We start from the raw sequence: 114,618 nt of genomic DNA, 5'->3' as shown, positions 1-114,618 counted from the left end.
TACCCCTGCATCAGGTTCGGCCCGCGCACGATCAGTTCCCCTTCTTCGCCGAAGGGAACGTCTTCCCGGGACGAAGGATCGACAATGCGCACGGCGAGACCCGGCACCGGCAATCCGCATGAACCGATCGGCCGCTCGCCGCGGAGCCAGTTCATGGTGACCATTGTTGCAGTCTCGGTGATCCCGTAGCCGTCGACCAGCGGCGTCCTGAAGCGCTCCTCGAACGCCCGGTTCAACGTTGCGGGCATAATCGCGCCGGCCGAGATGCACAGCCGGATATTCCCGAGCCGCTCGACGCCGCCCTCCTGAGCCTTGTGCAGCAGATAGTGGAACATGGTCGGTACGCCGGGAAAGACAGTGTACTTGCCGGACTGCAAAAGCTCCAGCGCCTGCTGCGGCGAGAACTTCTCCATGATGTGCTCGCTCGCGCCGATGGCAAGAACGCTGAGTACCGAAAGGTTGAGGCCGTAGGAATGGAACAGCGGCAGCGGCGAAAGAACGACATCCTTCGCGCTCAATTCGCCAATCGGCGACCAGCAGGCTGCTGCGATCCACAACATGCTGCGCAGCGACAGCAGGACGCCCTTGGCGCGACCGGTGGTGCCTGACGTGTAGATGATGAAAGAAGAGCGATCGATGTCGTCTGGATCCAGCGGCGCGGCGCCGGCACCGGTCGCCAGGTCAGTCATGGACAAGCCGCCTTGCGGCGCTTCACCTCCGGCATAGATCATTTTGAGCGAGATTCCGGCGTCTCGCGTGATCTTTGCGATCAGGTCCTTCTTCGCGCTCGTCGTGATAACGGTCCCGCAGCTTGCGTCAGTCAGTCGGTAGCTGATCTCGCCTTCCACGGCCTCGAAGCTGATGGGAACGATCACGGCGCCGGCGCGCAGGCCGGCAAGGCACGCTTCGATCCAGTCGACCCCGTTCGGCAGATAGATGGCGATGCAGTCTCCCTCGCGGACGCCGGCTTTCGTGAGATTCGCGGCGATCGCCGCGGTGTTGCTGGCGAGTTGCGCGTAAGTTATCGCGCGCGACGAATCCCAATACGCAACCTGCTCCGGCCGTTCCTTCGCATGCCGATCGAGCAGCTTTGCGATCGGCGCGATCAAGTCCACATGCAGCATCGCTCGTCTCCCATCAGATCATGCTGAATCCGCCGCTGATGCTGATCGTCTGTCCGGTGATCCAGCCGCCGGCGTCGGAGGCGAGCAGCGCCACCATCGGCGCGACATCGGAGGGCTGGCCGAGACGCCGGATCGCGTAGGCCTTGACCAGCTTCTCGCGGTTGGCCTCGACCCATGCCTTGTCGTGCGCGGTCTCGATCAGCCCGAGCGAGATCGAGTTGGCGGTCACGCCGGAGCGGCCCCATTCGCGCGCCAGCGACTTCATCAGCGCGATGGTGCCGGCCCGTGCCGCCGCCGCCAGCGCCAGTCCGGATTCACCAACGCGCGAGGAGTCGCCCATGATCGAGATGATGCGGCCGCGGCCCGAGGCTTCCAGCAGCGGACCGGCGCTGTGGCAGCAATTGAGCGCGCCGTACAGACAGGTATCAATTTGCTTGCGCCAATCCTCCGGACCGCTTTCGCTAAAGCGCTTGCGGAACACCAGGCCGGCGTTGTTGACGAGAATGTCGAGCCCGCCGAAGTCGCTTTGGACATTTGTGACCAGTTGCTTGACGGTTCCGGCATCCGAGATGTCGGCCTGATAGGCTTTCGCCTTGCCGCCGGCCTTCTGGATCTCGGCAACGACGGCCTCGGCCTCTGCCTTCGAGCCGTGATAGTTCACCGCCACCGCCGCGCCGGCAGCGGCCAGCGCCTTTGAGATGGCGGCGCCGACGTCCCGTCCACCGCCCGTCACGAGGGCAACGCGTCCCTGAAGATCGATCATTTAAGATTTTTCCTTTGCTTTGAGTTTGGCTTGCTCCACGCGCCTGAAGATGCGCTCGGGAGTCATGGGTAGAAGATTGACGTCGATATCGAAGGGCGACAGCGCGTCCGCGATCGCGTTGGCGATCGCCGCTGGCGCCCCGATCGTCCCACCCTCGCCCATGCCGCGGAAACCGCCGGCGACGGCGGATTCGCTCTCGACATGCACGACGTCCATATCAGGGATTTCGGCCGCGGACGGGATGACATAGTCGACGAGACTGGCGCTCAGGAGCTGGCCGTCCTCATCGTAGACAAGCTCCTCGAACAGGGCCGCGCCGATCCCCTGTGCCACGCCGCCATGGACCTGGCCATCGACGATCATGGGATTGATGATCCGGCCGCAGTCTTCGGCCACCACATATTTGTGGATTTTTACGAACCATGTCGCGGGATCGACTTCCACCGCAGCGATGTGGGTGGCGGCGGCGGTCGTGCCGTTGATCGGGTCGTAGGTGTAGCTCGCGCTCAATTCCTCCCGCGCCTCGACCGGCAGCGTCTTCATGTCGGAATAGACCGCCTTCGCGACCTGCCTGAACGTCACGGTACGGTCCGTGCCGATAACGATCGCCTTACCGCCGGAAAGCTCGATGTCGTCATGGTTGGCCTCGAGCAGATGCGAGGCGACGCGCTTGATCTTGTCCCGCAATAGCGCCGAGGCGTGCTTGGCCGCGCCCCCGCCGAGAACCGCGCTGCGGCTTGCATAGGTGCCGGTCGACATCGGCACCGCATCGCTGTCGCCCTGGACGACACGGATCTCCTCAAAGCGCGCGCCGAGATCGTCGGCAATGATCTGCGCCAGCGTCGTCTCCAGCCCCTGGCCGTGCGAGGCGACCCCGAAGGCAGCGGTGATGGCGCCGGTCGAGTCGATGGAGATTTTTGCCGTCTCCGAACCGGTATTGATCGGCATTCCCGGTGCGACCGCGATGCGCGATCCGATGCCGGTTAGTTCGGCGTAGCTGGCGATGCCGATACCGAACAGGCGGCCATCCTTTCGCGCTTCGGCCTGTTGGACGCGGAGTTGTTGGTAGTCGGCAGCCTTGCCCGCCGCATCGAGACACTCGACGAAACCGGTCTTATCCCAGATGATTCCGGATGCGATCCGATACGGAAACTCCTCGGCGCGAACGAGATTGCGGCGGCGGATCTCCATAGGATCGAGACCGAGCGCCTTCGCGCCAAGATCCATCAATCGTTCCATGACGAACGTCGAGATCGGTCGCCCAACCCCACGGTACGGTCCCGTCGGCGGCTTGCATGTGGCGACGCCGCGCACGGCGCCGCGATAGGACCGGATCTTGTACGGGCCCGGCAGGAAGCTGACGACCTGCACCGGCTCGAGGCCACAGGTCCACGGGTAGATCGAATAGGCCCCGACGTCCCCGAGCACGTCGGCCTGCAGCGCGATGGCAACGCCGTTCTCGTCGAATCCCATCTCGGCATCGACGATCTCGGCGAACGCCTGGCTGCTGCTGCTGACGTCCTCGAGGCGATCCGCAGTCCATTTTAGCGAGCGGCCGAGCTTGCGGGCCGCGATGCAGATCAGCAACTCTTCCGGATAAAGCGAGCCCTTCGATCCGAAACTGCCGCCGACATCGGGCGCGACCACCCGCAGGCGGCTGCCGGGCAGATCGAGCGATTCGGAAATCGCATCGCGCACGATGCCGGGGATGTTCGATGACGTATAGAGCACGATGGCGCTGCGCCTGGTGTTGTACTCTGCCGTATAACTGCGCGGCTCCATCGCCAGCGGCGCCTTGCGGGTCATCTCGAAGCGGCCGCCGACCCGAACGGCGGCGCCCTTCAGGTCCGCCTCGACGTCGCCTTTCCTGAATTCGCGGGCGATCAGCACGTTGGTGCCGGCCTCTTCGTGCAAAAGTGGAGCGTCGTCTGCGACCGCCTGCTCGCTGCGCGACACAGCCCCGAGCGGCTCGAACTCGATCTCGATGAGCTCGAGCGCGTCTTCCGCGAGGTACCGCGAAGTCGCGACAACAGCGACGATAGCTTCGCCGACATGGCGCACCTTGCCGGACGCCAGCGGCATGATCGGGGTCGCGTAGTAATTGGCCATCCGGGAGAACGGGATCACCGGCTTGAAATCCTCTGCGATGTCCTCCGCGGTGAATACGGCGACGACGCCCGGCGCCGCCTGCGCCGCCGTCGTGTCGATCCGCACGATCCGCGCATGCGGCTGTTCGCTGCGCCGGAAGGCGACGTAGAGCGGCCGATCCGGCTTGCGGTCAGCGGTGTATTCACCGCTCCCGGTCAGAAGTCGCGGATCCTCCGTGCGCTTGATCGGGGCGCCGACATGCCGGGGACGGATGACGTCGGCCGGCTGCGCGAGGCTGTCCTTACTCATAGCCCTCGTTTCCCTTGCGCAGGCTTTGCCATTGCAGGTCGTCGTGACCGCAGATGACGGTCGCTCCGGACCTCTCTATCCGCCTCACCTCCTCGAACGACTTCAGCAGCGCTTCCACATTCCAGGTATTGCGAGGGGCGACATCGGTATCGAGGCTTTGGCGCACGCTGATCGCATCCGACGCCAGCAGGAACTGACCGTCGCGGTCGAGGCTGACCAGCGCGCCGAGCAGGCCGGGCGTGTGGCCCGGCAACGGAACCAGGACGACGCCGGCATCGCCGAACAGATCCTTTTCGCCATTCACGGCTTCGATCGGTTGTCCGGTGTCCCAGTCGGCCTGGAGATAGCCGGCATTTTCCGCGCCCGAAGCTTTCGCGGCTTCGATCTCCCTGGCGTGAGCCAGGATCGTCGCCTTGGTGAAGAACTGGTTGCAGCCACAATGATCGGTATGGAAATGCGAATTCACGACCACGTCGATGTCTTCGGGGCCGAGGCCTGTGCAGGCGAGGCTGGGCAGCAACATGTCTCCCGCGCCCATGATCGGCTTCATCACCTTCGCCAGCGGTCCCCAGCGCTCTTCGGCGTGGTCCACGACGGAGGGGTGACACCCGGTGTCGAACAGCACGTTGCCCTGCCTGTGCCTGATCAGTGCACTGCTCACCGGCAGGTCGATCATCTCGCTGCGGTCCGCGCCGGGGATGTAGATGCTCTTCTTCATGCGAAGGCGGCCGGCGGACAGAAAATTGAGTTTCATCGGGCTTTCTCCCGGCGGATTGCAGCGGCGCTCCGGATCGCGGCGACGATGTTCTGGTAGCCGGTGCAGCGGCAGAGATTTCCGGAGAGACCTTCTCTGATCTCCTCATCGGTCGCGAGCGGATGGTTGCGGAGCAAATCCTCGCCCGTCATCAGCATGCCGGGTGTGCAAAACCCGCACTGGAGGCCGTGATGCTCACGGAACTGGGTCTGAAGCGCATTGAGCGCTTCCGGTGTTCCCAGTCCCTCGACCGTGGTGATCTCGCTACCGTTGACCTGGACGGCGAGCGTAAGGCAGGACCGCACGCTGTGGCCATCCATCAGTACCGTACACGCTCCGCAGACGCCGTGCTCGCAGCCGACATGCGTCCCGGTCAATCCGAGGGTGTCGCGGAGAAAATCGGACAACAGCAGCCGCGGCTCGACGCCGGAAACGTCATGCCTGATCCCGTTGATCGTCACCGATACGTTCATGGTCATCACGGGATCACCCTTTCGTCGCCAACGCCGTCTGCATGGCCCGTTTGGCCAATTCGCCCAGCAGATGTTTCCTGTATTCGGCGGAGGCGTGCAGATCGCTGTTGGGTGTGACGCTCGACCTCACCCATTCGGAGAACCGGTCCGGCGTACGGCCGTCGACCTCGATTTCACAGAGCTGCTTCTCGACGTTTTCGAGCCGCAGCGGCGTATCCGCCACACCCATCACCGCAACGCGCGCTTCGTCCAATCCAGACCGGCCGGGCTTAATCGATACTGCGATGCTCGCGAGCGCAAAATCGCCGAACCGCCGAGCGACTTCTTCGAACGCCCAGCCGTCGTGCCACAGGACCGGAAATTCGATCTCCGCGACGATATCCTCTGGTTCGAGACAGTTCGTCAAAGCGTCGACGAAAAAATCCTTCGCCGCGATCGTGCGGCGGCCCGCCGGCCCTTGCACCGTGAGGCGGGCGCCGTAGAACATCGCCATCATCGGCAACTCGGCCGCGGGGTCCGCGTGCGAAAGGCTGCCGCCGATGGTGCCGCGGTTGCGGATCGCCAGATGCGCGACGTGACGCATGGCCGCCGACATCACCGGCAGCTCGGACGCGATGAGCGGGGAATGCTCGATCTGGAAATGGCGCGTCAGCGCGCCGATCACCACGTTGTTGCCGCGCTGTTCGATAAACGACAATTCCTTGATGCCGTTCAGATCGACCAGCACGCTGGGCCGCGCCATCCGGAAGTTGAGCAGCGGCAGCAGGCTCTGGCCGCCGGCGAGCAGCTTTCCCTCGCCGTTGCTCGCCACAAGCGCGTCCACTGCAGCAGCCAGTGTCTTCGGCGCGATATAGTCAAACCTGGCGGGCTTCATCGCCTTCACCCTTCTCGGCCGGTTTCCATCCCTGCTTATTCGCCGCGAAAGCGCGGTGGTCGTTTTTCCGCAAAGGCACGGCGGCCTTCCCTGAAATCCTCGCTGTCCGACGCCGCATCAATCAACTGCTGCGCGGCCGTCAGATCGAGCGCTCCCAGCCCCATGGAGAGGCCATTCAGCATGAACTTCGCACCCGAGATCGACAACGGCGCATTGGCCGCCAGGCGCTCGACGAACTGCGCAGCCGCGAGCCGGGCATCGTCGTGGATCTCGTCGATCAATCCAATCGATCGTGCCTGTTCGGCCGGGTAGCGGTCGCCCGAATAGAGAATGCGTTTGGCGTTGGCGATGCCGGCCAACGCTGCCAGCCGCTGCACGCTTCGAACGCCGTAGACAATGGAGAGTTTGGCTGCGGGAATGCCGACCATCGCGGTCCGATCGGCGAAGCGAAAGTCGCATGCCAAAGCGAGATGGCAGCCTCCGCCCAGGCAATAGCCGGAGATCGCGGCGACCACTGGTTTCCCCAATCCTGCGATCGCCCCCGAGCACGCGTCGACGGCCACCTCGTAGTCGGCGCTTTGTTGCCGGTCATTGCGGATCGCGTCGAACTCGGAGATATCGGCGCCGACGCTGAAATCCGTGCCCTCGCCCGTCAGCACGACGGCACGCACCTCCCTGTCGGCGGCAAAGCGCGAGAAGGTTTCCGCCAGTTCACGCCACATCGCCAGCGTGACCGCGTTCCTGAGAGCGGGGCGGTTTAAGGCGACGTGCGCGATGCCGTCCCGGCGCTTGATATCGATCTCTTCCAACATGGCTCCTCTCGCGCCGAAACGCGCGAATGCTCGACCACGGATCGAGCCCAGTTTCGGGGCTCGATCGTCACTTGCATAAGTAGACTAATTCGTCAAGTCTCGAAGCAACGCACGGAGGTATCGCGCAACGCATTGCACCACGGTAAGCGGCCGAGAGTTTCAAACGCGACGCAGCAGCGGCCGCAGTGTTGGCGCGCGGTCCCTCGGCCAAATTGGGCTGGTTCCGCCCTTGGCTTCAATCAGATGGGAAGTTCCTGCACTGGGTAATTTCGATGACGCCAGGGCGCGAGCGCAACGTTTCCCGGGATCTGAACGGCTTCTGAAATTCGGCGACCTAGCCGTTCGCTCGCGATGGCGGCGGAGTCGCGACGCCAACACGCTTCCGACCCTCACGCATTCGCGTAAGGCCTGATGATTTCCTCGCCGAAGCGCGCCAGTGTCGTTTCGAGATCGGGCAGGAACGCCGTCACCGGCAGCGCAAGGCGGCCCGCGCCCCGTGCGATGCGCTCCTCGACGGCGGCGCGCGGGTCGGAGCCGGAATTCGGCAGCGCACCGGGACAGCCGAGGATCAATTCCACCCTCGCCGGATTGCGGCCGGCCTGCTCGGCCGAACGGCGCACGACGTCGAGCAACGGCATGGTGTCGACCTGGGCACCGATCGAGGGGAAGAAGCCGTCGCCCAAGCGGCCGGCGCGCCGGGCGGCCGCTTCCGAGTGGCCACCGACGACGATCGGCACCGATTTCGCGACCGGCTTCGGGTTGCAGCTGACGGTGTCGAACTTCACAAACTCGCCCGCGAAGCTGGCACCGTCGCTGGCCCACAAGGCGCGCATGGCTGCGACATACTCATCGGCGCGCTTGCCGCGACGCTCAAAGGGAATGCCGAGCGCCTCGAACTCCTCCTTTAGCCAACCCACCCCGATGCCGAGTTCGATCCGGCCGCCGCTGAGATAGTCGAGCGTGGCGACTTCCTTGGCCAGCACCAGCGGGTTGCGTTGCGGCAGGATCATCACGGCCGTCATGAAGCGCAGCCGCGTGGTGGCGGCGGCGACCCATGTCAGCCAGATCAGCGGATCGGGAAATTTTAGCGATTGATCGCCAGGTAGGCGGCCGCCTGGCGCATAGGGATAGACGCTCGTGTAGTTGTCGGGAACCACCACGTGCTCGACGGCGAACACCGAATCGAAGCCCGCCGCCTCCGCCAGACGCACCAGACGGCGCGCGCCTTCGGGGTCGGCGAACGCGAGGTTGCCGAAGTGCAGGGCGAATTTCATGATGGACAGTTCCTTCCCGGATCGAGCGGCGCGTTCGATCGGCGCCTTCCAAACGCCATCATGGCACGCGGCGAGCGCATCGGGGAGCCGCGGTTCATGCAGCCTCCCATTCCCCGCCGGCACCTGTTCAAGCGACCCGCCCCTTCGTATCCTCGGGCCAGGGAGGACGTGGTGATGAAGCTTGGTCTGTCGATCGGCTACTCTGGCGCACATCTCGACGTGCCGGTCGCACTCGTACAGCGCGCAGAGGAGCTGGGTTACGACTCGGTCTGGTCGGCCGAGGCCTACGGCTCCGACGCCATCACGCCGCTCGCATTCCTCGCCGCCGTGACTAAGCGCATCAAGCTCGGCACCGGCATTATGCAGTTGGCCGCGCGCACGCCAGCCAATGCCGCCATGTCGGCCGCCAGCATTGACGCGATGGCCGGCGGCGGCCGCTTCATCGCGGGCCTCGGTGTCTCGGGACCGCAAATCGTCGAGGGCTGGTACGGCCAGCCCTGGGGCAAGCCCTATTATCGGGTCAAGGATTACGTCGCGATCATGCGCAAGATCTTCAGGCGCGAAGATCCCGTGACGCACGAAGGCCGCGAGATCAGCCTGCCCTACAAGGGCGAGGGCTCCGCTGGCCTCGCCAAGCCGCTGAAGTCGATCCTGCACATGAACCCGGACATCCCGATCTATCTCGCCACGGGCGGCGAGGCGATGGTCAAGCTGACGGCTGAGATCGCCGACGGCTGGCTGCCAATGGGGTTCGTGCCGGGCGCCATGGAGGAATACAGCCCGTGGCTGGAGGAAGGCTTCCGCCGCGCTGGCAACGGCAAGAGCTTGAAGGATTTCACAATCCAGGCCTCCGTCCATGTCGAGGTCGACAACGACGTGAAGGGGGCGCTGACGCGCCTCAAGCCGGAGGTGGCGCTGTATGTGGGCGGCATGGGTCACCAGCGCAAGAATTTTCATAACGACATCATGGTCCGGCGCGGCTTCGGCGATGCCGCCAAGCGCATCCAGGAACCATACCTCGCGGGCCACAAGGAAGAAGCCATCGCCACCGTGCCCGACGAGTGGGTCGATCTGAAATCGCTGGTCGGCCCACCGGCGCGTATCCGCGAACGCTACCGCGCATGGGAGGACAGCGGCGCGGATTCGCTCAGCGTGCGATCACGCCAGCCCGAGGCCATCGAGGTGATGGCCAAGGCCGCGCGGCTGAACTGAGGTCCTGACCAGCGGAGAACAAGCGTCATGCGTCCACCCCTTCGCGTCGGCACGGTCTACGATTTCCGCAACACGCCGGAATCGGGCATGGACATGCCGAGCCTGTACGCCACGATCATGGACCAGGTGGTCATGCTCGACGGGCTCGGACTCGATCTCGTGTGGTTCACCGAGCATCATTTCCTCGATGACGGCTACCTGCCTTCGTGGGTGCCAATGGCAGGCGCGATCGCCGCGCGTACCAAACGCGTGCGGCTATCGAGCGACGTCTGTCTGCTGCCGTTCAACCATCCGGTGCGACTGGCCGAGGACCTCGCGGTACTCGACAATATCAGCAATGGCCGCGTCGAGGTAGGCGTCGGCATGGGCTACGCGCCGCACGAGTTCCGCGGTTTCGGTCTGCCCGTCTCGCGCCGCGTGTCAATGACGGACGAAGGCATCGAGGTGTTGCGCCATTGTTTCACTGGCGAAAAGTTCAGTTTCCACGGCAAGCGCTACGATTTCGACGACGTCGTGATCAGGCCGCGCTACGTGCAGCCGGGCGGCCCGCCGCTGTGGATTGCTGCGATGTCGGAGGCCGGCGCGCAACGCGCGGCACGCAATGACGGCAACTTCCTGCCGCAGGGCGCGCGGTCAATGGTGCTCGATCCGTGGCGCGCGACGCTGAAAGCGTCCGGCCGCAACCCCGACAACTATCGTGTCGGCATCATCCGCTCCTGCCTCGTGACCGACGACGCCGAGCGCGACTGGCCGGCCGTGCGCGCCGCCGAGCGCTATCGCGGCCAGGTCTATCGCAGCTTCAACAAGGACGAGAGCGCCGCCGGTGGCGTTTCGGGCAACACGCGGGAAGCCAGCATCCCGCAGACATGGGTGGTAGGCAACGTCGAGCACTGTGTGAAGGAGCTGACATCCTTCGTGCGCGAATACGGCATCACCGACCTCGTCACCTGGGCGGTGCCGCCGGGCATGCGGCCGGAACAGATGAACGGCAGTCTCGAACGCTTCGTGCGCGACGTAGCGCCCCGCGTCAAAGCCGCGGCGGCCTAGCGCATGATCCGAAAAAGTGTTCAGCGGTTTTCCGAAAAGATCATGCGCGAATAGGAATCTAGAGCGGAAGGAAAGACGGCGCATGGGTGTCGGAATCGGACTGGGCTGTGCGGAGTTTCCGTTTTCCGGCGCAGCGGCGTACTGGCGCTGGATCGACATGTGTGAAGCCGGAGGCGTGGATTCGATCTGGCAAACCGACCGGATCGTCGGCCGTCAGCCGTTCCTTGAATCGATGACCACGATGGCGGCCTTGGCCGGGCGCACGCGGCGCATGCGGTTCGGCATGAACGTCGTGTCGCTGGCGTTCCGCGACCCCGTGCTGCTGGCCAAGCAGTGCGCCACCATCGACATGCTGTCCGACGGCCGCCTGCTGCCCGCTTTCGGCATTGGCAGCCCGCTGGCGCCCGAATGGCAGGCGCTCGGCATCGACACCAAGACGCGCGGTCGCAAGACCGACGAGTGCCTCGATATCATCCGTCGCCTGTGGCGAGAGGAGTCGGTCGACTTCAGCGGCGCTTTCTACCAGCTGAAAGGAGTCACCATCGCGCCGAAGCCCGTACAGCCCGACCTGCCGATGTGGATCGGTGGCTCGACTGACGCCGCGATCCGGCGTACGGCGCGCATCGGCACCGGCTGGCAGACCGGCGGCGACCCGCCGGCGGAGGCCGGCCGCGTCGTGGCCGCGATCAAGGCCGCCGCCAGAGAAGCCGGCCGATCCATCGACGAAGATCACTATGGCGCCGGCTTCGCGTTTCACTTCGGCAGCCGGGACGCGCCCGGTGTCGGCAGGTCGATGGACGCCTACGCCAAACGCACCGGGCGTGACGCCACGCACGCGTTCGCGATCGGCGACGCCGACACGATCCTCGCGCGCATCGCCGAATACGTCGACGCCGGCGTGTCGAAGTTCATTTTGCGGCCACTCGGCGGTGATGACGACACAATTCTGGCCCAGACCCGCCTGCTGATCGAGCAGGTGCTTCCCCGCGCGGAAGCGCGCTGGCCGAGACGTCCAAAGACGAGCGATAGATAGCGACACGAAATCCATCGCCGGCCACCTGGTCCGCGAGCAACAACACAAGGGAGTGAACGATGCGCATCGGCGGGGCCATGTTTTTCACCGACTACTCGATGTCGCCGACCGAACTTGCGCGGGCGCTGGAGGACCGCGGCTTCGATTCACTGTGGGTCCCCGAACACTCTCACATTCCGTTGACGCGCAAGTCGGCCTTCCCCAGCGGCGGCGATCTACCAAAGAAATATTACGACGTGATGGACCCCTTCGTGGTGCTGGGTGCGGCTGCAGCGGTGACCAAGACGCTGCTGCTCGGCACCGGCATTTGCCTGATCGCTCAGCGCGATCCGATCCAGACCGCCAAACAGGTCGCTTCGATCGACCAGGTCTCGGGCGGCCGTTTCCTGTTCGGCATCGGCAACGGCTGGAATGAGGACGAGATGGCCAACCACGGCACCGTTTTCGCAAGCCGCCACAAGCTGGCGCGCGAGCGCGTCGAGGCCATGAAGGTGATCTGGACCAAGTCAAAGGCCGAGTACCATGGCGAGTTCGTGAGCTTCGACCCGATGATGACCTGGCCGAAGCCGGTCCAGAAGCCGCATCCACCGATTATCGTCGGCGGCGCCTTCCCGTTCGGCGCGCGGCGCGCCTTGCGCTACGGCGACGGCTGGATGCCCCACCGCACGCGCAGCCAATATGCGGACGTACAGGCCCTGCTGCCAAAATTCCGCGAGATGGCAGCCGAGGCGGGACGCGATCCTGCGTCGGTACCGATCACGATCTGGGGCGCCAGGGAGAACCTCGACCTGCTCAAGCGCGACCGCGACGACGGCGTCTCACGCCTGGTCGTCAGCCTGGATTCCGGCAAGGCCGATATAATCCTGCCGGAACTCGACCGCTGGGCGACGTTGATCCGCCAGCTCGGCAGCTAGATCTAGACGAGCGGCAAGACCTCGGCCCTGAATTTCTGCATGCCTGCGAGGACTTCGTCGGCTGTCGAGCCGCCGAATCCGAAATCGACGCTGCCGACACCCATATCCCGCAGCGCCCTGATATCGGCGGCGACCAGCGCCGGCGGACCGGCGAACAGGCGATGTTCGCCATCACTGGCCTGCGGTGGCGCGGTCTCGCCGAACACCGTGACGCGCAAGCTCAGGCCGACCGCCTTGGGATCGCGCCCCGCTTCGGCGGTCATCTTGCGCAGGCGTGCTTCCTGGGTCTTGAAACGCGCCAGGCTATCGAGCGGATTCTGCGGGTTGGTTCCGATCGGATACCAGGCATCGCCGATGCGCGCAGCCCGCCGCAGCGCCGGACCGCTCTCGCCTCCGACCCAGATCGGCGGATGCGGCTTCTGCACGGGCTTCGGGTCGAAGCCGATATTGGCGAACCGCACATGCTTGCCGTCGAATTTTGGCGCGTCCTTTGTCCAGAGTTCGACGAAGGCGCGCACATATTCGTCGGTTACAGCTCCACGCGTATCGAAATCCGGCGCGTCGATGGCCTCGAACTCCTCCCGCATCCAGCCCGCGCCGATACCGAGCGTCAGCCGGCCACCCGAGAGGACGTCGATGGTCGAGAGAATCCTGGCGGTCAGCACGGCCGGCCGGTGCGGCACCACCATGACTGATGTCACGAGACGCAGCCGCGTCGTTTTAGCGGCAATCCAGGCGATCTCCGTCAGCTGTTCGTGCCGCTCGCCGCGGGTACCGCTGGGGAATTCCCCGGAGGCGCTGTAGGGATATTCGGCCGCGATCGCGGTCGGAATCACGATATGGTCACTGAACGTTGCATAGTCGAAGCCGATCGCCTCGGCGCCAACCACGATTTTCGCAAGGTTATCCGCGGCCGCCAGGGGGCCGGCGGTCGGGGCGTTGAAGCCGATCAGCATTTGTTGCGTCCTTCCCTGCATTGCATTGCTGGCGTCGATGCGACACCATGCGGCCGCCAGCGGGTGGCGGCAAGCGCCTCCCGCAGGAAATGCGACCCTCTACGGGCGGAGATGATGGATTGTGACGGCGGCCGGTAGACAGGCGACACGGCAGCGGTTCGAAGCGCCGCTGGCAGAATTGATGGCAGAAGCTGCGGCCTTGCGCGATTCCGGCCATGGCCGGCTGATCTCCTATTCGCGCAAAGTCTTCATTCCGCTTACCAAACTCTGCCGCGACGTCTGCCACTACTGCACGTTCGCGCAAGTGCCGCGCGTGGGCAAGCCCGTCTACCTCACACCCGACGAGGTGCTCGCCATTGCGCGCGCCGGAGCGGCCGCAGGTTGCACCGAGGCGCTGTTCACGCTGGGCGACAAGCCCGAGTTGCGCTACCAGGCCGCGCGCGACGCATTGAAGGCGCTCGGCCACGAAACGACGATCTCCTATCTCACCGCGATGTGCGCGCTCGTGCTGCGCGAGACCGGATTGCTGCCGCATGCCAATCCCGGCGTGATGACGCGCGAGGAGATCGCCGGCCTGCGCGAGGTCACGGCGAGCCAGGGCATCATGCTGGAGTCCACCAGCGAGCGGCTCTGCAGCCAGGGCGGCGTTCACTACGGCTCTCCGGACAAACATCCGGCAGTCAGGCTGGAAACCCTGCGTCTGGCCGGCGAGCTGAAGGTTCCGTTCACGACCGGCATCCTGATCGGCATCGGCGAGACACGCGACGAGCGGGTCGACGCGCTGGAGGCTATACGGGATCTGCACGCCGCCCATGGTCATATCCAGGAAGTCATCGTCCAGAACTTCCGGGCCAAGCCCGACACCAAGCTCGCCGATTCCGAGGAACCCGATCTCGACGACCTGCTGTGGACCATCGCGACGGCGCGCCTCGTTCTCGGGCCCGACATGAACATCCAGGCGCCGCCAAATCTGTCGCCCGGAGTCTATCAAGAACTAATGGACGCGGGGCTCAACGATTGGGGCGGCATCTCGCCGGTCACGCCCGATCACGTGAACCCCGAAGCGCCGTGGCCTGCCATTGCCGAACTTGCCCGCAAGAGTGCGGAGGCCGGTAAGCTGCTGGTGAACCGCTTGCCCGTTTATCCCGCCTATGTACGCGTCGCCGACACGTGGCTGGCTCCCGACATCGCCACCCGCGTGCGGCGCATGAGCGACGCTGAAGGCTTCGCGCGCGACGATGACTGGGCACCGGGCAACACCAAGCCGCCACCGGCGCCGCTGGTGCTCGCTCGCGGCGTCGACGATGGAATCGCTGGAATCGTTGAGCGTGCCACATCGGGCGAACGGCTCACCTCGAACGACATCGTACGCCTGTTCGCGGCGCGCGACGCCGACTACCGGCACGTCACGCAGGCTGCCGACGCGCTGCGGCGCGCGGTCAGTGGCGATGTCGTGCGTTACGTCGTGAACCGCAACATCAATTACACAAACATTTGCTACTTCCGGTGCAAGTTTTGCGCCTTCTCGAAAGGCCGCACGCACGACGATCTGCGCGGCTCACCATATGATCTCGCCATCGAGGAAATCACGCGTCGCTCGATCGAGGCGTGGGATCGCGGGGCGACGGAAGTGTGCCTGCAAGGCGGCATCCATCCCGACTACACCGGCGCCACCTACGAAGCGATCTGCCGGGCGATCAAGGCGATCGTCCCCGAGATGCACATCCACGCCTTCTCGGCTCTGGAAGTCACGCAAGGTGCGGCCACGCTCGGACTATCGGTCCACGCGTTCCTCGCCAGGCTGAAGGCGGCTGGTCTCGGCACCCTGCCCGGAACGGCGGCGGAAATTCTCGACGATGGCATACGCGCCATCATCTGCCCCGACAAGATCAACACCGGGCAGTGGCTCGACGTGCAGCGCGCCGCCCACCAGGCCGGATTGCGTACCACCTCGACCATCATGTACGGGCACGTCGAAACCTCAAATTCGTGGGCGAAACATCTGCTTGCGCTGCGCGACTTGCAGGCTGAAACCGGCGGCTTCACCGAGTTCGTGCCGCTTCCCTTTGTCCACATGGAAGCGCCGATGTACCGCCACGGCATGGCGCGCCCCGGCCCGACATTCCGCGAAGCCGTGCTCATGCATGCCGTCGCGCGGCTGGCCCTGCATCCGCTGATATCAAACATCCAGACGTCGTGGGTGAAGATGGGGCCGGCGGGCGCCGCGATCTGCCTGAAGTCCGGCGCCAACGATCTCGGTGGCACGCTGATGAATGAGAGCATCTCGCGCGCCGCCGGCACCCAGCACGGCCAGGAGTTTCCGCCTCACGACATGGAAGCGCTCATCCACTCGATTGGCCGCGAGCCGATGCAACGCAACACTCTCTATCGGCCGGTGCCGGAAGACCGTCGAGCGGCATCCATGATCGCGGCCGACCTGGAACCGATCGTGCAAACGCCGGCGCGCAAGAAGGCGGCGGTCGGTTAGGTGATGCCCCGCTCCGCGAGCAGCGCGGGCACGCCAAGTTCTTCGAGCAGCGTGCGGGTACGCGTGCCGGCTGATTGCGGCAGGCGGAGGAAAAGCGCCAAATCGACCGGATGGTCGATATCCATCGCGATTCCGGGCTGACGGATCACAGTCGGCTCGATGCCCTGCAGACGCGCGGCGTCGAGGTGCGGGAAGTAGCTGTTATCGCCGAAGCGAAGCGGCACCGATTCCGGTGGTGAGCAGCCGACGGCATTGGATCCGAGATCGTCATGCGCGGGCGAGATCGTGAAAGAGGGCGCGGCGCGATGCGCCGATAACACCGCGTCTATCTCGCTCGCGCGAGTGGCTGGAATGTCGCCGGGCATCGTGATCATGCCACTACGCCCTTCGCCCGCGAGAAGGCGGCGGCCGACGTTCACGCTGCCGGTATGTCCGTCCCGCGCCCCCTCGGTCACGATCCGCGCACCGATCTTCTTGCCAAGCGCCGTCGCATGCGGATCGAGCGTGACGATCATCACGCCGGCCAGGAGCCGGGAGCCGGCAACGGCGTCGAGCATGTCCGTCAGCATGATCTCGGCGAGAAGCCGGCGTTCTGGCGGCGACAGCAGGCCCGACAGCCGATGCTTGGCGCCATTGAACTCCTTGACCGGAATGACCGCCCAGATGTCGCTCATCGCAGCAGGGCCAGCGCGTCCGCCGCATCAAGCGTCACGCGCGCCAGCGTCTCCCGGTCATGCAGGCTCGTCATCAGGGTCTTGGCGATCGTGACGCGCGCGCCAATCTTGCCGATCCCATCGGCGTCGGCATGGTCGACGATATAGCCATCCAGCAGATCGCCGTAGCGAGCGGCAACGCCGGCGGCACCGGCCTCGAGGCCAAGTTCGCGCATCATCTTCGCGGTCGGGCCCTTGACGGCCTGCCCGCCGATGATTGGCGACACCGCGACGACTGGTGCGCCACTCGCCTTGATCGCATCGCGCATGCCCGGGATCGCCAGGATCGGTTCGACGCTGATAAAGGGATTCGACGGACAGACGATCACGGCCCGTACGTCGCCCGAGCGTAACGCCGCCGTGATGTCGGCGTGCGGCCGGGCGAGCATCACGCCGTCGAATGCCAGCTCATGGACAACCGGCCGGCACTGCTGGCGCACGAAATAGTCCTGGAAGTCGATCCAGCCCGCGTCGCCGCGCACGCGGGTACGCACGCGGTCGTCGCTCATCGGCACCACGCGGGCACCGATGCCGAGGCGCCGGCAAATGTCTGATGTCACCTCGGACAGTGTCTGCCCCAAGCGCAGGCGACGGGTGCGCTCGACATGCAAGGCGAGATCGCGATCGCCGAGCCGAAACCAGTCCTCGCCACCGAGTGCGCCGATGCTGTCCATGAACGACCAGGTCTCGTCGCGCCGGCCCCAGCCGGTGGCAGGATTATCGATGCCCGCCAGAGCGTAGGTCAGCGTGTCGATATCGGGCGAGATGCTCAATCCAAGATGCTCGAAATCGTCGCCGGTGTTGGCGACCACGAGCAGCTCGTCGGCCGGCAGGACGCGGCTCAGACCGAGCGCCAGTTTGGCCCCGCCGACCCCGCCGGACAGCGCCATGACAAGTCGTTTGCTCATCGGAACATGTCCTCGGCAGCCGGGCGCACCAACTCGGACGCAGCATTGTCGGGACCGCGCCATGTCAGACCGCGCACGATCACGACAGGATGGCCTTCGGCACCCTGCCCCATTACCAGCGACGCTGCAGCAGCGATCTCATCCGCATGCCCGGTGATGCTGACCTGAAGCTCGCGGCCGAACAGATCGGGCGAGCCACGCAAATCCATCAGCGACGGAAGGCCGGCGGCGCCAATCGCAACGCCGCAGGTACCGCGCCGCCAGGCACGGCCGAAGCTGTCGCTAATGATCACGGCGACCGGCACGCCGAACGTCAGCGACAGGCGCTCCTTCAATATCGCCGCGCTGCCGTCGGGATCGACCGGCAGCAGCAGGGCTTGTTGGGGGTCATCGGGCGACGCCACGTTGGACTGGTCGATGCCCGCATTGGCTACCACGAAGCCCAGCCGGTGCTCGACGATCAGGAGACCCGGCCTTGTCCGCACAACGCGAACCGATTCCGACAGGATCAGTTCGACCAGGCGTGGATCCTTCTGGACGTTACCGGCGAGTTCGATCGCCTCAGTCGAGGGTTTGACGGTCGCGAGATCAACCATGCGTCCTTCGGCCTTGGACACGATCTTCTGTGCCAGCACGAAGACGTCGCCGCCACGTGGCACGATGCCACCGCGCGCCAGCCCCGCGCCGATCAAGGCGACGAGATCGTCGTCCTTGCGCACCAGCGGAATGCCGGGGACGGCCAGGAGCTCGACGGCGTTGCTGCGTTGCATCGGTCGGTCCCGCGTGCTCAACCGAAACGCTTGCGGAGGCGCGGCAGCACGTGCTCACCGTAGAGTTTCAGAAAGCGCGCCTGGTCTGGTCCCGGCGCATGAAACACCAGATTCCGGAAGCCGAGACCGACATAGTAGCCGACCCGCTCGACGTGCTCGTCGGCGTCGCTGGACACGATCCATCGACTGGCGGCGCGCTCCAGCGGCAGCGCGTCGGCGAGGCGCTGCATCTCGATGGGATCCTCGACCGTCATCTTTTCCTCCGGCGTCAGCGCCAGCGCCGCCCAGTGGCGCGTGTCCTCGAGCGCACGCACCTTGTCGGTATCGAACGACACCTTGACCTCGATCATGCGATCGTAGGGCTTCGACGGATCCTCCGACGCTGCGATGCCCTCGGCGACCTTCGGCAACAGGGTCTCGGTGTAGAGCTCCGGCTTCTTGCCGCTCGTGCAAATGAACCCCTCGGCGGAGCGGCCGGCGTAACGCGCGACGAGAGCACCTGCGGCAGCGACATAGATCGGCACCGGCGTATCCGGGCGGTCGTAGATCGTCGCCTTCTCGGTCTTGTAGTACTGGCCCTCGAAGCTGACCCGCTCCTGGGTCCAGAGCGCCCTGATCAGCGTGACGGACTCACGCAGGCGAGCGAAGCGCTCCTTGAATTCCGGCCAGGGCTGGCCGGTTGAAGGCACTTCGTTGAGCCCTTCGCCGGTGCCGATGCCGAGCACGACGCGTCCCGGGAACATCGCGCCCATCGTCCCAAACGCCTGGGCGACGATGGAAGGATGGTAGCGGAAAGTCGGCGTCAGCACGCTGGTGCCGATAACGACGCGCGACGTTCGAGCGCCCAGCGCGCCCAGCCACGTCAGCGAAAAGGGCGCGTGGCCGTCGACGTGCTTCCATGGCTGAAAGTGATCGCTGATGAAGACCGAATCGAACCCGACTTCCTCGGCAAGACACGAGAAGCCCAGCAACTTGCCCGGCGCGAACTGCTCCGCCGATGCCTTGTATCCGAGCTTGATCACCGCAAATCTCCTGGCTGGCGCCGGCCGATGCCGAGGCCATGGTACCCGTCGTGGAAATCTATAGATTAGCGGGAAAGCAGCGACCAGCCAAAAAGGGGAAGCGACCATGCATCTCGGAATAGCCCTGCCCTTCGGCGACATCGGTGGCGATGGCCCGATCGTGCGCGAATTCGCTGAGCTCGCCGAGGCCGAAGGTTACGACGGTCTGACGCTGGCGGACCACGTGCTCGGCGGCAACCCGGCGAACCCCGCCAGCGGCCGTGCGGGTGGGCTTGGCCTGTTCCACGATCCCTTCGTGGCGTTCGGCTTCATCGCTGCCTGCACGAAAAAGGTCGAACTCTCGACCCAGGTGCTGATCCTCGCGCAGCGCCAGACGGTGCTGGTTGCCAAACAGGCCGCCAGTCTCGACGTGCTCAGCGGCGGCCGCTTCCGGTTCGGCATCGGCGTAGGCTGGAATGAGATGGAATTCGTCGGTCTCAACGAGAATTTCCACAACAGGGGCAAGCGGTCCGAGGAACAGGTCCAGGTGATGAAAGCGCTGTGGGCCGATCCCTACGTTACGTTCGAGGGCAAGTGGCACCGCCTCCCGGACGCTGGCATCAATCCCCGGCCGCCACAGCGCAAAATACCGCTGTGGTTCGGCGGTCACATGGACGTGACGCTGCAGCGGATCGCAAAGTGGGGCGACGGCTGGATGATGCTGTCTGAACCGCCGGGATCCAAGGCCGTCGCCGAATTCGACAAGCTGCGCCGCCTGGTGGAATCCGAGGGGCGTGATCCGGCGTCGGTTGGCCTCGAAGTCTGGACCTCAACCGGCACCGGCACCGAAAAGGACTGGCGCGAGGAAATCAGCTTCTGGAAGCAAGCCGGCGTCACGCATGTCACGTTGCACAACACCTTCGGTGGCTACCACCACAAGCGCATGGCCGGCCGAAGCATGACCGACCATGTCAACGCGATGCGCCGCTACCGCACCGCCGTCGCCGATTTGCTCTGAGGGCGGACACACGCGCCTCAGGTATCTGCGAGCGCGGCCAGCATGCGGTCGCGGGCGACGAAATCGCCATCGGCGTGGACGGGCTGCAGGCAGACATGTGTGGCACCGGCCGTGAAGTGCGCCCGCAAGCCGCGCCTGACCGCGTCGGCATCGCCCCAGAGAACCATCGCATCGATGAACCGGTCGCTGCCGCCGTCGGCAAGCTCATCCTCGGTGAAGCCCTGGCGCAGCCAGCTGTTGCGATAGTTCGGCAACACCATGTAGCGCGATAGCTCCTTGCGCCCAAGCGCCCGCGCCTTCGCGGGATCGGTCTCGATCGTTATTTTCTGCTCCACCGCGAGCCACTTCGATGGTCCAAGGATCGCGGCGGCTTCAGCCGTATGCCTTGGTGTCACGTTATATGGGACAGCGCCGCGCGACTTGGCAGCGCTGAGCGCCAGCATCTTCGGTCCGAGTGCGGCAACCACGACTGGCAATTCGCCGGCGGGCGCTGACTTGTTGAGGCCGTCGAGATAGGCACTCATCGCCGCCAACGGCTTGTCGTAGCGATGGCCACGCAACCCCTCCACCATCGGAATGTGGCTGACGCCGAGACCGAGAACGAACCGGTCGCCGTAGAGCGCGTTCAGCGAGATCAAGGCGCGCTGCGCGGTAAAGGAATCGCGTGCATAGATGTTGGCGATCGAACTGCCGATCGTCAACTTCTCGCTGCACGACAGCAGCCAGGCCGCCAGCGACATCGACTCATAGCCTCGCGATTCCGGGTACCACAGGTTCGAGTAGCCATTATTCTCAACCGTGCGCACGAAATCGCGCAGCTGCGATCCGTCGAGCTTATCGGTGCTGTACCACACGCCAAGGCGTCCGAGTTTCATGTCGATTGCCTCCGGTTAAAGGTGCGTGCGAGCCGCTATCGCGCTGTCAAAAGGGGCGAAGCCGCGCGAATTGCGATTACGTCGCTGTGGCGGTCGGCCACCACATACCCTACTGGACTGGATCCAGCACGACCACAGGTATCTCGCGCTCAGTCTTGAGCTGATAGTCGGCGTAGGGCGGCCAAAATTCGAGCGCCTTTTTCCAAAGTCGGAGGCGTTCCTCGCCCTCCGTCGTCCTGGCCCGCGCCTTCATCTTCTTGGTCCCGACTTGTACTTCAACATCGGGGTTCGCAAGAATGTTGCGATACCAGCCTGGGTGTTCGGGCGCGCCTCCCTTTGAGGCGACTACGAAGCAACTGCCGCCGTCCATTCCGTAAAACAGTGGAAATATGAACTTGTCGCCAGACTTGCGGCCGGCAGTGGTCAGCAGCAGCGACGGCACCGTCAGCTCACCTCGCTGCGGCACCGTTACCTTGTACATGTGCCCGTCGGTTCCGCCGCTCGAAAGATAGCGGTTCGCGTGCTCGAGCATCCAGTCCGGCAGGTTCGGAGCGAGTTTCGCTTCAGCCATCGTGCTCTCCCGTAAAGCAGAAGGAAACATACCATCGGGCGCCGGATTGGCCAAATCCGAATTCAAGAACAAGCCCGATTTGGCGCTTATAGGGGACGACGCTGGTCGGCTTTGCGCCAAAATCAGTCGTCCCAGGGAAGTCTTTTGAACCAGAACCGACGGGTTGACGCAGTATTATTCCAGCATCGCTTATGACACGCCAATCGATGCACTGGATGCTGCGGAACGCTGCGTTGTCTGGCTGGCCTTTGTCCTCGTGCAGAAACCAGAACTGAGAATACGTATCGGTTTGGGGTAGTCGTAAGCGAGCGTTTCACGTCCATCAAATGCGAACGAATGAATGACCGCCGTGAAGCCAACAATCGCTCATTCCGTGAATTGAACCCTCGGCAATACTCCAGCCAATGCGGTCGAAAGGATTGATCTCAAATCACACCTGACGTGCGCAAATCTTCGATTTCCGCGCTGCTGAGTTCGAGCAGGCCCTTGTAGATATCCTCGTTTTGGGAACCCAGCCCCGCGCCCAGCCAACGGATCTCGCCAGGCGTCCCTGACAGTCGTGGCACAACATTGGGAACCGCGATCTCACCCGCGCGTGAGTCAGTCATCTGGATGTTTCCCCGCGCCCGATACTGCGGATCCCTAAAGATATCCGCGATGCTGTAGATCAGGCTGGCCGGCACGCCTCCTCGCGAACAAAGCGCAAGAACTGTATCGAGATCGAGCGATGCGACCCATATCGCAACAATCCGGTTAACCTCGTCACGGGCGGCAAGGCGCAGCTGCTGCGGACCGTATCGTTCCGCCGAAGCCAGCTCCGGCTGTTCCATCACCTCCGCCAGGCGCGCGAACATCTGGTCGCTGGTGCAGGCGATCGCGATCCACTTGCCGTCCTTGGTCTGATAGTGGCTGTGCGGACAGACATTCACCGTGTCCGCGCCCATCCGTTCCCGCACGTAGCCGAACTTCTGATAGGCTGGCGCAATCTCGTCGAGCACGCGAAACACCGATTCGTAAAGCGCGAGATCGACGCATTGGCCTACGCCGGTCGCCTCGCGGGCCCGCAGCGCGACCAGTGCACCGATCGCGCCATACATGCCCGACATGTAATCAGCCAGCGACGTCGAACCGGGAACGACGGGAATGCCGCCGGGCTCGCCGGCCAGATAGGTCAGGCCGGAAAACGCGTGCGCGATGCGGGCAAAGCCCGGCTGCGTCCGCATCGGTCCATCCTGCCCATAGGCCGAGATGCGTACCAGAATCGCGCCGGGATTGATCTTCTTGAGGTCCTCATAGCCGAGCCCCCATTTTTCCAGCGTGCCGGGGCGAAAATTCTCGACAATGATGTCGCACTTCGCGGCGAGTTGCTTCAGCAGCTCCCGCCCGCGTTCGCTCGCAAGGTTCAGCGTCACGCATTTCTTGTTACGGGCTTCGGAGAGCCACACCAGCGTATCGCCGCAATCGGTATTGGTGCCGAGACGCCGAAGCGAGTCGCCGGTCTTCGGCGGCTCGATCTTGATGACCTCGGCGCCGAACTCACCGAGAATGGTGGCGCAATGCGGCCCGGCGATGAACGTGCCGAGGTCGAGTACTCGAATTCCCCCAAGTGCGCTCACAGCTTTCCTCCAATGCTCGCTGCCCGGTCCAGCAATTTCCGGGCGAGCTTGACGTGCATGAGATCGACCATCTCGCCGTTCTTGTCCTTCACCGCGCCGCGCCCTTCGCGCTCGGCCGCCGCCATCGCTTCGATCACCTCGTTGGCCCAGGCGACCTGGCCGGCGGTTGGCGTCAGCACCTCGTGAATCGTCTCGATCTGCGATGGGTGGATCGCCATCTTGCCTTCGAAGCCGAGTGCGCCGGCCCGCTTTGCGGCGGCACGCAATCCGTCGACGTCACGGATTCCCGAGAAAGGACCGTCGATCGGAAGCAGCCCAAAGGCGCGGCAAGCATTGGCGATCCGCGCGGTGGCGAAATGCCAGAGATCGTTCCAGTGCCGCTCCCGCGCGTTGCGGCCGTCATCGTCGGTCAGCACCACATAATCGGCGGAAGGCGCGCCGACTGCACGCTGAAAGCTTCCGAGATCGAGCTGATAATCGCCGCCGCCGAACACCAGCGCATGGAGCACGCCGCCGGCCTGCGCGATGGCCTCGACATTGGCGACGCCGCGCGGCGTTTCGATCAAGCCCATGATCCCGGCTTTGCGGTCGCGAGAAGCCGCCACCTCCGCGGACCGGATCATGACTTCGACGGCGTGTACCTCGCCGGGCGTTTCGCATTTCGGCAGCAGGATATAGTCGAGCCGCGGACAGGCCTCGACCACGTCGAGGATGTCGCGGCATCCCCATGACGTACCGAGCCCGTTGACGCGCACCGCGACGATGCGCCCACCCCAGTCCAGACCGTTGATCGCCGCAATCGCATCCGCCCGCGCCTTTGGCTTGAGCACGTTGATGACCGCGTCTTCAAGGTCGATGAAGATCGCATCCGCAGGGCCCTGCGCGGCCTTTTCAAGGAAACGGGGTGATGTAGCGGGAACGGCGAGCAGCGATCGAAATGTCCGGGATTTCATGAATATCTCATATTCGGGTTGCTGGACGCGAGGCGCATCACGGATTTCCGCGTTGCGCCATTGCCGCGGTGGCTCTGGGGGTCGATGCCGAGCATCCGGGCGATCTCGTGCGATGCGGCAACCGCGCTCTCCGGATCAATCCCGGTCTCGATGCCCATCTCGGCCAGCATCGCGACCAGGTCTTCGGTCGGAAAATTCCCGACGGAGCCGAGCTTGGTCGGCATCGCGATCCCGCCGCCGATTCCGCAGATCGCGCCTTCCAGCCATTGGACGCCGGCGTCGAGCGCCGCGAGAATATTGGCCGTCGCCATGCCCGAGAGATTGTGGATGTGGAATCCGAAACCGGCGTCCGGAAACAGATCGCCAAGTCGCATGAACAGCCGGTTGACATGCGCGGGATCTTCCATCCCAAGGGAGCCCGCGAGGTAGAAGCGGCGGATACCACCACCATGCAGGCGCCGCACCACGGCGATGACGTCATCTTCCGCAATCAGGCCCTCATACGCGCACCAGAACGCCATGCCGAGCGCCATTACGAACGGGGTTTGGCCCCCTTCGGCGATCCGGAACGATTCGAGATTTTGCTCGATCGCCTGGTCGATCGTCATGTTCTGGTTCTTGCGGGTGTAGGTCGCGCTGATCGTGATCAGGCCGAGCATTTCATCGACACGTACTTTCACGGCCCGCTCGGCCCCGCGGGCGTTGGGAACCAGAGCGCGATACACTGTTCCAGGCCGCCGCTTGATGCGCTGGAAAACCTCTTCGGCATCACGCAGATGCGGAATGATCTTCGGATGGGCAAAGTTGGAAGCTTCGATGACAGGCAGCCCCAGTTCGGAGAGGCGATCGATCATGGCGACCTTGACGTCCGTATCGATCCAACGCGGAAAGCTCTGCAGACCGTCGCGCGGTCCGACCTCGGCAATGACGATTTTTTTGGGGAGTTTGAGCGCCATGGATCAGAGCCCGTCGAAGGTGGCGAACGCGTCCAAATCCGCCCGCTCGGTTTCCAGCGCATTGACCGACGCATCCCGGTCGATATGGCCGAGTGCCATGCCGCAAATGATCACCTCGTTCTCGGGAATATTGAGAAGCGGCCGGATGACGCCGTGGAAATCCGCGAATGCGGCTTGCGGGCAAGTGTGAAGACCATGGCCTCGCGCCGCGATCATGATTGATCCCAGAAAGATGCCGAGATCGAGCCAGCTGCCAATTTCGAGGTCCTCATCCAGCGTGAAGATCATGCCAACGGGCGCGCCGAAGAATTCGTAATTGCGCATCCTGGCTTGCTGGGTGCCTTCGAAATCGCCCTTGGCGACGCCAAGCAGGCTGTACATGTCCCAGCCGATTTTCCGCCGCCGCCCCAGGAACGGCTCGCGCCAGCGGACGGGGTAATAATTCCACTCGCGCTGATACGGCTCGAACCCGTCGTGCGCAACCGCATCGAAAATGGCCTGTGTTAGACGGATCTTGGCATCGCCCGCAATCACCCTGACGCGCCAGGGCTGGATGTTGCTGCCGCTGGCGCTTCGGCTCGCGAGCCGGAGCAGTTCCTCGACCGTGGTCCGCCCGACGGGCGTAGGAAGAAAAGCCCTGACGGATTGGCGCGAGCGGATGGCTTCGTCGACAGCGGCGATCGCAGCTTCGCGCGGGATCGGGTTCGCAGCATCATGCATCGGTAAAATTCAGCGCTTTCAGGCTTTCCGGGATTTCGCCGAGGAACAGCCGCTTGACGTCATCATTCGCAAGCAGGTCCCGCGCCTCTCCTTCGTAAGCCACTTGTCCAAGGTGCATCACATATCCGCGGTCCGATATGCCGAGCGCATGCGAAGCCTTCTGCTCGACCATCACGACCGTCATGCCTTCGTCGCGCAACGACAGCAGCCGCTCGAAGACGATCTCGACATATTTGGGTGAAAGGCCGAGCGAAGGTTCGTCCAGCATGATGATCTTCGGGCTCGTCATCAGGGCGCGGCCGATCGCCAGCATCTGCTGTTCACCGCCGCTCATGGTATCGGCGTGTTGCTTCATCCGCGACTTCAAGGCCGGAAACAGTTGCAATACGCGTTCGGTCGCCGCCTCGATGGCGCGCCGGTCGCTGCCGAGGATATGGGCGCCGATCATGAGATTGTCCCGCACCGTCATTTCGGGAACGACGATGCGGCCCTGCGGCACATAGGCAATGCCGCGATACACCCGCCGGTCGGTGGGCTCCCGCGTGATATCAATGCCATACGTCGATACGCTACCTTGCCAGGCACGCAGCAATCCGGCCGCGACCTTGACCGCGGTGGATTTGCCGGCGCCGTTCGAACCGACGATGGTCGTGATCAGCCGTTCGTGAAAAGTCATGCTGGCGCGCCGGATCACCGGGACGTCGCCGTAGCCCGACGTCACATCGCGAAGCTCGAGCGGTGCAGCATCGCCTTTCATGCCGCCCTCACCTTTTGTCCCATGCCGGGATCGGCAATTTCGGTTCGGTCGTCTTGTATTCTTCCGGCCAAATCACCTCGCGCTTGCCGTTCTGGACCTGAACCAGAAGTCCGCGCACGCCAATCTGCATGTACGTATTGGGGTCCACCTCGTGCTTGCCCATCACGGTTCCCAGTTTCAGGGTGGTGAGGACCTCGCGAACCTTTTCGGCGTCGGTCGAGCCTGCCTTTTTCACCGCGGCCTCGAGGACCGTGCCGGCGACAAATCCGAACGCCGAATAGTAGCCGGGGTCCGAACCGAACTTCTCGTGGTACGTCTTGACGAACTCTTTGTTGCCCTCGCTCGGCAGCGAGGGTTCGTACAGCGACATGCCGACGGCATATTCGGCATCTTTGCCCGCCGCCGTGATGAAATCGTCCTGCGACACCCCGTTGGCGACGAACAGTTTCGGCATGTAATTCATCGAGTGAAACTGCCGCACGGTTTCGATGGCCTCGCTGGGATAAAGAAGCCCCACCCACAGATCCGGCTTCAGCTGCTGGCCCTTGGCGATTTGCGACGAAAAGTCAGCCGTCCCGGCCGGAAAATATTCGTCGATCAATACCTTCACATCCTTGCCGTCGATCGTCTGCTTGATCGCCTTGCTGATGTCGCGCGCCGCCGCATAGTCGCGCGAGACGAGCGCGATGCTCTTGACCCCGTATTTCTGGATCAGGGGCAGCACCCCGTCGGCATAGGACGAGATCCGGGCTGCGGTCTGAAACACGTACTTGAAGCCGCGCTGCTGAATGGCTTCCGCGGCCCCGCCACCATTGATCATCAGCATCTTGTGCTTTTCCGCGACCGCGGACCCGGTTGCGGCCGTTGCCGATCCCAGCGACGAGATGACGAAATCGACCTTGTCATTGGTGATCAGGCGCTCGTAGAGCCGCGTGGCGGTCGCGGGGTCGGAGCGATCGTCATACATGACAAACTCGATCGGCCGGCCGGCCAGCCCGCCGCGGGCATTGGCCTGCTCACGCCAGAGATCCAGACCCTTGAAATAGGGAGCCGCCGAGTCGGCGAGGTTGCCGGTTTGCGACAACGCCACGCCGATCTTCACGGGTTCGGCGGCATTCACTGAGGTCGGCAGCAACAGCGCGATGGCCGCTGCAGCGAAAACTGCTCTTCTGATCATGTTCCCTCCCTTTGCGGATTCTTTGCCGCTCATTGTTCAAAAATAGGCTTCAAGCACCCTGGCGTCGTTGCGAACCGTTTGGGTGTCGCCTTTGGAGATGATTCGCCCTTCGGCGAGCACATAGACAAGGTCACACTCGGTCAGCACGATCCGCATCTCGTGATCGATGAAAAAGACGGTGATGCCTCTGGCGCACAGCGTGTGCAGATGTTCGACGATACGATTCTGAAGCCGCGGATTGATGCCGGCGAACGGCTCGTCGAGCAGCAATATCTTGGGCTGCAGCATCAGCGCCCGCGCGATCTCGACCAGTTTGCGTTGCCCGTAGGAAAGCTCGGATGTCCATTTGTTGACGATCGCGGTGATTTCCAGAAAATCGAGCAACTCCATGGCGAGCTCGATCGCGGCGCGGTCATCCCTGCCCCGCGCAACCGCAACGAGGTTTTCAAGGACGGTCATTTCCGCGAACAGTCGGCTGATCTGGAATGTGCGTGCAACGCCATAACCGCAGATCTCCGCTGGACTTGCCCGCGTGATGTCACGTCCGTCGACGGTGACGCGCCCGATATCGGGCCGTAACGTACCTGCGATGATATTGAACAACGTCGATTTCCCGGAACCGTTCGGCCCGATCACCCCGGTCATCGACCCGCGCGCGACATCGATGCTGACAGACTCCAGCGCAATGCGGCCAGCGAACCGCTTCGACACGTTCTCGACGACGAGTAGCGGGTCGGTCATGACGATTGACCCGCGGGTTGGGCGGGCCGCCGGAATAGCGGCCGGCCGAGCGCAAGCCAACCACCCTTCATGCCGATATTGACGAGCCCGCGCGGCGTGAACAGCACGGCCAGAAGGACGATGACGCCAACGGAGGCGAGATAAATCTGCGGGTAGTTCGCCCACAGGACCTCATTGACGACCGAAAGCACGATCGCGCCCAGCAGCGGGCCCAGCACAGTGCCCATCCCGCCCAGCAGCACCATTGCGATGGTGGTGAGTTCGATATTCGACGCAAATGCAGTCGGCGGATCGATGAAGCCGAGATAGACCGCATAGAGGCACCCCATCGCGGCCGGCGCCACGGCGGACGCGACGAACGCGCCGATCTTGAGACGCGTGGTCGGGATACCCAGCGACTCCGCGGCATTCTCATCCTCACGGATCGCCAGCAGCTTCAGCCCGAGCCGTGAATTATCCAGCCGCCAGGTCAACAGCATCATGACCGCGGCTACCGCGGCAACGACATAATAGAGCGGCTTCAGATCACCGAGCGGTTTCAGATAAATGCCGGTCCCGCCTTGCGTGATACCGTCGAATCCGAGCGCAAACGCCTCGAGGACGCGCGCAAGCCCGAACATGCCGATGGCGAAAAACGGACCCTTGAGCCGCAGCATCGCGCCGCCGAGCGGCAGCGCGGTGATCGCCCCGGCCAGCGCGGCGGCGAGCGTGGCCAGATACCAGGGAACGTTCCAGTGAAAGATCAGGAGCGAGCCGACATAGGCGCCTATGCCGAAGAAGGCGACCTGGCCGAAATGGCTGTAACCGGTGTACCCGCCGATCAGATTCCAGGAATAGGCAAGGACCAGGAAGATCAGCAGTTGGATCGAGAACGACACCGCATAGTCGGACCCGACCACCGGCACCAGCCCGGCGGCCATAGCGGCAGTGGCGAAAACGCCGAGCGGACCCAGTTGCTTCATATCCGCACTCCCGCACCAAGCAATCCGCGCGGCCGGACCAGGAGAACGCCGAGCATCAGCAGAAACAGAAACGCGGAACCGATCACCGCGCCCGCAAAATAACTACCCACGACTTCGACCACACCGAGCAGCAGCGCGGCGAGAATGGCGCCGGGATAACTGCCCATTCCGCCGACGATGATGACCGCAAACGCCTTGATGATGAAGCGCGAGCCCAGTTGGGGATCGATGGCGAATGCCGGCGCGACCAGCACTCCGGCCAATCCGGCCATGCCGGAACCGAGCGCGAAGGTCGCGAGCCTGACACGATCGACCGCAATGCCGGAAATGCTCGCTAGCTCCGGGGCCTGCGATGCCGACCGCACTGCGCGTCCGAAGCGGGTGAACTGCAACAGCCACCAGACGGCCAGGCTGACGCCGATAGCGCAAAGGAACGACACCAGCCGGGAGACCGAGACGTTGGCGCCAAGAATCTTGACCGAACCGCTGAACACGCCAGGCAGGCCGCTGTAACCGCCGCCCCAAATCAGGATCGCGACGTTCACCAGGATGGTCGAGAGCGCGTAGGTCGCCAGCAGCGACATGATCATCGGCGCGCTTTCGATCCGCCGCAGGATGAACATGTGGATCAACATTCCAAACAGCGCACAGCCGGTCGGAACCAGCACGACTGCAAGCCAGAACGGCAGCTTGAAGCCGACGACGATGGAAACCGTCGAGAGCGCGGCCACCGCAAGAATATCCCCGTGCGCGAAGTTGATCACGCGCATAACGCCGAAGATCAGATTGAGCCCGCACGCCATCAGCGCATAGACGCCGCCGAGCAAAATGCCGCCGATGAGCAATTCCGTCAGCGGCATGAAGCAAATTCCGGCGCGCCGCAGATCGAGTGTCGGCGCGAAACCCGCATCGCCTGCGGACATCCCCGGCGCTTGCCTGACATCGACGTTCTCCCTCGCGATCAACGCTTGCTATTGTCCAGACAACTACTGAGGACTTTACTTGACGTCAAGGCTCGGGATATAGACGGATTTCAGGATATTCCAATATTTGTCCGGACAACCTTACGAGGTCTCTTGATGGCTGATGCGATCCGCAACACGCAAGGTGACACCGAGGAAGAGATCCAGATGCTCGATGCAATCGAGCGTTGGGTTACGCGCGAGCTCAAGCCGATCGTCCGCGAATACGACCATGCCGACCGCTATCCCACGGAAGTGGTTGAGCAGATGAAAGAGCTGGGCCTGTTCGGCGCGATCATCAGCCCGGAATATGGCGGGCTCGGGCTTTCGGCGAGCACTTACGCCAAGATCATCATGAGTATTTCCTCGGTCTGGATGTCGGTCACCGGGATCATCAACTCGCACCTGATGCTGGCGCTCGCCATCCAGAAATTCGGCACGCCGCAGCAGAAGACGCGATGGCTGCCCAGGCTTGCCAGCGGCGAAATTCGCGGCGGCCTCGCGCTGACCGAACCCGACGCCGGCACCGACCTGCAGGGCATCCGCATGGTCGCGCGGCGCGACGGCGATCACTACGTCATCAACGGCACCAAGACCTGGATCACCAACGGTGCCGAGGGCTCGGTGTTTGCGATGCTGGTCAAGACCGACCCGGACGCCAAGCCTCGCTATAACGGCATGAGCCTGTTCATCACGCCGAAAATGAAAGGCTTCACGGTCGGCCGCAAATTACCCAAGCTCGGTTACAAGGCGATCGATACGGCCGAACTGATCTTTGAGGATTATCGCGTGCCTGCCGACCATCTGATCGGCGGCGTCGAGGGCCAGGGCTTCTTCCAGACCACCGGCGGGCTCGAACTCGGACGCATCAACGTCGCCTCGCGCGGCGTCGGCATCGCCGAAGGCGCCCTCAAGCTCGCGACCGAATACGCCCAGATCCGCAAGACTTTCGGCAAGCCGATCTGCGAACATCAGGCGATCCAGCTCAAGATCGGCGAGATGGCGACGCGCGCGCGGGCCGCGCGTCTGCTGACGCTGGATGCGGCCCGCGCTTTCGACAACGGCGAGCGCTGCGACATGGAAGCCGGCATGGCGAAATATTTCGCCAGCGAGGCGGCGCTGGAAAATTCCATCGAGGGCATGCGGATCCACGGCGCCAACGGCTACTCCCGTGAATACGACATCGAGCGCCTTTATCGCGATGCGCCGCTGACCTGCATCGGCGAAGGGACCAACGAAATGCAGCGCATCATCATTTCCAGGCAGCACATCAAGAGGAATCCCGCACTATGAAGCCACTGCAAGGCGTGCGCATCGTTTCGGTGGAGCAGTTCGGCGCGGGACCCTACGCCACCATGCTGCTTGCCGACCTCGGCGCCGAGGTCATCAAGGTCGAGAATGCCGCGATCGGCGGCGATCCGTCGCGCAAGACCGGCCCCTTTCATGCTGGGGGCCAACGACAGCGAATATTATCAGGCCTTCAACCTCAACAAGAAGAGCGTATCGGTCGACCTGCGCACCGATGAGGGCAAGGCCGCGCTAAAGGAGTTGGCTGCGACCGCGGACGCCCTGCTCAACAACCTCAGGGGAGACCTGCCCGCCAAGCTCGGTCTCGACTACAACTCGATGTCGGCGGTCAATGCAAAGATCGTATGCGTGCATCTTTCGGCCTACGGCCGGAACAACGAACGCGCCTCATGGCCCGGCTACGACTATCTGATGCAGGCGGAATCCGGCCTGATGCACCTCACCGGCGAGCCCGATGGGCCGCCTTCCCGCCTCGGCGCCCCTTCGATCATCGATCAGACCACCGGATTGACTGCGGCCGTCGGGCTGCTGTCCGCGATCATTCAGGCGCGATCATCCGGCAAGGGCTGCGACGTCGACACCTGCCTGCTTGACGTCGCGCTGCATCAGCTCGGATACGTCGCCACCTGGTATCTCAATGAAGGCCACGTTTCGATGCGCCAGCGCCGCAGCGCGCATTATTCGGTGGCACCGGTCCAGACCTTCCCGACCGCCGATGGCTGGCTGTTCATCATGTGCATGACCGACAAGTTCTGGAACGAATTCGTCGGCGCGATCGGAAGACCGGACCTGCTGAACGATCCGCGCTTTGCGACCATGACGACACGTCAAACCAACCGCGATGCCCTGACCGAGATCATCGATGGCGAGTTGGGCAAACAACCAACGACCTACTGGCTCGGCAAGTTCAACGGCGTGCTTCCGGTCGCGCCGGTGCTCGACCTGGCCCATGCACTCAACAATCCCTTCCTCAAGACCACCGAAATGATCAACGTCATCGCGCACCCCGCCAAACCCGAGATGCGGGTACTGGCGAACCCGATCAAGATCAACGGGCAACGTCTCAGCCAGGCGCCCTGCTCGCCATTCGGCGCCGATAATGCGGCCTATGTCGGCAAGGCCCGTTCCGCCGAACCGGCAGGTTCGTCATGAAGCTCGAGGGCATCCGCGTCATCGATCTCTCGGTGTTTCTGCCGGGTCCGTATCTGACCCTCGCGATGGCTGATCACGGCGCCGAGGTGATCAAGATCGAGGCGCCCGGCGAAGGCGATCCCGGCCGGCACATCGGGCTTTCCGATGGACCGAGCACGGTTTTCTTCCGCAATCTCAATCGGGGCAAGAAAAGCGTGGTGCTGGACCTCAAGGACAACGTCCAGCGCGACACCCTTCTCGCACTTTGCGAGACCGCCGACGTATTCGTGGAATCGTTTCGCCCGGGCGCCGTCGACCGGCTCGGCGTCGGATATGAGGCCGTGCGGGCACGCAATCCCCGCATCGTCTACTGCTCGATCAGCGCCTTCGGACAGGACGGCGAGTTGCGCGGCCGTCCGGCGCATGATCTCGCGCTCGAAGCCGAAAGCGGGCTGCTCAGCATGACGTTGGGCAACGACGGCAAGCCGGCCATGCCTGGCATTCCCGCCGCCGACGTTCTTGCCGGGCTTCAAGGATTGTCCGGCGTCCTGATGGCGCTACTGCGGCGCGAGCGGACCGGGCTCGGCGACCACATCGACATCAGCATGCATGACGCCATGGTCGGCGGTATGCTGAATATTCTTGGACCGGCATTCGCTGAAAACCGTCAACCGGTTCCGGCGCATGAGCGAACCACCGGAGGCGCGGCGTTCTACCGTTCTTACGAGACGCAGGACGGCCGCTACCTCGTCCTCGCCGGTCAAGAGCCGAAATTCATTCATAACCTGCTCGGCGCCTTTGGCCGCCCGGACCTCGCCGAATTGTGCCTGCGCGGGCCGGGCCCGCACCAGCACCCGGTCATGGACTTCCTCAAGGGCGAATTTCGCAAGAAGCCGCTCGCCGAGTGGAACGCCTACCTTGCGGCGCTCGATGTCTGCTACGGCTGCGTCAACACGCTCCCCGAAGCACTTGCGCACCCGAACCTGCTTGCCCGCGGGATGATCCAGCGCGACGGGCTGGACCGCCGCCATATCAGCCCTCCCATCCGCTTCAGCCAGGAGCCGGCCCGCCCGAACCTGCACGAACCGGCCCTTGGCGAACATACCACCCAGTTTTTGAAGATTGCCCCAGCTTCGGAGTGACGACATGCAAGGCCACGACCAGATCGGTCCCCAGCGCTATCGCGAAAGTTTCGGCCGCTATTATGACGACTTCACTGTTGGCGATGTCTATGAGCACCGTCCCGGCCGTACCATCACCGAGAGCGACAACACCTGGTTCACGCTACTGACGATGAATACCCACCCCCTGCACTTCGACAAGGTCTACGCGGCCAGATCCGAGTTCAAGCAGCCACTGGTCAATAGCTGCCTGACGCTGTCGATGGTGGTCGGCATGAGCGTGAGCGACATCAGCCAGAAGGCGATCGGCAATCTCGGCTGGAACGACATCAAGCTGACCGCGCCGGTGTTCGTCGGCGATACCATCTACGCCGAATCAGAGGTGCTCGCGAAGCGCGAATCGGCTTCGCGGCCGGGGCAAGGCCTTGTCACCGTACGAACAATCGGCAAGAAGGGAGATGGCACCCAGTTCATGAGCTTTGAGCGGACGGCGCTGATCGCCAAGAGAGGCCATGGCATCGAAGACTGAAACCAGGGCGCGCAAGGCCAACTCACCGAAGGCGAGGCCGCAGACGCGCGCCCCGGCCGAAGTAAAATCCGACGACCCGCTTTATCTCCAGGTCGTACGTGCGCTGAAAGACGAGATCGTCGGCGGCGTGCATCCGGTCGGTTCGCAGCTTCCGACCGAAGAGGAGCTGTGCGAGCGATTTTCGGTCAGCCGCTACACCGTGCGCGAGGCGTTGAGACGATTGCGCGAAGACAATCTGGTGTCTTCGCGGCAGGGAGCGGGCACGATCGTGGTGCCGCCGCGTCCGGCCGACTCCTTCGTCCACGAGGTGATGTCGATCAACGACCTCGTCGCCTTTGCGACCGGCGTCCGATTCGCAATCGACACAATTGAGATGATCGAGATCGACGACAAGCTTTCATCCCGGACCGGGATCGCGAGCGGCGAGAACTGGCTTTCGGTCCGCGGCCTTCGTCACACCGACGGTAACGAATTTCCCGTCTGCTGGACCGAGGTTTACATCAACAGGGAATTTGCTGCGGTGGGACGTCTCCTGCAGCGTCACACCGGCCCCATCTTCCATCTGATCGAAGACCTGTTCGGCCAAAGTATCGTCGAGGTCCATCAGGAAATTGCCGCGGCGCTGATTTCGCCGGCGTTGGCGGGCGGACTCAAGGTCAAGGCCGGGGCCACGGCGCTCGAAGTACAACGCACCTATAAGCTCGCAACCGGCAAGATCGCGCAGGTTGCGATCAATACCCATCCGGCAGCCCGATTTCGTCATTCGATGACGATGCGCCGCGTGAAGGGGTAATCCATTCTATCTGGCCTGCCGCTATGAAAACCCGCTCGATATGCGAGCGGGACACCCGGTCTTTATTCGCGAAGAACGCCACCGACACCCCAACTACAAATGACTCGCGCTCATACAGCGCTGAAAGGCGCCACAGTTGGCTCATCGAGTTTTCCACGCTCGCTGATCTTCATGCAATTCAAGCGCAATCGCGCTATCTCGAAAGCAGCGTCCCGCGTCAGAGCATGTATATGGTCGTCCTCGCGGATGCTCGGCAGAGAGACACGGCATCGGATAACACATCGGACCTGCTGCTGACTACGGAAGTGGCGAGCCGTGTTACGGTTGTAACCAAGGTTCCCTCGATTGACACAGATTCGTAGCGCAGCACTCGGATGTTGCGGCGGGGGAGCGCGGAGGTTTGCATGACACGGAACAATTCGGCATGGCGCCTGCCCGACGGGCGTATCACGGTTCGGGGCAGATTGAACGGTGGGCACATCACCAACATCTTTGCGCTGGCCACAGCGTCCAAGGCAGCATCATTGCCACCACATGCGAACGCCAGGATTGGAGCACGATGAGAGGTGACTCTCCTATCACGGCTACTTGTGCTGGTGGCTGTCGCGCTGCTGCCTGCGATCGGAATCCAAGCATACAATGAGTTCGAGCTGCGCCGCACACGCCAGATTGAAGTGCAGAGCCAGGCTCTCAACCTGGCTGAACTCGCCGCCGCAGAGCAACGGCAGACCGTCCAGGGGATTCATCAGGCCCTGATTGCGCTGTCGGAGCTTCCAGCGATAAAGGCGAAGAACGCCGATGGATGCAATGCTTACCTCGCCAAGATCAAGCAACGATATCCGGGGTTCATCAGCTTTCTCGTGGTCGACATAAACGGCAGTTCGTTCTGCAACGCGACCGACTATCATAGGCCCTCGACCGCGGCCGGGAGACCCTATCTCGCCGATGTTCTGAGAACCGGTAAATTTACAGTCGGAGTGTTCGCGGTTGGTCGACAGACCGGCCGTAACGTCCTTCATTTCGCGTTGCCTTTCTACGGCGATGATGCCCGCCTCGGCGGCGTCGTTATAGCCGCTCTCAGCCTGGATTGGCTCGCCGACTCCCTCGCCCGGCAGAATGTGCAGCCTGGGGCTGCGCTTGCCATTGTGGATCGCAACGGCACGTACCTCGCCCGCTATCCTGACAACGCCCGCTTTGTCGGCCGGAAGACGGTCGCTGACAAAAATTCAAACCTTGATCGTCGGGACACTGCCGACATTGTCGATCTCGATGGCGTGGAGCGGATCGTCGGGCATTCGGCCCTGCAAGATGATTCCGGAGGACTTCTCGTCAGCTTTGGCCTGGACAAGGCCCGGGCATTCAATGAGATCCAACGCGGCACGCAGCGCGGTATCCTTCAGATCATACTGAGCACCGCGCTGGTTCTGGTCCTGACATCATTGGGCGCCCAGCGGTTTATCCACCGTCCGCTTGGGCAACTTGTCGACGCCGCCAATCAGTGGCGGTTCGGTGAATTCGACCGACGTGTAGACATCCGCGGAACATCCGAAATCGCACGGGTTGCCGATGCGTTCAACACCATGGCCAATGCGCTGGAACACCGTGAGCACGAATTGTCCGAGGCGAAGGAGAAAGCCGAGGAAGCCGCAGCCCGGATCACGATGATCTTTGAGAGCACTACCGACAGCGTGCTCATCATCGATCGGGATTGGCGCGTCAGCTATCTCAACAGACCAGCCAGGGTGCGGCTGGCCCAGGACCGCGACATCATCGGCATGCCCCTTACGGAAGCCTTTCCAGCCGCCGCCGACATGGACGCCTTGAAACAAATTTGCGAGGCAACATCCGAGCAGCGTCCGACCTTCCTGGAAGTGCTCTGTCCACGTACCAAGGCGTGGTACACGATCTCCGCGTTCCCCTCGAGCCAGGGGCTCGCCGTCTTTCTCCGGGATATCACCGAACACAAGCATGCCCTGGAGGCGCGCCGACTGATGGAAGAGCAGCTCCACCAGAGCCAGAAGATGGAGTCCGTCGGACAGCTTACCGGCGGCGTCGCGCACGACTTCAATAACCTGCTTATGGTGATCTCCGCGAACCTCGAATTGATCGAGGCTGCAGCGGGTACCAACAAGGTCCGCCGGTGCGCCGCGGCCGCGCGACGCGCCGCTGATCGGGGAGCAAAGCTGACCGCGCAACTTCTCGCCTTTTCCCGGCGGCAGGCCCTGAAGCCGAAATTGGTCAATGCAAACCAGCTCATTTCCGAGTTCCAGGGACTTATCCACCAAGCCGTCGGGGACGGATGCAAAGTCAAGCTGCAGACAGATGAAGAATTGTGGTTTTGCCACGTCGATCCGGCGCTGTTGGAGACGGCTCTCCTTAACCTCGCCCTGAATGCGCGCGACGCCATGGCGGATGGAGGTGAGCTCCGGATCGAGACTCAGAACATCGTGGAGGAGGAAAGCGTCGCCGGGTGCTCGCCAGGACCGTACGTTCGGCTCTCTGTCGCCGACAATGGCAGCGGGATGCCTCCCGAGGTGCGAGACCGGGTGTTTGAACCCTTCTTCACGACCAAGGAGGTTGGCAAGGGTACCGGACTCGGCCTCAGCATGGTGTACGGCTTTGTTCGACAGTCCGGAGGGCATATTGCCGTCGAGAGTGCACCAGGAGCAGGCACTACGGTCGCTCTATACCTGCCTGCGACTACACAGGAGCCCGACGCCGAGCAGGACACCATCGAGACACAAGCCGTACCGACAGGTTCCGAGAGAGTCCTTGTAGTAGACGATAACGAGGACCTCCTGAACGTCACGTCGGCAATGCTGTCCACCTTCGGGTATCATGTTTCCTGCGCCAACAATGGCGCAGAGGCGCTTCGAACGCTCCAGAGTGACCAACCATTTGAACTTCTATTCAGCGATATCGTAATGCCGAACGGAATGAATGGCATTGAGCTTGCTCGGGAAGCGAAACGGCTGCGCAAGGACATCAAAATCCTGCTCACCTCGGGCTACGCGGACGGAGTGCTGCAACGAAATAAGGCCGTGGGCGAGTTTTCCATTATCGACAAGCCCTTCAGCCTGGCAGATCTGGCGCGACGCGTTCGGTCGACCCTGCACGAGGCATGATCTACGACAACTCCACCATCGGATTGTCGGCTTTAATACCTTGATACAACCCTGCGCCCGGTCCCGTTCGTTCCAATGTGAACCATGATAATGCCTCGTATTGAAACCAGCCGAACCGCGCGTGCGGGTTGACTTCTCATCATCCAGATCTACTTGGGAGCATGAGATGCTGATGTTTGATCGCTGGACCATATCTGGCAGGAGCGCTGCACTGGCATGAATCCGGACATGGTTAGGCTGCAGGGATGAAGAAAATCGGGTTCCTTTCGTTCGGGCATTGGACGGCCTCGTCGCAATCGCAGACGCGCTCAGGCGCGGACACGCTCCTTCAGTCCATCGATCTGGCCGTTGCTGCCGAAGAGCTCGGTGCGGACGGCGCGTACTTTCGCGTCCATCACTTCGCCCGTCAGCTGGCCTCTCCCTTCCCTCTCCTTGCAGCGGTCGGTGCGAAGACCAGCCGAATAGAGATCGGCACGGCCGTGATCGACATGCGCTATGAGAACCCGCTCTACATGGCCGAGGACGCCGGTGCCGCCGATCTCATCGCCGGCGGGCGCCTGCAGCTTGGCATCAGCCGGGGCTCGCCCGAGCAGGTAATCGATGGCTGGCGATATTTCGGCTATCAGCCGGCCGACGGCCAGACCGACGCCGACATGGGGCGACGTCATGCGGAGGTCTTCCTCGACCTCTTACGCGGCGAAGGCTTCGCGCAACCCAATCCGCAACCCATGTTTCCGAACCCGCCCGGATTGCTGCGCCTCGAACCACATTCCGAAGGCCTGCGCGAGCGGATCTGGTGGGGTGCCGGCTCGAATGCCACGGCGGTCTGGGCGGCAAAGGTCGGGATGAACCTGCAGAGTTCGACGCTCAAGAACGACGAAACGGGGGAGGCCTTCCACATACAGCAGGCCGCGCAGATCCGCACCTACCGTGCTGCCTGGAAGGAGGCTGGCCATGCGCGAGAGCCGCGGGTCTCCGTCAGCCGCAGCATCTTCGCTCTGGTCGACGATCGCGACCGCGCCTATTTCGGCAGCGAGCGCCAGGATGAGGACCAGATCGGATTCATCGACCCGCGGACCCGGGCAATCTTCGGCCGCAGCTACGCTGCGGAGCCGGACGTCCTCATCGAACAGCTGAAGAAGGACGAAGCCATCGCCGAGGCCGACACCTTGCTTTTGACTGTCCCCAACCAGTTGGGCGTGGCCTACAACGCGCATGTGATCGAAGCGATTCTGATCCACGTTGCTCCCGCCCTCGGCTGGCGCTGACGAAGCAGCCAAGCGACCTCGCCGACTAAACAGCCTTGGTCAACGCACCGTCGATAATGAGGTTGGTGCCGGAGATCCGGCTCGCCACCGGGCTGGCCAGGAAGACGACGCCCGCGGCGACTTCCTGTGCCGTTCCCATGCGCCCTGTGGGATTCAACGACATCGCTGTCTTGTAGAGATCAGGCATACCGCGTTCGATGTTTTGCCAGATGCCGCCTTCAAAGTAAGTGTTGCCGGGCGACACTGCATTGACGCGGATGCCCTTGCCGATGAGCTGGTTGCTTAGCCCTTTGGCATAATGGATCAGCGCCGCCTTGAAGGCACCGTAGGAACCGGCGGCGAAGTCGACCTCGAAACCCGAAACACTCGATACAATGACCACCGAGGCAGAGGCCGACTTTTCGAGATACGGCATCGCCGCCGCAACCGAATTCACGGTATGCATCATGTCGGTGCGAAACGACTTCTCCCAGGTCTCGGCGGTATCGCCGACTGCCAGCGCGCTGACGTTGCAGACGATGGTGTCGATACCGCCGAGTTCGCCGGCAGCGCCGTCCACCCATTGTTTCAGCGCGGCCGGGTCGGCAACATCGATCGCCTTGCCCCACGACTTGACGCCCTTCCCTGCCAGCGCCTTCACCACCTTGCCGACCTCCTCGGCATTGCGTGCGCATATGGCCACGTTGGCCCCTTCGGCCGCGAATAGTTCGGCGATTGCAAGGCCAATGCCCTTGCTTCCCCCGGTTACCAGCGCGCTTTTGCCTTTTAATCCGAGATCCATCGTCGCCTCCCGTTTTTGGTGGGCGGCCTGCACGAGGCAGGCCGCCCGCGATCAATTCACATCTTCTTCCAGTCACCCGCACCTTCGAACGCCGCGGCGGCCCGGTAAATCGTCGCCTCGTCAAAATGCTTGCCGATCAGCATCAGCCCGATCGGCAATCCCTCGCTCATGCCGCAAGGAACGGTCATGGCGGGATGTCCGGTTGCGTCGAACGGCGCCGTATTCGGCACCATCTCGAACGCTCGCTGAATATAGAGTTCGCGCGGCGCGTCCGGCGGCGGAATGGGCGTTGCCTTCACCGGCAGGGTCGGCATCAATAGCAAATCATATTTAGCCAGCGCTTGATCGTAAGCGGCCCTCAGCTTGCGGCTCAGATTTTGCGCCTTGGCGTAGAAGTGTCCGCGATAGTGCTTGGTGAAATATTCTCCGAGCAGCATCGTGATCTTGAGGCTATCGGACAGCTCGTCGGCGCGATGACGCCAGGATGAATGCGCGTCGAGAAGACCGACATTGTAGAGTCCACGCCAGTTGGTACCCATGCCATTGCCCTTCATCATGAACTCCGTCGCACCTTCCGCTGCGATCGGGAGCCATATGGCCGGACCGACCAGATGCATCGGTACCGAGATTTCCTCGACGGCAGCGCCGAGTTTCCTGAACAATTCGGCTCCGGCCATGACCTTGGCATCGACGTCGCGCTCGGAATTGGGCAGCCCAAAACCTTCCTTGACGATGCCGATGCGCAGACCTTTGACGCCACCCGCCATCGCCTCCGTGTAATTGGCTGTCTTCGGCGCATATTGCCGGGGGTCGAGACCATCGGCGCCGGCGAGCACTTCGAGCAGCAATGCGTTATCGTGAACGGTGCGGGTCATCGGCCCGGTATGGTCGAGCGTGATCTCGATCGGCATGATGCCGGTATAGGGAACAAGACCGTGCGTTCCCTTCATACCGTAGAGACCGCAAAACGAACCGGGCATGCGGATCGAGCCGCCCTGATCGCCGCCGATCGCCATGTCGACCTCGCCGGTTGCGACCACCACGCCGCTGCCTGAAGACGACCCGCCGGCCGAGTACCCCATCTTGTAGGGGTTATGCACCGGCCCCTTGGCGCCGGTGTGGCTGCCGCCGGAGAAGCAGAAATATTCACAGTGGACCTTGCCCGCGATGGTGCCGCCGGCATCGAGGATGCGGGTCACGATCGTCGCATCCATGTTGGGAATATAGCCTTCGAGCGTCGACGCCCCGTTCATCATCGGCACGCCGGCGAGACAGATATTGTCCTTCAGCGCGATCGTCTTGCCGGCGAGCTTGCCGCTGGCCGCCCCCTTGATCGTCGTCTTGACGTACCAGGCGTTGTATTTGTTCTCTTCGCCGACCGGATGATAGCCCGGCGTGCGCGGATACTTCACCTCCGGAATGTAGTCCGGCATGGCGTCCACCGCCTCATAGGCCGCGTAATTCGCCTGCATCAGCGCGTCGTAGGACTTCAGCTCTTCATCGCCCATACGCATTCCGAGACCTTCGGCGACGCTACGCAATTGATCGAGAGTGGGTCTTCTGACGGCCATGGCATATTCTCCCTGTGCTCACTGCCCGCTGGATCGGGCTAGGTGGTAATTCCGATAAACTCTCCGACAAGACTTGGATCGCCGAGCTCGCCCGGCTGTACTTCCCGGGTAATGGCGCCTTTTTGAATGATGAGAATCCGCTGCGAGAGCGCGGCGATGAAGTCGAGATTCTGCTCGACCAGGATCATGGTCAGCCCGCTGCTCGCGCGCAGCCGCTGCAAGGTCTCGACGATCTCGTCGATGATCGAGGGCTGGATGCCCTCGGTCGGCTCGTCGAGCAGCACAAGCCGCGGTTTGCCGCAGAGGCAGCGCGCCATCGCCAACAGTTGCTGCTCACCGCCCGAAAGCGCCCCACCGAGACGCTCGAGCAACGGCTTGAGGCGGGGAAATTGCTCCAGCACCTCGGCGATCGTTTCGAGTTCATCACTGCCTTGCTTGCTGCACCCCATGCGCAGATTGTCGTGAACCGTGAGCGCCGGAAAGATTTCGCGGCCCTGCGGCACATAACCGAGCCCCAATCGCGCGCGGCGATGCGGTTCGAGTGCCGTGATGTCGTCGCCGGAGAACTGTACGCGTCCGCCGGTCGCCGGCAAGAACCCCATCAACGCCTTGAGCAGCGTCGTCTTCCCCATGCCGTTATGTCCGAGGATCCCGATGAACTCGCCCTCGTTGACGGCGAAGCTGACCCCGTTGAGGATCGGAATGCGGCCGTAGCCTGTTCGCAAGCCCCGTACATCGAGCATCATGCCGCCGCCTGTTTGCCAAGATAGATGTCGCGCACCAGGGGGTTGCGCAGGATATTCTCCACCGCATCCTCCACCAGCACACTGCCCTGATTGAACACCGTCACCTGCTTGGCGATCATGCGGATGAACTGCATGTCGTGCTCGACGACGATGAGTGCCTTGCTGCGATTGATCTCGCGCACGAGTTCGGCGGTCTTGTGGACCTCGTCATGCGTCATGCCGGCAGCGGGTTCGTCCAGCAGGATCAGTTCAGGATCGGTCGACAGCACGATGCCAAGCTCGACCCATTGCCGCTGGCCGTGGGCGAGCTGGCCGACCAGCCGCCCGGCGACGCCCGTCAACCCGATACGCTCGAGCATTTCGTCGACCACGCGATCGGCATGCGCCCCGGAATGGATGCGGTTTGCCGAGAGCCAGATATTTTCGCGCACGGAGAGACCGTCGAAAACGTTCGGCACCTGGGTCTTGATGCCGATGCCGAGACGCGCGATCTGATGGGCGTGGGCATGGGAGATGTCCTGTCCGCGGAAGCGTACCTCGCCCTCGCTCGGCTCAAGCTGGCCAGTGAGCATCTTGAAGAACGTGCTCTTTCCCGCGCCATTGGGGCCAATCAGACAACGCAGTTCGCCTTCGGCGAGCGTGAAGTTGACGTTGCGTACCGCCTTCACGCCGCCGAAATGCATGCTGAGATCGCGGGTTTCCAGGAGCGGCGCGGCCATCATGCCTCCTCCGCCTGCTTCGGCTTCAGGCCCCCTGCCGGACGCCTGGTGCGTATCCGCAACAATGCCTGCCCCCAATCTCCGAGCGTCGGCACCAGCCCTTTCGGCACCAGCAGGACAAACGCGATCAGGATTATTCCAAAGATGAACGGTGCGTTGGCCAACAGCTTGGTCCACCAGTTCGAACCGCTCGGCTGGTTCGCGCCCAACGCGGTCGTGAGCCATTGAATGCCGACGCAGCCGACGATCGGGCCGATCAGCGTGCCGCGACCGCCGACGATCACCCAAATGATGATCTGCGCGGACTGCGCCAGTCCGAAGATGGTCGGACTCACGAACGCGCCCCAGTTGGCGAACAGGCAACCGGCAAAGCCGGCGAGCGCTCCGCCGATGGTAAAGGTCGCAAGCTTGTAGGCCCGGGGATCGTACCCCAGCAACTCAGCGCGCCGCTCGTTTTCGCGGATGCCGACAATGATCCGGCCGAACCGGCTTGCCAGCAGCCACCGCAATCCGAAATAGGTTGCAAGCAGCGCCCCTGTCGCGAGATAGAACATGCCTTCGAGGTCGACTACCCAGGCCTTGTTGCCGGGAATATTCAACGGCGGAATTCCGGGGATGCCGTTGAAACCGCCGAGTCGCGCCGCGCCGATGCGGAATTCCGGACCCGCGGTGGAATTCACCGAATTGAACAGGATCAGCGTCACCGTCAGCGTGATGACGCCGAGATAGACATCGCTGATGCGCCCATAGAACATGAAATATCCAAGCAACGCGGCAAACACCGCCGGCAGCGCGACCGCCAGCAATAGCGGTATCGTGCTCTCGCCGATATTGAACATCGCGATCGCATAGGTGTAGGCGCCGAGTCCGAAGAAGGCCGACTGGCCGAAACAGAGAATGCCGCCATAGCCCCAGATCAATGCGAGGCTGAGCGCCAGGATCGCCATGATCATGTAGATCGTGAGTTCGAGCACGACATCGAGTTCGGCAAGACGCGGCGTCAGGACCAGAAAGGCGACGCCGACAATGCCGACCAGCGCAAGACCGAGGTGATTGAGGGTGCGGTCGTTCACAGGCCTCTCCGGAAGAAGCGGCCGGTAATGCCCTGCGGCAACAGCCGGATCAGCACGATCGCGGCTGCCAGCAACGCCACTTCGCCGAACACCGGCGTCGTGGCGAAGGTCGCGAGTTGATTGATAGTACCAAACAATGTGGATGCGGAAACCGTTCCGCTAAGAATCGCGGCGCCCCCGCCGATCACGGTGATGAAGGATTTGGCGACATAGGCGACGCCGATGGTCGGAAAGACACCGGAGACTGGCGCCAACACCGCACCGGCCAATCCCGACAAGGCCGCGCCGATCCCGAACGTGACAGCATAGACACGCGGCGGATTGACGCCAAGCGCCGCCGCCATATTGGCGTTTTGCATGGTCCCGCGAGCAATCAGGCCAAGGCGTGTTCCGCGCAGTACGACGAAGATGCCAAACATCACGACAACGGCCACGGCAATGACGAAAAGTGTGTATCCGCTGGTGCGATAGGCGCCGATCTGAAAGCTGCCGAGCGGCGCCGAGATGCCGACGGTGGTGTTGCCGAAGATCGCCGTCGTCAGTCCCACCAGAAACAGGCTGAGGCCCCAGGTCGCCAGCATCGTGTCGATCATGCGGCCGTAGAGAAACCGGATAATCGTCCGCTCGACGATGATGCCGATGATGCCGACCACAACGGGCGCCACCACCAGCATCGAAATCCAGATGCTGACGCCGTAGCTGGTAGCAACGATCGCCGCATAGCCGCCGAGCATCAGAAACTCGCCATGCGCGAGGTTGATGACCCGCATCATGCCGAAGATAATCGCCAGCCCGACGCTGATCAGCGCCAGGCTGGCTATCGCATAGAGTACTTGGATCGCCAGGAGTATAACGAGATCCACGTTCACCATTCCCAATCAAGCTTGAGGCCAACCAGCCTCAGATCTTGATCACATATTGCTGGTTGTCGGTCGGGTTCTTGATCAGATCGCACACCGCAGCGGTGTCGGCTGGCTTTTGCTGCGCGAAATCCTCCAGCACCTTGAGCTTCTTGTCATTGACCTCGGCGATGTGAACGTCGAGCACGCAATGATGGGTCGGAGGATCGATCGTGACCTTGCCCGAGGGTGCATCGATGCTGATTCCGGTCTCGAGCGCCTCGATGACCTTCAACCGGTCGACACTCCCGGCCTTCTTGACCGCCTCGGCCCACAGCCGGAACCCCTGATAGGTTCCCATCGCAAGCTCGGTAATATTCGGATAGTCAGCGCCGAAACGCTTCTGGAACGCCGTAACGAAGGCCGCGTTGACCGGATTCTTCAGATCCTGGAAGTAATTGTAGCAGATCAACATGCCGTTGCACTCATCGGGCGACAGCACAATGTGTTCGTTGCCGACGGCGAACGTGGTCGACGCCATCGGAATGCTCTTGCGCATGCCAGCCGCCGCCCACTGGCGATAGAATGAGATGTGCGCGCCGCCGACCAACGCCGACCACACGAAATCAGGTTTCGCCGCCTGGATCTTTGAAATGGTCGGGCCGAAATTGGTCACGTCGAGCGGGAAGAAGTCGATCGACGGCACTTCGCCGCCATTTTCGGTGACATATTTCTTCACCCATTGCGAGGTGATCTGGCCATAGTTGTAATCGGCCGCGATGACATAAACCTTCTTGCCCCACTTCTTCATGGCGTAGGGCACGAGCTTTTCCACGGTCTGCGCCGGCGTAACGCCGGTATCGAACTGGTTGCGGTCGCAGACCCCGCCTTCATATTGGGTGTTGTAAAAATAAAGCGTCTTGAAACGGTCGAGCACCGGCCGTATCACTTCGCGCGAGGCAGAGGTGATGCCGCCATGCACGACGGCGACCTTGTCCTTCAGCGCGGCTTGCTGCGCGAACTGCGTATAAAGCTGCATGTTCGACTGCGTATCGTAATTGATCAATTTGATCTGGCGTCCAAGCAGGCCGCCGGCCGCATTGGCCTCCTCAACGGCCAGTGTCAGCGCGTCAACCATCGGCTTGCCGTAGATATCGAGGCCGCCCGAGAGGTCGTGCACGCTTGCTACCCCGATCGGATCGTCGGCCGCCCAGGCCGGAGAAGAAAACGCGCCGGCAGCAGCGGCGGCGGCCGTGCCCTGTAGAAACCTTCTGCGATCTACTTTCATTGCAGTACTCCTCCTCTATTGGCTAAAAATCATGCGACCAGATACTTTTTCAGAATAGACGCGCCCATCGTGTATTTCGGGTCGACCATGTTACCGAGCCGGATCCGGCCGGCCTGGCTGAGCAGCATGTAGGCGTCGATTTCGTCGAAGCCGTATTCGCCTGCCATCCAGCGCACCAGTTCGCGATAGGCGATGCGCGCCGCGTCTTCCAGCGGACGGGCGCTGCCGATCGTCATCAAGAATTTTTCCGTCTCAAGCCGCGGCCAGGCAAAGCTCCAGCCCTTGATGACGTCGATCTGGAACGTGACGGTGGCGCGCTGTTCGATCGCAACGCCCGACAACTCGCCATCGCCCTGGGTGGCATGGCAATCTCCGACATAGAGAAACCCGCCTTTGACATGCACCGGGAAGTAGAGGATGGCGCCAGGAGCGACATCCGGCAAATCCATGTTGCCGCCATGGTAGTCCGGCTGCAGCGAGGAGATGGCCTCGATCTCCGGCGAAACCCCGATCGTTCCGATGAACGGCTCGTAAGGCAGCGTGATCTTGTCGCTCCAGCGCACGCCATCCTTGTCGACGTGCATGGTTCTCACCCGCTCCGGCAAGGGCGGATTGAGCAGCGCCGTCGAGGCGGTACCAACCAGGCCGCCGAACTCGGGAATGATGCAGGTCTTGCCCGCGGGCTGATCGCCCCGCGTCTCCACGGCCTGAATGTGCACGGCGAGACAATCGCCCTTCTCGATGCCGTTGACGGCGATCGGGCCGCATTGCGGATTAAGAAAGGGAAACTTCAGTTTCGCGGTCGGGCTGTCCTTTTCGCTGGTGATGACACCGCCGAACGCATCCTCGGTCTCGACCATGACGACGTCGCCGGGATCGATCGTCAGCACGGGTTTGGCGTAAGGCCCGTAGACGTAATGGAAGGCGCCTTGCCTTGCGATCGAAAGTTCGTGGCGCTTGCCCGCCTGTCCTTTGACAAGGCCGCGCTTGGTCATGATCGATGTTTTGAGCCAGGGATCGTTGGTCATCGCGACATCCTCGGAGCATGGCGGCGATGCAAATCGCGCGCCGACATTGGATAGTTGCCTTGTCCCGTCCTAGTTCAGCTTCCAGTCGCCGCCGGCTTCGATTGCAGCCGCCAGCCGTATCAACGTGGCCTCCTCGAAGTGCCGTCCAACCAGCATCAGGCCGACCGGCAAACCGTTAATGCGGCCGCATGGCACGGTAAAGGCAGGGTGTCCGGAAACGTCGAACGAGCAGGTATTCGCTTGCATATTCAGCGCAGTATCGATGGCGACGTTAAGCGGCGCGTCGGGCGGCGGTATCGGCGTTGCCGTAAAGGGGATCGTCGGCATTGCCAGCACGTCGTACTTTTCCAGCGCCTCGTCATAGGCGCGGCGCAGCAGCCCGCGCAGATTTTGCGCCTTCGAATGATAGCGGCCGTGATAATGGCGGTGCATATACTCGCCGAGCATCAGCACCAGCTTCACGGTCGGCGAGACGTCGTTGATCCGCGTTCCCATGCCGCGCGCGAACGCTTCCTGCATCGATAGCGGATAATAGCCGTGGATGTTGTTGCCGACGCCATATCCCTTCAGCATCATCTCGGCCGCGCCCTCAAGGATAATGCCGCTCCAGACATGCGGTCCGTCGAGATGCCAGGGCACCGACACTTCCTCAGCTTCGACGCCGGCCTTGCCCAGCGCCGCAATCGCGTTCCGAACCTTCTCGTTAACCGCGGGATCGCTTTCGGGATGGCCAAATCCTTCCCGCAGGATGCCTATCCGCAATCCCTGGGCCGACTTGCCGAGGGCGCCCATGTAATCGCCGGTGCGCGCTGCGATCGTTCGTGTATCCCAACCGTCGTGCCCGGCAATGACGGTCAGCAGGCGCGCCACATCCTCGACCGACGCGCACATCGGGCCGCAATGATCGACCGAATAGCTGATCGGCATCGATCCGGTCGTAGGTACCAAGCCCCAGGTCGGCTTCAAGCCATAGACGCCGCACCAGCTTGAGGGCGTGCGGATCGAGCCGCCCTGATCGCCGCCCAACGCCATCGGCACCTCGCCGGCAGCGACCAGCGCGGCGCTCCCGCCGGATGAGCCGCCGGCACTATGGGCCGGGTTATGCGGATTGCGTATGACCCCGCCGGCGCAGGTATGGCTCGCCCCCGAGAAACAGAGATCCTCGCAAGCCGCCTTGCCTGCGATGGTACCCCCGGCATCGAGAATCCGTGTCACCACGGTGGCGTCCATTTCCGGGACGTAGCCCTCGAGCAATGCAGAGCCGTTCATCATGGGAACGCCCGCCACGCAGATGTTGTCCTTGATGGCGACCTTCTTGCCCTGCAGCAATCCGTCGCTGCCGGTCTTGATGTCCGTTTTCCAGTACCACGCCCCGTAAGGGTTTTCCGAGGCCGGCGGCCGATATCCCGGCGAACGCGGCGCGACGGGCGCCAAGGCAGGCGGCACCAATTCCTCCAGGCGGCCGTAAGACGCCAGCGGTCCCTTGAACGCCTGCTGAAAGCCGGCAACTTCGTCGGCCGTCAGCGTCAAGCCGAAATCGGATCCGAGACGATCGATCTGCTGCAACGTCGGAAGGCGAACTACCATGATCCACTCATTATTTCTCGTTTCCGGGGAATACCGAGTGCACAAACGAAAAAAGCCACCCGTGGCCCAAAAAGGCCCCGAATGGCATCCATGCCGTACTATCGGTTGTCGTGTAGATCCAGGCGGCAGAACGAAATTTCGAGGTCGTCACCCAGACGTCGTCGGCTGGCTGCGCACTCTTTCGCCTTGCGCGTAACTTAAGTCACACAGGATTGTGTCTTAGCGCGGACAGCCTTGTCAATCAGAGGCTGGCACCTTTTTTATGCTGGAAGCACAAATGACGCGCAACTGGTTGACGACCATGGGCGACAGGCCGACATTGTCGCGATCAAGAAATTTGCCTTGCTCCTTTCTGGACCTTGCTGATGACCAAGCCGTCCATTCCTCTCGGTCTCGTATTTTCCCGAACGGGACCTTACGCCATGATGGCGGGAGAAATGCAGAAGAGCGCGCTGATGGCCGTCGACGAGGTCAACCAGGATGACGCGTTCGACTTCACGTTTGCCCCGCACTTGCGCGATCCCGGCGGAGTGGTCGCGGCCTATCACACCGCATGCGACGATCTCATCCGCACCGAACAGATTGATCACATCGTCGGGTGCTACACATCGGCATCGCGCAAGCAGGTCATTCCGATCGTCGAACGCACCGAGCGATTGCTCTGGCATCCGGCGCGCTATGAGGGGTTTGAGAGCAGCGACAATGTCATCTACGTTGGCGCCGCGCCCAATCACACGGTGGTGCCGCTGGTGCGGCATATGCTCGATCACATTTCCAGCGATGTATTCTGCGTCGGCTCCAACTATGTCTGGACCTGGGAAACCAACCGGGTGCTTCGTGAGATCGTAACCAGCGCGGGCGGTCACATCCTCGCGGAACGTCTGCTTGAGCTCGGCGAGACGGCGGTGGACCATATCGTCAAGGAGATCGTCGACCGAAAGCCGCCGGTCGTGTTCAACACACTTGTCGGCGAATCCAGCTACGCCTTTATGCGGCTGCTCCACGCCGCCACCGTGCATTCCGGACTGACGATTCCGGTTCTGAGTTGCAGCCTGTGCGAGCCCGAACTCAAACTGATCGGCCAAGCCGCATCCGTCGGATGCATCACGTCATCCGCGTATTTCGAAAGCATCGAGCGACCCGAAAATCGCGCCTTTGTCTCGCGCTGGAAGGCCCGCTATGGCGACGACAGCCATCCTTCGGTCGACGGTCAATCAACCTATGTATGCGTGATGCTGCTGGCTCGCGCCATCCGCCGCGCGGGCTCAGTCGACGTCAATGCCGTCCGTCGTGCTGCGGCAAATCATCGCTATGACTCCCCACAAGGCCCGGTTTGGGTGGATCCCGACAACAATCATTGTTTCCTGACGCCGCGCCTGGCGCGCTCCGTGCATGGCGGTCAGTTCAAGATCTTCTGGGAAGCAGATGCCCCCGAACGCCCCGATCCCTACCTTTCGAACCTTGATCTGGCAACGATCGCCGCGCGAGCGGAAAAAAGTAATGATACAAAGCGATCAATCTACCTGCGTGTCGTGAAATGACGAAACCGTCGCCCTTCTCCGTTCGTGGCCGCCGCGCCCTCATGGCGATGAGGGATGATCGCGACATCTCGATCGTGCGCCGCCAACTCAGTCGTCTCGGCATGGCGGTTACCGAACACGATCCATCCGTGGCGCCGCCGGCGGCCGAAACCATCGATGTCATCGTGATGGATACCGACAGCATTCCCATCAAATCGGATGCCGTCGTCGCATGGAAGATCGGCGTGCCGATCATCGCGCTCATTGGAACGGAGACGCCGAGCCGGCTGAAATGGCTGCTCGACCTGCAGCCAGCATCGTTTCTCATCAAGCCGCTGCGCTCGGCCGGACTTTATACGGCGCTGGTGGTGGCGTTCGATGCCGCCCAGCGAAGAATTGATGAAGCCGCTCACCTTGAAAGACTGGAAGATCGTGTTCGTTCCCGGCGCATCGTGTTCGCCGCCGTGTTGCAGATCATGGGTGGTCATGGCCTGTCCGAACCGGAGGCCTTCACGCTTATCCGACAAACCGCGATGCGGCACCGCACGACGGTCGAGCAACTGAGCGCGGAAATCATTGCCAGCGGCGGAATGCCGAACCGGACGCCGCGGACCGCCTGATTTAAGCGATATCGCTGACGCGCTGCACGCCGGCCTGAGCCATTCCGTCCCACGCCGCATCGAGCGATCCGGCCAGATCGATCGCCCTGCACCCGGCTTCGATCAACACGGCGTCGAAGCCGAGCCGTCGCGCATCCACAGCCGAATAATAGACGCAAAAATCGGTAGCGAGCCCAACCAGAAAAACACGCTTCAGGCCACGATCGCGCAGATAGCCCGCCAGCCCCGTCGGCGTACGTCGGTCGTTTTCAAAAAATGCCGAATAGGAGTCGATCGCGGGCCGGAAACCCTTGCGCGCGACCAATTGCGCCCGCTGGGTCTGAAGCTGCGGATGGAAGGCAGACCCCGGCGTGCCCTGGATACAATGATCGGGCCACAGGGTTTGCTGGCCATACGGCATGTTGATGGTCTGAAACGGCGACGACCCCGGATGCGAAGTGGCGAAGGAACTGTGACCCGCCGGATGCCAATCCTGGGTCAGCGCAACATGACCGAAGCGTTCAGCAAGGCGGTTGATGAAAGGCACCACGGCATCACCATCCGCAACCGCAAGCGCCCCGCCCGAGCAGAAGTCGTTCTGCACATCAATTACCAGCAGTAAATCGTCGTCGAGCCCGATCCGCATTTTAATCCTGTTCAGTGTTGTTGGCCCTCAAGGCCAGACTTGCATTTATCCTTGAACTCCCGGTGCACACATCGTGGATGCGCGCAAACCTGAACTCTCGATCCAATCCATCATAGCTAGCTTGAGCCGGTCTCCGCAACTGAGGCCACGCCTGAGAGCTCGAAGTCGCTGAGATTGGCCGACATGAGGACCACGTCCTTGCTGGGCTGCAGGCGTAGCATATGGTTCGAACATCTCCTTGCCCCGGGGACGGCGACCGAGCAGGAGGGATACAGGAGCATAGTGCCGCATAGCAGTCGCCTGATCATTGTTCTTCTGATATATGGTCGATATATGCTTGGGACGTGATTAGACCTTCCAGCTCGCCGCCTATGGAATCAATTTTGAAGAAAAAATCCAAATCCAGAAATTCGCCCGTACGTCGATCCAAGGCGATCGAGGCCGAGGATGGCACGTTGACAGATCGCGCCTACCGCGAACTCGAGGAAAGGATCGTCACCCTCCAATTGCTGCCCGGAACGGTCCTGTCGGAGCAGGCTCTTGCGCTCCGGCTGAAGATCGGTCGAACGCCGATCCGCGAGGCCCTGCAACGTCTGGCTCGGGATGGCCTCGTGGTGATCATGCCCAGACGCGGCATCATGGTTTCCGAGATCAATTTGAAACTCCAGCTGAGGCTGCTCGAGGTGCGGCGCGAACTGGAACGCCTCATGGCCAGTTTGGCCGCGGAGCGGGCCACACCTGACGAGCGCAGCGAATTTTCCGAGATCGCCGCGGCGATGCTTGCCGCCGCGACCAAAGCCGATGACATCGCCTTTATGCGGCTTGACCAACGTTTCAACATCCTGATCGCGACGGCAGCCCGCAACGAATTCGCCCGGCGGTCGATGGGCTTGATGAACGCGCTGTCGCGACGCTTCTGGTATCAGCACTATCAGGAGGTTGCGGATTTGCCGCTAGCTGCCAAGCTGCACGCTGCGGTCGCCGAAGCAGTCGCGCAGAAGAAGGCAAAGGCAGCTGCCAGCGCGTCGGACCGGCTGATCGACTATATCGAGGATTTTGCACGCAAGACGCTCGATTCATAAGCGATCTAATCGAACATGATGACACTGCGAATGGTTTCGCCGCGTTTCAGCGCTGCAAATCCGTCGTTGATCTCTTCCAGCTTGATCCGCCGCGAGATCAGATCATCCAGCATCAGCGAACCGTCGAGATACGCCCGCGCCAGCAGCGGGAAATCGCGGCGCGGACGCGCGTTGCCGTAACTGACGCGGCGAATGCGCTTTTCCTGCATAAGGGAGCCCCAGCGAAACGCTACATCCTTGTTCACGTCGATCTTGCCGAGCCAGATGACTTGGCCGCCCGGGCGCACAGCCTCTGTCGTAACGCGAAATGCGGATGCGGCGCCTGCGGACTCAATCACAACATCCGCGCCGCGGCCGTCGGTCTCTCGCCTTCCGACAGCCGCCACCTCCTCCTTTGACGCGTCAACGCCATGGGTCGCGCCCACCTTTGCGGCCAGTGCCAGCTTGGCCGGGTCGAGGTCGACGGCAATGATTGTTCCCGCCCCGGCCAGCCGCGCGCCCTGCACCGCGGCGAGACCGACCGCGCCGCAGCCGATCACCATCACGCTGTCGCCGTGGGCGACCGCGCCGAGATTGAGCGCCGCGCCAACGCCGGTCATGACACCGCAGCCGATCAGGCAGGCACGGTCGAACGGAATCTCCTTCGGTACCGGGATCGCCTGCTGGTCGGACACGATGCAGTATTCGCCGAACGATCCCAGGAACATCAATTGCCCAACTGCGCGCTGGTCCGCAAGCATGGCCCGGCTCTCGCCATCGAACGCCAACGCCTGCGGCCCCTTGCCGAGATACTCCTCGCACAGAATCGGCGCGTCGCGGTCGCAGTAGAAGCAATGCCCGCAATGCGGATTCCATGACAGCACGACATGGTCGCCGGCCTTGACGCCGCGGGCGCTAGTCCCGACCTGTTCGACCACGCCCGCCGCTTCATGCCCAAGCACGATCGGCAAGGGATAACGCAGCGATCCTTCAATCACTTCGAGATCTGTGTGACAAAGTCCTGCCGCCCTAATCCGCACCAGCACGTCGGTCGGCTTCAGGGCTGTCGCCGTGACCGTTTCGATCGACATCGGTGTCTGCGGCGCATGCAGCACCGCGGCGCGATACTGCAGTCGCATCTAGGCCGCCTTGCCGGCAAGCGAGGTCAGGGCGAGATCGAGATCGTCCGAGGTCATCTCCCATTCGTTGTCGAAATTCGCAACGATGGCACTCATGAAGTCCTCGACCTTGGCTTTGGCGACGTCCTTGTCGCCGAGATGATCGACCAACAACGCCAGCGCGAGTTGGCGCGGCTCCGGGCCTTCATAGCTCCACTCAAAGCCGTTCTTGCTGAATTCGAACACCTTGGTGCAGGGATCAAGCGGTTTGCCATCGACCGTCACCTTGACGCCGTCGATGGTCCGGTCTCCGACATAGCGTTTCATCGCGTCCTCCTGTCCTGCGCCGGTAGCCGTCCGGTCACGAGGCGACCTCGACCTGCCCGGCAATCACCCGCATCACGTCGCGGTCGTGATGCGCCTGCGTCAGCGTGCCCGAGAACATTACCTCGCCGCGCTCCAGCACGTAAATCCGGTCGACATATTCAGGAATGTGATGAACGTTGGATTCGGCGATCAACACCCCCTTCCCCATGGCGCGGATCGAAGCCACGCCCTCCGCGATCAGGGGAATGATCGCTGGCGACAGACCCTCAAAGGGCTCGTCGAGCAGCAGCAGTTTCGGATCGAGCGTCAACGCCCGGGCAATCGATACCATCTTGCGCTCGCCGCCGGATAGCTGCCCACCACCACGCGCGAGATACTGGCGCAACTTCGGAAATACCGTGTAGGCTTCCTCGATACGGGCGGCACCAGGCCTACCCGAGAGCCGCGTCCAGGTCGGGAGCTCGATATTCTCAGCCACGGTGAGGTCGGTATAGACTTCCGATTCTTCGGGAGAAAATCCGATACCGCGCTGCGCGATCTGCCACGTCGGCAGTCTTGTCAGATCAGTCCCATCGAGGGTGATGTCGCCCGAAAGCGCGCGGCGATAACCCATGATGCTGCGAAATGTCGTGGTCTTGCCGGCGCCATTGCGCCCGACGAGGCAGACCAGTTCGCCGGCCGCGACCGACAGGCTGATGCCATTGAGGATCCGACTGCCCTCGATATCGACTTTCAAATTCGCGACGTTCAGCATCATGGCGCCCTTCTCCGGATCTGCGGGCGGGCTCCCACCACGGCAGAAATCATCGCCGGATCAGCGAAAAACGCGTCGGGCGGCATATCGGCCAGCAAGGTGCCCTCCTGCAGCGCAACGATACGATGGGAATAGCGCTCGACAAGGTCCATATCGTGCTCAACCTGGACAATGGCGCGCACGCCGGCCGCTCTTGCCGCGACGACCAACACTTCCATGATCGAATGCTTGTCGCCGGTCGAGACGCCGCTGGTCGGCTCATCCAGCAGAATGACCGTCGGATTGAGCGCAAAGGCGGAAGCGATATCGACCAGCTTCTTCTCGCCTTGTGAAAGCGTCGAGGAAATGCTGTCGAGCCGCGCACGCAGGCCCAGCACGTCGGCGACCCGTTCGACGTCGGCTTGAAGCGCATCATCGCGCTTCAATGAGCGGAATGGATTTGAGATCCGGCGCAACCGCGACGCGACGGCCACTGCCAGCGTTTCACGCACAGTCAGCGCGGGAAAGATATTGACCAGTTGAAAGGCGCGAGACATGCCGCGCCGGGCGAGTTCGACAGGACCGACGCCCGCGATATCCCTCCCCAGGAACCGGACCTCTCCGACGGTAGGCCTGAGAAGACCGGTGACAACGTTGACCAGGGTCGTTTTGCCAGCTCCGTTGGGCCCGACGATCGAAACGAACTCGCCATCGCTGACGCTGAACGAGACGTTGCTCAGCGCCATGTAAGCGCCATAGGCCTTCGAAACGCTGATGGTTTCGAACAACGGCGTGCCTACCGGTGACGCAATGCGGTCGGGCTGCATGTCAACGCCCTCCCTTGCGCCGGTTGACGAGAAATTCGGCGGCACCCGACAGGCCCTGCGGCATGAAGACCACGAGCAGCACAAGCACCGCGCCCATCACAAATCGCCAATATTGCGTGATGGACATGACAAAGTCCTGCAGCAACACGAAAGCCAGCGCACCGATCGCGGGCCCTGCAAAGGTGCCGCTTCCGCCAAGTACCGCCATGAAGACCAGATTGCCCGAATGGGTCCAATAGGCGAGTTCGGGATCAGCCAGCCCTGTGGTGACCGCGAGGATCACGCCGCCAATGCCGCCATAGACCGCCGAGATCACGAAGGCGGCGAGCCGCATTCGGAAAATCTGAACGCCGACATAGGCGGCCTTGCCCGCGTTCTCGCGGATAGCGCGCAGATGCAATCCAAACGGCGACCCGGTGATGCGCCACATGGCGAGGCTGAGCAGTGCGAACAAGACCAGGGCGTAGTAGTAAAATGGCCCGGTCAGGAAAGCAGTCTTGCCGCCGCGCCATTCCATTCCAAGCAGCAGCGGCCGCAGCACCCGCATGCCCTGATCGCCGCCGGTGATATTGTAGAATTTGTACAGGAACGAGTGAAACAGCATGCCGAAGGCGAGTGTCAGCATTCCGAAGAAAATCCGGGTATAGCGGACACACAGCGCACCGACCGCCAACGAGATCAGGCCGGATATCAGCGCGGCCGTGATCAGCAACAGCTCAAAACTCAGCACGCCGAATTTGAAGGTCAGCGCCGCGGCCGTATAGGCGCCGATGCCGAGAAATAGCGCGTGCCCAAACGATAGCAGGCCGGTGGTGCCGAACAGCAGATTGAACCCAAGCAGCGCAATGCCGTAACCCATGAACGGGAGCATCAGAATGATGGCATAGGGCGATGCTACCAGCGGCAACAGCGCCATGATCGCCAAAAGGCCAAGCAGAACCCACAATCCGTTGACGCGCAGCCCGGAGCGCTGGGCGCGCACCGGGGAAGATATGTCGATCGAGGGAATGCTCACGCAGTCGCCTTCCCGAACAAGCCGGCCGGTTTGAGAATGAGAGCCGCGACGACGACCAGGTACACCGAGAGCATCTCCATCTCGGGCATCAGCGAAATAGCGGCTGCCCGCATCAATCCGACGATGAGGGCCCCGACCAGCGCCCCGCGCATGCTGCCGAGCCCGCCAATCACGACCACGGCAAACGCTTCCACCACGAGTTCGACCGCCATATCGAGCGATGCGGCGCTGGACGGCACCACCAGCGCGCCACCGACCGTCCCCAGCATGCAGCCCACCGTGAACACCAGCGCGAAGATCCTCGAAGCGTTGACGCCGAGGCCTTCCGCCATGTCGCGGTTCTCGGCCGTTGCGCGAACGATGCGTCCGGTCTTGGTCCGTTCCAGGAGCAGACCGAGTGCGACGGCAATGCCAAGGCTCGCGGCAATCACCAGGAGATTGTAGGTCGGCACCCTGACGCCCCAGATTTGCGTCGTGCCGTACGCCATATAGACGTTATCCATGCTCCGCGGCGTCGCACCCCACAGGAAGCGGAACACATCCTGAAACATCAGTAGGAAGCCGAAGGTAATCAGCAGCTGGTAGCTTTCATCACGGCGATAGATCGTGCGCAGCACCCGCTCGATCGGCAGCCCAACCAAGCCGATGGCAAGCCCGGCGAGGATCAGGACGGGGAAGAACAGCGGCGCTGGCATGCCGAGCTTGAGCGCCATGCCGACCGCCGTGATCCCGAAATACGCCCCGAGCGCGTAGAACGAGCCGCAAGCCAAATTGACGATCTTCTGCACGCCGAACACGAGCTGCAGACCCGCGGCCACTAGAAACAGCACCGCGGCGTGGAACGTCCCGCCGAGGACGACGTCCACAAGTTCAGTCATGCCTCAGACCGGCATCTTTCCATTTTTGATCCACTCCCAGAAATCCACGCCAGGCGGCTTCTGCAGCTGCGCTGCGCTGAAGCTGTCGATCGATGCCAGCGTCGGAAAATCGTATTTATTGTTGTTGGTCGAGGGACCCTGGTAGAAGATCTGTTCAGCGATCTTGTCCTTGCGGAAGCGGCCCATGCCGCCCAGGCTCTCGACTTCCAGGCCTGGCATGGCTTCCGCCACCTGCTCCTGGGTCGGCCATTTGTTCGCGGCCTTTTGCGCGGCCTCCACGCCTGCCTTGTAGGCGACGAGCGCGAAATAGGCCCGCTCCGCCTCCCAATGCGGCGCTTCCTTGTAGCGATCCATGTAATCGTTCACGAACGCCTTCTGCAGCGGCGAGGCCTGCGGGTGATCGAAATAAAGCGTATTGTGGCCGAAGATGATGCCCTCCGGCATAAATTCCTTCTTCAACAGGTTGATCTGCCAGCCTGCCGCCGGCAGCACGAGCTTGACGCCCTCGAACAGCCCCGCGGCGTGGCCCTGCTTCATGAAGACGGGGAGATCCGCAAACAGCATCGACGAGAAGATCAGGTCCGGCTTCGACGCCTTGAGCGCCGCGATATGCGAGGTCAGATCCATCGTCCCGACCTTCGGCCATTGCTCGGCGACGAATTCGGACTCGACCCCGTAGCGCGCCAGGATCTGCTTGAAGGCTTCCCAATTGTTGCGGCCGTAGGAATAGTCGGGGTTGATGCCGGCGACCTTCTTGAACTTGCCCTTGAAGTGCTTGATCGCCAAGAGCGATCCCATCACCGCTTCGCACTCGTTATCGGTCGAACGGAACACGTAGCGCGGGTTCGGCATCATTTCCTTGACGCCATCCTGCGTGGTGCCATCCCACATCACCAGCAGCGCCTGCTCCTCTTCCGCCACCGGCGCGACGCCGAGGCTGACGCCAGTCGACAGCAGCCCGTGCACGGCTTCGACCTTTTCCTGCAGGATCAGGCGTCGGAAACGTTCGATCGTGTCCTTGGGGTTGGTCTCTTCCTCAATCGCTAGCTCGATCTTGCGGCCGGCGATTCCGCCGCTCTTGTTCAGGCGTTCGGTCGCCCATTGCACGGCGCGAATGCCGCATTCGCCAGCGGTACCCACGACGCCCGAGCGCGGCGCGATAATTCCGATCTTGAGCGGCTTGTCCTGTGCGATGGCGGGTGAAAACACCGAGGGGGCGGCGGCGGCGAGCGCGCCGGCCCCAGCGAGCTTGGAAAAGTCGCGACGCGTCAACCTCATTGGAAATCCCTCCCTGAGTGATGCGCATCTGCCGTGCGCGCTTGCCATACCATAAATATATCAGGAACATCCCATCAAGCGCTATTTTCATGCAAGGCCGCCGAAATATGGGACGAAAGCGCGTTGTTCACCTAATAGATTGGTGATATATCAGGGACGCCTGCCCTATGGATTCGACCTGGCCAGAGACGGAGAAGCGCGATGGAACTGTCAGCGAGCCCCATGACGGAGCGTCAGCGGAACTATCGGGCCAATTATCGCTACCGGATTGCCGGCTGGTACAATGGCTGGCTGCACGTTTTCGTCATTTATGTCATCGGCTTCACCGCGTTATCGGTCTATTTCGCCAACCTCAGCAGCCTGCGCTGGTGGGAGTTCGCCATCGTGCCGGTGACATTCCTGTTCGCGAATTTCTTTGAATGGTGGATTCACCGCTTCGTCATGCATCGCCCGTCCCAGATCAAGGCGTTTCGCGCGATCTATAACCGGCACACGCTGATGCACCACCAGTTCTTCACCGAGCAGGAGATGCGGTTTGCCGATCATCACGACTGGCGCGTGACCTTCTTCCCGCCCTACGCGCTGGTGACGTTTACGATGATGTCGATCCCGCCGGCGATAGTCCTCGGCTGGCTGGTCTCGCCCAATGTCGGCTGGCTTTTGATCTCGACGACGACATCGATGTACCTGATCTACGAGTTCATGCACTTCTGCTGCCATGTCGATGACAATCGGTTCGTGCGCCATGCGCCCTTCGTCAATACGATCCGGCGCCACCATACCGCCCATCACAATCAATCGATCATGATGGAGCGGAACATGAACCTGACATTCCCCGTGATGGATTGGCTGCTCGGCACCTCTGACCTCGATCGCGGCCTGATTGGCCATCTCTTCAACGGCTACGACACCCGCTTCGTCAAAACCAACATGCGCAAGACCTCGCGCACGCCCAGGCCGAGCGTGGCAGGCCAGTCGACCGGCTTCGCCACACCGGCCGAATAAGACCAAACGGAGCCCGCAATGGAAGCCATCGAGCCGAACTGGGTTTCCTCGCTCTGGTTCGCGGCCTTCGCAACGATCTGCACGGTCGCCTTTCTCGTCGTGGCCGGGATGTTTCCGCTTCGGTCGCGTCCGGATTCGGCAAGATCAGTCGGAGCGACGCTGCTGGTCTTCGGCAACGCCGCTTTGCTGGCCGCGCTTGTGCTGGGTACCGCTCTCTACGGCTACACCGAGCTAAGGTGGAGCACGTTGATCGTCGTGGCCGGCCTTGCGATGCTGTTTACGCCGGGGCTGTTCGAGGCTTTCCCATCGTCGTTACGCGACGGAAGGACCGGACTGATCGTCCTGGTCGGCGTTCAAATACTGGCGCTCGCCGCCTTGGCAAGAGTCGCGGGGCCGTCTCTCATCACTCTATCCTGAGCCTGCCCGGAGGAAGCAGCGATGCCCGTCAAAATCAAACTCGGTCTTTCACTGCTCGTCGTGCTGGTCACGGCGATTGCCGCCTATTTCCAGCACGCACTGGGACATGATATCCTGCAGTATGTCGTCGCCTTCCTCGGATTTTTCATGATCTTTGCGATGTGGTTGTTTCCCGAGGTCAAGCGCGAGGAATCGGCCGGCGGAGTTAGCCGCGACGGCGTGCATCAATAGGCTATCGCGTTCATTGACCAGGGAATCCGCGGCCGCGGCGAAGGACGGACGTCCCGCGCCGAGGCATGGCGGGCAAAAACCACTAGGCACGGTACGCGGTTTTGTCGGTCCCGCGATAAAGCACCCGCACCTGCTCGTCTGACACCATCTTGTGGAACGCCAGCGCTTCCGGCTCGAGGTCCTTCTTCGGCACATATTCGGGCTGGAAATGGCCGTAAGTATCCTTGCCGCGCACCAGCGTCGCCCAATCCCGTTGCCCGACCGCCTGCTTGAGATGTGTCGGGATATAGCGCACCGCCAAACCGATACGCCGCTCGTCAGAACGGTTCGGCTCCGATCCGTGGAACAGCAACACATGGTGCAGCGAAGCCTGGCCTGGCTTGAGTTCGACATAGACAGCCTTGTCCTCGTCGACCTTGACTGCAATCTCCTGACCACGCGTCAGAAGGTTATTCTGGTCGAAAGTATCCTCATGCTTGACCTGCTCCTTGTGGGTGCCGGCGACGAATTTCATGCAGCCGGAGACCCTGTTTGCCGGCGACATGGCAATCCAGGCCGTCGCCACATCGGATGAACTGAGACCCCAATAGGTCGCGTCCTGATGCCAGGAAACGAAGCCCGGATCGTGCGGCTCCTTGATGAAGAAGCTGGTGTTCCAGCACAGGATGTTGGGCCCAAGCAAATCTTCCATGGCATCAAGGATTTTGGGATGCCGGATCATGTCGTTGATCCAGGTAAAGAGCACATGACTGCGATGCCGCATTTCGCCTTTGATCGGCCCCCCGGTGCTGGCTTCATAGGCTTCCAACTTCTGACGAAAGCCGGCCACCTCGCTTTCGCTCAAGGCATCGACCGGAAAATGATAGCCGCGTTCGCGGAAGTTGGCGACGTCACTGTCGCTCAGCAGTTTTGACATGGATTTCCTCCAGAACTTTTGATTTTTTGTTTGAAGCGCAGCAGAGCTTTGATTGAAGGTGATCCTGGCGTCAGGCTCTGTCAAGCAGCGCTGACGGTCGGTAACAGTTGCAGGTTACGCAGAGCTCAAGCGGTGAGCCGGACCATGAACTCGCTGATTGCGCTGCAGATGCCTGCGAGTTGTGTCGAGGTCTCCGCCGCAACGGCGTGACCGGCATTGCCGCCCAAACGCACCAGCGTGGCGTTCGGAATGAGGGCTGCCGCTTCCACCGCATCCTCGACCGGATTGTAGAGGTCGAGCTCCGGGACGAGAAGCAGCGTTCGTGCCCGGATCGTTCGCAATGCAGCAGCCGTGTCGCCCCCCATTCCACGTGTCGTCCCGACATCATGGGCGTCATAGGCAAAGCTCTGATAGACCCAGTCGACCGGATCCGGGCCTGTCTTGCGCGCAAGAGCGACTGCATCGGCGACGGCGCCGGGCACGGCGCTCGCGGCGATGGCCTCAAGCGCGCCGGGCGTCCGATTGGTGATCACGCGCGTTTGCGCGGCCCAGGCGTCGTAACCACCGCCAAAGGGACCTGATGGCCATCCTGGGTCGGTCATCAGAATGCGGCGGGCGACCTCGTTCACGGCGACCGACCAGCTACGGGTTCGCGCCATCGGCACCAGCGCAACGATACCGCGCATGTAATCTGGATCACTGACGCCCCACTGCAGCGCCTGCATGCCGCCCATCGAAGCGCCGACCACAGCGACTAGCTGCCTGATGCCAAGCGCGTCGAGCAATTTGCGCTGGCTGGCCACCATGTCTCGTATCGTAAACCTTGGAAAGGTCAGATCGGGCTGCGTTCGGCTGTTGCTCGGCGAGGTGCTCATGCCGTTGCCGATCGCATCGGCACAGATGATGAAGTGGCGGTCGGAGTCGAGCGGCCGGCCCGGCCCGATCAGGAAGTCGAGCCGATGATGGGTCGAGCCGATGGCCGTCAGGACGAGGACGACGTTGTCGCTGGCCGGCGTGCGTGTCCCGTGCGTTGCATAGCTGATCTCGAAATCGCGAATGACTTCGCCGCTCTCGAGCGGAAAGTCCCCGAGTCCCAGCGTTTGATGCGGGCGGTCGATCCAGCCGGGCTGCAGCGCTGGATGACGCCAGCGGTTTGTTCGCGATGGGCTCATTACCTGAAACTATAGAGTGGCATGCGCGAAGTCGAAGTTTGTTTTGGCGCATGGTGCCTGTCGCAGTTGCTGCGACGCAAACGGTCAGCCGTGCGCGAGTTCTCGACGACCTGCACGCAGCGGGTATCATTCCCAGACTTTGCTTGTCCTCGCCGGCAATTGTGCGAGACTTCTGTTCGCGAAGGCCGCGATCAAGAAGGCCAGCGAACGGGGAAAGGAACACCATGAGCGAGCTTGGGGTTGGCGTTGGGCTGCTGGTTGCATTTCTGGCGGTCGTCGTATTGATCATCCGCGGGCAGAGCCCGATCATCATGCTTCTGTTGCTTGCGATTGTCTGGGCGGTCATCGCAGGCATCGGCATCGACGATATCCAGAAAAAGATCATCCAGGGTGGTGGCGTTGCCTATGCCAGCGCCGTGATCATCATCGTGTTCGGCGCCTGGTTCGCGCAGGTGCTGATCCAGACGGGTATCGCAGAGAGCGTGATCCGCTCTGCGGTGGAACTCGCCGGCGACCGACCGCTGGTCACCGCGATGATTGTAACGCTGGTCACGGCACTGTTGTTCTCGTCGATGTACGGCGTCGGCGCCGCGATTGCGATCGGCGTCATCGCGATACCGATCATGCTGGGTCAAGGCATCCCGCCGCAGGTCGCCGCGCCAGCGTTCACGATGGGGATCGGCGCCGGCACATTCGTCAATCTCGTTCAATTCGGAACATTTCAGAAGCTGTTTCCCGGCCTTAAATACGAAGCGCCCTATTTGACCTATTGGGCGATCGGGATGGGCGTCTACATTCTGGCAGCCTGGCTGCTCGAAGCCTTCTATCTCCGTAACGGCGCGCGGCGAATGGCCTCCGTCGACGTTGCCGGCGCCGGCGAAGCCCCGGTCCGCAAGCGGACGCCCTACTACACCTATATCGTCCCGATCTTCCCGGTCCTCATGATCCTGATCATGAAATGGGACATCATCCCGACCTTCATTCTCTCCATCGTGCTGGCGCTTGTGCTGACCGGCCGCGATCGTTCGTTGCAAGGGAGCGTCAATCTCTTCAACAAGACGTTCGCCGACGCGTTTCCTGATATCGCGACCATCGCCGCGCTGTGGACCATCTGCGGAATGATCATCGTCGCGGGGCAGACGCCCGAGGTCGCCAACTCGCTGAAACCGATCTTCGCGCCAATCCTCCCGCACACGCCGTTGCAGGCCGCGGTGTTCTTCGGCGTGCTGGGCGGCATCGGCAGCATCTATCGCGGCCCCCTGGTGGTGATCGGAACGGGAGCGGCATTGCTCGCCATTATCCTCGCCAACAAGGACATCCCGATTCCATATCTTTACTCGATCTGGCTGGCACCGACCGTGCTGCAGGGGAGCATGGATCCGACCAATTCATGGACGCTGTGGACGATCGGACACACCAAGGTCAGTCATGGCCAGTTCCTGAAGACGGCCCTTCCCTTCGGTTGCCTGATGGTCGCGGTCAATTCGTTGATCTGCTACCTGATGCTGGGTTCGTTGAACTAGACGATGGAGGCCGACGCTTGACCGAACCGTCCGCACCAGCCCGCGCCTATCGTATCGGCATCGATGTGGGCGGCACCTTCACCAAGGCCGTCCTCATCGACAACGCAACCCATGACGTGATCGGCCGCTTCTCCGTGCTGACCACGCATTCCGATCCTCGCGGGGTGGCAAAGGGCGTTGTGGAAGTTTTCCGCACCGTCCTCGAACGCTCGGGCGTGGATCCCGGGGAAGTCATCTTCCTCGCCCACTCGACCACACAGGCCACCAATGCATTGCTCGAAGGCGACGTGGCCAAGGTCGGCGTCATCGGCATGGCGACACGGGTCGAGTCGCTGCTTGCCAAAGGCCAGAGCGCGATGAAGCCGATCGAGCTCGCACCCGGCCGTCATTTGAAGCCGGTAAACCGGTTCATCACCAAGGAGACGCTGACCGACGACACCGGCCGCAAGGCGATCGAGGAACTGAAGGCGGAAGAGGTGAAGGTCATCGTCGCCAGCTCGGCCTTTGGAGTCGACGACAGCGAAGCGGAAGAAAAAATACGCGGGCTGGTGGTGGACGCCGGCCTCGCCGCAACCTGCGGTCACGAAATTACTAAGCTTTACGGCCTGACGACCAGGACGCGCACGGCCGTGATCAATGCCAGCATCCTGCCGAAGATGATCGATACCGCTGTCATGACCGAGGCCAGCGTTCGCGAAGCCGGAATTTTGGCGCCCTTGATGATCATGCGCGGCGACGGCGGCGTGATGGACATCGCCGAGATGCGCCGGCGCCCGGCCATGACCATGCTTTCCGGTCCAGCCGCAAGCGTCGCCGGCGCCTTGATGCATTTGCGTGTGACCGACGGCATCTATTTCGAGGTCGGCGGCACCAGCACCAATATCGGTGTTATCAGGAACGGACGTCCGACGGTCAAATATGCGCGGGTCGGTGGCCACGAGACGTACGTCAGTTCGCTCGACGTGCGCGTGATCGGTATCGCGGGCGGCAGCATGGTGCGAATCAAGGACGGCAAGCTTGTGGATGTCGGGCCGCGCAGCGCCCACATCGCCGGACTGCCCTATTCGGCTTTCGCCAAACCTGAAGACATCATCGATCCCGTCATCGAGCTGTTTCGACCGAAGTCCGACGATCCCGACGATTACGTCGCCGTGCGCTCGGCCAGCGGCATCCGCTATGCCATCACCAACACCTGCGCCGCCAACGTGCTGGGCTACGCCAAGCCGGGCTTGCATGCATACGGCAACCCGGAATCCGCGCAGCGCGCAATGGCCGCACTTGCTGGCATGATCGGCAAGTCAATTGAGGACACCGCGCGCGCCATCCTTGATACCGCGACTGACAAGGTCATTCCTGTCGTCGACGACTTGATGGCGGAATACAAGCTCGATCGCGATCAGGCCGTATTGGTTGGCGAAGGCGGTGGCGCGGCCGCGCTTATTCCTCACGCATCGAGCCGCACCGGCCTTCATCACGTCATCTCAAAAGACGCAGAGGTCATTTCCTCGATTGGCGTCGCATTGGCGCTGGTGCGCGATGTGGTCGAGCGCGTGCTTCCCAACCCGACGCCTGAGGATCTCCGCCGTATCCGGCGCGAGGCGTTCGAGGCCGTGGTCAAGCTCGGCGCGGCGCCTGAAAATGTCGAAGTAACCATCGAGGTCGACCAGCACACACACCGTGTCCGCGCGACCGCGATGGGCGCCTCGGAGATGCGCGCCCGCCAGCGCAACGATGAAGTCGGGGAGCTCGAGGCCAAGGAAATAGCCGCCAAGGCAATGGGCGTCGGCCTCGAGCACGTAACGCTCGCGGCCGCGACGCCACGTATGCGCATATTCCAGGGTGAGGTGGAAGAGCGGTCCTGGAAAATATTCAAGAAGCGCCGTAGCCCGGTTCGCGCGGTCGATCTTGACGGCGTCATTCGAGTGCAGCGCAGCCATAGCGTCGTGCGCGCAGCCTCGGCAGGCACCGGCTTCGCCGACGTGCGCCGGCTGTGGGAGGACACCACTATTTATAACGGTGACAGCGTTATCACGCCGGATATTTTCGTGATCATCGGCAGTCAGATCATCGATCTTTCCGGCGTCAACTCGATCGAGCAGGCGCTAGCCATCACCCGGAGCGAATTCGACGGGCTGGTCGACAGCGATCCTGTTGCGCTCATCAGCATCCCACCCTCCCGCGGGTTGTAAGATGACTGTCGCGGCGACATATTCACCGCGGCGGATCGACATCATGTCGGCGTCGTCGGAAATGCTCGGTCTCTCCATGCTGCAGGCGGATCCGCACGGCTGGCGGCTGGACGGTGCCACGCAGTTGGCCGCGGTCCGCGATGCGCTGGCGGACGGAGAAGCGACCGCTAAAGAGCTGCATGTGCGCTTTTCCGGCCTCGCCCCGCAAGGCATCGCGCAAGCGTTTCGCGTTCCGATCGAGGTATCGAACGACGACCCGATGGTCGGAACGCTCTGGCGACTCGCTGAATACCAGCAGCGGCCACCTCGCATCTTGTTGTACAGCCGCGGGCTCGCCCTCCTCGAGCGCACAATGGTGGGACCCTTGGCGGAAAAGCTGCTAGGACGCGCGAACCTGCGGGACATTTTTTTGGCACACGAGCTTTTCCATCACCTCGAGGCGATACGAACGGATCAGCCGATCTCACAGCGGTATCAGCCGACCTTGTTTCGAATAGGCCGCTGGCGCTGGCGCACCGGCATCGCGGCACTCGCTGAGATCGCCGCCGGGGCGTTTTCGCAAGCGCTCCTGGGCCTGCCTTGTCACCCCAGAGTGCTCGATCTCGTGGTAATTGACGCCATCTCGCCCAATGCGGTGCCCACGCGCCCGACAGGCAGCCACATTTCGCCAATGAGAAATTGAAGTGGACGCCGTCGCGGGATCTCGACCTTCATACTTCGTGAACTTGGAAATGAGCCCGGTATACCAGCATGCTTCGGGTCTACTCCGGTGGAGATAGCCGGGCCCGTTCGATGGTTTAGCCACTATCCCGAAGGACGAGTTCAAATCCGAGATCGATATGACGCGGCCCTTCCCGCGCCATGATCAATTTTGCCGCGGTGCGCCCGATCGCATCGCCGTTCACACGGATGGTGGAAAGACTTGGCGCGATCAGACGGCCCATTTCGAGATCGCCGAGGCCGATGACCGCGACCGGTTGCTCCGCGGCCGGGCCGTCGCGCAGCAAGCCCGCCTTTCGCAGACCGGACATGAAGCCGATGGCATGCGCATCGTTCGCTGCAAACACCGCGTCGACACCGGGTAGTTCTGCAAGGGCGACGACACTGCCGGAGGCGTTGCGATCCAGCACCAGCCGGCGCGGCGCTTTGGCGCCGAGCGCCTGAGCCGTGTCGTTGAAACCGTTCCAGCGCCGCGTGGCGCGCGGATCGTCGCCGCCGATGAACGCCAGGCTGTGGCGGCCTTGCGTCACGAGATGCCGCGCCACCGCGACGCCGGCTTCGTAATTGTTGAACCCCGCAACGGCGTCGATCGGGGTCGCCGGAAGATCCCAGGTTTCCGCGACGGGAATTCCCGCCCGCCGCAGCAACCGCGCCCCGTCTTCCGTGGCGGGCGAGCCCACCATGATGATCGCCTCGGGGCGTCGCGACAGCAATGCGGAGAGCATGTGATCTTCACGTGCAGCGTCGTAGCGCGACTGCGCCAGGATCACGGCGTAGCCGAGCGGCTCCAATTCGTCGGACAAGCCCTGCACCGTATCGGCGAAGATCGAATTGGCGATCGTCGGCACCAGTACGCCGATCGAACGGGTGCGGGCCCTGGCCAGTCCGACGGCGAGTTGGTTCGGCACATAGCCAAGCTCCCGCATCGCGGCTTCGACGCGGCCCCTTGTTTCCGGCGCCACCAGATCCGGCAGGCGTACCACGCGGCTTACGGTAATCGACGAAACGCCGGCCAGTTTGGCCACGGCCGACAGGGTCGGAGCGGAATGGGACTCTTCTGGGCTGGCGATGCTCATCGGGACGACATTAGCGAATGCAGGTCAGGAATGCACGATTCAGCTTGAACATGGCAAATGACAACGTTAACATCCCAAATGACAACGTAAACATACGGGAAGAAAGTCAATGATCTCAGAGAAGGATGTGCAGACTTATCAACGCGATGGCGTGATCGTGGTGCCCCAAGTTCTCGGGGCGGATACGCTTGCCCAGGTTCGCTCGGTGATCGCGGAATTAGTCGCGGGATCGGCCAAAACCCTCGAACACACCGACGTCTATGATCTGGAACCGGGGCATACAGCGGAAAACCCGCGGGTCCGCCGTATCAAGACGCCGCACAAGGTGCACAAAATTTTCGACGAGATCGTGCGCAGCGAACCCGTGCTCGACATCCTGAAAAAACTGCTCGGGCCCGGCCTGCGGCTGCACGGCTCAAAACTCAACATGAAGTCGGCGCAGTATGGCTCGCCGGTCGAGTGGCATCAGGACTGGGCGTTCTATCCGCACACCAATGACGACGTGCTTGCGATCGGCGTGCTGCTGGACGATTGCGACCTCGCCAACGGGCCGATGCTGGTCACTCCGGGCACGCATAACCGTGAGGTCTGGAACCATCACGGCGACGACGGTTGCTTCGCCGGCCTGATCGATCCCGATACGATCAGGGACGAAATCGAACGCGCCGTGCCCTGCATGGGCAAGGCCGGCAGCATGTCGTTTCACCACGTTCGGGCGTTGCATGGATCGGCCATGAACACCTCGGACCGCCCGCGCAACCTCTTGCTGTACGAAGTCGCCGCCAGCGACGCATGGCCGCTGATGGGCGTGAAGGATTTTGACGAGTTCAACAGCCGGCTGCTGTCCGGCGATCCTGTCATTGCACCGCGGATGACCGACGTTCCCGTGCGGTTGCCGCTACCGCCAGCCAAGCGGCAAGGATCGATCTACGAAACCCAGTCCGCGGCAAAGAAGTCCTACTTCACCCGCGCCGCCTGAACTTTGCGAATGCGCCCGTGCGATGCGCGGGCGCCAATGCCTGATGCGACGACCATAAATCAATGAAAAATCAAAACGGGGGAAACGATGACGGAGATGACAGCTGATACCACCAGCCGTTCGCGCTTGCGCGTGATCCTCGCGGCCAGTATCGGGTCCGCGCTCGAATGGTACGACTTCTTCCTGTACGGCACAGCCGCCGCATTGGTGTTCGGCGAGTTGTTCTTCCCGAAAAGCGATCCGGTGGTCGGCACGCTGCTGGCGTTCCTAACCTTCGGCGTCGGCTTTGTGGTGCGGCCGCTCGGTGGCATCCTGTTCGGCATCATGGGCGATCGCTTCGGGCGTAAACCCGTTTTGGTGGCGACGCTATTGATGATCGGCGTCGGCACCACGCTGATCGGCTTGCTGCCGACCTATGCCCAGATCGGCTATTGGGCGCCGGCACTGCTCGTCGCGATGCGCGTCGTGCAAGGATTGGGAGCCGGCGCCGAATATGGCGGCGCGGTGATCTTCCTGGTGGAAAACGCGCCCCCGAAGCACCGCGGCTTCTGGGGCAGCTTTGCGCCGCTCGGCGTCTCCGTCGGCAATCTGCTGGCGGCCGGCGCGTTCGCGCTGGTGACCCTGCTACCGCGCGAGGACCTGATGTCATGGGGCTGGCGCATTCCGTTCCTGGCGAGCTTCCTGCTGATCATGGTCGGCATCTACGTTCGCCTGCGCATCACGGAAACACCTGTCTTTACCGAGGCGGTGGTGGCGCGCGGCAAGGTGGAGCGTAACCCGGCGATGGAAGCGCTGAAGCGGCATCCGCGAAATTTCTTCGTGGTGCTTGGGGCACGACTGGCAGAAAATGGTCTCGGATATCTGTTCCCGGTGTTCGGCCTCAGCTATGTCGTCACGACGCTCGGCGTACCCAGATCCGATGCGCTCAGCGCGCTGATGCTGGCTTTCGTCATCGAGCTCTTCACCATTGTCGGCTTCGCCACGCTCTCCGATCGCATTGGCCGCCGTCCTGTCTATATGTTCGGCGCGCTCGCCGGCATCGCCTGGGCGTTCCCCTTCTTCTGGCTGGTCGGCACCAAGGAGTGGATCTGGATTGCGGTCGCCTTCATCGGCGCACGCGCGGTCGTGACGGCGGCGATGTTCGGCCCGCAGGCGGCGTACTTCGCCGAACTGTTCCCGCCGCAGCGGCGTTTCGCCGGATTCGCTTTCGCGCGCGAACTAGGCTCGCTATTGGCCGGTGGGCCGGCGCCGTTCGTGGCCGCAGCACTGGTGGCATGGTCCGGAAGCTGGTGGCCGGTCGCATGTTACGCAGCACTACTGGCCGGCCTTACCGCGCTCGCGATCTGGAGCGGTCCGGAGACTTACGAGGAGAGCATCACCGTCGACAATACATCCGACGGCCGGATGAATGCCGCGGCGGCTGTGCCGCAGCACGCCACGTAGCCGATGGCGCAGCAACTTCGCATCCTGCAGTCGCTCTGGGCGATGGAGCGGCGGCGGGCGGATAAGCCGGAGTTGCCGCTGCAGACCCAGCTGGAGATGATCCGCGACGCCGGCTTTGACGGCGCCGGTGTCCGGTTCATCGATCCGGCGTTCGCGCAGGAGGTCACTGACTTCCTTCGCGCGAACAGGATGATCTGGCAGGCCCAGTGCTACCCGACCAGCGTTGACGACCTGAAACCGGTGCTGGACCTTGTCGCGCGACTCGGCGCCGACCACGTCAACCTGCAGCCGGACGTGCGGCCGCAACGGCTGGAAGCCTGTATTCCCTTGCTCGAGGGATGGCGGCGGCTGGGTGATGAAGCGGGTGTGGCGGTGCATGTGGAAACCCACCGCGACCGCATGACGACAGACCTGTTTTTCACGCTGCAACTGCTTGATTGCTTTCCCGACCTAAGGCTGACCGCTGATGTTTCGCATTATCTCGTCGGCCGCGAATTCGCCTGGCCGGTGGACGAGGTCAATCACGCAATGATCCATCGCATACTTGATCATAGCTGGGGCATCCACGGACGGATCGCCAGCCGTGAACAAGTGCAGATCTCGCTGGGATTTCCGCAGCACCAAGGCTGGGTCGAACTGTTCATGGGCTGGTGGGAATACGCCATCCGCTCCTGGCGCAAACGCTCAAAGCCTGATGCGGTGCTGACCTTCCTGTGTGAACTCGGCCCGCCGCCCTATGCCATCACCGGGCCTGATGGCGCGGAATTGTCGGATCGCTGGCAAGACGCACTGCGTATGAAGGATATGATCGGGGCGCTCTGGCAGCGAATCGCGGAAGAGGATGCGCGCCCGCGATGACATTCAGGAAGCCGTCAGCTCGGCGTTTCGATATCCGGATCTGGCCTCAGCGCGGTTGATCCGAAATGCAGCGCGACGCGGCCAGCTCCTGCGAAAGCCGACCGCGTCGCTGTTCAGCGATCAGGTCTCGCCGCCGGCGAAGATATCCTTCTTGATGACCGCGTGAACGCCCCAATTTCCATCCACCACCTGGGTGATGCCGAAGTCGACGCCGATCGTAATCAAAGAGATCGCTTCATCCTCGGTCAGCTTCTTGGTTGTCATCAAAAATTTGCGCATCTTCCGGAACGCATCGCGTAACGCAAGGTCGACTGACGATTTCGAGTAGATGTCCGACTGTGCCTTGTCCCCCAATTCGGTGAGATAATTGGCGAAGCTGAAGCCGTGCACCAGCCACTCGTCCCTGGTTTCCAGCATCGGGTAGTCCAGAGCTTCGAGAGCCGTACCGACGAGATCGTTCTTCTTGTGCAGGATGATCTGGAAGGTGCCGTTCAGCGAGCACTCGATCGCCGTACCGCACAGCTCGGAATCCCCCTGAGAAGCGTGCGAGTCGCCAACCGATAACAGGCCACCTTCGACCGCAACCGGATAATACATCGTCGCGCCCTTGCCGATCCGCCAATTATCGATGTTGCCCCCGGTATAGCTCGGCGGGATCGAGTCGACGATATCAGCTTCCTTGGGCGCCAAGCCTATCACGCCGAAATGTGGGCGTATCGGAATGCGCACATTCTTCAAGATGCCATGGTTTTCCTTGATCGTAGAGTGATCGACTGGAACGCCGGGATAGTCGATGGTTTTGTGAACTACGCCGGAGGGGTCGGTCTGCGGAGTCCATTGGAAATTATACACGGCTTTCGCCCAGTTGCGCTCGCCGGTGGCGTCGACTTCGTAGATCGTGACCACTTCGCGCGGCTTTGGCTCGGTGAGCAGATCCTTATAGTGAAAGCCCCACCATGCGGCCGCGTTGCTGCCGAAAGCCTTTCCGGGATATTGCGGATTGGCGCAAGGCCGGGGCGTGACGTCGATGATGCGCAACTCGATCACGTCACCCTCCTGGGCGCCCCGCACGTAGACCGGGCCGGTGCAGATGTGCACGCCAAGGCCCTCGCCTGCGCCACGCCCGAACAGCGAGGCATCCATCGGTCCTGCGCCACGTCGATTTACGCCCTTCTTCTCCTTGGTCCACAGGAACACGCTTTCGGCGCCGGGATCGCCCTTCACCATGCGCTCGGCGTCGTCGTTGGCATGGTGGGTTAATGCCTCAATGGTAATGAAGTCGCCGGAATCGATCTCGACCTGCGGTTTCAACTTCTTGCTGAAATAGCCCCAATGCACTGTGTCGGCGTTTGCCGGCAAGTGGTGATAGGACCGCTTGGCTGGTTGGTTCCGCTCGGCGGCAGCCGCCATCTGCGGCGTCACCAGAGAAATGCCGCCCGCGGTCATCGCCGCCGCGCCCCCGGCCGCGGCGAAGCTGGACCTCAAGAACGACCGGCGTTCCCGATCGAGCGTTTCCTTGAACTTGCGGTGATGCAATTCGAATTCCGGACAGTTCTTGTCGTCACCCGCGCACATCGGATCTCTCCTGGTTTGAACGTGCATTTTACGCGCGCCGTCATCCCATCGCAGTTCATCGGAACAGTCAAACCTGTGCATCATGTCAGTTTGACTGTTGCACGGCGAATGCCCGCATCACCGCTTAACGAAGCCCAAGCGAAATATAGACGCTCGCCTATTGCTTAAGCATTGTGTGCTCAAACTTTGGGAAACACGGACATTGCTTGAGCGCTGAGGGTGTCCACCCTTGCCGTGCAATAAATTCTCAGCAATGGCAGCTACTCTGCCATTCGAGGCGCGTCTGGCCACGCAGTGGTACGCGCAATATATCCGTGAGCTGGGCACGCTTCGAGCGCCGTAACGCCTTCATGCCAGAGCAGCATCTGCTGCTTGGAAAGATCGGTTTTCCGGATTGGGAACGCGCATTTCCGCCGGATAGTTCGCCGCGATGAAGGCGCGCACCTCGTCACGAAACGCAGCGTCCTCGCTGGATAGGTTGAGCTCCATCGTGGGAGACTCCCACTACCACTTCTCGCCGAATGGGCGAATCTCCAGTTCAAAAGTCCAGGCGCTTTTGGGCTGCTGATAAAGCAGCCAGTAGGATTCTGCAACCGACGAAGGCGGCATTAGCAGATCGGGATCGTCCAGTGCGTTCGGGCCAAGCGCCTCGATCCGCCGCTGACGGACCCATTCGGTATCGACGCCGGAATCGATGATGAGATGCGCCACGTGGATGTTCTTTGGACCTAACTCGCGCGCGGTCGCCTGTGCAACGGCCCGCAGGCCGAACTTCGCGCTGGCGAAGGCCGCATATCCCGTCCCGCCACGAAGGCTCGCTGTTGCGCCGGTGAAGAAGATATTGCCTTTGCCGCGAGGAAGCATCAGGCGAGCTGCCTCGCGGCCGGCGAGGAAGCCGGAATAGCAGGCCATTTCCCAGACCTTGCGGAATACGCGCTCGGTCGTATCCAAAATCGGAAAGTTGACGTTGGCGCCGATGTTGAAGATGCAGACCTCCAGCGGCGCGTGCTTGTCCGCGTCGCCAAGGAAGGAAATGATCTCCTCTTCCTTGCGGGCGTCGAGCGAGCGCGCGTGAATTTCGCCTCCGGCTTTCTCGATTTCCTTGACCAGCGGCTCAAGCTTGGCGCCATTGCGGCGCCCGGCGAACACCGTGAAGCCCTCTGAGGCGAACTTCTTGGCGATCTCGCCGCCGATGTAGTCTCCGGCGCCGATCACGGCCACGGTTGCGTTTCTCTTCTACAAGGGTGTTCTCCCAGGTTAGATCTGTCGTCAGCGAAGTTCGGCCGTCTGCGCCGGAGGGGTCTTGCCACCTTCGCCACGCAAGGACTCCGCGAGCTTGTGCTTGAGTATCTTGCCGGTTGAGGTGGCCGGCAAGGCATCGAGGATGATGATTTCGGACGGCCGCTTGTATGAGGTCAGCTGAAATCGGATGAAACTCATCAGTTCCTCCGACGTCGTGCGTGATCCCGGCAGCAGTTGCACAAAGGCGACAATCTCCTCATTGCCATCGGCGGCACGACCGACCACGGCAGACTGCACGACGTCTTTGTGTGAACTGAGGACCGCTTCGACCTCGGCGGGATAGACGTTGAAACCCGAACGGATGATCATTTCCTTGGTGCGACCGACAATGTACAGGCAATCGCCGTCGAAGCGCGCCAGATCGCCGGTATTGAACCAACCCTCGCCGTCGATCACCTTGGCCGTCAGCTCGGGGGCCCGATAATAGCCACGCATCACGTTGCGTCCACGAACGTGAAGTTCTCCGACTTCACCCTTCGACAGCGGTATGCCGTCGACTGTTCTGACCCGGGCTTCTACTCCCGGCAGCAGCGTGCCGACCGCCTGATCCGAGCGTGGCGCATCGAAGCGCACGCCGGATATTCCCGGCGAGCATTCGGTGATCCCGTAGCCGTTGAGCAGCGGAAGGCCGAACTCTTTTTCCACACGCGACTTCAGATTCAGATCCAGGGACGCGCCGGCGACGGCGATCAAGCGTAACGAGCCTCGGGCGAGCCGCTCCACACCTGATACGCTCTTGTATTCCAGCAGCCGCTGATAGGTGGCGGGTACGCCATTGAGGATGGTAACGCCCTCCTCCGCGATCGCCCTGGCGGTCGCAGCGGGGTCGTATTTGCTGACCATCCGCACCGTCCCGCCGACCATCAATGTCATGATCAGGAGCGAAATGCCGACGATATGGGAGATCGGCAACACGAGATAGATCTTGTCGTCTTGATTCATCTTGCGGAAATACGCGGTGGTCTTTGCACTGATCAGCAGGTTGTCATGCGAGAGCATCACTCCTTTCGGGGTTCCCGTCGTTCCCGAGGTGTATATCAGCACCGCCACTTGTTTTACCGGATCGGCCTCCACCGGCTCAACGGTTGCGCTTTCGTTGAGCGGCCCAACGCCAATCTCCGGCAGTGGGCCTAGTCGCCGGTTCTCGGCGCCATAACGCGACGCGTGAGCCGCGGCCTCCTTCGAAATATTTGACGTGAAAAACATCCGGCGGGCGCCACTGTGGTCGCGGATCTGGTCCAGTTCGCGTGCGGACAGTCGCGGGTTGGCGACGATGGCCCAGGCGTCGAGCCGGCTCGTCGCCAGCAGCAACGCGGCGAGTGCAATACAGTTTTCGCTGACAATGATCATCCGGTCGCCGGCCCTGATCCCCAACGAGGAGAGGACGGTCGCGATTTCGGTAACGCGCTGCTCCAGATCGCGGTAGCTCCAGGATTCCCCGTTTTCGACCAGCGCAATCCGGTCGGGGGCTTTGGCAACCTGTATTGCCGTAACTTCGTGGATCCGGCGCGGCAAGCCGACAGCAATCGCGTCGGGATTGATCGTCTCTGAAAGCTCCGCCACAGCTAACCTCCCGACCAAACCATGCCTGTTTTTGCCACGCGGCACATTCTCCCGCTAACTAACGTTCTTTTTTAGAACTCGTCAATCGCCAATTCATCGTCCCTGCACTCCACGAGATCAGAAGGGGCAACCGGGCTGCCCCATTGGTCATTATTGAAAGCCGTCGTTTACAATGCGCCGGCCTGCCGTTACGATTAAAGTATCAAATAGGAACTTAATGGGAGAAACGGAATGGCGGAAAGCCGCGGCGTAGCGATACTTGTAGGCGCAGGCGAGGCCATCGGCGCGGCCGTCGCCCGGCGTTTTGCGAAGGGCGGCTATACGGTTTGCATCTGCAGGCGTGACGCCTCCAAGTCGCAAGGGCTTGTGGACGAGCTGAGGGCTGCGGGACATGACATTCACGCGTTCAGTGTCGATGCCCGTCAGGAAGCAGAGGTGCAAGGTATATTCGCGCGGATCGAGAAAGAGTTCGGGCCCATCGAGGTCTGCCTCTTCAACGCGGGATCGAACGTCAACAAGCCATTGCTGGAGACAACCGACAAGCTGTTCTTCAAGGCCTGGGAACTGGCCTGCTATGGCGGGTTCCTGGTCGGACGTGAGGCTGCCCGCGTCATGCTGCCGCGCGGACGCGGTACCATCTTCTTTACGGGTGCGACCGCCAGTGTGCGTGGCGGCCAGGGATTTGCGGCATTTTCATCTGCGAAGTTCGGACTCCGAGCTGTGGCCCAGGCGATGGCGCGCGAGCTGGGGCCGAAGAATATTCATGTCGTGCACCTCCTGATCGACGCCGGCGTGGATAGTGAAGCTATTCATCAGCGCATGAAGGCGGCCAGGGGGATCGAGGCAAGCGAAATTCCCCCAGATAGCCTGACCAAGACGGCTTCCATTGCTGACGCCTATTGGTTCACCCACCAGCAAAGCAGGGATGGCTGGACCCACGAGCTCGATCTCCGTCCGTCCGTGGAGAAGTGGTAGCATGAACACGACACCGAACCTGACCCTGTGGGGCGTCGGGACAAGCCGCACCATTCGTCCGCATTGGGCCATGCACGAACTGGGTTTGGTCTACGAGACAAAGCCGATCGGGCCGCGAACAGGCGAGACCAAGACCGCTGAATACACCAAGCTCAATCCGCGCCAGAAGGTTCCGCTCCTTCAGGACGGCAACTTCCGCATCGGTGAGAGCGCCGCGATCGTTGCCTATCTGTCGCGAATGTATTCCACGACGGAACGCTCGCTGATTCCGGAAACCAACCGCGAGTATGCCGCGTGGCTGGAATGGTGTTTCTTTATCGTCGCGGAGTTGGATTCAACCAGCCTTTACGTGATGCGCCGCCATCGGGCCGACGCGCTCGGTCCGATCTACGGTATTGCGCCCGAGGTCGTTGCCCGGGCCGGCGAGTATTTCCGCCAGCAGTTGCGCCATGTCGAAGTAGCGCTTGCAGACGGCCGGCAATTCCTGATGGGCGACCGGTTTACCAGCGCTGACATCCTGCTCACGACCTGCCTTGAGTGGGCCGTGGCCTATGGCGTCGGCATTTGCGACAACGCGCAGCCCTTTCTCGAACGCATCAAGAAACGGGACGCCTATCAGCGAGCCGTCGCGGCGAATACCCCGATGGCACCGATCACGCCGCTGCCGGCGAAAGTTTAGAAACCGCCCGCCATTCGCGCGAGAAGGCTTCGGGCTAGATCGCCACGCGCACGCTGCGCTCGGCGACCATCTTGTCGATGGCGCTATCGTCGTAACCCAGTTCCCGCAATACGTCGCGCGAGTGCTCGCCGACCCGGGGAGCAGGCCCGCCGATCGCGGCCGCATTGATCTCGAAGCGGGCCGCCGGCTTCGGCTGCCGCACCCGCCCAACCTTCGGCTGATCGAACTCCGCGATGATTTCGCGCGCGATCACCTGTTCATTGTGGATGATCTCGCCTCGGCGAAGGATCGGCGCGCAAGGGACGTCAGCGGCGTCCAGGCGCTCCAGCCATTCGGAAGTGGTGTGCTGGCCGATATACTCCGCCATCTTGTTGATGCGCGCCGTGGCGTTGACCGAACGCGCCGATGGCGTCGCAAATCGGGGATCCTTGGCAAGCTCGGGATCGCCGGAGGCGCGGCAAAACCCCTGCCATTCGGAATCCGAAATGGTACCAGCCGTGATGTAGCCATCACTGGTTTTGAACACGAGATCCGGTCGATCGTTAGGATCGGCGGCGGTGGTTTCCGAGCCCACTACCGTGTATTGCATCATACCTTCCGGCCACAGGTATGAAATCATCGCATCCAGCATTGCGACCTGAATATGATCGCCCTGCCCGGTCTTCTCGCGGGCGTAAAGCGCCGCTGCCACCGCCTGCGCGGTGAACACGGCGGTCGTCTTGTCACATACGATGGTGCGGATCATCTGCGGGCGATTCGTCACCGGCTGTGACTGGATGTCGGCAAAGCCCGACAGGCCCTGAATGATCGGGTCGTAAACGCGCTTCTTCACATAGGGCCCCGTGTCGCCAACGCCGCTGATCGAAACATAGATCAGGCGTGGATGGCGCTGGCGCAACTCATCGACGCCGAGACCGAGGCGTTCCATGGTGCCGGGCCGGAAATTCTGCACCAGGACATCCGCCTGCGCGACCAGCTTGGCAAGGACCTCACGGCCGGCCGCGCTCTTGACGTCGATCGACAACGAACGCTTGCCGCGGTTTGAAGAGATGAACAGCGCTGAGAATTCGCCGCCTTTGTCAATGGTGGCGCGGCTGCGCCGGGTAATATCTCCGCCGATCGGCTCGATCTTCAGAACGTCAGCCCCCTGATCCGCCAGAAACATGGTCGCGAATGGACCCGACACCACGCCCGTCAGATCGAGGACGCGAACACCGCTAAGTGGGCCAGGCATGGGCATTCTCCCTGAGTTTACATTGATGCGGGGCCGACTGAGTTTTCATCATACAGCCCGGGACATCGGCCTGGCTCTGCAGGCCTCAATTCCCAACCTTAGGCCGTTTTCGAAACGGGTTGACTGGTCTGCTCGACGATCGACGCCTCGACGTCATGGAGCTGGTCCTTGCCGAAAAACATTTCCTTTCCAACGAAGAAAGTCGGCGAGCCGAATGCTCCGCGGTTGACCGCGTCGGTGGTCAGATTGATCAGCCCTTTCTTGACATCATCCTGTTGCGCGCGCGCAATCAACCGGTCGATATCGATGCCTGAGGAAATGAATGCGTTCCGGTAGGTTTCGAGGTCATCCATCTTCTTCGGCTCTTCCCACATATGATGATAGGCCGCGCGGAAATAGGGCTCAAACATGCCTTCGAACTCGGCCGCGACCGCGCCGCGCATCAGCATCAGCGTGTTGACCGGAAAGAAGGGATTCTGCTGAAATTTCGTCGCGTTATGGCGCCGAATGAAACGCTGGGTCTCCAGCGCCTGGTATTCCGGCTTGTTCTTGATACCGCGAAGCGAGTCGAACGGGGACATGTTGCCCGTCGCCTTGAAGATACCGCCAAGCAGAACCGGGACATATTCGAATTTCACGCCGGTCCGCCGTTCGATTCCTGGAAGGACCAGTTCCGCCAGGTAAGCGTTCGGGCTGCCGAAATCGAACAGGAATTCAACCTTCAGGGGCATACCGGCTCCTCCCGCAGAGATGGGGTCAGATTGGTGATCTTCCAGCCGAATTCCGGCTATGGTTCGTTCATACAGTTCTAAAATTGAACTGTCAATTCTATGCTGAATTCTGCTAGTTTTGGCTGATCGCCGGGGTATTGTTTCAGATTTAGTACCTAACTAGAATGGCATGGACGGCTTTCGTTTCCCTGGATGATTCGAGCGGAACAGGCGCCGGACGAGCGGAGAGCAGGAATGAAATGGGATGAACTTGAGGAAGAGCCATGTTCGATGGCTCGGACCATCGGTGTGATTGGCGACCGTTGGACGCTTCTGATCCTCCGCGAATGCTTCCTGCGCACGCGCCGCTTCGAGGGTTTTCAGTCAGCGCTTGGAATCACCCGCCATTTGCTCGCCGAACGGCTGAAAAAGCTGGTTCGCCAAGGCGTCTTGCGCCGCATTCCATATCAGGAATCGCCCAAACGCCACGAGTACATCCTGACGCAAAAGGGCCTCGATCTCCATCCGATCATGATGGCGCTCGTCCACTGGGGCGACACCCACATGGTCGACGAACGCGGACGCCCGCTACTGCATGAGCACCGCAAGTGCGGCAAAATGTTCAATCCCGTGATGGTGTGCTCGGAATGCGGAGAACCGCTTTCGGCCAAGGAAGTTCATGTCCATCCTGGACCAGGCGCGCGCCAGGCTTCAGAAAAAGCTTCTCTCGACAAAAAAGCGAAGCCGAAAAGCCGCAGGCAAGCGGCGTGACGTAAATCCCCGGCCGCCATCACTCTGAAGCCGCTTCGAGGACCTCGCTGAACTGGTCCCAACGCGTGCCGTCCAGTGCTGCGAGGGACGATACCGACGAAGGCTTGCGCACGGCGGGGTCTCCGTCGGGCGCCGGCGGCAGGTCCAAAATCAACCCCGATGTAGCGGCGTCTTGTCGCCCCCCTGCCCGCTGATCGCATCGGCCGACGGGAAGATGCTGTCGTATATCGCACGCGCCTCTCGAACCAAGCGGATCCGCTCGAGCTCGGACTTTGGAACAAATCGAATGACTTCACCCATGTGCGGCTCCAAAATTGGGGCATGCCGCCATTTTAGATGACGGCCATCATTCCAATCAGATGGGAAGCCACCGCGGATTTTCCCCTCGCCGGTGACGACAAAGGGATAAAAAGCTCGTGAACGCGGAACCGGCGACCGGTCGCCATCAACGCGCTGATCGCGTCGCGCTACGGAAAACGGATCGCGGAAGTCCGCCAGGGAGTGCGGTACCCCGTCCTGACCGCGAAGTTGGACGTCAAGGCTGGCTGGCCGGCGCTTCGTATCGTCAGGCATCATCCCGTTCAGGCCGGCGCAACGCCGCAAAGCCGTCATGGTCACTTTGCATTGGCGCCGTCGTTGCTGATGTCGGCTGCAGTGCCAGTTCCGCCCTCCTGGCCATCCGATCCCAGCGATACGATCTCGTAAGGACCGCGCTCGGCGGGAGCACGATAAAGGTAGATGTGTCCCCACGGATCGGTCGGCACGGCGCCGGTCTTGAGATAAGGCCCGTTCCAAATCGAGGCATTGCCGGGTCGCTGCGCCAGCGCCACAAGACCTTCGCTGGCGGTCGGATACCGGCCGACATCAAGATAAAACAGGTCGAGCGAGCTTGAGAAACTTTCGATCTGGAGTTTGGCGGCCTTGACCTTGGATTCCCCAAGAGAATTAAGCACGCGTGGACCTACCAGACCCATGATCAGCCCGATGATCGCGATGACGACCAGCATCTCGACCAGGGTAAAGCCCGCCTCACCTTGCCGACCGGCACGGCGGCTGCTGGATATTGCAAACAACCTCATCGCTCTCTCCCACCTCCGCGATTGCCAATTCGCGCACCGTCGATCAGCGCGCGGATGTCACGCGCAAGACTTCGGACGCCGCGGTCATCCCGATCCGGCATTTTTCGATGGCATCGTCCAACATGGTCGTCATGCCGGCGCGAACGGCGGCGCGGTCAATGACCAATGCGTCGGCTTCGGCGCCGACAAAGGGTCTGACTTCATCGGTCAATTCCAGCAGTTCAAAAATCCCGGCGCGCCCACGATAGCCGGTGCCGCCGCAGCTTTCGCAACCGACCGGGCGATAGATCGCCTCGCCGGCCGCAAAACCCAGAAGCCGATAACGAGGATCGGCGACGAGGTCTTGCTCGGTAAGTTCATGCCTATCCTTGCAGCCGCTGCAGAGGACGCGGACCAGCCGCTGGGCAATGACAGCGCGCAAGGTCGATCGTAGCAAAAATCCCTCGACACCGAGATCCAGAAGCCGCGGCACGGCTGCGGCGGCGGTCTCGGTGTGGAGCGTTGACAGCACGAGATGGCCGGTCAGCGCCGCGTGGATCGCAATATTCGCCGTTTCGCCGTCACGGATTTCACCGACCATGATGACATCGGGATCCTGGCGGACAAAGGCGCGCATCGCGGTAGCAAAGGTCAGGCCGATCGCCGGCTTGACCTGCGACTGGTTGACGCCTGAAATTTCGTATTCAACAGGGTCCTCGATGGTGAGAATCTTCCGCGTCGGCTCATTGAGGATCGACAGCATGGTCGCCAGCGTCGTTGTCTTCCCGCTTCCGGTCGGGCCGGTGATTAGGATCAATCCATGCGGCAGCGCCAGCAGACGGCGCAAGGCGGCTTCGTCGCCGCCGACCAATCCGATCTTGCTCAATTCGAGCAAGCCGCGATCGCGCGGCAGCAGACGGATCACCACGCTCTCGCCGTGCTGCGTCGGCATGGTGGCGATGCGGATATCGATCTCAGCCCGCCCGACCCGCGCCCGCGCGGCGCCATCTTGAGGCAACCGGCGTTCGGCGATGTTGAGGCCGGCCAGGATTTTGATGCGCGATACGACGGCCTGCGGCGGCGCATCGGCCGAAAACGACACGGCGCGGAGAATCCCGTCAACCCGCATTCGCACCACAAGTCCGGTCCGGAACGGCTCAATGTGAATGTCGCTGGCCCGCAGTTCCAAGGCGCGCTCGAGCAAATCATTGACGGCCCGAACGACAGGAGCCCCGCTCGCGAGATCGCGGAGGCTGTCGATGTCGTCGTCGCCCGGGCGGCGCTCGGGCTCTGCGACATCCACGGCGTCGGCCGATCGCTCGTCGAGCCGCCGCTCCAGAGCCGTTGCGATGTCGTCGAAGGAAGCGACAGCGATCGTGACGGGACCGCCGCAGACGATCTCCGCGGCTCTGATCGCAGCGCCATCGGACGGATCCGACACGGCGAGGCCGAAGCCGTGGTCCTGGATTCGAAATGGAAAGACAGACGATTCCCGTAAAAAACGCGCCGAAAATTGCTCAACCGCACCGACCACACTCAACAGTTCCTGCAGGTTGAGCCGCGGTAACCTCCAGAAACCCGCCACCTCGTCGGCGAACTTTCCGCCCGGCAGATCAGATTTTTCCCACAGCTCTCGAAGTCCGTTTCCAGCGGCCGTTTCGGCGGGATTGACGCTCTGCAATTTCGCCCTTGCGGCGTCCGGTATCCGTTCGAGCAAATGCACACGAAACTGCTCTACCGAACGCCTTGGCGCCGCAGCCGTCGCGCCCTCCACCACCGGTAACCTTCCACGGCCTGGCATCGACTTCGACATGTCCTGCTTTGCCCCGCGGCTTCACATATTTGTCGGCTTGAGATTGAACATCACGCCGGTCTCGACCTCGACCGGACGTCCCCCCTTGACATAGGACTTGAATTTCCACTGCCGCACGGCCTCCTCGATGTTTCGCCGTTGTGTCGCGGAAGCACGTATCACGTGAACGTGCTTCACGCTGCCGTCCGTCGCCAAGATCATGCGCACTGGAATCGATGCGGCCTTCGCACCGACAGCATCGGGCTCCACCCGGCTCACAATATTCTCGGAAGCGTAGTCCTTGAGACATTCCGGAACGGGATCAGATATCTCTTCTTTCCGAACCGAAGCGAGATCGTCCAGTGAATGCGCCAGGCTCGCCAGCGATTCAAGATCCCGGCTGGTTAGATTGAATGTCACGACGTGGCAGCGGATCTCGATCGCGAACATCGAACGAAAAAGCCCGACGCCACTGAAATCGATGCGGTAGCCGGGATGCCCTCCAACGGTCACCGGCGCGGGCTCACGGTCGATCGTCATGCCGTCGACCGCCGACATGACCTGACGAAATTCGGCGACAACGTTCTTCACGTCATCGGAGGGCTCCGGCGCGAAAAACATGTCCTGCGCTACAACCAGAATCGTTCCGGCGAAATCGCGTTTCGGAGCCCACGTTCCGAGCACATAGTAGCCGGATTGAGAGGGCGGCGGCCCCGCCAATCCTTCGGTCCACCCGTCTGGCAACCGGTAGGAAAGATTGAAATAGTCGCTGACAAAAACCCCGTCGATGACTTTTCCATCCTCCGGATTTGCCGATTGGACAATTTTGCCGCGCAGGGATGAGGGCATGGCGCCGTGAAGCACCGCCCCGATCCCGGCGAGACATACCGCTATGCCCAGATACAGCCAGACACGCATTGTCGCACGACGCCCTTCAGAGCGAGCGCAGATAGTTTATGAGCGCCTGCTTGTCGTCGCGCGACAGCAGGTTGTAGTTGTTGATGACGGCATTGGCTTCCGATCCGCGGCTGGCGTGCTGCTGGATTGCTTCGTGCAGATCCTTGGTCCGGCCATCATGAAGGAAAAAGATGCGTTGGCCGACGCCCCACAGCGGAGCCGTTCGGAACTCGTTGCCATTGGCGCTCCCTTGCGACACGCCATCCGCCAGGCCGGTTCCCATTTCGTGCACAGCAAAATCGCTGAAAGGCTGGAGCGTCACGTTGCTTTGCCCCGTCAGCGGCGATTTCTCGGTCGTGAAGGTCTTGGTGTGACACGCTTGGCAGCCAACATTGGAAAACACCTGGTTCCCACGGGTGACCGAAGCACCTGACGAAGCGGATGACGATGGCTGCGCTGTTGACGATCCCGCGGCAGCGGTTATCACGCTCGAAACGTCCGCTGTGGCCGACGCCACCACCGTCGATGCCGGGCTCGACGCAGTCGATGCCGTGCTCGGTGCAGTCGATGCTGCGTCCGACGTCGTCGATGCTGAGCCCGACGTAGCCGATGTCGGGCTTGACGCGGTCGATGTCGGGCTTGACGCAGTCGATGTTCCGGCCGCCGCTCCCGTCGTCTGACCCGCTGTTGCGTTCAGCGCGCCCGATGCCTGAGCGACCGGTGTAGCCGCCGATGACGCCGGGGTTGGCGGCGCAGAAAAGCGCATGAACGCGGCAAAGAGATCGATGTCGTTCTGGAAGCTCGCTGCCGGGCTTGCCGTATTTTCGGAAACCAGCGGAGTGCTATCATTCGGAGTAACCTTGAACTGGCAGGCAGGATCGCTGTCGCGCTCATTCTGGAAGAGCTCGTTGGTTATGCCCATTTCCACGTTGTAGGCTTCGCCGGAGAACAGCAGCAACGATTTGTTCTGCGCCTTCCAGCCAAACCGCGCGATCGTGCCGTCATTGCCGTTGCGATTGAAACGTCCGGAGATGCCCAGCGCCCGCTTTTGCTGCGCATTGGCGGCCAGCGACGCCTCAAGAGCGCCATCAGAGACGTTCTCCACCAATCCCAATCCGAAGACCGGGGTCGGAATCCTGAATACGACGTTATTGCGAGCGAGCTCGGCCGCAAAATTCGGCTGAGCGATGTTGCAGCCGGGCGCATCGGAACGCCCCGTGATCACAAACAGACTGTGCACGCCACCATCGGGTGATCCATCGCGATTGCGCACGAAACGCGCCTCACGGACCGGCCCGTTAGCCGTGATGAATGAAGGCACGACGTTCTTCGCGCCCATCAAGGTCGCGACCGCGACTTGTGGATTTGTGGCCGGACTCGTACCTCCGATCGTGGGCTGGGAATGGCACCCCGAGCAGCTATCGAGATTGAACCTCGGACCCAGGCCGTCCGGGCCGGCGTCGACTTCCTGGAAGACATCCTTCGCCACATCGAAATATTGACGTTCCACATCGTTGAGACCCGGCAGCGCCCCTCCTGCTCCGGGATCTCCGCCCCGCACCCCCGGGTCGGTGGGCGCGCGCGACGACGCGCCGCCGGAGTTGTTGTTCTGCCCGCGGCCCGCCGTATTGGCGGTCACCGCGTTCGCGTTCACGCCCGCAGTTGCCGCAGTCGTATTTGCGTTAGCCGTAGCCGCAGTCGGGTTTGAAACATCCTGGGCCAACGCCGTTCCTGACCATGCAACTGATCCCAACAACATGGCGGCTAAGCCCGCGAGCGTTCGCGCCCGCGCCAACTTGATCGTTTCCATCTGTTGCTCCCCGATGTTCTAAAGTGCATCGAGGATACCGTTTGTTCTCGACGATTATTGGACGGACCATGCCCATACATGTGAAGTCATTATGTTTGCTGCGGCGACGATGTGTCATATCCATCGATATACGACGAGCCCGACGCAGCGCTTCAAGCCACAGCGATACTGCTGCGCTAATCCGATTGGCCGGATTATCGCATCACGCTGTCCGCATAGAATACAATCCACAGCGCCGGACAGAGAAACGCACCTAAAGGTACCTTCGTCGTCCGCATGACAGGCTCGCCGCTCAGGCGCGCAAACATCACCGCCAGCAGCGCGCCGCTGGTCGCAAGGGCGAAACACCATGGAATCGCTTCGAGCGGCAGCCACGCCCCGATCGCAGCCCCCAGCTTGACGTCGCCCAGGCCGAGGCCTTCGATTTGCCGGATCCAGGCGTAGCCGGCGCGAAACAGCACCAGCACGCCGGCAATGCAGCCGGCGCGCGCGATCGCTTCTCCCACAGCCGTCCACGGCTCCGCCATGTTCAGGAGCGGCGCGGCGAGAATGCCGCAAATCACCGCGCCCCACGTCACCAGATCAGGCAGCAGAAATTTTCTCGCATCGACCTCCGCTCCCGCGACCATCAACGTCCCGAGCACGGTTGACGCCACCGCGACCGGCCACGGTAAAGACAGCGCGGAGATCAGGCCAATGGCCGCTGCGCCGCCGATAAGTATCGCCGGATTTGGGCGAATATCCTCCGATCCAGCCGTTTCCCCTGCTTCGATGTCGATCATCAATCTGACTTCGGAAACGCTGACCCCGGCGCGGCCTGCGCCCTGTTGCCATTGATGACGCTGCGACCGCCGCGCATCGTTTGCAGCCGGTCCCGGAATTCCTCGGTGACCGCGCCGGCATCGACACTGTTGCGGATGAGCCGTGTCTTGATGAAGATGATGATCTCGGATCGAGACTTGGTGTTGGAGGTGTTTCCAAACAGGTCGCCGAGAAACTTGATTTCGCGAAGGCCGGGTATGCCCGACCGCGTCTTCTGATCGCGTTCGCTGATCAGACCGGCGAGCAAAACGGTCTGACCGCTGACCACCGAAACGGTGGAGTGGACGCGGCGTTGCGCAATCGTCGGTGTGAGCGTCTGCTGATCGGGATTGACGACGTTGGAAATTTCCTGGTCGATTTCGAGCCGGATCGACCCATTGGCGTGCACGTGGGGCAGCACTTTCAGGATCACGCCGGTATTTCGCATCTGAATCGTGTTGACGATCGGCGTGGACGCATTGGTGAGAACCGCGGCCGAACTCGTGGTAATCGGGATCTCGTCGCCAACCTGGAGCAGAGCCGGCTGGTTGTCGAGTGCGACGATCGACGGCGAGGACAGCACCTTGACGTCCGTCAGGTTTGACAGGGCGTTGAGGATGACGCGCGGCTGGTTTTCCGATCCCAGCACCAGATTCAAGCCCGGCGCTACGCGCTGCAGCAGCGCCGATTGTGCCGCGACCTGGCCCGCGCCCAACAAACCGATCGAGCCCTTGTCGTTGCCGAGGCCCACGTCCTTGCTGGTGAGAAAGGCCTGGACGCCGTACTGCAGACCGTCCGTCAGCGTGACTTCGGCGACCGTCGCGTCGATCGATACCTGCAATTGAGGCCGATCGATATCGCGTATCGCGCGCTCGACGACCCGATAGTCCTCCTGGTTGGAGTAGACCACGATCGAATTATTAGCGGCATCCGCCGTGATCCGCATGTTCTGAAACGTTCCACGCGGGACATTCCCGCCGGAGGCTGCGGACGAACCGCCGGATGCGTCCGTCTCGCTGTTCTTGCGGTCCGAGAACGACTCGAACGCGGCTGCGATCGGATTGGCGCTGCGATTGTCGGAACTGCTGCCTGCCGACGCCGCCGCGCTCCCCCCTGACGAGCCGCGGTCGACGGAATCGAGCCGGGACTGCGCACTCTCCACGCCCGGCGCAATCTGCTTCGTGGCGGCATCTGCCGTCCCGCCGGATCGTTGACCGACGAAGAGATCGTTCAGGATTTTCGCCACCTGCGTCGCATTGCCGTTTTTCAAACGGAAGGTCCGCAGTGTCGTTCCCGTCGTATCAGACCTGTCAAGGCGATTGACCCATTGCGTGGTCTGGGCCAGCAGCTTCGGATTTTTCGTTACCACCATCACCGCATTCATCCGCGAGACCGGCTGAAAGCGTATGACCCCTTGCCCCAACCCGCCTTCGCTGGTTTCGAATATGCGCTCCAGCTCTGTGATCATCGTCTCGGGCGAGGTCGATTTGAGCGGATAGACGCCGACCGATTGGTTTTGCAGCCATTCGACGTCGAAGGTCGCGACCACGTCGAGCGCGGCCTGACGCTCCGCGGTGGTGCCCTGGATCAGCAACAGATTTCGGGACTGAACCACGCGGATCGCGCCCGGACGGGACAGAAAGCTCTCGGCGGTTTTCGCCACAGTCGAAGCCGACGTGTAGCGCAGAGGCACCAGCGAAACGCCAAAGCCCGGTTCCCCCGCCCCGACGCTGATCGCGCCGGCGGCGCCCGCCTCGGGAATTGGAACGATCTTCACCAGATTGCCGGAGCGCACGATCGCGGCGTTCGACATCCGCAACACGCTTTCGAACGCCGGCAGCACGTCCTTGCGCGGAATCGGGCCGGCCGATGCCAGCGTCACATTGCCCTGGACGCGCGGATCGACGACGAAATTGAGTTGGAGAATATCGCCGAGAAGAGTTTTTGCGACCGTCTGCACATCGGCGCCGTCGAAATTCATTTCGACGCCGTCGCCCCTGAGGAATGCGGCAGGCTGCAGCGACGCAGATCGCATCTCCGGATCGCGATCGCGCCGCTGTTCCGGCTCCGTGTCGGAGCCCGGAAAGATAAAGGGACGAGTAGATTCCCGCGTCCTGCCGGAATCTCCCTCGTTCGCAAGAGGAAAACGCGGGCTGAAGTCGGTATTGCGAACAGTGTCCGTCGCATCGAGCGGCGCGACGCCCGCCGTTGGCGTTGCATTCGATGTTACACAACCGGCCAGTACGAGATAAAGCGAGACCGTAATGCATGCCCGTGGAACATCGAGCAGCAAACTCTGCTCATGCAAGCTACTCACTACGCTACTCCTCGCCGTGGCGCCCCTGACCACATCGACGGCGAATGCCCGCTCACTTTAGATAGCGAGTTAACAAAGCCCACCGGCAGGCGAGCCATCAGGTGCCTGCAGATGCTTGCTGATCAATCCAGATTCACTATCGACGGTAACAATGGGCTTTCTACGGCGAGCGCAGCAATATATGCGGCAAAGCTAAGACCATTTTGGATACGGCATGCAGTTTCTCCGCGTGTGTGACACTATGTCCGAGCGGCGTGATCCGCAGCTTATTCTCTGGACCGACGACGTTTTTTCGGCTGACCAGGTTGTGGTACTGCAGCCTGCGGTGAGGTTTGCTGTGCCTGAATCTGTCGCTGCAAATTTTTCGGTTCGCCTGCTGGCGCTGGCCCTCCGGCAGACTCGGATTTCCCGCGATCATCGCTGAAGAGCGTGAAGGTGGCGAAGCGGCCGTCAAGCGACAACACCACCTTGCGTCCTTCGATTTGACTGACCTTCCATCCATTGATCTCGTCGCCGATCTGTGCGCGCACCAATTTCTTGTCAGAGCCCGCGCGAACGACCGCGCGGGCGCCCTCGCCATCCATCACCACACCGAAGAGAACCAGGTTGGGCGGTGGAGGTGGCGGTGCGGGCGGCTCGGCAGCTTGCACGATCGGTGGAGGTGCCGGCGGCGGCGCGGGTGGACGACGGCTCGGTGAAAACAGCGGACGATCGAGTATCGTTGATAGCTGGTCGAGCGATTGCGCCGCCACCGGATTGGAAGGCGCAGCAGCAGGCGGGTCTTGCGCTTGGGCAATTGCGACGGCGCCGGGCTCCGACGAGAGCAGGAGAGCAAAAATTGCCGCCGGCAATCGAGCATCCCTCATGGCGTCCCTCGTCGCCAAAGCGCGCGCAAGCTCAGCGTGATCCGCAACAAGGGATCTTCGACGGCTCTACCGGCCGTAGCGCCGGCCGGCTGCACCGTCAGCGCGTCCACGAATACATACGGCGTTCCGCTTTCGAGTTGATACAGAAACGCCCGCAACGCCTTCAAATTCATATCGAGCGTGGCCTGAAGGCGAATCGTATCGGGCGCATCGTCGCGCTTGCCGGCTTCTCCCCCCGATGAAACAAGGCTGGCGCGCTGATCGTCGGCCAATTGCGCCAGATATGACTGCAACTGCGCGCTCGCGAGGCCTTGGGTCGATGCATCGAGAAATGCAGCGGGTGGCGCCGCTGCGGTGGGCCGGCTTGATACTGTCCGCAGCTTGGCTTCGAGGCGCGCGAGTATCTCGCGCCGTTCAGAAGCTTCCCGCACAGCATCCGCGCGCGCCTGAAGCAACAACCCCACCACACTCACGCACAGCAATAGCAGCAGCGCCAGAGCCGCGACGGAGAGGGCCTGCTCACGGTCGAGCTTCGGCATCTCATTGCTCCCCGATTTTGATGCGGGGTTCGACATGTGCCTCGATGGAAAACCTGAAGAGTTTGCCGTCCGGCCCTCGCGCCGTCGGCGCGAAGAAATGCACATCGGTAAAATGGTCGGATCGCTCAAGCGGCGCGAGCAACGCCGGAGCGTCGCCGGCGAGCCCCATGATCCGCAGGCTTTCCTTTTCCAGACGAATTTCGCTGACGTAGGCCGAATCCGGCAAAGCCCGGGACAGTGCCTCGATCAGGATCACGCTCGATATGGATGTTTCCTTTAGCAGCCACGCCCGTTCTGCCGGTGGGATCGATGCCGCTGAAGCGGCCGTGCGGCGGGTTTGAACCTGTCGCTGCAGAACCCTGGAGCGGGCCGCGACCTCCTCGCTTTCATCTCGAATGGCTGCGGCCGACAGTAGCGCCCATGAGCCGAGAAGCAGACTCACGGTTACCGAGGCAGCAATTCCGATACCGATTGCCCGGACCAAGCTGCCATGCCTTTCAGGCGAGGTATCCGCAAGCCGCGACCACAAGGTCACCGAGCCGGCGGTCTCGTCCGCGGCTTCGGTATCGGAGCCGCGCGCCACGATGCGATCGACCGGCAGGCCGAGCGCGGCCAGGTCCTGTCGCGCCGCATCGACATCGGCGCGCGCAGCCATGAGAATGCGCACCTCGACAACAGCGGCATCTCCCGCGCCCGCTTCAGCCGCAAATCCATACACCACGCCATTGGCGGGCCAGGGCGACAAGCGCTCGATCTGGTTGCGGATGACCCCGGACAGGAACTTGCGCGCCTGTGCCGGCACGGTAATACGCCGCATCACGACCTTGTCGGCGGGAAATTCGAGGACGACAAAACTGGCATGCGCCGCGCGCGACAGATCCGCCGAGACCTCCGCTCCGGGGCGCAAGGTCGCGACAATGTCCCCCGCGTGAGCGTCCCGCAGCATCGCGTCGCGCGCAGGCTTCGCGTGCCGAACGACGACATGCCCGTTCCCGGGCGTCACGACCAGCGAGCGAAGTTCACGCCGGCTCTCACGCCAGGCCAGGTACAAGGCCGCCAGGATTTCGATCCATCGTCTCAAGATCGCGCCGATACGCATGACTCTGCCTTTGCGCTTTCGGACGATCCCCCTAAAGGAGCCTGGGGGATGGCACCGGGGTCCAAACAAGTACGCGATAAGGTTGGCTATCCTGCGGCAGGATAACGATCACCGACCGGGCGGCGACGGCATAGCCGTTCGCCAGTTCGGCCATCAATTCTATCGAAGCAACGCGTTGCGGCTTGACCGCCAGATATTGCTGCGCCGCTCCGACCGTCCGCACCAGCCGATCGGCGTCCGCCGGAAAGCTGCGGCGCTCCCTGAGGAATGCGTCAACCTGACCCTTATCAACTCCGGGAAGTGCTGCGATAACGCGCTGCGGCGCGGTGAGCGGATTCACGATTTCGCTGCCGAACACGGTGGTCAGCGGTTCAATAGCGGCTAGCCACTCCGACATCATGCCGGGAATGAATTGAAGTTGCCGTACGTCGGAAAATGGCTGGCCCGTTGCGGGCGCCCTGGTCCTGCCATTGGCCGAACGAAGCGCAGGATCGCCGCGCGCCGCATTGCGGGGATAGCGCCGTTCAACGATGCGCTGGGCGACATCGTTCGCCGCCGCTTCCGGAGCGCCGACGGAACGCAACAGCGCAGCGAGAACGATGGCAGGCGCTTTTCCAATGTCGATGTGGCCGCCTTCGTCACTGAGGCGCAGGCGTGCTGAACCGGTGGCAAGGTTGACCCGTGTCTCGATATCCATGAGCGGCGCATCGCCCAAGGCGTCGACGATGCCGGCCGCCGTCTCAAGCCCTGCCGACAACAGCGCGTCGGCTTGCACGCGATCGCGCTCGACCGCCATCACACCCGCATATCCCCGAAAGGTGACGGACGCCGCCATCGCCAGCGCCGACAGCAACGCGATCGACCACAGTACGGTCACCAGGATTACTCCGCGACGCGGATCGCTGCGTTTCATCGCGTGAGCCTTTCCGTCTCGGATGTGTCGGTCTGGGCCGGCGGTGCGGCAGACAGGCACGCGAGAGCCGCGTCGGCGCGCCCGCAGGCAGCGGGAGCATTGGCGCGAATCATGAAATCGGCTTCGCCGAGCAGATCGGCGCCGGTGGCCCGGTCCCGCAACATCAACCGTACATAACGTGGCAGCACGCGCTCGCCGGCCCAGCTCGCGTACCACGCAAGCGCTCCATCCGGCGTGACGCGTCCGAACACGAATGAGATGTCTACTTTACCCTCGATCAGCACGACCGGGTCTTGCGGCGTCACATCTTCGAAGCGGGCGCGCGGTCCGGGCCATGTCGCGCGACGTCTGACCAGGCGCCTGACCTCACCGTCCTCTTCGACGGTCAGGCTGATAAGGTCGTCGTCAACGCGCGCCGTCGAAGCAGCGCGCCCTGCCCCGACAAAGACAACGCTCGCCGGCCGTTCGCTGCCGGCCTGTTCGGCAGCAAAGGCAGCGGCGGCGCCGTCCTCCGTTCGTCGCCAAGCGAAACGGGCCGAGCCGAAATCGCCAGCCAGACGTTCGACAGCCAGCATCAGGCGCTCCGCTTCGGTCACACCCCGCGTTCCGCGGTCGAAGAAGAGAGCGACGTTGCGGATCAGCGCGGCGCTCGCCATGATGATCACGGAGGCGATCGCGAGTGCGGCGAGAACCTCGACCAGGGTGAAGCCGTCACATCCGAGACGCGCCCGTCCGTTCTGCATCTTCATGGCTCCGGCCTGCCTAACCGTATCGTTTCGGCGGCAATGACCTGATCGGAGCCCCACGCTACGCTCGCGGTCACGCGATATGGCAGCCATCTCGGCTGATCCGGCGCGCCGGGCGCAGCGGCAAGCACCGGTTCCGCGGCGATGCGCCATCGTAACTCGCTCGCCTCGCCCTTCCGCGAAGCGTTTGCCAGACCGGAGCGATCGAATGGAGCGTCGAGCAGCGAGCGCAGCAGGACTTGCGCGGCCACGCGGCCTTCGGCATGGTGCATGATGCGGCGCGCCTGCGACAAATGCGGACCAAGCACTGCTGCAAACGCTAGAATCAGCGCCAAAGCAACGAGAGCCTCGAGCAGCGTAAATCCTGCCTGCCTTTTGCGGCCGTCACGGCGCAATCGCGACGCCGCCGGTGTACCAATTGACGCGAATTTCATATTCGGCCTTTTCACGCGATAGTTTCAGCACCGCTCCGGTCGACGCCCCATCCGGATGGAATCGCACGACAGCCTGGCGCCCCGACCACAAGGCGTCGATACCGAGAATGTCGAGCACGACGTCGCGCGGAACCGCGACGACATCGCCGCCGTCGCCGACCAGAACGCGTTTCTCGCCATCGATCGACACCTGGCGTTCTCGCCCCGTCATGACTGCGCCAAGCCGCTCGCGCCGAAGCAGCGCAGCGGTTTCAAGCGTGAGCGCCTTCAGCCGGCCGCGTCCCGTGCCGGGGATCGTCGTGACCGCAAGCGATGCGACCAGGGCAATGATAAGCATGACGGCCACCACCTCGATCAGGGTGAATCCGGCGCGCCGATCTGTGGTTCGCGTTCGAGGCATGGGCGGCGGAACCCGCTCCTTCGCCATTATCCTGCTCATTGCGCCAGCTCCGTGATGCTCAGCAGCGCGCTCATGATCGATACGATCAACGTGCCGATGACGACACTGACAACAATAATCGTGGCAGGTCCTATCGCTCCCATCAGACGGTCGAGGCTCAGACCGAGCTTGTGTTCATAGAATTGCGACGCCTGACGCACGATGGAAGCCAGATCGCCGACATCGTCCCCGACCCTGAGCATTCTTACCGCAAGCGGCGGAAGCAGATTCGTTTCCGCCAACGCGTCGGCGAAACGCCTGCCATTTCGTACCTGCTCGTGCACACGGTCGACCGCGGCGACGTAGTCCGGCTCGGTCACGACATCGCGCAGGATTTTCAGCGCGGTCGGAAGCGCCACACCATTTTCGAGCAGAAGGCCGAGCGTTCCGACGATGCGCGCGGTACGCCGGTCACCCATCGGACCGGAAACTCCCGGAAACCTTGCGATGGCGGCGACGATCCGCGCCCGCCATTCGCGCCGGCTGAACCCCAGCCAGGCGCAGAGGACCAACGACAGACAGATCCCCAGAGACAGATCGACGTTGGTGCGCAGCCAAATGGAGGCGGCTACGATCAACGCCGCGCCCGAATTGAGACGCCCGCCGAGGTCTTTGAACACCGGTTCGAATTGCGGGACGACATAGATCAGAAAAAACAGAAGGATGGCCGCGGCGGTACCGATCAGAAACAGGGGATAGCGGATCGCCGAGTTGATCCGATCGGTCATCAGCTCCCGGCGCGTCCGGTCTTCGACGATCGCGCGCAACACTGCTTCGAGCTTGCCCGACGCCTCGCCCACCCGCACCATGGCGACATAGGTGGGATCGATGATCGAAGGATGGCGTTCCAGGGCCTCCGCGAAGCTCTCGCCCGCGGAAATCGATGCTCGCAACCCGTTGGCGAAGCCCGCAAGACCCTTGCTGGCGTCGTCGCCGAGCGTCTGGAGCGCCGCTTCGAGCGTTAGTCCGGCGCCGATCAGCAGCGACAGCTGTCGCAGAAAAATCGAAACGTCGCGGGATCGCGGTAACTTCCCAATACTCCGGTGACCGCGATTGAGGATTCCCGTCGCCGCGATCTCGGCATCAATTGTCAGGTGTCCCAGATACTCGATGCGCCGCACCACCTCCTCGCGCGATGACGCATCGACTTCGCCGACGACGATTTCTCCTGCATGCGTAACAGCGCGATAGCGGAACTGTGGCATTGGGGCCGCCTGCGGATTCGCCGTTACACCGGCGACGCTCTCTCACGTCGTTGGTGTCTCACGCGATATCGTCCGGATGTTTGGAACGTTTCACCCGATAACGATGCGAGAGGGTCGACAATGTCGAGAACCGTTAGCCCGAGCGCGCGGCAGAAATCCGACCTCTTGCAAGGCAAACCTGTGTCGGTTTGATGCTTGAAACATGATGCCCGCGGCGTAGCTCATGTAAGGAACTGGTGCGGCATTGCGATTTTCGGCAATCGAGCAAAGCTGTCCGCGCACCGGCAGTATGCTCAGCGAGCACGAACATTCAAACCAGACATATCGTCCACTGCCGCGAGCGGTCATCCGACCGCATCGTCGCCGAGCAGACGGCGGCCGTTTCAGTGGACGTGGCGGAGAAGACCATGGAGGAAGCCTGTCGGACGAGGCTCTACGGAGAATCTTCGTGATCCAGCAGGGCTGCCGATAAAGCCCTTGCGCTCGGGGGACCCCCACCCGCTCGCCGTTCGGCGACGCGAAGTACGACGGCACATTGTTGAAAACCAGCTCATATGCCCAGTCGGAAGACCGGGAGCGGCATCTAGTCATGCGCCCGTCATGCTTTGCTTATAGCCGGTGATATTGACAGCAGATTGCGCGCTCTGGAGTTTACGATGCCCGCCTCGTCCGATCTCCCGGTAGTTGGCGCGGCGTTGACCAGCACCACCCTCGCGTTGCACCGCGGCTGGATTCTCGAACGCCAGCGCGACCTCGAGATCCAGGATTTCTTCGAGGCGGAGACGCTCGATGGCGACTGGCGCGCACGGGTTGAGATGATCCGCAGACTTCTTGATGGCTATGAGGGTCGGCTTGGCATTCACGGGCCCTTCTGGGGCTTCAAGATCGACAGCCAGGATCCGCTTATCCGCGCGGTCGTCACCAGGCGTTTGCTTCAGGGGCTCGAGGTTTGCGAGGCTCTCGGCGCAACACAGATGGTCATCCATTCGCCCTACACGACCTGGGATTACAACAATCTCGATGTCAATCCCGGCGCCCGCGCCCGCGTCATCGAGCGGGTCCACGCGACGCTCGGGGATGTTGTGAAACGCGCCGAAGGCATCGGCTGCGAACTCGTCATTGAAAACATCGAGGATAAGGATCCAATGGATCGCGTGCAGCTTGCGAACAGTTTCGCAAGTCCGGCCGTGCGCGTCTCGCTGGATACCGGCCACGCAAACTACGCCCACGGCTCCACCGGCGCCCCGCCGGCCGATTTCTACGTCGATGCCGCCGGCGACGCGCTTGCCCATGTCCATCTGCAGGACACCGATGGCTATGCGGACCGGCACTGGCTTCCCGGCGAGGGCAACGTCGGCTGGCCGGCGGTGTTTCGCGCGCTGGGCCGTCTTACATCCCGTCCGCGCCTGATCATTGAGGTGAAGGACCAGACCAACATCCGCGCAGGCGCGACGCATCTCGAAGCGCTGGGACTCGTGGTCTGACGCAATGGCCGCGCGGCTGGGCGCGTTGCATCCGGTTCAACCCTGCCACCATCAGGCCAGGGGTCTCGTGCGCGGAACATCCGCTCGCTTTGTCTGAGAAGGAAAAGTCCATGATACGCCCCTCCCGCCGCTCGATCGTCGGCCTCGGCGCCGCCGCAGCCGGCACGCTGTTGCTGCCACGCTTTGCGATCGGACAGGCCGACAACAGGCCGGCGATCACGATCGCGGTGCAGAAGGTCACCAACTCGAACACGCTCGATGTGCTGCGCGAACAGTCCAACGTCGGGGAGCGCGTGTTCTTCTCCTCGCTGTGGGAGGCGCTGATCGGAAAGAACTGGCGCGGCAGCCTGGAGACCGTTCCCGGCCTCGCCACCGAATGGCGCCGCATCGACGACCAGACCGTCGAATTGAAACTGCGTCCGGGCGTGAAGTTTCACAATGGCGATGAGATGACGGCCGAGGACGTTGTGTTCAGCTTCGGCCGCGAGCGCATGTTCGGCAGCACCGAAGCCAAGAACCGCACGACAATCAAGGCGTTCGAACAGATCCCGACGCCCCGCCCGGGCAAGGAACTGCCGCCTGAGGTCTCTGCCGCGGCCCGCCGCATCTGGCCGGATCTCATACGCGTCGACGCCGTGGACAAATACACGGTGCGCTTCGTCAATGCGACGCCGGACGTTACGCTGGAAGGCCGCCTGTCCCGTTACGGCTCCGACATCCTGAGCCGCCGCGGTTGGGAAGAAGCCGCGAGCTATCTCGACTGGGCGCGCAAGCCGATCACGACCGGTCCTTACAAGGTTGTCGAGTTCAGACCTGACGTATCGCTGACGCTGGAGGCCCACGACGAATACTGGGGCGGACGGCCGCCGCTGAAGCGCATCCGGTTCGTCGAGGTTCCGGAAGTCTCAAGCCGCGTCAACGGGCTCATTACCGGCGACTATCAGTTCGCCTGCGATATTCCGCCGGATCAGATTGCCGGCATCGAGAAGAATGCCGCCTTCGAGGTTCAGGGCGGCACGATCCTCAACCACCGCCTGACCGTGTTTGACAAAAATCATCCGCAGCTCGCCAATCCGCTGGTGCGCCGCGCCTTCACGCATGCGATCGACCGGCAGGCGATCGTCGACAGCCTTTGGTCCGGACGCACGCGTGTGCCGCGTGGCCTGCAGTGGGAATATTACGCCGACATGTTCCAGGCCGACTGGACGGTTCCGGAATACAATCCAGCCCTGGCGCAGGACCTGCTCAAGCAGGCGAACTACAAGGGCGACGCGATTCCGTACCGCCTGCTCAACAACTACTACACCAACCAGGTGGCGACCGCGCAGATCCTCGTCGAGATGTGGAAGGCCGTTGGCCTCAACGTCCAGATCGAGACCAAGGAGAACTGGACCCAGATCATGGAGCGCTCCAACACGCGGGCGGTGCGCGACTGGTCCAACTCCGCGCCGTTCAACGATCCGGTTTCTTCCATCGTCGCGCAGCACGGCCCGAACGGCCAGCAGCAGCAGATCGGCGAGTACGCCAACACTGAGGTTAATACGCTCTCGGAATTCCTGGAAACCTCGACCGACCGCCCCGCGCGCCGGAAGGCCTTCCGCCGCATGCTGGAAATCTGCGAGCGCGAAGACCCCGCCTATACGGTGCTGCATCAGAATGCGGTCTTCACCGCCAAGCCGAAGTCGATCAAGTGGAAGGCAGCGCCGGCCTTTGCGATGGATTTCCGCGCCGGCAATTTCGAGGCGTGAGGCCGATGGCGCCGCTGGTCTCGATCGAAAACCTCACGGTCGCCTTCGATGGTGTAGCGGTGTTGCACGGGATCGATCTGCAGGTCGAGCGCGGGGAAGCGCTTGGCTTGGTCGGCGAGTCCGGATCAGGCAAGTCCGTCACCTGGCTCGCTGCCCTCGGTCTTCTGCCGACGGCCACGTCGGTTGGCGGCCGCGTCAGGCTGGAAGGCGCTGACATCCTCGGCGCCCCGCCAAGCAAACTCGACCGGGTTCGCGGCGGGCGGATCGCCATGATCTTTCAGGATCCGGCAAGCGCGCTCAATCCGGTGCTGCCTATTGGCAAGCAGATCGGCGAAAGCCTCGCGCTGCATCGGGGCCTCTCCGGCGCGTCGATCAGGTCCGAAGCCCGGCATCTGCTCGATCTTGTCGGCATTCCCGATCCGGAGCGACGGCTCTCCGCCTACCCGCACGAATTCTCGGGCGGCCAGAACCAGCGCATCATGATCGCCATGGCGCTGGCGGGAAATCCGGACCTGCTCGTCGCCGACGAACCAACGACGGCGCTCGATGCGACAATTCAATCTCAGATTCTCGAATTGATCGGTCGTGTCCGGCGGGAAACCGGCATGGCGCTCGTGCTCATCAGTCACGACCTCGGCGTCGTCGCCGAAAATTGCGACCGGGTCGCCGTGATGTATGCGGGCCGCATTGTCGAGGAAGCCGCGGCAGGCGATCTGTTCGCTGATCCGCGCCACCCGTATACGCTGGGGCTGACAGGCGCGCTGCCGCCGATCGATGGCCCGCGCCGCCGGCTGACCGCCATACCCGGCATGGTGCCGAATCCGAAGTCGATGCCGCCTGGCTGTGCGTTCGCACTGCGCTGCAGTTCGTCCGACCGGCGCTGCGAAGACAAGCCGCCGCGCTTGCGCGCAATCGGCGAACGACGACGGATCGCCTGCGTGCTGGAGACCGGTGCGCTGCAACCGCCTCTACTGGAGGCAGCCGCGGAATGACGGCGCCTCTCGTCAAGGTCGAAGCCATCGTCCGCAACTATCGGATGCGAGCCGGCATGTTCGGGCGCGTCGCCGACCTGCGCGCGGTCGATGGCGTCTCCTTCGACATCCGGCGCGGCGAAACGCTCGGTCTCGTCGGCGAGTCCGGCTCCGGCAAATCGACCACCGGACGGATGGTTCTCGGACTCGAAGCGCCCGACAGCGGCTCGGTCGCCTTCGACCAGGCGACAATGCCGACGATCGGTTCGTCGGCATGGCGCTCCCAGCGTGCCCGCATGCAAATGATATTTCAGGACCCGCTCGGCGCCCTCGATCGCCGGTGGACGATTGCAAGACAGCTGCGCGAGCCGCTCGACATCCACGCCATCGGCGACGATGCCGCCCGCGCAGTGCGCGTCGACGAACTGCTCCATTCGGTCGGTCTCGCGCACGATCAAGGCCTGCGCTATCCGCACGAGCTCTCCGGCGGTCAGCGGCAACGGGCGGTCATCGCCCGAGCGCTGGCAACGCGGCCCGACTTCTTGGTCTGCGATGAACCGGTCAGCGCGCTCGATGTTTCGATCCAGGCCCAGGTCATCAACCTGCTGATCGACCTGCAGGCGGAACTTGGGCTCACCATGCTGTTCATCAGCCATGATTTGCGCGTCGTGCGGCAGATCAGCCGGCGGGTCGCGGTGATGTATCTTGGCCGTATCGTTGAGCTCGGCGATGCGGACCACCTTTTCGCCGCCCCGCAGCACCCCTATACGCGCGCGCTGGTCTCCGCTTCGCCAGCACCGGGACGGCGCAACGCCGAACGGATCGTTCTGACCGGCGATCCGCCAAATCCCGCGGCGCGTCCGGCCGGCTGTGCCTTTCACCCGCGCTGCTCTCACGCCTTCGCACGCTGCCGCATGGAATCGCCGAAACTCGTCGAAATCGCGCCCGATCGCAGCATAGCCTGTCATCTGCTCGATGCCGGGACCGTCCCCGCCGCCGCTTCGGAGGCCGCCGCCTGATGCTGCGATTTTTCGCCGTTCGCATTGCCCGCGCCATGCTCACCATTGCGCTGGTCGTCACCTTTGCCTTCGTCGTGCTCCGCCTTTCCGGCGACCCCGCGCTGATCATCATGGGACCGGAAGCGCCGCCGGAGGTGATCGCCGCCTTCCGCAAGGCCTGGGGTCTCGATGACCCGATCTGGATGCAATATCTCGACTACTTCGGCGCGATCGCACGTGGCGAACTCGGCCGCTCGATGCGGGACGGACGCCCGGCGATCCAGCTGGTCGCAGAACGCATTCCGGCGACGCTGGTTCTGACAATTCCCGCACTGCTCCTCAAGCTTGGCATCGGCATTCCCGCCGGCATCCTTGCAGCACTTCACCGCGGCAGCGTCATCGACCGCGCGGTGATGGCCGCGGCGGTCGCCGGCTTCACCGTCCCGAGTTTCGTTCTCGGCCTGGTGCTCGCCCTCATCTTTGCCGTGCAACTCGGCTGGTTGCCCTCCGGCGGTCAGGATAGCTGGCGGCATGCCATCCTGCCCATCATCACGCTCGGTATCGGAGGCGCTGCGGTGCTGGCGCGCTTCACCCGGAGCGCGATGCTCGAAGTACTTGGTCAGCCCTATGTGCGGACGGCATCGGCCAAGGGCGTCGCATGGCGCGCGGTCGTCATCCGGCATGCGCTGCCGAATGCGGCGATCCCCACCGTGACGATCATAGGCTTCATGGTTGGAACGCTGATCGCCGGCGCCGTCGTCGTCGAAAGCGTATTTTCCTGGCCGGGCGTCGGCAGGCTGCTGGTGGTCGCGGTGGCCAACCGCGATCTCGCGGTCGTACAATGTGTTCTGCTGCTGGTGGCTGCGACGATGGTTGCCTCGAACCTCGCCGTCGATTTCCTTTACGGGTTCCTTGATCCGCGGTTGCGGACCGGAACGCAGGCGGGAGCGCATTGAGATGGCCGACCTGTCGCTTCCACAGCAGCCCGCCGCACGGCAACGTCTCTCGCTGCCGAAGATCCCGACTGCGGTACTGGTGGCGATTACCTGGATTCTCGCAATCCTTGTCGTCGCATTGCTTGCGGACACGATCGCGCCCTACAGCCTGACCCGCATGGACCTGAAGAATCGGCTGTCGATGCCCGGCAACGCGGCGCATTGGCTTGGGACCGACGAACTCGGCCGCGATGTGCTCTCGCGCCTGTTATTCTCCATTCGTATTTCGCTGCTGATCGCTTTCGGCGCGACGACGATCTCCGCCGTGCTGGGCACATTGCTCGGCTTCCTGGCAGCGCATTTCCGCGGCTTGATCGAACAGATCGTGCTCATGCTGGCTGATTTTCAGGCCAGCATGCCGTTCCTGATCCTGGCGCTCGCGGTGCTGGCGTTCTTCGGCAGTTCGTTGCAGCTCCTCGTCTGTCTGATGGGGCTCTATGGTTGGGAGCGGTACGCGCGGATTGCCCGCGGCCTAGCCATCTCGGCCGCGGCGCAGGGCTATGCGGGGGCGATCAGGCAACTCGGCGCGATGCCTTCCCGGATCTATTTCCGGCACATTCTCCCTAACATCGCCTCGACACTGATCGTCTCGATGACGCTGGTATTCCCCGAAGTAATCCTGCTCGAGTCTGGCCTGTCGTTTCTCGGTCTCGGCGTGCAACCGCCGATGACCAGCCTCGGCAACATGGTCGGCTATGCCCGCGAATATCTTGGCCGCGCGCCATGGATTATGCTGGCCCCGGCCACGACCATCGTCCTGACGACCCTTGCCGTCTCGATCATCGGCGACTGGCTGTGCGACAAGCTTGATCCAACCCTGAAATAACCCTGCTCCCATTTTCGGATATTGTCATGACCCATCCCATCGTCGTCACCGTCATTTGCGACGGCCACAGGCCGGATTTTGTTTCTGCAGAGACCACGCCGCACATGGCTCGCCTCAGGCGCGCGGGAACGTGGTTTGCAGATCACCGGGGAATTTTTCCATCGGCTACTCGCGCCTCCTCTGCCTCGATCGCCACCGGCTCATGGCCTCGATCGCATGGCCTGCGCGGAAATACCGTCGCCCTGCCCATCGCCGGCGGACATCAAGTCCATGACGCCGGCAAACCGGAGTTCTACGATGCCTATCGCGATCATTTCGGCCGCCTGCTGGCGCGCCGATCGTTGGCCGAACGCGTGGCACCTCTCAACGGCGCGCTGCTGTGCTCCAACGTCTCGCCCGGAGCGGCTTTCTTCCATGATTCATACCGTCACGGGACCTTGTTTCATCGCGAGTTGTCCTACGCTCCGGGTCGCCGACCTCTAACAGACACCATCGATGCACCGCCTGGAAGCATTGGCGATGCCTCGCTGGCGGTTCGCTTTCTTGCCGTTCTCGGTTCGAATCCGCCTTCGATCGCGACCTTGTGGTTATCCGAACCCGACAAGACGATGCACGCGTTCCCACTTGGCTCGCCGGAGCATCTCCTCGCGCTGCGTGCGGTCGATGATCATGTCGGCGCGGTTGCTCAGGCCGTCGAACGGCTCCGCGACAAGGGCCACGACGTTCTCTTTTTAATAGGTTCCGACCACGGTCATGAAGCGGTGACGGAAGTAATTCCCGTAGAACGCCGGCTGTTCGAGGCCGGATTCAAGACTTCGCTCGAAAGCCCCGAAATTGTCGTCGCGCCACAGGGCTCATCCGCATTCATTCATTTTGGTGGCAGCGCGCTGTCGCGCCGCGCCGAGGTCGTCTCCTGGCTCAGCGGACAGCCTTGGGCTGGCCGCATCATCTCCGGCGAAGACCTTGCCGAACTCGGCCAGATCCCCGGCGACGATCTGCTCGCCGTCGATATGGCGAAGAGTTCGGGCGCGAACTGCAACGGCGTTCCAGGCCTGACCGCCATGGCGGTGCGGTTTTCCGAGCAGGAGGACGCAATCCGTCGAGACTGCGGCATGCATGGCGGCCTTGGCGCTTACGAAACGCAGCCGACGCTGATCGCGGTAGGACGAGGCTTTGAAGCCGGTGCATCGGTCACGAAAACGAGCCGCATCATCGACATCGCGCCCACGGCGCTGGCCCATCTCGATCTTCCTTTGGACGAGATCGATGGAACTGCGCTGCAGAAGTGGCCGTAGCCCGGCGCACTAAAAGCTATTCAAATAATTGCAAAGCACGATGCGTGGCACATTTCGCCGTTGTAGCTGCGTGCACAAACGGTTACCGCGCCCAGATGGCGCTCCCGAGCTGGAGCAACATCGCAGAATGTTGCGCAGCTCCCGTGCGATTACGGAGTCTCAACTCTAGCGCGCGAATTTAATTGCGGCGGCTTCGCGCGAGTGATTGAATCGCCAGCAATCCGACTCGACCAATGACGGAGAAAAATTCGCCAGCGAGGTAATTGCCATGCTTGCCGAAAAGTTTTTTCTGGTGCTGGAAACACTCAAAAGTCACGCTTCCGATGACAAGACGTCTCCAGTCGTGATCAGTACTGCGCCGCATATCCCGATCAAATTGCCACGCAGAAAGTGAAATTAAGGCCACCAACTCAGGCGGCCTTTTATTTTCACGGATGTGGGCATTCGTGTCAGTCCCACGGCCCGCTGGTTCCCAGCCTTCCCCGTCCCAGCTAGTCTTTCCCTCTCCCATGGGCCTCATGCCCGAACTGAGGCGACGGAAGGCCTCGGGCAGTCTCCGGAACTGCCGTGGCAATTTGCAACGTCATCCCAGTGCGCAATTTGAGTTTATCCTGCTGTTGTCATAAAATATTCATGCACTCCTTCCGGTGGAGATACCGTTGAACGCCCCAATCGTGCACGATTCCGGCAGCGCGATTGCTGAGCGGCCGGCTGAGCAGGCCGAAATCGAACTTAAGCTGCTGGCGCCGCAGGGTATCCTCGAAAAACTGCGCGAGACGCCCGTCATCGTGCAGCATGCGCGCAACCGCGGCGTGGTCCGCCGGCTGGAAACGGTCTATTACGACACGCCGGAACGAGTGTTGTTTCAACGCGGCATGTCGCTACGCGTGCGACGCAGCGGCAAGCATTTCATTCAGACGCTGAAGCTTTTGCCCGACATCGGACGGCCGTTGGCGCGGCGGCAGTGGGAAACGCCGGTCGACGGCATTACCCCTGACCTGGCGCGGCTTCCCGCCGACGAGATCGGCGATCCCGTGACGACGCTTGCCCACGATGCGCTCGTGCCGGCATTTGCGACAAAGGTTCGCCGGCATGCCCGGCAGCTCGATCTGCCGGATGCTTCTGTTGAAATCGCGTTCGACGAGGGGACCATCGAGGCCGGCCCGCGTCAGGAAATTCTGTCCGAAATCGAACTCGAATTGAAGAGCGGCAACGCCGGCGCGCTGTTTGATCTCGGAACGCAGTTGCTCGACACCGCGCCGCTGCAGGTCGGCACCCGGAGCAAGGCGGAACGCGGCTATGCGCTGGCGTTCGACGTCGCGCAGCCGGCGGCGAAAGCCGAAGCCGTCGGCATCACTGCCGAACACGCGGTTGATGACGTCATTGCGCTGCTGGCGGGCGCCTGCTGGCAGCATCTTCTGAACAACCACGCGGTGGCGAAGGAAGGATCCGACCCCGAAGGCGTGCACCAGATGCGCGTCGCCTTACGCCGTCTGCGCACCATGTGTGCGCTGTTCCGGCGAGAGATCCCATCGCCGTCGTTCGAGGCGATCAGTGGCGAAGCCAGATGGCTGATGCAGCAGCTCGGCCCGACCCGCGATTGGGATGTCTTCGATGGCACGACCGTGTCTCGCCTCGCGACGGCAGCTCCCGAGGTCGACTTTGGCGGCCTGCGCGAGGCGGTGCAACGGCAGCGCAAGTTGAACTACGCCACTTTGCAAGGCGTTCTCGCCGATCCGCGTTGCAGCCGTTTCCTGCTCTCGCTGGGAAACTGGGTCGAACGCCGCGGCTGGCGCAACGAGATTGAGAGCGAGGCGCTGGCCGCCCTGTCACAGCCGATGCCGGCGCTCGCGGATAAAATTCTGGCGAAACGGCACCGCAAGGTGCTCCGGCGTGGCGCGCATTTCCGGCGGCTCGACACCAATGCGCAACACGATCTCAGAATCGATCTCAAGAAGCTGCGTTATGCGGCGGAGTTCTTCTTGCCGCTTTACGCCACCCATGCGCGCGCCAAGCGCTACGTGATGCGGCTCGCCAGGCTCCAGAACAGTCTGGGACGCGCGCGCGACACCGCAAATATCCGCACATTGCTCGATGTCATCAGGCAGGACGATCAGCCCGCGCTCCATCTTGCCGTCGGCGCAATAACCGGCTGGCGGGCCCGCGACCAGATTGCCGTGGCGAAAACGCTGCGCAAGAGATGGCGGCGGTTCAAGGCGACGCCGGCATTCTGGGGCCGGTGAGTTCGATACCTGCGTCTCAGTAGCGTTGCCGCCCCCTCGCCATCGACCCTCAGATAGGAGCGATCATTCGCGGCGACTACAAGTTTGCGCCGTAACCATCTCTGGCGATTGCAAATCGAAAGGACCGACCTGCGAGGCGGCGGCCCTTTCGATTTTGGGAGCCCATTTGTGGCTTGAACACGCGAATGGCGTAAGCGGAAACGATCCCTGCCGCTTCTCGAACCTATGTTTGCTGGACAAGCGAATGCAACGCCTTAACCGCGGCCTCGCGGCTCTCCACAGGGACAAACAGACTGACCGAATGCGACGACAACACATACTTGTCGGGAACAATCCCGTGATGTCCGAGAACCTGCAACGCCCTGAATGGCAATTCCGACGAAACGCCGCCGAAGCAGGTGAGACTCACCGAGCTTGAGGCCTTGCGCTGCTTGCGCAGACCCTTGCTTCGCTCCAGCGTGCGCAACAGGGCGTCGAGCCACTCCGTATCACAGGCCACGGTCATGCTGGTTTTTCCCGCGGCGAAGCTCGATGAGAGGAGCTGCGGCCAGGACAGGCTGTTTTGCTTGAGATGCTGCGCGAATTTCTCGAAACCGTGATTGAGATCCTTGGAAACGATTTCCACATGTTCAATGCGAGCCATCGAGTTGACGGCCAGAACCTTTCCGTTTTCCATGCCTGCAACCTCTTTCATCACTTGCGTGCTGTGTTCAACGCCGCCCCACTGCCTGAGAACCAGAGACACATCCTGACTTTGCGCCAGTTCTACGCTGCGAAAATGCAGGATCTTTGCACCCCAGAAGCACATTTCGGACAGGGATGCGAAGTCCACTCGCCGCAGGGGCTTTGCATCCGGCACGATGCGCGGATCGGCCGAACAGATTCCGTCGACCTCTTTGATGATTTCACAGCGCTCGGCTTTCAGCGCCGCGGCCATCGCAACGGCCGTGGTGTCGCTGCCGCCCCGGCCGAGCGTGGTGATTTCCCTGGTCGCCGGGTTCACGCCCTGAAATCCTGCCAGCACCACAACGCGCCCACGATCAAGTTCTTCGCGCACGCGAATGGGCCGAACATCCAGAATGCGTGCGGAGGAATGGGAGTCGTCGGTCATCACGCCGGCCTGGCTGCCGGTGAAGCTGATCGCAGGCACGCCGAGATCGGAGAGTGCCATGCTCATCAGAGACATGCTGATGCGCTCACCGGTCGTTAGCAGCATGTCGAGTTCACGGCGATTAGGAGCAGGGCTTACCTGGTAAGCCATCTGGATCAATTGGTCGGTGGTCGTTCCCATCGCGGAGACGATCGCCACGACACGATGACCACGGCCATGCAGGTCGGCGAGACTGCGCGCAACCGCGCGAATTTTCGCCGGTGTTTCAAGACAGACACCGCCATATTTTTGCACGATGATGGGATGGTTGGGCATCTAACCTCGTTGAAAAGCCTCGCTCGCCTCGCCCATCGAGCCGACACCGCCGATCCATGTGCCGACGACTTCAAAGTTCGGATTGAAGGCGACAAGGTCCGCGCGGTATCCGGGTGCGATTTTTCCAAGCTCGGACTCAAGGCCCAGAAATGCCGCGGGCGTCCGAGAGGCCATGATGAGGGCATCGACGAGGGAGATTCCGAGCAGCGCAACAGCGTTGCGGACTGCCTCGATCATGGTGAGGTGAGCCCCCGCGAGTGTGCCATCGGGGCCAGTCAGGCGATTTTCGTGCAACGTGATCCGCCTTCCTTGCAGCATGAATTGCCGGTCGTTCGTACCCGCCAATGGCATGGCATCGGTGACCAGCATCAATCGATCGCGTCCCTTGCAACGGAAGGCAATACGCAAACCGGCGCGGTCAACGTGGATGCCGTCGCAGATGATCCCTGCAAACAGCCGGTCGTCCTCAAGCGCGGCGCCCACCAGGCCCGGTTCCCGGGCGCTCAACTGCGACATGGCATTGAACAGATGGGTCACCCCGGAGACACCGCGATCGACCGCCTGCCCGATTTCGGCTGCGGTGGCGTCGCTGTGGCCGGCCGCGATACGCAATCCGGCGGCGATCAATTCGTCGATCATGGACGCGGGCACGCATTCCGGGGCCAAGGTCACAATGGAGCGGCCGCGGTCCCCAAAACTCTTGATCGCGGCAAGATCGCGCCGGTCCGGCACGCGTATCTCGGCTTCCGGATGAATGCCCTTGCGAGACCTGTTGAGGGCCGGCCCTTCCAGATGAAAGCCGAGCACGCCGGGAATCCTCAGACAAACCTGAGCGACTGCAGCCAAGCGCTCGATGATCTGGCTGCGATCGGTGATGAGGGTCGGCAAGCAGCCCGTGGTTCCCTCCTTCCAGTGCGCCTCAACGATGCGCCGAACACCAGCCTCCGTTGGCTGGTCATTGAGAAGAACGCCCCCGCCTCCGTTCAGCTGGATGTCGATGAATCCGGGTGCAAGGATCGCGTCTGCGGGAAGGTGGATTGAGGCGCGCGCCTCCGCCTCGTCGAAGGTGATGTTTTCAATCCGCCCTTGCGAGATCCTGACCGACCCCGGCCCGCGCATGTCGGCACCATCAAAGATGTGCTGCGCGGCGATCGTGAGCGAGGTAGAACCAGCGTGGCCCATCAGTATTGATCCGAGAATGACGGTCACGGACTCGTGACGCGAGTCACGTACGCGACTTCATATGTACACCAAGGGGCCTTCTGAGGACCCGGAGCGAAACCTTCGCGTTAACTTTCCATGGGAACAAACGATACCACGTATCTCGGCATTGATGGCGGCGGAACCCGTTGCCGCGCCCGGATCGAGGACGAAAACGGCAGGGTGCTCGGTGAAGCGAGTTCGGGGCCTGCGACGACGCGGATTGGCTTTGAGAAGGCTTGGCGGTCCATCATGGAGGCTACTGAAGCGGCAGCCGCACAGGCCGGACTGACGCGCGAGGATTTCGCGCGGATGCACGCCGGAATTGGCCTTGCCGGTCTTGGTCGCCGGGGCGCGGAAGCGGCGCTCAACAAGATCGCGCATCCCTTCGCGTCCGCCATCTTCATCAGCGACGGTTTGGCGGCCTGTCTTGGCGCCCATAGCGGCACGGACGGGGCCATCGTGGTAACCGGCACAGGCTCGGTGGGAGTCGGCCTGATCGACGGCCGCGAAATCCGTCTCGCCGGTTACGGCTTTCCCGTCTCAGACGAAGGCAGCGGTGCCGACATCGGCCTGCAGGTTGTTCGACTGGCGCTGCGGGCCGCGGATCGCCGCGGTGAGCTGACCCCACTGCTTTCAGAGGTGCTCGGCGCATTCGATCATGATCCTTATCAGGCGGTAGCCTGGTCTGAAGAAGCCAGGGCCACGGACTACGCTGCGTTGGCGCCGATCGTGCTGCGGCACGCCAATCAAGGCGATCCGGTCGGTCGTCGCATTGTCGAACGCGCGGCCGATGCCATTGGCGATCTGCTCGATCTGTTCCTGGCGAGAGGAATTGACCGGCTCTCGCTGGTGGGCGGGCTCGCGGATGCCATTACGCCCTGGCTGACACCTGACCTGCGCGCTCGCCTGAGGCGACCTGACGCCGACGCGGCCGCCGGCGCGTTGCTGGTGGCGCGAGGGCGGCTTGATCTGCCCAAGAGAGAAACTGACCATGAACTGGCTTCAAAGTTCCGCGTTTGATGGAGCATGGATCAATCATATGGCTACCGAAGAAGTCGATCCCCGCTTTGCCGATCTTGACGCATGGTCGCTGACGTCAGCGATGGAAGCGATGTGGGAGGGCCAGCTTGCGGCAGTCGCGGCGATCGGCCATGCCCTTCCCGCGATCACTGCGGCGACCGAAGCGGCCAAAGCGGCGCTGGGCGATCACGGACGCATCGTGTATGTCGGCGCCGGCACCTCGGCCCGCGTGGCGGTCCAGGACGGCGCCGAGCTGACGCCGACCTTCGCCTGGCCCAGCGAGCGCGTCCGCTTCATCGTTGCCGGCGGAGATAGCGCGTTCGTCACCAGCATCGAGGGCGCGGAGGACGATGTCGACGATGCGGTGATACAGATCGACGCAGCGCGGCTCACGTCGCACGACGTGGTGATCGCGGTTGCCGCCAGCGGCACAACGCCATTCACGATTGCGGCGCTGCAGCGGGCGGGTTCTTTCGGCGCTGTGACGATCGGTGTCGCCAACAACCCCGGCACCGCACTGCTGGCATCGGCAAGGTTTCCGATCTTGATCGAGACCGGCCCGGAGCTGATCGCCGGCTCAACGCGGATGAAGGCGGGCACCGCGCAGAAGGTTGTGCTAAATCTGATCTCCTCGGGGATCATGCTGCGGCTTGGCCGGGTGTACCGCGGCATGATGGTAAACATGCCGCCGACCAATGCCAAGCTGAAGCGACGCGCCGAGGCCATGGTGGCGCAAATCGCGCACTGTGATCCGTCGCACGCGGCACGCTCGCTCGAGCTGGCCGAGGGAGACATCAAGACGGCAGTCCTTCTGGCGTCGGGAATCGACAAGGTTGATGCCGAGACCATTCTGAAAAACTGTGACGGCAACCTTCGGCGCGTGTTTGCCACGCTCGCCAAGAATCCTGACCCGCATCGTGACCGGCATCCCAAGGCAATGGCGGCGCGCAAGCACGGCGGAGCCGTTGAGCCGTGACAACATCCGCGATGGCGAGCGAAATCGGCGAAAGCGCGGATGTTGTCGCCAACATTGTTCGTAACCGCCACGCCACGCGCGACATTGCACAGCGAATTGGGATTGGCTCCGCCCCGCTGTGCGTCGTGTGCGGCCGGGGAAGCTCTGGGCATGCCGGGGTTTTCTTAAGATACCTTGTCGAGACGCGGCTTCGCCTTCCCGTTTCAGCCAGCGCTCCTTCGGTGATCACGGCATTTCGTACGCCCTTGATACTGCGCCACGCGCTGTTCATCGTGATCTCGCAATCCGGGCGCAGCCCGGATCTTGTCGCGGCGACCAGGTCGGCGCGCGCCGCTGGCGCCCGCACCATCGCCATCGTCAATGCAACGTCGTCGCCGGTTGCTGACGAAGCGGAGTTCGTCGTTCCGATCGAAGCCGGCCAAGAGCACTCTGTAGCGGCGACCAAGACCGTGATCGGCTCGATGGCCGCTAGCGCAGCACTTGTTGCCGAGTTGGCGGAAGATCGTGCGCTGCGGGCTGCCCTCGACCGGCTGTCCGAGCGCCTGCACCGCGCGCTCGCGCTCGACTGGTCCGCGATTGCCGATGATCTCGCCAAGGCGTCCGCTGTGTTTGTGGCGGCGCGGGGCCTGGGCCTGGGCTCGGCGCGGGAGATCGCGCTCAAAATTTCGGAAATCCTGCGCCTGCCGTCCATTGGTCTGAGCGCAGCCGAGCTGCAGCATGGGCCGCGCGCCGCGTTATCATCGCGCACGCCGGTTGTCATGATGCGCCTCATGGATGAAACGGCGGCCACGGTGGACGCGCTGGCAGCAGAATTGCGGGAGCAAAAGATCGCGCTGCATCTATGCGGTGGACCGCATGGCTCGCTGCCCTGGTTGACTGAGGATGACCCCGCTACCGACCCGATCACCATGCTCGTTCCAGCCTATCGGATCATCGAGCAGACGGCGCGCGCCTGCGGATTTGACCCGGATCGCCCCCCTCGCCTGAGCAAGATTACCGAGACGTTTTGACGGCTGACTAATCGCTGGCTGGCGGCCGAAAGCTGGAGCACCGCCGCACCAGAAACGACCTCGCCAAAACGCAACAAACGCGACAGTAAAATCAACGAATCTAGCGGATATCCTCCCGCTCAGAACGGTCTGGTTGCAGGTTCGAGCCCTGCCGGGCCCAGTGATTACGGGGGCTTCCTACGTTCAGGACAGCGCTTCCGACATGCACCCAAATCGTCTGATCTCGTCTTATGCTGCACCCTAACAGTTCCGCTTCGCCGAGTACGGCTGCGCACCTTTGAAATCCGAAGAAGGAGTTCTACCGGCACTAGCAACGTCCACCTCGCCTTTCTTCGGCGTATTTCGATAGTGGAATCGGCTTGCGGTACTTCCCCGCGCGGCGTAATTTTCAACTACACGTAGTTCATTCGAAAGCAATCGGGTTCAGCCTAGCGGGAGAGAGCGATGGCGGACGTCCAATGGCACCTTTCCGGTGACTATTTCGAGAATTGCAGTTGCAGCATCGTGTGTCCCTGCCTCGTGTCGGCGGCCCCGCCGTTGACCGCGCGACCGACCGAGGGCTTCTGTAACGTACCGCTGATCTTCCACATCGAAAGTGGTCGCTATGGCGACATCGTGCTCGATGGACTCAATGTCCTGGTTATCCTCCACGCACCTGGGGTCATGGCAGACGGAGATTGGTCGGTGGCCGCCTATATCGATCAGCGCGCCAACGATGAGCAGACCGAGGCTCTAGCTGCGATCTTCACCGGCGCCGCCGGTGGTCCGATGGCGGCGTTCGCACCGCTGATCAGCAAGAACCTCGGGGTGAGGAAGGTCCCAATCACATTCCGGATCGACGGCAAGACGCGGTCCGCGGAAATCCCGGGCATTCTGCACATGTCCGTCGATCCGTTGCCGACCATGCATCCGAGCGGCGAAATGTGGGCGAACATCGGCCATCCGGTCAGCCCCGACAGGATGGTGATGGCAGTCGGCGCCGCCGGCAATACGTTCAGCGATCATGGCATGCGCTGGGATAATTCCGGCAGGAACGGCCTCTATGCGCCAATCCGCTGGTCGAACCAGGCCTGATGCAACTCCTGATACCGACCTTGCGACAAGGCCGGCAACGTCAATCGCAAATGACCGACAGCACCCTGGAAATCGTGCTTCGGCGCGATCGCCGGGTCGTCGGCGGCGCGATCGGTATCATTGTCGCGCTGGCATGGAGCTATACGCTCTGGCTCGCCAACGACATGGACATGGGCGGCATGGACATGACCGGGTTCCGCATGATCCCGGCCGGGATCGGAATCATGTTGCCGGCCAACGAGCCATGGCGAGCGATCGAGTTCGCGTATGTGTTCCTGATGTGGGCGGTGATGATGGTCGGAATGATGGTGCCCTCGGCGGCGCCCATGATCCTCATGTACGCCCGGGTGGGACGACAGTGGAAAGTGCAGGGCAAGCCGTTCGCCGCGACTGGCTGGTTTGCGGCCGGTTATCTCCTCGCCTGGAGCGGCTTTTCGCTGGCAGCCACCTTTCTCCAATGGGTGATCGATTGGGCAGCCTTGCTGGATTCCCAGATGGCGATCGCCAGCAACCTTCTCGGCGCAATCGTACTGATCGCGGCGGGAGTCTATCAATGGACCCCGCTCAAGGACGTCTGTCTCGCCCAATGCCAGTCGCCGTTTCTGTTCCTGATGCGCCACGGCGGCTTTCAGAACCACGTGCGAGGCTGCCTGCTGCTGGGGCTTCGGCACGGAGGCTATTGTGTCGGCTGCTGCTGGGTTTTGATGGCGCTCTTGTTCGTAGTCGGGGTGATGAACGTGCTTTGGATTGCGCTTTTGGCGCTGCTTGTCCTTTTGGAGAAACTTACGTCGGTCGGACGATGGATCGCGCGTGCTGCCGGAATTGCATGTGTGGCCGCGGGCGCCTGGCTGCTGGTTGCCGCAGTGATGAGTTAGTGGAAGAGCATTCCAGAATTCGCTGCGGGCAACAATTTGGGAATAGAAGATCGAGAAAATATTCTTCGTAACAATGACTTATGCCATTGGTGCGCTCGGAGGGCGGTCGTGATCGCTGTGACAGCGAGATGTTGATTGTTCACTGGTATCCAGGGCCAGTGAAGCGGATGCGCTTGACGGTGCCGTCCGGGTAGCGGACGTGCGTGACCTTCGCCGGCAACCGAGACGTATCCTGATGCTCATCGACGTCGACGAGCTGCCCGGTCTTCTCCAGCGTTTCGATGAACTGCCGCGCCTCCTTGTCTTGCTCGGATTGCGGCTTGGGAGCCTCGGTCACCACTATCGGCTCTCCTCGTTATTGACCTATTTTACCATGGCTCACCCGCGAAATCCAACGGATCCGGACCGACGCGACGGCACCCGCTCCGATGAGAGAGCGGATGCCGGCCGGGAACGCTCAATGGCGATGGTTGCAGCCACAGAACCCACA

General features: G+C 62.3%; 110 protein-coding genes and 1 pseudogene (2 of these 111 cut by a window edge). 42 read left to right on the top strand and 69 right to left on the bottom strand.

Annotated elements, in window-relative coordinates; translation table 11 throughout:
* From V1283_RS09700 to V1283_RS09665, 8 genes are all read right to left on the bottom strand, one after another.
* Window positions 1-1,124, bottom strand: the 5' portion of a protein-coding gene (locus V1283_RS09700) for a class I adenylate-forming enzyme family protein (protein ID WP_334386216.1). It extends 421 nt beyond the left edge of the window; only the first 1,124 of its 1,545 coding nucleotides appear in the window; its start codon is at window positions 1,122-1,124; its stop codon lies off the left edge, out of view.
* 13 nt (window positions 1,125-1,137) lie between these two features.
* The gene (locus V1283_RS09695; RefSeq protein WP_334386215.1) at window positions 1,138-1,887 is read right to left on the bottom strand and encodes an SDR family NAD(P)-dependent oxidoreductase; all 750 of its coding nucleotides are present in this window, start codon (window positions 1,885-1,887) and stop codon (window positions 1,138-1,140) included.
* Window positions 1,888-4,284 (bottom strand): xanthine dehydrogenase family protein molybdopterin-binding subunit, encoded by a 2,397-nt coding sequence (locus V1283_RS09690; protein WP_334386214.1) that lies wholly within the window; start codon window positions 4,282-4,284, stop codon window positions 1,888-1,890.
* Window positions 4,277-5,038: an N-acyl homoserine lactonase family protein gene (locus V1283_RS09685; protein WP_334386213.1), complete on the bottom strand. Its 762-nt coding sequence runs from the start codon at window positions 5,036-5,038 to the stop codon at window positions 4,277-4,279. The genes V1283_RS09690 and V1283_RS09685 overlap by 8 nt, the downstream gene beginning before the upstream one ends.
* Complete coding sequence (locus tag V1283_RS09680; RefSeq protein WP_334386212.1) at window positions 5,035-5,517, bottom strand: (2Fe-2S)-binding protein; 483 nt, start codon at window positions 5,515-5,517, stop codon at window positions 5,035-5,037. The genes V1283_RS09685 and V1283_RS09680 overlap by 4 nt, the downstream gene beginning before the upstream one ends.
* Before the next feature lie 7 nt (window positions 5,518-5,524).
* Window positions 5,525-6,385: an FAD binding domain-containing protein gene (locus V1283_RS09675; protein WP_334386211.1), complete on the bottom strand. Its 861-nt coding sequence runs from the start codon at window positions 6,383-6,385 to the stop codon at window positions 5,525-5,527.
* 35 nt (window positions 6,386-6,420) lie between these two features.
* Complete coding sequence (locus V1283_RS09670) at window positions 6,421-7,197, bottom strand: enoyl-CoA hydratase-related protein (protein WP_334386210.1); 777 nt, start codon at window positions 7,195-7,197, stop codon at window positions 6,421-6,423.
* A gap of 389 nt (window positions 7,198-7,586) precedes the next feature.
* The gene (locus tag V1283_RS09665; RefSeq protein ID WP_334386209.1) at window positions 7,587-8,471 is read right to left on the bottom strand and encodes an LLM class F420-dependent oxidoreductase; all 885 of its coding nucleotides are present in this window, start codon (window positions 8,469-8,471) and stop codon (window positions 7,587-7,589) included.
* 174 nt (window positions 8,472-8,645) lie between these two features.
* On the opposite strand from V1283_RS09665, the gene V1283_RS09660 reads away from it, so the two are divergent.
* The 4 genes from V1283_RS09660 to V1283_RS09645 all read left to right on the top strand — a co-directional run bounded on the left by V1283_RS09660 (window position 8,646) and on the right by V1283_RS09645 (window position 12,677).
* Window positions 8,646-9,683: an LLM class F420-dependent oxidoreductase gene (locus tag V1283_RS09660; protein ID WP_334386208.1), complete on the top strand. Its 1,038-nt coding sequence runs from the start codon at window positions 8,646-8,648 to the stop codon at window positions 9,681-9,683.
* Window positions 9,684-9,710: 27 nt separating this feature from the next.
* Entirely contained in the window at window positions 9,711-10,730 is a 1,020-nt protein-coding gene (locus tag V1283_RS09655; RefSeq protein ID WP_334386207.1) for an LLM class flavin-dependent oxidoreductase, read from the top strand.
* 82 nt (window positions 10,731-10,812) lie between these two features.
* Entirely contained in the window at window positions 10,813-11,763 is a 951-nt protein-coding gene (locus V1283_RS09650) for an LLM class flavin-dependent oxidoreductase (protein WP_334386206.1), read from the top strand.
* Between the two features lie 59 nt (window positions 11,764-11,822).
* Window positions 11,823-12,677: an LLM class F420-dependent oxidoreductase gene (locus V1283_RS09645; RefSeq protein WP_334386205.1), complete on the top strand. Its 855-nt coding sequence runs from the start codon at window positions 11,823-11,825 to the stop codon at window positions 12,675-12,677.
* A 2-nt stretch (window positions 12,678-12,679) separates the two neighbouring features.
* On the opposite strand, the gene V1283_RS09640 is transcribed toward V1283_RS09645, so the two are convergent.
* The gene (locus V1283_RS09640; protein WP_334386204.1) at window positions 12,680-13,633 is read right to left on the bottom strand and encodes a TIGR03619 family F420-dependent LLM class oxidoreductase; all 954 of its coding nucleotides are present in this window, start codon (window positions 13,631-13,633) and stop codon (window positions 12,680-12,682) included.
* Window positions 13,634-13,814: 181 nt separating this feature from the next.
* Between V1283_RS09640 and cofH the strand changes: the two genes are divergently transcribed.
* Window positions 13,815-16,121, top strand: coding sequence for a 5-amino-6-(D-ribitylamino)uracil--L-tyrosine 4-hydroxyphenyl transferase CofH (gene cofH / locus V1283_RS09635; protein WP_334386203.1), 2,307 nt, complete (start codon window positions 13,815-13,817; stop codon window positions 16,119-16,121).
* Here the strand turns inward: cofH and cofC are convergent.
* Genes cofC through fgd form a run of 4 tightly spaced genes read right to left on the bottom strand, consistent with a single transcriptional unit; the run spans window position 16,118 to window position 19,534 of the window.
* Window positions 16,118-16,795, bottom strand: coding sequence for a 2-phospho-L-lactate guanylyltransferase (cofC, locus tag V1283_RS09630; protein WP_334386202.1), 678 nt, complete (start codon window positions 16,793-16,795; stop codon window positions 16,118-16,120). The genes cofH and cofC overlap by 4 nt on opposite strands.
* Window positions 16,792-17,724, bottom strand: a complete 933-nt coding sequence (gene cofD, locus V1283_RS09625) for a 2-phospho-L-lactate transferase (RefSeq protein ID WP_334386200.1) — start codon at window positions 17,722-17,724, stop codon at window positions 16,792-16,794. The genes cofC and cofD overlap by 4 nt, the downstream gene beginning before the upstream one ends.
* A gap of 14 nt (window positions 17,725-17,738) precedes the next feature.
* Window positions 17,739-18,512: a coenzyme F420-0:L-glutamate ligase gene (cofE, locus tag V1283_RS09620; protein WP_334386199.1), complete on the bottom strand. Its 774-nt coding sequence runs from the start codon at window positions 18,510-18,512 to the stop codon at window positions 17,739-17,741.
* A 17-nt stretch (window positions 18,513-18,529) separates the two neighbouring features.
* Complete coding sequence (gene fgd / locus V1283_RS09615) at window positions 18,530-19,534, bottom strand: glucose-6-phosphate dehydrogenase (coenzyme-F420) (protein ID WP_334386198.1); 1,005 nt, start codon at window positions 19,532-19,534, stop codon at window positions 18,530-18,532.
* Window positions 19,535-19,640: 106 nt separating this feature from the next.
* Here fgd and V1283_RS09610 point away from each other — a divergent pair, with 106 nt between their 5' ends.
* Entirely contained in the window at window positions 19,641-20,531 is an 891-nt protein-coding gene (locus tag V1283_RS09610) for an LLM class F420-dependent oxidoreductase (RefSeq protein WP_334386197.1), read from the top strand.
* A 17-nt stretch (window positions 20,532-20,548) separates the two neighbouring features.
* On the opposite strand, the gene V1283_RS09605 is transcribed toward V1283_RS09610, so the two are convergent.
* The 11 genes from V1283_RS09605 to V1283_RS09555 form a co-directional block, all read right to left on the bottom strand.
* Window positions 20,549-21,406 carry a TIGR03620 family F420-dependent LLM class oxidoreductase gene (locus V1283_RS09605; RefSeq protein WP_334386196.1) on the bottom strand — a complete coding sequence of 286 codons (858 nt, stop codon included), beginning with the start codon at window positions 21,404-21,406 and terminating at the stop codon, window positions 20,549-20,551.
* Between the two features lie 109 nt (window positions 21,407-21,515).
* A complete protein-coding gene (locus V1283_RS09600) occupies window positions 21,516-21,977 on the bottom strand; it encodes a nitroreductase family deazaflavin-dependent oxidoreductase (protein ID WP_334386195.1) in 462 nt (153 codons plus the stop codon).
* 425 nt (window positions 21,978-22,402) lie between these two features.
* Entirely contained in the window at window positions 22,403-23,593 is a 1,191-nt protein-coding gene (locus tag V1283_RS09595) for a CaiB/BaiF CoA transferase family protein (RefSeq protein ID WP_334386194.1), read from the bottom strand.
* Window positions 23,590-24,546, bottom strand: a complete 957-nt coding sequence (locus V1283_RS09590) for an HpcH/HpaI aldolase/citrate lyase family protein (protein ID WP_334386193.1) — start codon at window positions 24,544-24,546, stop codon at window positions 23,590-23,592. Before V1283_RS09590 ends, V1283_RS09595 begins: the two co-directional genes overlap by 4 nt.
* Window positions 24,543-25,502 carry a hydroxymethylglutaryl-CoA lyase gene (locus tag V1283_RS09585; protein ID WP_334386192.1) on the bottom strand — a complete coding sequence of 320 codons (960 nt, stop codon included), beginning with the start codon at window positions 25,500-25,502 and terminating at the stop codon, window positions 24,543-24,545. Before V1283_RS09585 ends, V1283_RS09590 begins: the two co-directional genes overlap by 4 nt.
* 3 nt (window positions 25,503-25,505) lie before the next feature.
* Complete coding sequence (locus V1283_RS09580) at window positions 25,506-26,222, bottom strand: nitroreductase (protein WP_334386191.1); 717 nt, start codon at window positions 26,220-26,222, stop codon at window positions 25,506-25,508.
* Complete coding sequence (locus V1283_RS09575; RefSeq protein ID WP_334386190.1) at window positions 26,215-26,979, bottom strand: ABC transporter ATP-binding protein; 765 nt, start codon at window positions 26,977-26,979, stop codon at window positions 26,215-26,217. The genes V1283_RS09580 and V1283_RS09575 overlap by 8 nt, the downstream gene beginning before the upstream one ends.
* A 7-nt stretch (window positions 26,980-26,986) precedes the next feature.
* Window positions 26,987-28,156, bottom strand: a complete 1,170-nt coding sequence (locus V1283_RS09570) for an amino acid ABC transporter substrate-binding protein (RefSeq protein ID WP_334386189.1) — start codon at window positions 28,154-28,156, stop codon at window positions 26,987-26,989.
* A 36-nt stretch (window positions 28,157-28,192) separates the two neighbouring features.
* Complete coding sequence (locus V1283_RS09565) at window positions 28,193-28,897, bottom strand: ABC transporter ATP-binding protein (protein ID WP_334386188.1); 705 nt, start codon at window positions 28,895-28,897, stop codon at window positions 28,193-28,195.
* Entirely contained in the window at window positions 28,894-29,859 is a 966-nt protein-coding gene (locus V1283_RS09560; protein ID WP_334386186.1) for a branched-chain amino acid ABC transporter permease, read from the bottom strand. The genes V1283_RS09565 and V1283_RS09560 overlap by 4 nt, the downstream gene beginning before the upstream one ends.
* Window positions 29,856-30,782: a branched-chain amino acid ABC transporter permease gene (locus V1283_RS09555; RefSeq protein ID WP_334386185.1), complete on the bottom strand. Its 927-nt coding sequence runs from the start codon at window positions 30,780-30,782 to the stop codon at window positions 29,856-29,858. Before V1283_RS09555 ends, V1283_RS09560 begins: the two co-directional genes overlap by 4 nt.
* A gap of 156 nt (window positions 30,783-30,938) precedes the next feature.
* On the opposite strand from V1283_RS09555, the gene V1283_RS09550 reads away from it, so the two are divergent.
* From V1283_RS09550 to V1283_RS09515, 7 genes and pseudogenes are all read left to right on the top strand, one after another.
* A complete protein-coding gene (locus V1283_RS09550) occupies window positions 30,939-32,114 on the top strand; it encodes an acyl-CoA dehydrogenase family protein (RefSeq protein WP_334386184.1) in 1,176 nt (391 codons plus the stop codon).
* Window positions 32,111-33,281 (top strand): annotated as a pseudogene (locus tag V1283_RS09540) (CaiB/BaiF CoA transferase family protein). The gene V1283_RS09550 and the pseudogene V1283_RS09540 overlap by 4 nt, the downstream one beginning before the upstream one ends.
* Complete coding sequence (locus V1283_RS09535) at window positions 33,278-34,402, top strand: CaiB/BaiF CoA transferase family protein (protein WP_334386181.1); 1,125 nt, start codon at window positions 33,278-33,280, stop codon at window positions 34,400-34,402. The pseudogene V1283_RS09540 and the gene V1283_RS09535 overlap by 4 nt, the downstream one beginning before the upstream one ends.
* A 4-nt stretch (window positions 34,403-34,406) precedes the next feature.
* Complete coding sequence (locus V1283_RS09530; protein ID WP_334386180.1) at window positions 34,407-34,910, top strand: MaoC family dehydratase; 504 nt, start codon at window positions 34,407-34,409, stop codon at window positions 34,908-34,910.
* Window positions 34,894-35,703 (top strand): GntR family transcriptional regulator, encoded by an 810-nt coding sequence (locus tag V1283_RS09525; protein ID WP_334386179.1) that lies wholly within the window; start codon window positions 34,894-34,896, stop codon window positions 35,701-35,703. The genes V1283_RS09530 and V1283_RS09525 overlap by 17 nt, the downstream gene beginning before the upstream one ends.
* A 596-nt stretch (window positions 35,704-36,299) precedes the next feature.
* Window positions 36,300-38,828 (top strand): ATP-binding protein, encoded by a 2,529-nt coding sequence (locus tag V1283_RS09520; protein WP_334386178.1) that lies wholly within the window; start codon window positions 36,300-36,302, stop codon window positions 38,826-38,828.
* 245 nt (window positions 38,829-39,073) lie between these two features.
* Entirely contained in the window at window positions 39,074-40,096 is a 1,023-nt protein-coding gene (locus tag V1283_RS09515) for an LLM class flavin-dependent oxidoreductase (RefSeq protein ID WP_334386177.1), read from the top strand.
* 25 nt (window positions 40,097-40,121) lie between these two features.
* Here V1283_RS09515 and V1283_RS09510 read toward each other — a convergent pair whose 3' ends face one another.
* The 9 genes from V1283_RS09510 to V1283_RS09470 all read right to left on the bottom strand — a co-directional run bounded on the left by V1283_RS09510 (window position 40,122) and on the right by V1283_RS09470 (window position 49,728).
* Window positions 40,122-40,877 (bottom strand): SDR family NAD(P)-dependent oxidoreductase, encoded by a 756-nt coding sequence (locus tag V1283_RS09510; RefSeq protein ID WP_334393010.1) that lies wholly within the window; start codon window positions 40,875-40,877, stop codon window positions 40,122-40,124.
* A 56-nt stretch (window positions 40,878-40,933) separates the two neighbouring features.
* Entirely contained in the window at window positions 40,934-42,448 is a 1,515-nt protein-coding gene (locus tag V1283_RS09505; protein WP_334386176.1) for an amidase, read from the bottom strand.
* 38 nt (window positions 42,449-42,486) lie between these two features.
* On the bottom strand, window positions 42,487-43,194 hold the full coding sequence (locus tag V1283_RS09500; protein ID WP_334386175.1) for an ABC transporter ATP-binding protein: 708 nt from the start codon (window positions 43,192-43,194) through the stop codon (window positions 42,487-42,489).
* On the bottom strand, window positions 43,191-43,913 hold the full coding sequence (locus V1283_RS09495; RefSeq protein ID WP_334386174.1) for an ATP-binding cassette domain-containing protein: 723 nt from the start codon (window positions 43,911-43,913) through the stop codon (window positions 43,191-43,193). The genes V1283_RS09500 and V1283_RS09495 overlap by 4 nt, the downstream gene beginning before the upstream one ends.
* A complete protein-coding gene (locus V1283_RS09490; protein ID WP_334386173.1) occupies window positions 43,913-44,986 on the bottom strand; it encodes an ABC transporter permease subunit in 1,074 nt (357 codons plus the stop codon). Before V1283_RS09490 ends, V1283_RS09495 begins: the two co-directional genes overlap by 1 nt.
* The gene (locus V1283_RS09485) at window positions 44,983-45,849 is read right to left on the bottom strand and encodes a branched-chain amino acid ABC transporter permease (protein ID WP_334386171.1); all 867 of its coding nucleotides are present in this window, start codon (window positions 45,847-45,849) and stop codon (window positions 44,983-44,985) included. Before V1283_RS09485 ends, V1283_RS09490 begins: the two co-directional genes overlap by 4 nt.
* Before the next feature lie 37 nt (window positions 45,850-45,886).
* Entirely contained in the window at window positions 45,887-47,113 is a 1,227-nt protein-coding gene (locus V1283_RS09480; RefSeq protein ID WP_334386170.1) for an urea ABC transporter substrate-binding protein, read from the bottom strand.
* A gap of 29 nt (window positions 47,114-47,142) precedes the next feature.
* Window positions 47,143-48,141, bottom strand: a complete 999-nt coding sequence (locus V1283_RS09475) for an acetamidase/formamidase family protein (protein WP_334386168.1) — start codon at window positions 48,139-48,141, stop codon at window positions 47,143-47,145.
* Between the two features lie 69 nt (window positions 48,142-48,210).
* Window positions 48,211-49,728 (bottom strand): amidase, encoded by a 1,518-nt coding sequence (locus tag V1283_RS09470; protein WP_334386167.1) that lies wholly within the window; start codon window positions 49,726-49,728, stop codon window positions 48,211-48,213.
* Between the two features lie 365 nt (window positions 49,729-50,093).
* Between V1283_RS09470 and V1283_RS09465 the strand changes: the two genes are divergently transcribed.
* Both V1283_RS09465 and V1283_RS09460 read left to right on the top strand, forming a co-directional pair.
* The gene (locus tag V1283_RS09465) at window positions 50,094-51,269 is read left to right on the top strand and encodes a transporter substrate-binding domain-containing protein (protein WP_334386166.1); all 1,176 of its coding nucleotides are present in this window, start codon (window positions 50,094-50,096) and stop codon (window positions 51,267-51,269) included.
* Entirely contained in the window at window positions 51,266-51,868 is a 603-nt protein-coding gene (locus V1283_RS09460) for an ANTAR domain-containing response regulator (RefSeq protein ID WP_334386164.1), read from the top strand. Before V1283_RS09465 ends, V1283_RS09460 begins: the two co-directional genes overlap by 4 nt.
* 1 nt (window position 51,869) lies before the next feature.
* Here V1283_RS09460 and pncA read toward each other — a convergent pair whose 3' ends face one another.
* Window positions 51,870-52,493: a bifunctional nicotinamidase/pyrazinamidase gene (gene pncA, locus V1283_RS09455; RefSeq protein ID WP_334386162.1), complete on the bottom strand. Its 624-nt coding sequence runs from the start codon at window positions 52,491-52,493 to the stop codon at window positions 51,870-51,872.
* A gap of 371 nt (window positions 52,494-52,864) precedes the next feature.
* Between pncA and V1283_RS09450 the strand changes: the two genes are divergently transcribed.
* Window positions 52,865-53,575 (top strand): GntR family transcriptional regulator, encoded by a 711-nt coding sequence (locus tag V1283_RS09450; protein ID WP_334386161.1) that lies wholly within the window; start codon window positions 52,865-52,867, stop codon window positions 53,573-53,575.
* 5 nt (window positions 53,576-53,580) lie between these two features.
* On the opposite strand, the gene V1283_RS09445 is transcribed toward V1283_RS09450, so the two are convergent.
* From V1283_RS09445 to V1283_RS09415, 7 genes are read right to left on the bottom strand one after another with little or no spacing between them, the layout of a single operon-like run.
* The gene (locus V1283_RS09445; protein ID WP_334386159.1) at window positions 53,581-54,693 is read right to left on the bottom strand and encodes a Zn-dependent alcohol dehydrogenase; all 1,113 of its coding nucleotides are present in this window, start codon (window positions 54,691-54,693) and stop codon (window positions 53,581-53,583) included.
* On the bottom strand, window positions 54,694-54,999 hold the full coding sequence (locus tag V1283_RS09440) for a DUF6166 domain-containing protein (RefSeq protein WP_334386158.1): 306 nt from the start codon (window positions 54,997-54,999) through the stop codon (window positions 54,694-54,696).
* Window positions 55,000-55,033: 34 nt separating this feature from the next.
* The gene (locus V1283_RS09435) at window positions 55,034-55,753 is read right to left on the bottom strand and encodes an ABC transporter ATP-binding protein (protein WP_334393009.1); all 720 of its coding nucleotides are present in this window, start codon (window positions 55,751-55,753) and stop codon (window positions 55,034-55,036) included.
* On the bottom strand, window positions 55,753-56,559 hold the full coding sequence (locus V1283_RS09430; protein ID WP_334386157.1) for an ABC transporter ATP-binding protein: 807 nt from the start codon (window positions 56,557-56,559) through the stop codon (window positions 55,753-55,755). The genes V1283_RS09435 and V1283_RS09430 overlap by 1 nt, the downstream gene beginning before the upstream one ends.
* Window position 56,560: 1 nt before the next feature.
* Window positions 56,561-57,574, bottom strand: a complete 1,014-nt coding sequence (locus V1283_RS09425; protein ID WP_334386156.1) for a branched-chain amino acid ABC transporter permease — start codon at window positions 57,572-57,574, stop codon at window positions 56,561-56,563.
* Window positions 57,571-58,452 (bottom strand): branched-chain amino acid ABC transporter permease, encoded by an 882-nt coding sequence (locus V1283_RS09420; RefSeq protein WP_334386155.1) that lies wholly within the window; start codon window positions 58,450-58,452, stop codon window positions 57,571-57,573. Before V1283_RS09420 ends, V1283_RS09425 begins: the two co-directional genes overlap by 4 nt.
* Window positions 58,453-58,455: 3 nt before the next feature.
* Window positions 58,456-59,730: an ABC transporter substrate-binding protein gene (locus V1283_RS09415; RefSeq protein WP_334386154.1), complete on the bottom strand. Its 1,275-nt coding sequence runs from the start codon at window positions 59,728-59,730 to the stop codon at window positions 58,456-58,458.
* A gap of 201 nt (window positions 59,731-59,931) precedes the next feature.
* Here V1283_RS09415 and V1283_RS09410 point away from each other — a divergent pair, with 201 nt between their 5' ends.
* Genes V1283_RS09410 through V1283_RS09400 form a run of 3 tightly spaced genes read left to right on the top strand, consistent with a single transcriptional unit; the run spans window position 59,932 to window position 61,383 of the window.
* Entirely contained in the window at window positions 59,932-60,735 is an 804-nt protein-coding gene (locus tag V1283_RS09410; RefSeq protein ID WP_334386153.1) for a sterol desaturase family protein, read from the top strand.
* A gap of 18 nt (window positions 60,736-60,753) precedes the next feature.
* Complete coding sequence (locus tag V1283_RS09405; protein ID WP_334386152.1) at window positions 60,754-61,152, top strand: hypothetical protein; 399 nt, start codon at window positions 60,754-60,756, stop codon at window positions 61,150-61,152.
* 21 nt (window positions 61,153-61,173) lie between these two features.
* A complete protein-coding gene (locus V1283_RS09400; RefSeq protein ID WP_334386151.1) occupies window positions 61,174-61,383 on the top strand; it encodes a hypothetical protein in 210 nt (69 codons plus the stop codon).
* Window positions 61,384-61,465: 82 nt separating this feature from the next.
* Here the strand turns inward: V1283_RS09400 and V1283_RS09395 are convergent, their stop codons facing one another.
* Window positions 61,466-62,299 (bottom strand): phytanoyl-CoA dioxygenase family protein, encoded by an 834-nt coding sequence (locus V1283_RS09395; protein WP_334386150.1) that lies wholly within the window; start codon window positions 62,297-62,299, stop codon window positions 61,466-61,468.
* Window positions 62,300-62,424: 125 nt separating this feature from the next.
* Window positions 62,425-63,471 carry an alpha/beta fold hydrolase gene (locus V1283_RS09390; protein WP_334386149.1) on the bottom strand — a complete coding sequence of 349 codons (1,047 nt, stop codon included), beginning with the start codon at window positions 63,469-63,471 and terminating at the stop codon, window positions 62,425-62,427.
* A 224-nt stretch (window positions 63,472-63,695) separates the two neighbouring features.
* On the opposite strand from V1283_RS09390, the gene V1283_RS09385 reads away from it, so the two are divergent.
* Genes V1283_RS09385 through V1283_RS09375 form a run of 3 tightly spaced genes read left to right on the top strand, consistent with a single transcriptional unit; the run spans window position 63,696 to window position 67,865 of the window.
* Complete coding sequence (locus V1283_RS09385; protein WP_334386148.1) at window positions 63,696-64,994, top strand: hypothetical protein; 1,299 nt, start codon at window positions 63,696-63,698, stop codon at window positions 64,992-64,994.
* A gap of 17 nt (window positions 64,995-65,011) precedes the next feature.
* Window positions 65,012-67,183 carry a hydantoinase/oxoprolinase family protein gene (locus tag V1283_RS09380; RefSeq protein WP_334386147.1) on the top strand — a complete coding sequence of 724 codons (2,172 nt, stop codon included), beginning with the start codon at window positions 65,012-65,014 and terminating at the stop codon, window positions 67,181-67,183.
* Between the two features lies 1 nt (window position 67,184).
* Window positions 67,185-67,865, top strand: coding sequence for a hypothetical protein (locus V1283_RS09375; RefSeq protein ID WP_334386146.1), 681 nt, complete (start codon window positions 67,185-67,187; stop codon window positions 67,863-67,865).
* 115 nt (window positions 67,866-67,980) lie between these two features.
* Here the strand turns inward: V1283_RS09375 and V1283_RS09370 are convergent, their stop codons facing one another.
* Window positions 67,981-68,979: a LacI family DNA-binding transcriptional regulator gene (locus V1283_RS09370; RefSeq protein ID WP_334386145.1), complete on the bottom strand. Its 999-nt coding sequence runs from the start codon at window positions 68,977-68,979 to the stop codon at window positions 67,981-67,983.
* Window positions 68,980-69,088: 109 nt separating this feature from the next.
* On the opposite strand from V1283_RS09370, the gene V1283_RS09365 reads away from it, so the two are divergent.
* The 3 genes from V1283_RS09365 (at window position 69,089) to V1283_RS09355 (ending at window position 72,259) form a co-directional block, all read left to right on the top strand.
* Window positions 69,089-69,958 carry a phytanoyl-CoA dioxygenase family protein gene (locus V1283_RS09365; RefSeq protein WP_334386144.1) on the top strand — a complete coding sequence of 290 codons (870 nt, stop codon included), beginning with the start codon at window positions 69,089-69,091 and terminating at the stop codon, window positions 69,956-69,958.
* An 87-nt stretch (window positions 69,959-70,045) separates the two neighbouring features.
* Window positions 70,046-71,401 (top strand): MFS transporter, encoded by a 1,356-nt coding sequence (locus tag V1283_RS09360; RefSeq protein WP_334386143.1) that lies wholly within the window; start codon window positions 70,046-70,048, stop codon window positions 71,399-71,401.
* A 3-nt stretch (window positions 71,402-71,404) separates the two neighbouring features.
* Window positions 71,405-72,259, top strand: coding sequence for a sugar phosphate isomerase/epimerase family protein (locus tag V1283_RS09355; RefSeq protein WP_334386142.1), 855 nt, complete (start codon window positions 71,405-71,407; stop codon window positions 72,257-72,259).
* Between the two features lie 120 nt (window positions 72,260-72,379).
* Here the strand turns inward: V1283_RS09355 and V1283_RS09350 are convergent, their stop codons facing one another.
* The 4 genes from V1283_RS09350 to V1283_RS09335 form a co-directional block, all read right to left on the bottom strand.
* Window positions 72,380-73,834 (bottom strand): acetamidase/formamidase family protein, encoded by a 1,455-nt coding sequence (locus V1283_RS09350; protein ID WP_334386141.1) that lies wholly within the window; start codon window positions 73,832-73,834, stop codon window positions 72,380-72,382.
* Between the two features lie 348 nt (window positions 73,835-74,182).
* On the bottom strand, window positions 74,183-74,323 hold the full coding sequence (locus V1283_RS09345; RefSeq protein ID WP_334386140.1) for a hypothetical protein: 141 nt from the start codon (window positions 74,321-74,323) through the stop codon (window positions 74,183-74,185).
* Window positions 74,324-74,338: 15 nt separating this feature from the next.
* Complete coding sequence (locus V1283_RS09340) at window positions 74,339-75,055, bottom strand: SDR family oxidoreductase (RefSeq protein WP_334386139.1); 717 nt, start codon at window positions 75,053-75,055, stop codon at window positions 74,339-74,341.
* A 48-nt stretch (window positions 75,056-75,103) separates the two neighbouring features.
* Window positions 75,104-76,699: a class I adenylate-forming enzyme family protein gene (locus V1283_RS09335; RefSeq protein WP_334386138.1), complete on the bottom strand. Its 1,596-nt coding sequence runs from the start codon at window positions 76,697-76,699 to the stop codon at window positions 75,104-75,106.
* Window positions 76,700-76,930: 231 nt separating this feature from the next.
* On the opposite strand from V1283_RS09335, the gene V1283_RS09330 reads away from it, so the two are divergent.
* Together V1283_RS09330 and V1283_RS09325 are read left to right on the top strand one after the other, a co-directional pair.
* Window positions 76,931-77,674 carry an SDR family NAD(P)-dependent oxidoreductase gene (locus V1283_RS09330; protein WP_334386137.1) on the top strand — a complete coding sequence of 248 codons (744 nt, stop codon included), beginning with the start codon at window positions 76,931-76,933 and terminating at the stop codon, window positions 77,672-77,674.
* Window position 77,675: 1 nt separating this feature from the next.
* Entirely contained in the window at window positions 77,676-78,353 is a 678-nt protein-coding gene (locus tag V1283_RS09325) for a glutathione S-transferase family protein (protein WP_334386136.1), read from the top strand.
* A gap of 34 nt (window positions 78,354-78,387) precedes the next feature.
* On the opposite strand, the gene V1283_RS09320 is transcribed toward V1283_RS09325, so the two are convergent.
* Together V1283_RS09320 and V1283_RS09315 are read right to left on the bottom strand one after the other, a co-directional pair.
* Window positions 78,388-79,587, bottom strand: coding sequence for a CaiB/BaiF CoA transferase family protein (locus V1283_RS09320; protein WP_334386135.1), 1,200 nt, complete (start codon window positions 79,585-79,587; stop codon window positions 78,388-78,390).
* Window positions 79,588-79,685: 98 nt separating this feature from the next.
* Window positions 79,686-80,318, bottom strand: coding sequence for a 2-hydroxychromene-2-carboxylate isomerase (locus V1283_RS09315; protein ID WP_334386134.1), 633 nt, complete (start codon window positions 80,316-80,318; stop codon window positions 79,686-79,688).
* Window positions 80,319-80,552: 234 nt separating this feature from the next.
* Between V1283_RS09315 and V1283_RS09310 the strand changes: the two genes are divergently transcribed.
* The gene (locus V1283_RS09310; RefSeq protein ID WP_334386133.1) at window positions 80,553-81,068 is read left to right on the top strand and encodes a winged helix-turn-helix transcriptional regulator; all 516 of its coding nucleotides are present in this window, start codon (window positions 80,553-80,555) and stop codon (window positions 81,066-81,068) included.
* A 150-nt stretch (window positions 81,069-81,218) separates the two neighbouring features.
* On the opposite strand, the gene V1283_RS09305 is transcribed toward V1283_RS09310, so the two are convergent.
* From V1283_RS09305 to V1283_RS09235, 15 genes are all read right to left on the bottom strand, one after another.
* Complete coding sequence (locus tag V1283_RS09305; protein WP_334393407.1) at window positions 81,219-81,680, bottom strand: hypothetical protein; 462 nt, start codon at window positions 81,678-81,680, stop codon at window positions 81,219-81,221.
* A 2-nt stretch (window positions 81,681-81,682) separates the two neighbouring features.
* Window positions 81,683-82,147 (bottom strand): type II secretion system major pseudopilin GspG, encoded by a 465-nt coding sequence (gene gspG / locus V1283_RS09300; protein WP_334386132.1) that lies wholly within the window; start codon window positions 82,145-82,147, stop codon window positions 81,683-81,685.
* Between the two features lie 43 nt (window positions 82,148-82,190).
* Window positions 82,191-83,927, bottom strand: coding sequence for a GspE/PulE family protein (locus V1283_RS09295; RefSeq protein ID WP_334393008.1), 1,737 nt, complete (start codon window positions 83,925-83,927; stop codon window positions 82,191-82,193).
* A gap of 33 nt (window positions 83,928-83,960) precedes the next feature.
* On the bottom strand, window positions 83,961-84,836 hold the full coding sequence (locus tag V1283_RS09290; RefSeq protein WP_334386131.1) for an energy transducer TonB: 876 nt from the start codon (window positions 84,834-84,836) through the stop codon (window positions 83,961-83,963).
* Between the two features lie 16 nt (window positions 84,837-84,852).
* The gene (locus tag V1283_RS09285) at window positions 84,853-86,469 is read right to left on the bottom strand and encodes a di-heme oxidoredictase family protein (protein WP_334386130.1); all 1,617 of its coding nucleotides are present in this window, start codon (window positions 86,467-86,469) and stop codon (window positions 84,853-84,855) included.
* A 350-nt stretch (window positions 86,470-86,819) separates the two neighbouring features.
* On the bottom strand, window positions 86,820-87,407 hold the full coding sequence (locus V1283_RS09280) for an A24 family peptidase (protein ID WP_334386129.1): 588 nt from the start codon (window positions 87,405-87,407) through the stop codon (window positions 86,820-86,822).
* Window positions 87,407-89,743: a type II secretion system secretin GspD gene (gspD, locus tag V1283_RS09275; RefSeq protein WP_334386128.1), complete on the bottom strand. Its 2,337-nt coding sequence runs from the start codon at window positions 89,741-89,743 to the stop codon at window positions 87,407-87,409. The genes V1283_RS09280 and gspD overlap by 1 nt, the downstream gene beginning before the upstream one ends.
* A gap of 266 nt (window positions 89,744-90,009) precedes the next feature.
* Window positions 90,010-90,609, bottom strand: a complete 600-nt coding sequence (locus V1283_RS09270) for a hypothetical protein (RefSeq protein ID WP_334386126.1) — start codon at window positions 90,607-90,609, stop codon at window positions 90,010-90,012.
* Window positions 90,606-91,148, bottom strand: a complete 543-nt coding sequence (gene gspM / locus V1283_RS09265; RefSeq protein ID WP_334386125.1) for a type II secretion system protein GspM — start codon at window positions 91,146-91,148, stop codon at window positions 90,606-90,608. The genes V1283_RS09270 and gspM overlap by 4 nt, the downstream gene beginning before the upstream one ends.
* A gap of 1 nt (window position 91,149) precedes the next feature.
* Window positions 91,150-92,247 (bottom strand): PilN domain-containing protein, encoded by a 1,098-nt coding sequence (locus V1283_RS09260; RefSeq protein ID WP_334386124.1) that lies wholly within the window; start codon window positions 92,245-92,247, stop codon window positions 91,150-91,152.
* Between the two features lie 31 nt (window positions 92,248-92,278).
* Window positions 92,279-93,160, bottom strand: coding sequence for a hypothetical protein (locus tag V1283_RS09255; protein ID WP_334386122.1), 882 nt, complete (start codon window positions 93,158-93,160; stop codon window positions 92,279-92,281).
* Window positions 93,157-93,909 (bottom strand): prepilin-type N-terminal cleavage/methylation domain-containing protein, encoded by a 753-nt coding sequence (locus tag V1283_RS09250; RefSeq protein WP_334386121.1) that lies wholly within the window; start codon window positions 93,907-93,909, stop codon window positions 93,157-93,159. The genes V1283_RS09255 and V1283_RS09250 overlap by 4 nt, the downstream gene beginning before the upstream one ends.
* A complete protein-coding gene (locus tag V1283_RS09245) occupies window positions 93,906-94,340 on the bottom strand; it encodes a prepilin-type N-terminal cleavage/methylation domain-containing protein (RefSeq protein ID WP_334386120.1) in 435 nt (144 codons plus the stop codon). Before V1283_RS09245 ends, V1283_RS09250 begins: the two co-directional genes overlap by 4 nt.
* Complete coding sequence (locus V1283_RS09240) at window positions 94,291-94,740, bottom strand: prepilin-type N-terminal cleavage/methylation domain-containing protein (protein ID WP_334386118.1); 450 nt, start codon at window positions 94,738-94,740, stop codon at window positions 94,291-94,293. The genes V1283_RS09245 and V1283_RS09240 overlap by 50 nt, the downstream gene beginning before the upstream one ends.
* Before the next feature lie 35 nt (window positions 94,741-94,775).
* Window positions 94,776-95,984 carry a type II secretion system F family protein gene (locus V1283_RS09235; protein WP_334386117.1) on the bottom strand — a complete coding sequence of 403 codons (1,209 nt, stop codon included), beginning with the start codon at window positions 95,982-95,984 and terminating at the stop codon, window positions 94,776-94,778.
* A gap of 656 nt (window positions 95,985-96,640) precedes the next feature.
* On the opposite strand from V1283_RS09235, the gene V1283_RS09230 reads away from it, so the two are divergent.
* The 9 genes from V1283_RS09230 (at window position 96,641) to V1283_RS09190 (ending at window position 106,544) form a co-directional block, all read left to right on the top strand.
* Entirely contained in the window at window positions 96,641-97,468 is an 828-nt protein-coding gene (locus V1283_RS09230; protein WP_334386116.1) for a sugar phosphate isomerase/epimerase family protein, read from the top strand.
* A 110-nt stretch (window positions 97,469-97,578) separates the two neighbouring features.
* Complete coding sequence (locus V1283_RS09225; protein WP_334386115.1) at window positions 97,579-99,216, top strand: ABC transporter substrate-binding protein; 1,638 nt, start codon at window positions 97,579-97,581, stop codon at window positions 99,214-99,216.
* A gap of 5 nt (window positions 99,217-99,221) precedes the next feature.
* Entirely contained in the window at window positions 99,222-100,208 is a 987-nt protein-coding gene (locus tag V1283_RS09220) for an ABC transporter ATP-binding protein (RefSeq protein WP_334386114.1), read from the top strand.
* Window positions 100,205-101,206 (top strand): ABC transporter ATP-binding protein, encoded by a 1,002-nt coding sequence (locus tag V1283_RS09215; protein ID WP_334386113.1) that lies wholly within the window; start codon window positions 100,205-100,207, stop codon window positions 101,204-101,206. Before V1283_RS09220 ends, V1283_RS09215 begins: the two co-directional genes overlap by 4 nt.
* Window positions 101,206-102,141: an ABC transporter permease gene (locus V1283_RS09210; protein ID WP_334386112.1), complete on the top strand. Its 936-nt coding sequence runs from the start codon at window positions 101,206-101,208 to the stop codon at window positions 102,139-102,141. The genes V1283_RS09215 and V1283_RS09210 overlap by 1 nt, the downstream gene beginning before the upstream one ends.
* Before the next feature lies 1 nt (window position 102,142).
* The gene (locus V1283_RS09205) at window positions 102,143-103,006 is read left to right on the top strand and encodes an ABC transporter permease (RefSeq protein ID WP_334386110.1); all 864 of its coding nucleotides are present in this window, start codon (window positions 102,143-102,145) and stop codon (window positions 103,004-103,006) included.
* Between the two features lie 26 nt (window positions 103,007-103,032).
* Entirely contained in the window at window positions 103,033-104,301 is a 1,269-nt protein-coding gene (locus tag V1283_RS09200) for an alkaline phosphatase family protein (protein WP_334386109.1), read from the top strand.
* Between the two features lie 205 nt (window positions 104,302-104,506).
* Window positions 104,507-104,695 carry a hypothetical protein gene (locus V1283_RS09195; protein ID WP_334386108.1) on the top strand — a complete coding sequence of 63 codons (189 nt, stop codon included), beginning with the start codon at window positions 104,507-104,509 and terminating at the stop codon, window positions 104,693-104,695.
* A gap of 265 nt (window positions 104,696-104,960) precedes the next feature.
* Window positions 104,961-106,544 carry a CYTH and CHAD domain-containing protein gene (locus V1283_RS09190; RefSeq protein ID WP_334386107.1) on the top strand — a complete coding sequence of 528 codons (1,584 nt, stop codon included), beginning with the start codon at window positions 104,961-104,963 and terminating at the stop codon, window positions 106,542-106,544.
* Window positions 106,545-106,767: 223 nt separating this feature from the next.
* On the opposite strand, the gene V1283_RS09185 is transcribed toward V1283_RS09190, so the two are convergent.
* Both V1283_RS09185 and nagA read right to left on the bottom strand, forming a co-directional pair.
* Complete coding sequence (locus tag V1283_RS09185; protein WP_334386106.1) at window positions 106,768-107,970, bottom strand: aspartate kinase; 1,203 nt, start codon at window positions 107,968-107,970, stop codon at window positions 106,768-106,770.
* Window positions 107,971-109,152 (bottom strand): N-acetylglucosamine-6-phosphate deacetylase, encoded by a 1,182-nt coding sequence (nagA, locus tag V1283_RS09180; protein WP_442895849.1) that lies wholly within the window; start codon window positions 109,150-109,152, stop codon window positions 107,971-107,973. It lies immediately after the preceding gene.
* A 117-nt stretch (window positions 109,153-109,269) separates the two neighbouring features.
* Between nagA and V1283_RS09175 the strand changes: the two genes are divergently transcribed.
* From V1283_RS09175 to V1283_RS09155, 5 genes are all read left to right on the top strand, one after another.
* Complete coding sequence (locus tag V1283_RS09175; RefSeq protein WP_334386104.1) at window positions 109,270-110,193, top strand: BadF/BadG/BcrA/BcrD ATPase family protein; 924 nt, start codon at window positions 109,270-109,272, stop codon at window positions 110,191-110,193.
* Between the two features lie 19 nt (window positions 110,194-110,212).
* Window positions 110,213-111,169: an N-acetylmuramic acid 6-phosphate etherase gene (locus V1283_RS09170; RefSeq protein WP_334386103.1), complete on the top strand. Its 957-nt coding sequence runs from the start codon at window positions 110,213-110,215 to the stop codon at window positions 111,167-111,169.
* A gap of 11 nt (window positions 111,170-111,180) precedes the next feature.
* Complete coding sequence (locus tag V1283_RS09165; protein ID WP_334393007.1) at window positions 111,181-112,179, top strand: SIS domain-containing protein; 999 nt, start codon at window positions 111,181-111,183, stop codon at window positions 112,177-112,179.
* A gap of 444 nt (window positions 112,180-112,623) precedes the next feature.
* On the top strand, window positions 112,624-113,253 hold the full coding sequence (locus tag V1283_RS09160; RefSeq protein ID WP_334386102.1) for a DUF1326 domain-containing protein: 630 nt from the start codon (window positions 112,624-112,626) through the stop codon (window positions 113,251-113,253).
* 50 nt (window positions 113,254-113,303) lie between these two features.
* The gene (locus V1283_RS09155; protein ID WP_334386101.1) at window positions 113,304-114,128 is read left to right on the top strand and encodes a DUF2182 domain-containing protein; all 825 of its coding nucleotides are present in this window, start codon (window positions 113,304-113,306) and stop codon (window positions 114,126-114,128) included.
* A gap of 139 nt (window positions 114,129-114,267) precedes the next feature.
* On the opposite strand, the gene V1283_RS09150 is transcribed toward V1283_RS09155, so the two are convergent.
* Together V1283_RS09150 and V1283_RS09145 are read right to left on the bottom strand one after the other, a co-directional pair.
* Window positions 114,268-114,465, bottom strand: coding sequence for a hypothetical protein (locus V1283_RS09150; protein ID WP_334386100.1), 198 nt, complete (start codon window positions 114,463-114,465; stop codon window positions 114,268-114,270).
* A 120-nt stretch (window positions 114,466-114,585) separates the two neighbouring features.
* Window positions 114,586-114,618 carry the end of a hypothetical protein gene (locus tag V1283_RS09145; protein WP_334386099.1) on the bottom strand. The gene runs 1,677 nt beyond the window's last position, so 33 of the gene's 1,710 nt are visible here — the last part of the coding sequence; its start codon lies off the right edge, out of view; it ends in the stop codon at window positions 114,586-114,588.

The organism is Bradyrhizobium sp. AZCC 2262 (assembly GCF_036924535.1).
Taxonomy (GTDB): Bacteria; Pseudomonadota; Alphaproteobacteria; order Rhizobiales; family Xanthobacteraceae; genus Bradyrhizobium.
Note: the sequence above shows the minus strand (reverse complement) of the source record. Positions and strands in the feature narration are given on the sequence as shown.

Coding starts and splice junctions, on each gene's coding strand:
- V1283_RS09605 (WP_334386196.1), bottom strand. CDS start 21,406: ATGAAACTCGGACGCCTTGGCGTGTGGTACAGCACCGATAAGCTCGAC.
- V1283_RS09500 (WP_334386175.1), bottom strand. CDS start 43,194: ATGATGCTCGATGTACGGGGCTTGCGAACAGGCTACGGCCGCATTCCG.
- V1283_RS09655 (WP_334386207.1), top strand. CDS start 9,711: ATGCGTCCACCCCTTCGCGTCGGCACGGTCTACGATTTCCGCAACACG.
- V1283_RS09330 (WP_334386137.1), top strand. CDS start 76,931: ATGGCGGAAAGCCGCGGCGTAGCGATACTTGTAGGCGCAGGCGAGGCC.
- V1283_RS09165 (WP_334393007.1), top strand. CDS start 111,181: ATGGCGAGCGAAATCGGCGAAAGCGCGGATGTTGTCGCCAACATTGTT.
- V1283_RS09240 (WP_334386118.1), bottom strand. CDS start 94,740: ATGCCTCGAACGCGAACCACAGATCGGCGCGCCGGATTCACCCTGATC.
- V1283_RS09570 (WP_334386189.1), bottom strand. CDS start 28,156: ATGATCAGAAGAGCAGTTTTCGCTGCAGCGGCCATCGCGCTGTTGCTG.
- V1283_RS09260 (WP_334386124.1), bottom strand. CDS start 92,247: ATGCGTATCGGCGCGATCTTGAGACGATGGATCGAAATCCTGGCGGCC.
- cofC (WP_334386202.1), bottom strand. CDS start 16,795: ATGAGCGACATCTGGGCGGTCATTCCGGTCAAGGAGTTCAATGGCGCC.
- gspG (WP_334386132.1), bottom strand. CDS start 82,147: ATGAGGTTGTTTGCAATATCCAGCAGCCGCCGTGCCGGTCGGCAAGGT.
- V1283_RS09640 (WP_334386204.1), bottom strand. CDS start 13,633: ATGCTGATCGGCTTCAACGCCCCGACCGCCGGCCCCCTGGCGGCCGCG.
- V1283_RS09590 (WP_334386193.1), bottom strand. CDS start 24,546: ATGAAATCCCGGACATTTCGATCGCTGCTCGCCGTTCCCGCTACATCA.
- V1283_RS09355 (WP_334386142.1), top strand. CDS start 71,405: ATGGCGCAGCAACTTCGCATCCTGCAGTCGCTCTGGGCGATGGAGCGG.
- V1283_RS09225 (WP_334386115.1), top strand. CDS start 97,579: ATGATACGCCCCTCCCGCCGCTCGATCGTCGGCCTCGGCGCCGCCGCA.
- V1283_RS09475 (WP_334386168.1), bottom strand. CDS start 48,141: ATGACCAACGATCCCTGGCTCAAAACATCGATCATGACCAAGCGCGGC.
- V1283_RS09585 (WP_334386192.1), bottom strand. CDS start 25,502: ATGGCGCTCAAACTCCCCAAAAAAATCGTCATTGCCGAGGTCGGACCG.
- V1283_RS09435 (WP_334393009.1), bottom strand. CDS start 55,753: ATGCTGAACGTCGCGAATTTGAAAGTCGATATCGAGGGCAGTCGGATC.
- V1283_RS09465 (WP_334386166.1), top strand. CDS start 50,094: ATGACCAAGCCGTCCATTCCTCTCGGTCTCGTATTTTCCCGAACGGGA.
- V1283_RS09510 (WP_334393010.1), bottom strand. CDS start 40,877: ATGGATCTCGGATTAAAAGGCAAAAGCGCGCTGGTAACCGGGGGAAGC.
- V1283_RS09230 (WP_334386116.1), top strand. CDS start 96,641: ATGCCCGCCTCGTCCGATCTCCCGGTAGTTGGCGCGGCGTTGACCAGC.
- V1283_RS09315 (WP_334386134.1), bottom strand. CDS start 80,318: ATGCCCCTGAAGGTTGAATTCCTGTTCGATTTCGGCAGCCCGAACGCT.
- V1283_RS09575 (WP_334386190.1), bottom strand. CDS start 26,979: ATGAAAGGCGATGCTGCACCGCTCGAGCTTCGCGATGTGACGTCGGGC.
- V1283_RS09675 (WP_334386211.1), bottom strand. CDS start 6,385: ATGAAGCCCGCCAGGTTTGACTATATCGCGCCGAAGACACTGGCTGCT.
- V1283_RS09295 (WP_334393008.1), bottom strand. CDS start 83,927: ATGCCAGGCCGTGGAAGGTTACCGGTGGTGGAGGGCGCGACGGCTGCG.
- V1283_RS09245 (WP_334386120.1), bottom strand. CDS start 94,340: ATGAAATTCGCGTCAATTGGTACACCGGCGGCGTCGCGATTGCGCCGT.
- V1283_RS09155 (WP_334386101.1), top strand. CDS start 113,304: ATGACCGACAGCACCCTGGAAATCGTGCTTCGGCGCGATCGCCGGGTC.
- V1283_RS09345 (WP_334386140.1), bottom strand. CDS start 74,323: ATGGAGCTCAACCTATCCAGCGAGGACGCTGCGTTTCGTGACGAGGTG.
- V1283_RS09670 (WP_334386210.1), bottom strand. CDS start 7,197: ATGTTGGAAGAGATCGATATCAAGCGCCGGGACGGCATCGCGCACGTC.
- V1283_RS09560 (WP_334386186.1), bottom strand. CDS start 29,859: ATGAAGCAACTGGGTCCGCTCGGCGTTTTCGCCACTGCCGCTATGGCC.
- V1283_RS09360 (WP_334386143.1), top strand. CDS start 70,046: ATGACGGAGATGACAGCTGATACCACCAGCCGTTCGCGCTTGCGCGTG.
- V1283_RS09470 (WP_334386167.1), bottom strand. CDS start 49,728: ATGGTAGTTCGCCTTCCGACGTTGCAGCAGATCGATCGTCTCGGATCC.
- gspM (WP_334386125.1), bottom strand. CDS start 91,148: ATGCCGAAGCTCGACCGTGAGCAGGCCCTCTCCGTCGCGGCTCTGGCG.
- V1283_RS09445 (WP_334386159.1), bottom strand. CDS start 54,693: ATGCGACTGCAGTATCGCGCCGCGGTGCTGCATGCGCCGCAGACACCG.
- V1283_RS09695 (WP_334386215.1), bottom strand. CDS start 1,887: ATGATCGATCTTCAGGGACGCGTTGCCCTCGTGACGGGCGGTGGACGG.
- V1283_RS09525 (WP_334386179.1), top strand. CDS start 34,894: ATGGCATCGAAGACTGAAACCAGGGCGCGCAAGGCCAACTCACCGAAG.
- V1283_RS09600 (WP_334386195.1), bottom strand. CDS start 21,977: ATGGCTGAAGCGAAACTCGCTCCGAACCTGCCGGACTGGATGCTCGAG.
- V1283_RS09530 (WP_334386180.1), top strand. CDS start 34,407: ATGCAAGGCCACGACCAGATCGGTCCCCAGCGCTATCGCGAAAGTTTC.
- V1283_RS09460 (WP_334386164.1), top strand. CDS start 51,266: ATGACGAAACCGTCGCCCTTCTCCGTTCGTGGCCGCCGCGCCCTCATG.
- V1283_RS09565 (WP_334386188.1), bottom strand. CDS start 28,897: ATGACCGACCCGCTACTCGTCGTCGAGAACGTGTCGAAGCGGTTCGCT.
- V1283_RS09310 (WP_334386133.1), top strand. CDS start 80,553: ATGAAATGGGATGAACTTGAGGAAGAGCCATGTTCGATGGCTCGGACC.
- V1283_RS09610 (WP_334386197.1), top strand. CDS start 19,641: ATGCATCTCGGAATAGCCCTGCCCTTCGGCGACATCGGTGGCGATGGC.
- V1283_RS09535 (WP_334386181.1), top strand. CDS start 33,278: ATGAAGCTCGAGGGCATCCGCGTCATCGATCTCTCGGTGTTTCTGCCG.
- V1283_RS09280 (WP_334386129.1), bottom strand. CDS start 87,407: ATGATCGACATCGAAGCAGGGGAAACGGCTGGATCGGAGGATATTCGC.
- V1283_RS09320 (WP_334386135.1), bottom strand. CDS start 79,587: ATGCCTGGCCCACTTAGCGGTGTTCGCGTCCTCGATCTGACGGGCGTG.
- V1283_RS09405 (WP_334386152.1), top strand. CDS start 60,754: ATGGAAGCCATCGAGCCGAACTGGGTTTCCTCGCTCTGGTTCGCGGCC.
- V1283_RS09210 (WP_334386112.1), top strand. CDS start 101,206: ATGCTGCGATTTTTCGCCGTTCGCATTGCCCGCGCCATGCTCACCATT.
- V1283_RS09515 (WP_334386177.1), top strand. CDS start 39,074: ATGAAGAAAATCGGGTTCCTTTCGTTCGGGCATTGGACGGCCTCGTCG.
- V1283_RS09205 (WP_334386110.1), top strand. CDS start 102,143: ATGGCCGACCTGTCGCTTCCACAGCAGCCCGCCGCACGGCAACGTCTC.
- V1283_RS09160 (WP_334386102.1), top strand. CDS start 112,624: ATGGCGGACGTCCAATGGCACCTTTCCGGTGACTATTTCGAGAATTGC.
- V1283_RS09270 (WP_334386126.1), bottom strand. CDS start 90,609: ATGAGGGATGCTCGATTGCCGGCGGCAATTTTTGCTCTCCTGCTCTCG.
- V1283_RS09365 (WP_334386144.1), top strand. CDS start 69,089: ATGATCTCAGAGAAGGATGTGCAGACTTATCAACGCGATGGCGTGATC.
- V1283_RS09685 (WP_334386213.1), bottom strand. CDS start 5,038: ATGAAACTCAATTTTCTGTCCGCCGGCCGCCTTCGCATGAAGAAGAGC.
- V1283_RS09660 (WP_334386208.1), top strand. CDS start 8,646: ATGAAGCTTGGTCTGTCGATCGGCTACTCTGGCGCACATCTCGACGTG.
- V1283_RS09665 (WP_334386209.1), bottom strand. CDS start 8,471: ATGAAATTCGCCCTGCACTTCGGCAACCTCGCGTTCGCCGACCCCGAA.
- V1283_RS09550 (WP_334386184.1), top strand. CDS start 30,939: ATGGCTGATGCGATCCGCAACACGCAAGGTGACACCGAGGAAGAGATC.
- V1283_RS09680 (WP_334386212.1), bottom strand. CDS start 5,517: ATGACCATGAACGTATCGGTGACGATCAACGGGATCAGGCATGACGTT.
- V1283_RS09495 (WP_334386174.1), bottom strand. CDS start 43,913: ATGGCCGCGCCGCTCCTGGAAACCCGCGATCTCAGCATGCATTTCGGC.
- V1283_RS09400 (WP_334386151.1), top strand. CDS start 61,174: ATGCCCGTCAAAATCAAACTCGGTCTTTCACTGCTCGTCGTGCTGGTC.
- V1283_RS09370 (WP_334386145.1), bottom strand. CDS start 68,979: ATGAGCATCGCCAGCCCAGAAGAGTCCCATTCCGCTCCGACCCTGTCG.
- V1283_RS09430 (WP_334386157.1), bottom strand. CDS start 56,559: ATGCAGCCCGACCGCATTGCGTCACCGGTAGGCACGCCGTTGTTCGAA.
- V1283_RS09305 (WP_334393407.1), bottom strand. CDS start 81,680: ATGACGGCTTTGCGGCGTTGCGCCGGCCTGAACGGGATGATGCCTGAC.
- V1283_RS09255 (WP_334386122.1), bottom strand. CDS start 93,160: ATGAAACGCAGCGATCCGCGTCGCGGAGTAATCCTGGTGACCGTACTG.
- V1283_RS09450 (WP_334386161.1), top strand. CDS start 52,865: ATGGAATCAATTTTGAAGAAAAAATCCAAATCCAGAAATTCGCCCGTA.
- V1283_RS09650 (WP_334386206.1), top strand. CDS start 10,813: ATGGGTGTCGGAATCGGACTGGGCTGTGCGGAGTTTCCGTTTTCCGGC.
- V1283_RS09175 (WP_334386104.1), top strand. CDS start 109,270: ATGGGAACAAACGATACCACGTATCTCGGCATTGATGGCGGCGGAACC.
- cofE (WP_334386199.1), bottom strand. CDS start 18,512: ATGCAACGCAGCAACGCCGTCGAGCTCCTGGCCGTCCCCGGCATTCCG.
- V1283_RS09185 (WP_334386106.1), bottom strand. CDS start 107,970: ATGCCCAACCATCCCATCATCGTGCAAAAATATGGCGGTGTCTGTCTT.
- V1283_RS09235 (WP_334386117.1), bottom strand. CDS start 95,984: ATGCCACAGTTCCGCTATCGCGCTGTTACGCATGCAGGAGAAATCGTC.
- V1283_RS09410 (WP_334386153.1), top strand. CDS start 59,932: ATGGAACTGTCAGCGAGCCCCATGACGGAGCGTCAGCGGAACTATCGG.
- V1283_RS09385 (WP_334386148.1), top strand. CDS start 63,696: ATGAGCGAGCTTGGGGTTGGCGTTGGGCTGCTGGTTGCATTTCTGGCG.
- V1283_RS09325 (WP_334386136.1), top strand. CDS start 77,676: ATGAACACGACACCGAACCTGACCCTGTGGGGCGTCGGGACAAGCCGC.
- V1283_RS09690 (WP_334386214.1), bottom strand. CDS start 4,284: ATGAGTAAGGACAGCCTCGCGCAGCCGGCCGACGTCATCCGTCCCCGG.
- V1283_RS09250 (WP_334386121.1), bottom strand. CDS start 93,909: ATGAAGATGCAGAACGGACGGGCGCGTCTCGGATGTGACGGCTTCACC.
- cofH (WP_334386203.1), top strand. CDS start 13,815: ATGGCAGAAGCTGCGGCCTTGCGCGATTCCGGCCATGGCCGGCTGATC.
- V1283_RS09390 (WP_334386149.1), bottom strand. CDS start 63,471: ATGAGCCCATCGCGAACAAACCGCTGGCGTCATCCAGCGCTGCAGCCC.
- V1283_RS09415 (WP_334386154.1), bottom strand. CDS start 59,730: ATGAGGTTGACGCGTCGCGACTTTTCCAAGCTCGCTGGGGCCGGCGCG.
- V1283_RS09375 (WP_334386146.1), top strand. CDS start 67,185: ATGACTGTCGCGGCGACATATTCACCGCGGCGGATCGACATCATGTCG.
- V1283_RS09505 (WP_334386176.1), bottom strand. CDS start 42,448: ATGGCCGTCAGAAGACCCACTCTCGATCAATTGCGTAGCGTCGCCGAA.
- V1283_RS09170 (WP_334386103.1), top strand. CDS start 110,213: ATGGCTACCGAAGAAGTCGATCCCCGCTTTGCCGATCTTGACGCATGG.
- V1283_RS09395 (WP_334386150.1), bottom strand. CDS start 62,299: ATGTCAAAACTGCTGAGCGACAGTGACGTCGCCAACTTCCGCGAACGC.
- V1283_RS09200 (WP_334386109.1), top strand. CDS start 103,033: ATGACCCATCCCATCGTCGTCACCGTCATTTGCGACGGCCACAGGCCG.
- V1283_RS09440 (WP_334386158.1), bottom strand. CDS start 54,999: ATGAAACGCTATGTCGGAGACCGGACCATCGACGGCGTCAAGGTGACG.
- V1283_RS09350 (WP_334386141.1), bottom strand. CDS start 73,834: ATGTGCGCGGGTGACGACAAGAACTGTCCGGAATTCGAATTGCATCAC.
- nagA (WP_442895849.1), bottom strand. CDS start 109,152: ATGGGCCACGCTGGTTCTACCTCGCTCACGATCGCCGCGCAGCACATC.
- V1283_RS09215 (WP_334386113.1), top strand. CDS start 100,205: ATGACGGCGCCTCTCGTCAAGGTCGAAGCCATCGTCCGCAACTATCGG.
- V1283_RS09290 (WP_334386131.1), bottom strand. CDS start 84,836: ATGCGTGTCTGGCTGTATCTGGGCATAGCGGTATGTCTCGCCGGGATC.
- V1283_RS09555 (WP_334386185.1), bottom strand. CDS start 30,782: ATGTCCGCAGGCGATGCGGGTTTCGCGCCGACACTCGATCTGCGGCGC.
- V1283_RS09580 (WP_334386191.1), bottom strand. CDS start 26,222: ATGCATGATGCTGCGAACCCGATCCCGCGCGAAGCTGCGATCGCCGCT.
- V1283_RS09420 (WP_334386155.1), bottom strand. CDS start 58,452: ATGACTGAACTTGTGGACGTCGTCCTCGGCGGGACGTTCCACGCCGCG.
- V1283_RS09220 (WP_334386114.1), top strand. CDS start 99,222: ATGGCGCCGCTGGTCTCGATCGAAAACCTCACGGTCGCCTTCGATGGT.
- pncA (WP_334386162.1), bottom strand. CDS start 52,493: ATGCGGATCGGGCTCGACGACGATTTACTGCTGGTAATTGATGTGCAG.
- V1283_RS09645 (WP_334386205.1), top strand. CDS start 11,823: ATGCGCATCGGCGGGGCCATGTTTTTCACCGACTACTCGATGTCGCCG.
- V1283_RS09480 (WP_334386170.1), bottom strand. CDS start 47,113: ATGAAAGTAGATCGCAGAAGGTTTCTACAGGGCACGGCCGCCGCCGCT.
- cofD (WP_334386200.1), bottom strand. CDS start 17,724: ATGGCGCTGTCCGGCGGGGTCGGCGGGGCCAAACTGGCGCTCGGTCTG.